This is a genomic window from Salegentibacter flavus, from assembly GCF_900115145.1.
GTDB classification, from domain to species: Bacteria; Bacteroidota; Bacteroidia; order Flavobacteriales; family Flavobacteriaceae; genus Salegentibacter; species Salegentibacter flavus.
In genome coordinates this window covers 1-115,343 of sequence record NZ_FOVL01000005.1, presented here as the reverse complement: position 1 = coordinate 115,343, position 115,343 = coordinate 1, and the positions used below count along the sequence as shown (strand labels likewise).

The window sequence follows — 115,343 nt, the reverse complement described above, 5'->3', positions numbered from 1 at the left end:
TATCCTCTTTTTTAGGCACACCAATTTCAATGCTTTCGGCATCTACTTCTACTTTTTGATCAGGATCTGGGGGAGTATCGGTAAGATTTCCATACTGATCTACATAAGCGAATTCAGGACTATCAGAATTAGAAGCTTTGCGTTCAACCTTCTTCTTCTTTTTCTCTTCCCGCTTTTTTAAACGTTTTTTCTCTTTTTCTATTTTATTAAATGTTTGTTGCGATTTTGCCATTCGTTTTAACTACCTATTGATTATTAATTGTTTGAAACTTGTTTTCTTCTCCAAAGCAATTTCCCAGGTAAGGTTTAACCTGAAAGCTGCTTTACGATACAATAGAAATATTATAAGGATTTAAAACCGGAAATACAACTATTGCAACATATTTCTTAGTATGCAAAATTAATGCCTGGCTACAGCTTTTCCTAATTAAAACGTATTTTATACTTATAAAATCAACTCTTCAGGACTTCAGCAGGAAAAAGTTGCTCTAAAACGCGAGAGAAAAGGAGATTATTTTTTCACAGGAACCATATAAACCGGAATTTTCGTTTTTTCCAATACCTGTGCCGCAACAGTTCCCATAATCAGTTTCTCTAAAAAAGAGTGGCTGTGGGTTCCCATAACAATTAAATCTGCTTGCCATTCGTCGGCATAATCCAGGAGCGTCCGCGCTGTATCTCCTTCAGCGAGATGTTTCCCAACTTTTTCGTCATTTAAATGTTCTGCCGCTTTATCTAAATAGTCTTCGGCTACCTGTCGCATTTCTGAGGCTACGTTCAAATCTATTGCCGTTTCGCTATAGCCTTCATATCCCATAAATGGTTGATATTGGATTCCGTAATAAGCCACATCTGACAGGACGTGGACAAGACAAACTTCTGCACCCATTTTTTTGGCTAATTCATAGCCGGCATTTACAACTTCTTCAGAAACGGGATGGTAATCTAAGGCAATGAGTACTTTTTTCATAGCTATGCTTGTTTTGGTTAGCGAATTAAATTTAAGAAGAATATTTTAAATCAATTTCTGTTAAAACCCATTTAAAACCAATTGCTGTTAGATTCCGAAGCCGTAAATTTAAAGGTATTAACCTTTTAAAATAAATAAATCATGAAAACTACAAGAGAATCTGCAAAAGAAAAAAGCCAAAAGGAGCGAATAAATAGTTTGCAAGAACTTTTAGAAAAAAACTATGATGCTGAAAAAGGCTATAAAAAAGTTTTGGAAGAGGCCGATAATGTGAACTTAAAAGAATTTCTTAAGCAACAAGCGGTAATGCGAAATAGGTTTGCTACCGAAATTCATAAAGCCATAAGGGCACTCAATGCAGAACCTAAGGAAAAGGGCAGCGCCACGGCAGATTTGCATCGTACCTGGATAGATCTTAAAACCTTATTCACCAAAAATGATGATGAAGCGGTTCTTGAAGAATGTCTCCGGGGCGAAAAAGCAAGCCTAAAGGAATACGAAGAAAAATTAAAGAAAACAGCCTTTTCTCCTGAAACCAAAGCAATGTTGGAAAAGCATTTACAAGAGATACGCACAACAGTTTCTGAAATCCAACACCTCGAGGATCTGGCCGATTAATCTCTCCTATTTACTTTTGGAAATATCATATTTCTCTTTGTAATATGCAATAATTGGAGGGAAAGGTCCATATTTATGCTGTTCGGGAGAGAAATCATCTGTCCAGGGACCATAGGGAGTTGAGACCGGTTTTAATCTTTTATCAGGGAAATCCTTTTCGGTATTGGCCTTTTGTGGCCTATCGAAACTATTTATATAAGCCGCAATATGATATGCCTCTTCATCTGTTAGCTTTGGGTTATCCCAGGTTGCTTCTTCGAATGGCATATTGCTTTTAATAAATTCGGCGGCGGTAATAACCCGGTGCATACCTGCCCCGTGGTTAAAAGTATCGTCACCCCAAAGTGGTGGGTACAAATATCCTTTTTCAGCTTCTGCCAACCTTTGCCCCTGCCCATCTTCTCCATGACAAACCGCACATTCTTTAGAATATAAATCTTTTCCTACCTGTGGATCGGCTGGAAAATCGGGAAGTTCTATTGGAGGATAACCTTTAAATTCAGCTTTTCTTTCCTCTGGAATCCCTTCACTAACATAATCCATATAAGCAATCATAGCCTTCATTTCCCTGGAATCTTTCGGAAGTTTTTTTCCATTCATACTGCGTTCCATGCAGCCGTTAATCCGGTCTTCAATAGTAGATTCTTTTCCGTCTCTTCCCGAATATTGCGGGAATCTCTCCAGGATTCCTACCCACGAACCAGAGCCAGCCTGAGTCCCATTTTTTAAATGGCAATTTACACAAGCCAGATTATTACCAGCATAGCGCATCTCGGGATGCTCAGCATTTGGCCCTATATATTTAGGTGATTCGGCTAATAATCGATAGCCATATTCTACTTCACGATCTAAAATTTTATATTCCAGATCTTCTTCTACCTTATTCGGCTCCCAATCGGCGGCAGCGATTTTCTCTTTAATAAAAAGTTCGGGGGATTCAACAAAGAGAATAAGTCCTCCAAATAAGAGTACAATAAATACAACAAATCCGAGGAAAATCTTAGAAATAGTCTTAAAAACGTTTAATTTATCCATAATGCAATTGCAAGCCTGTTAATTTAGTGAAGCGCCCGAATATAAAATTATTGCAGAAACCATAGTGTAACAATTGTTACCTATTGTGGTGTACGCCTATTAAAGTTAATAAAAATACAGTTATTTCTGCTTTGGGGTAGCTGTTATTTTTTGACAACAATGAGGCTTGCTTTAGCTCCGGTAAGTAGGTTCCAGACCTTGGTGGTGACAAGTTTTCCGTCTTCATCCAACACCTTTAGTTCAGCGGTGTTGGGTCCAGATGTTCCCTGGTTTAAAGCTTCAAATTCAATATTATTAAAACCGCTTTCCAGTTTCACCAGGATTGGATGATACCCGCCACCCAGAGTAATACTCTGGATTTCCACGCCATTTACGATAATTCTTACTTTATCCCCATCTACATACTCATGATCGCGTGCATACAATTCCACAAATTTTCCACCGGTTGTAAAATCCCCCAGATATTGGTCTTCCTTATAGGAATTTTTAATATCCCGGTCTTTTTTCCATTTCTTTTCTACCACATCCCCGGCAGTAATTAACTCATCATTGGTCTTCCTGAAATCTATTTTTTTAGGATCATCATTTTTAAGGTATTTACTTTCTTCTGGCTCTTCTACTTTCAACAAAGGAAACCCAGATTTTGAATCGGGCTCGGCCTTGAGTAAGCCACCGGTATTTGTAGTCCTGGGGATCTCGATCTGGGCGTAAGTTCCCAATCCAACCAACAACATAACCAAAAGTAATATTCCCGATTTCATATACTTGAATTGAATTTGAGCAATATACATCAAAAATATAGCCAAATTAAGAGATTATGAAATTACAGAGGTTAATTTTAATCTTAATTGGATATTGGATTTCTTATCTTTGCTAAAACACATAAAAAATGCAGGTTCACCACCTTCTGGAACAAAATTCCATCGCATCCAAATTTTTAGCTGAATTAAGGGACGTAAGCATTCAAAAGGATAGGATGCGGTTCAGGAGAAATATTCAACGTTTGGGGGAAATCCTCGGATACGAGTTGAGTAAATCGCTTAATTATAATGTAGCTGAAATAAAAAGTCCTTTGGGACCAGCAACTATGTATCTTCCAGAAAAAGATATTGTGATTTGCAGTATTTTGAGAGCGGGAGTACCATTGCATGAAGGTTTGCTCAACTATTTCGATGAAGCTGAAAATTCTTTTATTTCCGCTTATCGTCACCATCCTTTTGATGATGAAAGATTTGAAATAATAGTGGAGTATCTCGCCTCCCCTTCCCTGGAAGGAAAAACGCTTATTCTCGCAGACCCGATGCTAGCGACTGGCCGATCTTTTGTAAATGTTCTCGATGCTTTAAAGGAAATGGGAACTCCAAAACAAATTCATCTGGTTTCTGTAATTGGTGCCCAAGAAGGGGTGGAATATATCTCTGAAAATTTCCCGGAAAATACGCAATTATGGATTGCAGCTATAGATAAAGAACTAAACGATCATGGCTATATTGTACCTGGCCTTGGCGATGCCGGAGACCTTTGTTATGGAAATAAGGAGCAGCATTAGAATGGATAACCAATCGCAAAATTAAGTACTGGTTCATCCATGGCGTAAATCCAGCGCTCTCCTTTAGCTAAGCCAGGATCATGAAAGGGAACAGCCAAATCAAAACGAATCACAAAATTCTGAATATCTACTCTAAGACCGGCCCCACCGCCAATCCCGAGTTCATTAAGGAAGTCTGAACTAAATTGTCCTCCGGGCAACTGCTCATTAGCTTTGCTATTCCAAACATTTCCGGCATCTACAAACACAGCACCTTTCAGAAAAGAAATTATAGGAAACCTGTATTCGACATTAGCTTCAAGCCGGATGTTTCCCGCTTGGTCAAAAAAGGAGCTTTCATCACTTTCCTCAGGATCATAAGTTCCCGGTCCTAAAGACCGTATTCTAAATGCTCTTACGCTATAAGGGCCTCCAGCGAAATATTGTTTGGTAAAAGGTAAAACTTCAGAATTCCCGTAAGGAATTCCATACCCAGCAAATATCCTGGTTGCTATTTTGTTTTCTCCTTTTATTCTTAGGTGGTATCTTATATCAACATCGGCTTTGGCATATTGTGCATATTCAAGCCCTAAGAAAGTACGTGGCCTGGGGTCATCCTTGTTGGTAATAAGAGCTACACTGTTTCCGGCAATATCAAGGCTTGAATGCATAAAAAACTGGTGCTTTTTCCATTGATCAATATGCCCATTATAGATGAAGGAATAGGTTAAACCTGAAATAAATTCCTGATTAAAGCTATTGCGCAAATAAGGGTTATCATCCAGGATTTTCTCAAACTCCTCGGTAGTATTAGCCAGTCTCAGATAATTCAGGGAGATGGGGTTAAATTCGTGACTAACATAGCGATTGGCATCCCAATAATAACCAAACCTTGTTGAAGCAGAGATCATGCTAAATAACTTACTTCGGTTTAAATAATCGCCGCCCAGGCTTACTTTGGTTTTAGGAATGGAATATCTAAACCAGTTATGATCTATTTTCACCGGAAATAATAAACGCGGAAATATTAGATCTGTCTCAAGGCCAAGTTGGGTGCTGCTCAAACCCCGCTGATCTCCACTGGAAATCTGTTTTTCATAATTGAATTTTCCTGTAACATTGAGGATTTCTCCACCATGGAATAAATTTCGGTTGGTAAACGTGACGGCAAGGCCCGGGCCGGCAAAATTATTGGATTTTGTTACAGCCTGTAATTCGGCTCTTATAGACCTTTTTTTGAGCGGGGATAAATATATATTAGCTTCAAGTTTACCAAGGCTATCTGTGCTTATAGTGTCTTTTTCATTATAGCGAATATTCACGAATTTATAGGCGCCGATAGAACCCAACCTTCTGCCGGTATTACGGGAATCATCCGGATTAAAATATTGCCCCTCCGCTATCAAAATATAAGGTTCAAGATATTTGGGTTTAAAGAATTCAGGTTCCTGAATAAAATTTTTCTCCCCATATCTAATGGTGTCCCGGCGAATAGTATCGGCTCCTACTTCGTAATTGGCATAGACATTTACCTTTTCAATTTGATAAGGAATAGTGGCTTCCTTCGGAACCTTTTTCTTAAGTTTCAGAAAAAGGTTGAATTTTTTGTTGTCGTATTGATTAGTATCTGCTTCAAATATCAAAAAAGAAGGATTGAAGTTATAATAACCCCGGTTTTTTAGATGTTTATCTATTCTTTCCCGCTCAGCTTTCAGGATAGTGAGGTCAAATCTCATTCCTGGTTCAATATAGGTGTCCTCGAGACTTTTCTTAATTTCAGGGTAGATATTCAACGAATCGGCATCCAGCTCAAAGTTTTTCAACCTATAGGGCTGTGATAAATTAACTTTATAGATCGCATTAGCTTTTTTCGCAGTTGAATCCTCTTCAATTAAAGCCCCAATTTCACTGTAGAAAAAACCACGGTTTTCAAGCCGGTTATTAATAAGATCTGAAGTTTGATCTAAATCCACATCTGAAATGTATACCGGCTCCTCTCCTATCTTTTCATTCAGGAATTTATTGATGAATCCCGGCTTTTCTCTTTGCGCTTTGTAATGAAAATACAATCCGGGACGACTTCCCAAAATTTTTGTATTCGGATCTGGGGTTAACACAGCTTCTATTTCTTCCCTGATCCTGTTCTTTGCTTTTATACTGTCTGCTGCTTCCAGCTTAATTTCTGCGCCGGTGTAAAGAAGTTCATCTTCAGGAATAAAACGCTTTACATTACAAGCCTGCACCAGAACTCCTGCAACAACAAGCACAAAAATTTTTAATATGTTTTTTCTGTTAAGCATATCTATTTTTCTTTCTGCGTTTCCTGCAGTTCCTTTTCAAACAATTCTTTGAATTTATTGAATTCCCGGGTAAAAATCAGGGCGATTCCACTTATGATAATTTGCCCATCTATAACATTTTCATACGTATTTCTTCGGAAGCCTTTAAGGCGGAAGCGTCCGTTTTCGGTTAAAAGATATTCCAGGCTTACATTTCCTATCATAGGTGCACTTTCGCCGGTAGGACTACTTCCCTGCACATCTACCTGGCTCCCAACACTTACAATCAATCTATCGTCCATCAGGCGTTTCTGAGCGGTTATATCCAGCTGAGTACGCTCCTGCGGACTTTCTCCCTGGTAATCGGTAAAGCTATCTACGCCAAAGTTTAACTCAATCCCTGTCTCCCCTACCAATTGATCGGAAAATCTGTTTAACTGATCTGACAATGCCTGATTTAAATTATCCCTGGCAATATCCATAGTTCCGCCACGACTGCCGTCGCTTCCTCCTTCAGGAAAAAACCTGTTAAGGACAAGCAGCGAAAAGACCTGTTTATTAAGTTCAGCTTCCTGCTGGTTAAGCTGTTGAATTCTGCCGTAAACCTCTCCACCAATAGCGCCCTGCTGTTCCTCTGGCATATCGAGACCAAAACTCAATTTTGGCTGCATAAGTTCTCCATCAACGTTAAGATAAACCTGGAATGGTAATTCCTGTCTGAACCTTCCAAAATCGCTTCGGGTTGGTCCTCCGGCCATTAGAGAGCTTGCAGAAGTCTCTACCTCATAAAGGGCACTGATATCCATTCTTGCTTCCATAGGATCGCCAGACCAGGCAATACTGCTTCCCTCCACAATTTCAAAACGTCTTTTAACCAGTTCATACAGGCTCATCTCATAGTGACCTCTGTTCATTACATAACGCCCGGAAAGACTGGTTCGGCCATTTGAAGCTATATTAAAAGTTAGCTCACCTTCACCGGCAACTCTAAAATTATCCCCTGTATTATCGTCAATAATAATGGTGAAAACTGCACCTTCATCTATATCTATAAGGGTATTTACCAGGATTCCCGAAATTACTGCAGTTGCTTCTTCGGTATTTCCAGTTAAAATATCGTCTGGATCCTCCCGGTTAACAAAACGCACAATTCCATCCCTTTCCATCATTTCCAGTTCGGCATCTGGCATTATATAAGTGAGATCGGTATTGGAACTCACTCTAAGATTTCCATCTATTCTGGGAAGTTTAAGATCACCGGTTATCCTGGCATCTACATCAAAATTGGCCTTTCCGAAGAAAATATCGTTGTCTTCTCTTGTTGAATTTAAAGCATTGAAATCATTAGCTTCAAGCCTCAGGTCGAATTCGGGATTTAAATATGTTTCGGTTAAAATTTCCCCTGAAACTACGAATTCATTATCATTTCTATCTTTTATGGTGAAATTATCAAGATAGATTCCATCATTATCGATATCTATTTTTTCCTGTCTCAGTTCAAAAGCGGCATTCAGTCTTGCTACATTAAAACCTGCATTCTGAAAATTTAAACTTCCGGAATACCTGGGCTCCAGGGTGGCGCCTTCAATTTTCACATTTCCTGTAATACTCCCGCTGGTCTCTTTGATTTCTCCCTGAGAAAAACGTTCCAAAACGCTCAGTTGCAATTCATTGATCTGAAGATCCATGTTTAATTGTGCAGCCTCCTCACTACTTGCTGTGTATTCCCCGGTTAGATCCATATCCAGTTCTCCACCCTTTGTAGAAAGATCCAGGGCATAATCCCCGCCCCCTTTTGCACTTGCATCCAGATTTAAAACTCCAAGGGGTGCTTCCATCACCCTGAAATCTATAACTTCCAAATCGGCCAGCATCGCTGTACTCCCAAAAGGTTCTTCCATAACCAAACTTCCGTCCATCTTCCCTCCCGCCAATTCCTGTTCAGGATTAAAATAGGAGAAAATGGTAGCAAGATTAAAATTTTTAAAATTGAGGGCGATATGTTCCTTAGCTGTATTACCAGAAGAATTATCAAGGTTTATTTCCTGTTGATTTCGGCTAATTCTGAAATTGTCGAATTCAAGCTTGTCCTGAGCATAAACGATGCTGTTATTCTCTGGAATATTCCAGTTATTTTTATTCAGGATTAATTCTGAAGAATTTACGCTTACCTTCACGCTATCACCCTGTCTAATGGTTTCTGTCATCACGTGCACCAAAAGACTATCCCTATCATTAGAAACAAAATCCAGATACAGTTTCTGGTCTTCCATTTTTCCTTGAAGAAAAGTTTTTTGGACCAAAAGAGGTCCACCTTCCAGGGAATTAAATCCGAACTCAAAATCCAGATTTTCCTTATTGGAATTCATTTTGAAAGCAAGACTATCTATTACATTTGATCCATATTGAAGTTTGGGAAGATTAATAGCTCCGGTTAATTCACGCTCCTTTTCCCTGAAATCCATATTCAATGTAATAGTATCCATTTCTTTGATGCCTGAAATAAAAACATCGGTTAAGATCGGGGCCTGCCTTATCTCTCCTTTTAGTTTAATGTTTACAGGATTGCTGGCAGTGTCAATTTTCCTGTCTCTATAATAGCTCATATAGTGCCGTTCAAGAGCTTCAGCAAAATCAATTGGGTCGGCATTTGATTCAAGGCTAAGCTCAAGAATTCTGTTTTGGATGTGTAAGGCTGTAGTATCTGGAGTTACGTGGGCATCGAGATTAAGATCCCCGGCGAAATAGGGTTCGTTGTCATATACGGCAATAGCATCCCTTAACTGAGCATCTACATCATAATTCTCTGCATTTCCTTTAAAATTCGCTTTTAATTTGAGGCCTGTTTTTATATGTCGGGAAGTGAACCCCAAGGCCTGAAGATCGGCTCCTTTTAGATCCAGGTCGATTTGGGCTTCGGGAGCAATAGAATCGAGTTGAACATAGGCTTCAAGTGTAGCATCAAGGTTTTCGTCGCGGTAAGAAGTGCTAAGCATACCTTCCCCGTCTTCAATTTCCCCCGAAAGAGGAAGCTCATTTATTGGATAATCATTATAAGTAAAAGAATTGATCATTCCTTCAACTTCGCCATCCATAGAATTCATATTATCCCCCGATCCTGAAGCAGTTAGGTCTAAATTCATTAAGCCCATATTTTCATTGCTAAGGAAATTTCCCAAATTGAGTTCTGTAGTGCTGAGATCAGCATTAAAAGCCATAATCTTTTCACTTCTGAAACTCCCTTCCAGGTCTATCTTCCCGTCACTTGAATTCAATATAACATCGGCTGTTATATTTGTTGGAGTACCACTTACACCACCCTGAAGGTCTATTTCATTGGGAATACGAAAGCCTAATTCACTTTCATCTACAAATTGCTGAAGGTCCTGTCTTGTAGAAACAATTTCTGCATCAGGGAAATTGAAACTGATCCTATCCGGGTCGGTTACATTTTTAACCCGGCCGGTTGCATTGATATAAGTTTCTCCCCAATATATTTTCGCCGTCGAAACAGAAAGGTCGGCAAGTTTTCCATTTACCTGCACCTGACCGTTCACCGTATTCTTGCTAAGTGCAAGGAGATATTCATTTTGTCTTAGGTCTGGCTGAAATTTAAAAAGATCATTGATATCGAAATTGGCCTGAGGCAGGTTTATGGAAAGTTCAGAGTTTTCCGGCTTCTGGATAAAATCGTTTAAAGAAGAATATTGCGCTGAAAAATCTCCTTGAAGGTTATTCTGATTTAGCTGAAGTTGCAATTCAGAAAAGTTCATTTCCTTGTCTGATAGTGCAAAATCTCCCGAGAACTCATTTAGATCATAACCAGATAATTCATTAAAACTTAGATTTTCAAGATTTAAATTGGCGTCTTGTTCTTCAAAAAGAAAATCAGTCGCCCGGCCGTTTATATTTTCCAATGCGATTGCCGTAGCATCAAAATATTCTTCCTGAGGTTCTTTGCCGTTCTCTGTGAAAGTAAAGCTGTTATTTTCAAGATTTAATTCCTTGAGACTTAAATAATATTCCGGCCATTGAAAGTCTTCCTGAGATTGAGGAGATGAATCCTCTTTAGCCTGCTGAGTTTGAATATTAACTGCTATTTGAGAAGATCCAAGATCGATTTGATCTATAGCTATGCGATTTTGTGGCAGTTGCAGATTTGGATTTATAAACAGGAACTCACCTATCCCGGCCTGGATTTCCAGGGAATCCGGCACCGAATTATAGCTGGCTTTAATATTTTCAAGACGAACAGAATTAGCCGATATTTTTGGCAAAGGAGTTTCTTCCTCGTCAGATTCGGGAATTGTCTTTGTTTGGTGATAACGCACATTGCTGTTTTCGATAACCAAATCGGCAATCTGAAAATCCATATTTTCAAGGTCTGTTTTTTCCATTTCCAGGATTAAGCTTCCTAATTTGATTTCAGAATCAATGCCTGAAACCTTATCGTCATATTTAAGATCAAAATTGCTAAGCTTAACTTCCCCAATTTTTATTTGCATTGGAGTGGTTTGGGTAGTGTCTTGTGAAGTAATTGTATCTGAGGCTGTCAGCGCTTCCATCAAATAATTAAAATTAAAGCCTCCTAGGGAATCTTCGCGGTGAATATTAGCCTTCACTCCACTCCAATCCAGCGAATTTACGCTAATGCCACGACCTCTTATTATTGGCCAAATGGGAATATCGGCTTCAAGCTTTTCAGAATAAATAAGGGTATCGCCCTGTTGATCTTCGAGGTATAAACCATCCAGATTAATATTACCTGAAAACGTGAAGAACAAGCGATCAATTTCAATTCTGGTATTGGTTTTCTCTGCAAAAGATGAAGTGATTTTATCAACGATAATATTCTGGCCCCAGGGTGATCTTATGAAAAGAATTAGCAATAAGATTAAAATAAGAACCCCCGCAATGATTTTTGCGAGGATCCTCCATAATTTATATCTCTTTTTTTTTGACTTTTTATTCAATTCCTCTAAGGCTTTCCCTCAAATTTAACCCATAATAAGCATTCTAACAGGGGGATTTTCAATAAAATTCTGTTAAAGCAAATAGGGAGCTATTCGGTAGCCTCCAGTTCAATCGCAGGGATATCATCTGGTGGGGTGACATCTTCGGGTTCTGAAGATGATTCCGGGATATCAGGATTTGAAAATAAGTTTAGTAAATAATCGGCAACTACTGTAGCATCCAGGATCTTAATTCTTACCTGAGGTAGTTCCGAATTTGAATCATCATCTTCACGTGCAGTTACATCAATAACTTCAAAGGCCACGATTCCACGGTTTTCACCTTGAAGGTTGCCCGTAATCGGGTCGTAATTAATACTTATATCACTGTCGTACCACGGCGATCACCGTTTGTTCGGCTAGCATTGCCAGGCTCGTGGCTCTTAGAGGAATTACATGGTGAACTTCATCAAGAAGAGCTCATCATCTCCTCCACCTCCCAGGCCGGGACCCGCTTCCAGAAAATTTCTCAGGCCATTATCGGTAGGTCCTACGCCGGCCCAGGAGTCTGGTACATTGGTTACTAATTTAATAAACGGTTATGCAGGGGTTTTCTTACAATGAAATGATAAAACTCCCTTAATAAAACGTTAAACGGCAAAAATGAATACGATAAAAAAAAACGACTCGTTTTCTTTAGAACGTCCAAAATCAAATAAACTAACACTTAATTGGACAGAAAATTAAATTAAATAACTATGAGAAAAACTGTAGCAATTACTGTTTTATCAGCAGCTATGCTGACATCTTGTGTTTCAAAGAAAAAATATGTAGAACTGGAGTCTGAATTAGACGATACCAGAAGTACCCTTCAAAAAACACAGGTAGAAAAGGAAGAAATTGAAAGTAAATACGCAAAAGTTGAAGCCCGTGTTGCCGAGTACAATGCGAAGATCAATTCCCTGCGTGAGGAAAGTGATGAAAAAATGGAAATGAACGATCTTACCGTAATGTCTAATAATAATAAGGCAAAAATGCGGGCCACGATCGCCAAGATGGATCCTGAAAAGGTTGCGGGAGCAGAAACCCTGGAAGATTCTATCAACCTAGCAGTATCTCACAATTTAAAGCAGTCTATATCTGAAGGATCAGACGAAGGTGATGTAGATATCAGTGTAGACAAGACTGTGGTTATGATCAACGTCTCTGATAAGCTTTTATTTGGTGATGGTAGTTACCGGGTTAGAAATGATGCGAATAAGCTATTGAAAAAGCTTGCCGAAGTTATTAACTCTGAACCAAGCATGGAAGTTATGGTTGAAGGTCATACCGATGATCGTACAATGGTAGAAGGTTCTTATCTTAAAGATAACTGGGATCTAAGTGTACGTAGAGCAACCTCTATTGTAAGAATATTACAGGATAAATATGATGTAGATCCTGCAAAACTTATCGCGGCCGGAAGAAGTAGTTATTCTCCGCTTGTAGATAACGATTCTTCTGATAATATGGCTAAGAACAGAAGAACCAGAATTGTGATAATCCCGAACCTGGATAAATTCTTTGCAATGTTGGAATCTGGACAATAAGTAATTCTTACTGATTTAAAAACGGCTTTCCGGAAATGGAAAGCCGTTTTTTTATCTTCTTTTTTTAGCCAAAAAATAATGGTCAAGGGAGTATTTTCCGGCACCGGTAAAAAATAGCAGAATATATCCCGATAAATATAACAGGGGTAATTCCTGTCTACCAAAACCATCGGGAACATGCACTATTAAAGCTACCACGGCCATAGTAGCAATTAAGGGAAGTACAGCGAATCTGGTACCCAATCCCAGGATCACCAACACCGAACATACAAATTCTGCAAAAACGGCAAAAGTAAAAGTGGTAATCTCTCCTATTCCTAATGGATCTGCAAATTTAATGAGGTCATCCCCGAAAAACCGAATGAGTTTTGGTATTCCGTGAGTGAGCATTAGACCTGAGATTGCCAATCTAAAAATAAGCAAGCCTATATCAACCTGCTGTAGATTTAAGGTGGTTAAGTAAGTTTTTTTCATAAGCTAAGATTAAAATTATAGAGAACAAGCTACAACTTTTAATAGGAAATTTCCAGAATCTCCAAATTATGGGTTTCCGGACCCAGGTTGAACTTTGCGATCTCTCCTATCTTTTTCCCAGTTACCGCCCGGGCAATTGGAGCAATAAAGGCAATTTTCTTTTTCTTTACATCAGCTTCATCAACACCTACGATTGTAAATTGTTGAACCTCCCCGGATTCTTTATTATTAAATTTTACTGTGGCTCCAAATCTTACTTCCTCTTTTGCCTGAGACTGGGGGTCCAGAATCCGGGCCGTAGCGATACGGTCATTAAGTAATTTTAATTTTCCGTCTATAACGGATTTTGCTCTTCGGGATTCAGCCTCATCTTTAATTTTAATGGCAGTACGTTGCTCCTCAAGATCTTTTTTCTCCTCCTGGAGCAAATCAAATCCGTGTGGGGTTACATAATTTGTAACACCCTCGGGCAAGGCAGCACGCGGTGGTATTAACGGAGCTTCTTCCTGGTCTTCTTCTTTTACAAATCCTCTGCTCATTAGTCATTCATTTTAATTCAAGTTAATATTTTTTTTCTATGTGGTCACTATCGCAAGGTTCCCCTGTTTAAAGCCAAGTCATAAATATTTCACAAGAATTCTTATAGCTGCTGCTTATGGATTCAATTTTATGTTTAAATTTAGATATGACCACCGAAATTCTCCTTTTATTTATAATTCTGGGAATTGTTATTGTTCTCTTCGCCCTCGAGGTATTTCCTGTAGATAAGATCGCCTTCTTTATCATGGTAAGCCTACTGGTAACCAATCTCATAAGTCCTGAAGAAGCTATTTCCGGGTTTTCGAGTCCGGCTACCATAACGGTGCTGGCACTAATGATAATGGCTATCGGACTGGAAACCAACGGGGTGATAGACTGGCTTGCCAATGGATTAAGGAAATTACGCGGCTTACCAGTTTACCTTATGGTACCTGCTTTTATGCTTATTGCAGGGGGAATTTCAGCATTTATCAATACAACTGCGGTAGTGATTGTTTTTATCAAAATCATTAACGAACTTTCTGTACGTTACGATATTCCTGCGTCAAAATTACTTTTACCTATTTCTTTTGCTGGAATTATAGGAGGAAGTTGTACTTTGATGGGAACCTCAACCAACCTTATCGTAAATGCTGTAGCCATAGACCGTGGGGTGGAGCGTTTTAGTTTCTTCGAATTCACCTGGTATGGCGTGATCTTTATGGCTATAACCATTGTCGTGGTTAGTTTAATGATCAAATTTCTTCCGAATAAAAAACCTTCTCATTATACCGATGTATATGACCTGGATGAATTTATCACCAAGATCATTATTCAGGAAGATTCAGGCTTCATAGGAAAAAATATAGGAGATACCTTCTTTCAAAATAATCCCGATGTGGAGGTTTTAAGATTGAAAAGAGAAGGGAAAATTAAAGACAAACCTGGCAACAACACGAGCATTAGAGAAGCCGATGAATTCCTTTTACGCTGCAATCTGGAGAACCTAATGAAGTTGAAAGGGACAAAAGGGATTTCAGTGATAAAGGATAGGAAAATCACCCAAAATAATGTTGAAAAAGATACAGAACTTGATGAGAATGTTCAGGTAGTAGAATTATTGATCCTGCCGAACTCCCCGCTGGTAGGTAAAAGATTAAAAAACGTGGGAAGTTATGAATTATATGGAGCGATTCCACTTGCCATAAGAAAAAGGAGAAATTTAATGAATCCCCGCCGTAGAATTTTTGATAAAAACAGGAGCCAGATAGAACTTAGAGTTGGGGACCGTCTGCTGGTAGAAGCTACGGAAAGTGTCATGATGGAACTTCAAAAAATCGAAAATGTAACCATTCTCCAGGAGCACCGGAATATAAAAGTAAGTAATCTTAAAAAAAGATACTTAAGCCTGTTTATTCTGTTGCTGGTAATTGTATTATCTGCCTTTGGGATTTTCCCTATCCTTAAAAGCGCTCTGATAGGTTGCTTTCTAATGATTTACTTCAAATGTATAGATCTTGGAAAGATCTATTCCCGGGTGAACTGGCAAATTATTTTCCTGCTGGCAGGAATGATTCCTCTTGGCGTGGCTATGAGCAATACCGGAGCCGATCAATGGCTTTCCATCCAACTCCTGGAACTGTTCACCGAGCGAACAAATACCGTTGTAATTGGATTGCTCTTTCTGGTCACTATGATTTTGAGCGGATTTATTTCTAACAATGCTACCGCAATTATCATTGCCCCTATTGCCATTACCATTGCACTTGCTTTAAAAATGGATCCAAAACCCTTTATTCTTGCCGTGTTATTTGCAGCGAACTTTAGTTTCTTTACACCCGTAGGTTACCAGACCAATACCATTATCTATGGAATGGGAATTTACCGTTTCAGGCATTTCTTCATTGTTGGAGGCGCGGTTTCGCTTATTTTATGGATTGTTGGCTCTATGTTATTAGCGGGAAGCATTTAAATTATCTTTGCTGTGCAAAAACAGATTTACCGATGAAAAAATTGCTGATAATAGGCTATGTATGGCCAGAACCTGCCTCTTCTGCCGCCGGCACCCGAATGATGCAGTTGATAGATTTTTTCTTGAAGGAAAATTATCAGGTTCATTTTTCCACAACTGCAACCCGAACCGCCTATGCTCCGGCACTGGAAAATCTGGGAATAATAACAAAAGTAATTGAACTGAACTCTCCAAGTTTTGATAGTTATATTGAAGACTTACAACCTGACATAGTGCTTTTTGACAGGTTTATGATGGAGGAACAGTTTAGCTGGAGGGTCGATAAATTTTGCCCTGCTGCGCTTAAGATCCTGGATACTGAAGATCTCCATTTTATACGCAAAGCGCGGCATACGGCCTACAAGGAAAACAAAAATCCCAAAGAACTCTATTTAAGCTCTGAAATTACCAAAAGGGAGATCGCTTCAATTTATCGCTCTGACCTGAGTCTGATCATTTCTGAAGTGGAAATGCAATTGCTCTCTGGCGAATTTAATATTCCCGAAAGCCTACTTTTTTATTTACCCTTTATGATGAAAGAAATCACTTCTGAAGAAATTGACACCCTATCGGGTTTTAACGATAGAAAGGACTTTATAAGCATCGGGAATTTTCTTCATGACCCCAATAGGAATGCAGTATTTATCCTGAAGGAAAAGATCTGGCCAGTGATAAGAAAGCAACTTCCTCAAGCAAATTTGCATATTTATGGAGCATATCCTTCAGAAAAGATCTTCAAATTAAATGATCCTAAGACTGGTTTTTTAGTACACGGAAGAGCAGATAATGCCGAAGAAGAAATGAAAAAAGCTCGAATTTGCTTAGCTCCGCTACAATTTGGAGCCGGATTGAAAGGAAAACTAATCCAGGCAATGCAATGCGGCACTCCGGCTGTCACTTCTGAAGTTGGGGCCGAAGGAATCCCAGGAGATCTTCCCTGGAATGGTTTTATTGAAAATGATCCCGAAAAATTTCCTGCTGCTGCTGTTAAGTTATACCAGGATGAGTCAGAATGGAAAACAGCACAGATTTGTGGTTTCCAAATAATTAATTCCCGGTTTTCTGAAGAAATTTTTCAAAAGGAATTTCAGAGAAAATTACAACTCATAGATCGCCTACACGAGCATCGTGAAAAAAATTTTATCGGAGCTATGTTGAGGCATCACCTGCACCGCAGTACGTATTTTATGTCCCGGTTTATTGAAGAAAAAAATAAAACCGCCGGCTAATTATTAGCAACCGACGGTTTTCACTACACAAAAGGAACAGAAAAACTGTTCACAAACAGAAAAATTAAACAAATTCTCCAACGGGCTTCACCTCGAACACTTTTTGATGAAGTTCTTGAAGCACGTTTATTTTATTGCTGGTAGCTACCAGTAAGGAAATATTATTATTGCTTCCACCATAAGAGATCATTCTAATAGGTGTATCATGCAGAAGCTCAAAGATCCTGCTTGCTTTTTTATCTTCGATCACAGCTTCTCCCACAAGGCAAATAATAGAATGATCCCGCTCTACGATAACCTCACCGTAATCTTCGATCTCTTCAATGATCCTATCCAGGTTTCGGTTATCATCTATAGTAAGTGAAATTGCGATCTCAGAAGTGGTGATCATATCTATGGCCGTTTGATGACGGTCAAAAACCTCAAATATTTTCCGCAGAAATCCGTGCGCCATCAGCATTCGGTTAGATTTTATCTTAATGGCAGTGATCCCGTCTTTTGCCGAAATTGCTTTTAAACCTTGTCCGGTTGATTGTCCGGAGATCCTGGTTCCCGATAAATGCGGGGTAAATGTATTTTTAAGGTAAACCGGGATATTTTTGTGAATAACCGGCGATACCGTTTGCGGATGGAGAATCTTCGCTCCAAAATATGCAAGTTCTGCTGCCTCCTCGAAGCTTAGTTCTGCAATGGGGTGTGTATGCTCCACATAACGGGGATCGTTATTGTGAAAACCATCTATATCTGTCCAGATCTGTACCTCTTCGGCATTTAATGCTGCTCCCAGAATAGTGGCTGTATAATCACTCCCTCCCCTTTTAAGGGTACTTATCTTATCATTTTCATCAAGCCGAACAAATCCCTGTGTGATATAAATATCGGTTTCTGGAAGGCTTGAAACTGTATTTCTTAAATTTATACCTACAAGATCTGTATCCGGGTTCTCAAGATTGTTCACCTGCATAAAATCCCGTGCATCGAGTAATTTATTTTCAACTCCACAGGATTCAAGATACTTTGAAAAAATACAGGTAAGCATTCTTTCGCCGGAAGTCACAACCCGGGAATAAACTTCATCATTGTATTCAAGCTTTGCGATTGCTTCGAGTTCAGTAAGGATTTTGGATAAATCCCTTTTGGTTTCAAATTGCAGCAACTCATCCTGGATGAGGTTCTCAACAACCTCAAAATGCTTTGTTTCTAGATCACCAATACCTTTGGCCTCTCCTGTCACATCACCAGATTTGATGTGTTCAGTGAGGTTCACGAGTTGATTGGTAACTCCGCTCATCGCAGAGAGAACCAATAATTTTTTTTCGCCCCCGGTACAACTAATCGATTTCACGTTTCTGATACTCTCTACCGAACCGACGGATGTCCCACCAAATTTTAAAACCTTCATCTGCATTTATTTGAAAGTGCATAATTAGGCTTAAGGATAAGTGAGACAAAAATTATAATTCATTTTATATACATTTGCACAATATGTATAATAATTAACAATGAAAACCATCACGACCTGTGTTCACGATATTATTCGGCATCAGCCTTTTTTAGATGATGCGATCGCGAGAGATATCGTTAATTTTAGCGGTCTTGCCGCCGATATCCAGTCTGAAGTTGAAGCTGAAATGAAAAAACCAGTAAAACAGGGGTCTATTATTATGGCTTTACGCAGGTATGCTCCCCGTAGAACCAAAATAAATATGAGACATCTCCGGGAATTGGGTGATATTGTGGTTCGCTCGGGAATAACGGAATATACCTTCTTGAATTCAAAAACAATTATCGCTAATAAAGCCAGATTGCTTGAATCTGTGAAGGATCAAACCGGGGTTTATCTGAATTATTCCAGTAATTATCAGGAAAGCAATATTCTGGTTTCCGCCAGCCTCACCGATTTGGTTCAGGATTGCTTTAAAAATGAAGTGCACGTCTCTGTAAAGGAGGAACTATCATCAATAACGATTGCATTACCTAAAAACAGTTCCCAATCTGTAGGCCTTTATTTCTATCTTTTTAAACTTTTGGCGTATGAGGGAATTCCCGTTTTTGAAATGATTTCTACCTCCAACTATTTTGCTATTTTCCTGGAGAAAGAATATGTAAACAAGGCATTTTTACTCCTAAATGAAATAAAACAATAGCCTACCAGAAATCAAAATAGAATCCTGTGATGGCCACAGCTGCAATTAAGATCGCCAGAATTATTATGATGAAAATTGCACCAAACCTGGTTTTCTTATTATCCTGAAGAATATAGTCTTCAGATTCGTTATCATTCTTGTCTCTTATTTGCATTGTTAATAATTTTTAAATTATTATTTGATCTGATACCACCAAACCGAATTCTGTCGGTTAATAGGCAAAACCTTTTTTCCGGAATCTGGGTGGAAAAGAATATCTCCTGCGCTTACTTCGGAAGTTAGTATTTTGATAGATTCTCCTTTTCTGCCAATTTCATAGACATCCCCGGTGGCTCAGTCTGAAATGTAAAAATTGTTATCATTGTTTAGCTGAATCTCATCCAGATTACCAATTGGTTTTTCAGAAATTTTAGTGATCTTTTTGCTTTCAAGAGCCACCTTTAAAATATTTCCGCCGTCTTTCTTTCCCCAGGGAGTAATAAATTTCTCATAAAATCTGGTTTTACCTAAAGGACTTTAAATATACGAAAAAACCTAGGAAATCACTTTGAGGAAAATTTTCTACACTCTGACTAAAGTTTTCCTAATCCAAATTTTCATGAAGTTAAATCTCGCTAATTTAGAATGACTAACTAATACTAAGTTGCTATGAAAAATAAATTCAGGACGCTGCTGGCCGGATGAGGAACCAAAAAATTGATGGTGGTTGCGATTGTTTCGGGATGATCATGGTTTTTATAATTCTTTGATAGTTGTTAAGGAACCTCGGTCTTTAAAAGGTTGTTTACTTGAAAAAATGTCCTAATCCTACGGTAAACATCACAAATCCATAAAAAGAATGCTCAAGGCAAACATTGAGGAAACTTTCGGATTTAAAATAGTTAAATATAAAAATCCAGCTCGCCAGGAAGGTGGCAATAGGTGCTACCCAATTATCATAGATTAAATGGGTAAGACCAAAAATAATTGCATTGGCGAACATCAACAGATACTTTGAAGGCAATAGATTTCTGTATCTCTCGAAAAAATAAACCCTGTAAATAAATTCCTGCGGCACTACTGACGCTATAGGATACAGAAAGAAAGTAATTAAGTATTTTTGTGATTCTTCTACAGGGTATTCAAAAAAAAGATCCGGGAATACCCAGCCAGTAAAAAATATCATTAGAAAAGTAATGGAGATCAACCTTGGCAGGCTTTTCCTGAAATAAACCGGGTCAAAGCGAAAGAAGATCGCATGATTAAAATTGGTGAATCTGAAAAGTAAAATAAAGAAGAAGACTGCAATGAAAATAAGCGGAATAATTTTTTTCCATCCCTCCAGGTAAATTCCGGTAAAATAAGGTGCCAACCCAAAGAAGACCAGAAGTTCTGAAACTTTAAATGGCGTGGAAAAGTATATTCTTTTTATGTTCATCTGATAGTATAAGATTAAGCTAAATACATCTTTAAAGCCTATTCAAATATCTGATTTATATCTGATTTGATAAAGAAAGATTGGGTCAGGTTTGCAGGTTTTCTTCCATTTCCCTGTTATTTCTTTTTCTTCTTCTTAAAAGATCGATCAGGTTAAAAAGTATTATACAAAAAGCTACCCAAATAAAACCTCCAAGAAAGCCCGCAATTACATCTGAAGGATAATGTACACCAAGATAAATACGGCTTAAACCTATGCCAAGAATAACCAAAACAAAAAATATCACAAGGAAGCTTCGTAAAAACCTGGACATTTTAAGATGAAAAAGCAGGTAAATCAGAAAACCGTAAAAAGCCATTGCACTCATTGGATGACCGCTAGGATAACTTAAGCTTTCTACTACCACCAGGTGTTCTGCATCTGGCCTGTCACGATCGATAGCCCTTTTTAAACCTATATTTGAAAGAGAAGCCAGAATTATAACCCCTACCAGCTGAGTATAAATTTCCAGCTCTTAAGTTTCCAAAACAGGAAAATTGTAACAAGAGTAGAACTTATGAGATAGCCATAAAAGTCGCCCATATCTGTAATAAATTCTATGATTCCATGATAATTTGGATCCCTAAAAGAGACAATAAAAGCAGTCACCTGGTTATAAATTGTAAAAGGGCTTTGCTTGATAATTCTTCGGTTAATTCCACAAAAATATTGATCCCGCCGATGAAGATTATGAATGAAATAAATATGAGAAGGTAATAAGGAAATTCATCATGCTTTCTGGATACATGCACTCTGAAAAAATAAATAATTTTTTCCAGTGCTGCTCTCACATAATGTTTCATTTTTTGAAAATTTTATTTGAGTGTGTCTTCTTCTTTTTTCGCGAAATATATCTTCACCTTGCGTCTGCCCCATTCCCTTGCTTTTTCAACATCGGTTCCCATATAAATATCTATTTTATTTTTCCAGCGGTAATGCATTTTATCTTTAACAAAAAAAAACCCGTCAAAACCTTTGATTTTAACGGGGGTATTATGATCAAGGCCTCTTTCTATAAGATCCCTGGAAACAGCAATAGCCTTCATTTTAGGTTCAAGGGTATCACCCCATGCTGTTACGGCAGGATTCCCGGGGCCGGTTTGCCAGCTCAGGGAATTATAAGCCGAAGCAGTAACCTCAAGGCTATCCCACACCACTGTAGGTTCAGAAGATTTTTCAGTTTCAAAATTGCAAGCTGAAAAGCCCGTAACCATATAGAGAAACATTAAGAAAATCACTGTTGACATTACGCGCATCACGATCATTACTGTTAGAAATTAAATTAATTTCTAAATAAAAACGTTTTAGGAATATAGGAGTATGTTACCAACCGGTACGGTAGTCCCGTTTCACGAACTGGTTTACATCATCCAGATTTGTCACCTTCATATTTTCGGTATCCCAAAGCATTTTTACATCTCTGCCGGGATATTCAAAGTACTTGTCTCCGTTTTCCCGTGTCTTCTCCTTACGCACATCAATGCCTCTTATGGAAAGATTTGCGATGAGAAGGGTTTCGGTTAGCGGTCCTGAAATTTCAAAAGGCGCACTAAGTTCTTTTTTTCCGTGCCCGGCAATAGCGGCTTCCACCCATTGGCCATAATGACCATCGGAACCACCTTCTACCCTGTCATATTTTTGAGGAACACTAACTTCATCGGTATTAGAAGTTGGCAGTAATTGAGGATTTTCACCATAAGTACCACACATCATTTTGCCTTTGGTTCCTATAAATAGCACACCATTACCTCCATCGCCAAAAGTCTCGTTTGGACCTAATTCTTCAGGACGCATGGGTTTTATCCCGCCATCCATCCAGTGCAGGGTAACATCAGAATCTGTTTTGTCGGTTTTTGGAAAGGTCATGATCACGTGACTTGAAGGCGGGCAACTTTCAGGAAAATAGCCGCGTTTAAATTCATCTACATAAACACTTCCTACACTGCTTTGTACATCTTTGGGATAATTCAGATTCAACACTCGATAAGGGGCTTCAATTAAGTGACAGCCCATATCGCCAAGCGCTCCGGTTCCATAATCCCACCAGCCACGCCAATTAAAAGGAACAAGACCATCTACATAATCCTTATACGGTGCAGTTCCCAACCATAAATTCCAGTCGAGTTCTGAAGGTACTGTGGCATTTGAATGTTCTGGCCATGGTATACCCTGTGGCCAAACAGGACGGTCTGTCCAGCAATATACAGTATGAACTTTTCCTATAAGATCGGCGTCGTACCATTCACGAAGTTTTCGAACCCCATCTCCCGAGGCTCCCTGGTTCCCCATTTGGGTTACCACTTTATATTTCTTAGCAGCATCGGTTAGTTGTCTGGCTTCGTAAATATCATGGGTCAAGGGTTTTTGCACATAAACGTGTTTTCCTAACTCCATTGCAGCAAGGGCCTGGACCGCATGGTTATGATCTGGTGTGGAAACAGAAACTGCATCGAAGTTTTTTGCTTCTTTTTCAAACATTTCTCTCCAATCCTTATAGTATTTTGCTTTGGGAAAACGGCCAATCGAAGTAGCGGCGCGGCGGTCATCAACATCACATAAAAAACCAATATCGGCTTTGCCGGTATTGGCAAAATTCTGAATATCACTTTGGCCTTTTCCGCCCACCCCTATTCCTGCCACAATGAGTTTATCACTGGGAGCCAGAAATCCGGGACCTCCCATTACATGTCGGGGAATAATTGTTATTCCGGCAGTAACAAGAGCGGTACTTTTAATGAAATTCCTTCTTGAATTAGTTTGATCTTTTTTCATAAAACAGATAAGTTAAGTTGGGTAAAACCTCCGGGGTTAATTGGAGGAAATTTTAAATTTAAGTTAATAAATGTATCTTTTAATATTTAAAATTCCAATTAAATAGTTTTTTGTGTTGATTACCAGACTCTTGCGTGGCCTGTGATTTGGCGGGATTTAATAATTTTTTATTCTAAAAACATTGTTAATCTTTACACAAGATAACGGATTCCCCGGGGGTTAATTTGGGTTTCACCTTAATAACTGTACCTTTGCAACTTTAAATGGCTGAAGATTAGCCTATTTTTAAACTCGAAAAATATTATTATGAGTCAAGTAAAGCAAAATGACACGGTAAAGGTACATTACACCGGAAAATTAACTGACGGACAGGTTTTTGATAGCTCTGTTGAACGTGGGGAACCAATTGAGTTCACTATGGGTGAAGGACAGTTAATTCCAGGTTTTGAAAAGGGCCTTATCGATATGAAAGTAAACGAGAAGAAAACCATCAATATCTCTAAAGAAGAAGCTTACGGCGAGCCAAGAGAAGAACTTATCCAGGAAGTGCCAAAATCTCAGCTTCCTGAAGAGATAAAGCCAGAAGTTGGCATGGGACTAGTTTCTAAAAGCCCTGACGGACAAGAAATGAACCTTGTGGTAAAAGAAGTAAAAGACGAATCTATCGTGGTAGACGGAAATCATCCTTTAGCCGGAAAAGATCTTGTTTTTGACCTTGAAGTAGTGGAGATCAAATAATCATCACACACCTTAATATATAAAGCCTCTGAAGTCTAATGATTTCAGAGGTTTTTTATTTGAACAAATTAATCGTCCACCAGGTCTTTTAACTCCTCGTAGCTGGCATTGGTCTTAATTTGCAATCCGTTACTTAAACCTACATGGCAACCGGAATCTTCCTGAAAAGCCACATACATGATCTGTGCCTTGTTAAGATAGAACGTATCATCGTTCAGGTCTTTGATCTCTATGAATTTCATTTTTTGAAAATTTATTCAATTTATGAAATATTCGGCAATTTTTTGGAATTTCCTGATAAGGGAAAATTTGTAATTCCCCTATTAATTTAAGGTTTCCTGAAGGCTAATAAAAACGGTCTCTTTTAATTTTTCATCCATCCTGTTATTATGTACGAATTTCTGATTTACTTCCAATTCTATCCCCGAATAATTCTCTGAAAATTTATTTCTCAAATAGGTTGTAAATCCATCAGCCTTCCCCAGGTATGGATAATTAAACCTTATTTTTAAAGTGGAATCTTCTTCTCTTAACTTTGATTTTAAATCTTTACAAAACACTTTCTCCTCATTATGAGATGGATCATATAGCAGACCTATATCTGCACCCCGGATATCGTCATTTAGAATCGGAGTAAAACTATGGACAGAAAGATGGATCACCTTCTCCCCTTTTTCAATTAGTTTTTTAATTCGATCTTCCACTTCAGTCCTGAATGGATTATACCAGAAGGCGATTATTTTATTTTTTTCTACTGTAGAAAGTCCTTTAGTGAATTCAGAAAATAAATGAGGGTGACCAATGGAGCGGTTGACTTCAACCAGTAATCTGCTGATTTTATGAGTGTAAGTAAAATCTCCTAAAGCTTTAAGGTGCTCTAATAAGTCTAATGCCCCGGGATCGTAGCCACGGTGAGAATTTAGAATTTTGTTAGCTCCTGAAAAAAGCGTTTTATACCCCTCAGGAATTTCATTGAATGCATGTTCGCAGGTTAAGACTAACTTCACACCTTTAATAATAGATTGTTAGCCAGACATTCTCCAAGTTCAGAATATACATTCTTTATCTTTTCTTCTGAAAAATCCCCATCGAGTTTTTTAAGAATTCGGGTTGAAAGGCTTCCGTTCTTTAAAATGTATTCAATGGTATGCTGATGTTTCGCAGAAACCTGGGATTGAACTCTTTCGTATAATTTCTCCCAGCATTGCTTAACGCTCGCTTCTTCTTTAATTCCGAAGATCGCTAAAAAAGCTTCATTCTGAATTTTGGTTTCTTCAGCATCCCGAATAACCGAATTAAATATTTCGAAAAGATCATCTTCATGCCATTTCTTAAGTTCTTCCAGAGCGATCCATTCTCCACTTATCAGCACCTTCAGGCTTTCAGTAATTAAAACTGCTATTGCAATATCGGCCGCCGGGCACTCCTGAATATCTATTATACGAATTTCAATAGCATTTCTGTCAAATCTTGCGATTGCTCCCCTGGAATTGAGAAAATGATGATCAAGGATATTTTCAGTATCGAAGGGTTTTATAGCGGCATTAATAGGTTTAAAGATTCGCTGGTAATAATCGGTTTTACTGAACACCTGCTCCGGAATAACTTTTCCCGTCAATTGCGGGATCTCTTTCTGATTGGTTTTGTAAACCTCCAGGCGTGAATCCTTAAAACCTGTTGTCTTTCCCTCAAAAATAGGTGAGCTCGCACTCAATCCCGGAATTATTGGCAATAGGATCCTGACGGCTGCGTGTAGTTTTTCAAACTCAGTATCGTTATAAAATGGTAGGTTAATATGCATACTTTGCACATTGCCCCAACCGTGACCGCTGCAGTCAAATATTCGGTTGTATAAGGCGTAGATCTTACTATAACTATGCTTCCACAGCTGCGTTTCTGTTTTAGGCCGCATTAAAGGGTGCGAAGCCGATGGCAAGAGTATAGTCCAAAATTCCTGCAGTAAATAGTTGATTTCCTGGATATTTTCAGCAAAAAGGGAATCAAGATCTTCCAGGTTGGCGGTAGGACCATTGGTTTTTAATTCCAGCACATGCGCAACCAGCTCATTGCTCCATTCAATTTTACCATTATCAATATTAGCGGATAAGCTTCCGTTTTTCTTTGTGAGAAGCTGGTCTACGATCGGGTTAACTTTCAGGCTTTCCTTTCGCACCAGCATATATTCCAGCTCAATACCAAAAACTTCAAAGAGATGATACTTCATATTTATTTTTTTTCAAGCCTGCCTTTAAGCGCGCTAAGAATATCTATATAAACCTGATCGCCGTAAAAGCCATCCTCCACTCCAACATCAATATTGGGATTATCGTTTATTTCTATAACCAGTGCCTTGCCATCGATTTCCTTAACATCTATACCATAAAGACCTTTTCCCATGATTTTTGCTGATTTCAGGGCAACATCAAGAACTTTCTTAGGTATTTCTTCAATGGGTAAACTATCGGCATTCCCATCCTGATTGTCCTTTTCAGCAGCGTTCCAGTTATATATTTGCCAATGGTCTTTTGCCATATAATACCTGCAGGCATAGAATGGTTTATCATCCAGAATTCCTATGCGCCAATCATATTCTGAAGGCATAAATTCCTGAGCGATCACCAGATCAGAATTTTTTAACATTGCAGTTACCATTTCCTTGTATTCCTCACCGGTGGTTGCTTTTTTTACTCCAAAAGAGAAAGTAGAGTCAGGAGACTTTAAAACTACAGGAAGCCCTGTGGTTTCAAGTACTGAATTTTTATTATCCTTATGAACGATCACCGTTTTTGGCGTAGGAATCCCGGCGTTTTGAAGCGCCTCGGCCATAAACACTTTGTTACAGCATTTTAAGATCGCCTCGGGATAATCTATAATGGCAATTTCTTCCTGTTGGGCCTTTCGGGCAAAGGCATATGCCTCGTTGTTAACCTCGGTACTCTGTCTAATAAATAAAGCATCGAAAGCCGATAAGCGGGAAAGATCTTTTGGAGAAACCACTTCAACATAAAAACCCATCTTTTCCCCAATTTCAACGAATTTTTTAATGGCTTTAGGATTGCTTGGTGGTGCCGGATCTTCAGGGTTAACAAGGATTGCCAGGTCATAATCGGCCTTTACCGATCGAGGAGTATCATATCGCTTTTTTGCAAAATATTGCACCGCAAATTCCCGCATACTTTCTTTATGATCTTCGGGGATTTCAGCTTCAGAAATTGCTTTGATATTCTTTATATTCCATTTGGTGGTGTAATTAAATTTCACCCGTAGAAATGGTATCTGAAAATGCCGGTGAAACATTGCACTCAATTCCCGGTATTTTTGAGCAACGTTTTGACCAAAATATATACTGAGAGTGAATTCCTGGTTTTTAATATTTTTCAGACTTTTTTGAATGAGATCATCAAATTCTTCAGAAACGATTTTTACGAGTTTTGGCTCACGAAGATCTACCAGATTTGTTACAGTGGGAATTGCCAGGTGTCCCCGGGCTTCGGCTAAAAGGGAAACATAATACCCACGGGATTGATATGAATAATCCTTGCAAAGATTGAATATTCTCGCTTTTTTAATTTTGGAGTAATCAGGATTGGTAAGATAAGCCTGAGCTGAAATTATTTGAATATTTTCAAGTGCTAAGTTCCAGGTTTCAGACTGGTTAACCACAATAAATTTTTCCATTAAAAAGATAAATTGAGTACCAAATGTAGCCGAAAATCCTATTGAAAATACAAAAATAATTGCAAGCCGAAAAAATCCATCCTCATCTAAAAGACCAATTGTCCGAAAATGATTAACAATGAGGCCCTATATATCTTATGCCTATTGAAAAAATATTCCTATTTTCAGCAATTATAAATCATACGCTATCATGAAAATTTTTAAAACCTCATTAATGGTGCTTCTTAGCACCTTTAGTTTACAGGCCCAAAACTACGACCGGGAAACCCTGGATGAAGCCAGAAAGATCCAGGAAAAAATTATTACCATAGATACCCATGCCGATATCAACGTGAATAATTTCACTGACGAAAACAACTATTCCATGAACCTGGACACCCAGGTGAATCTTCCGAAAATGGAAGCCGGAGGACTAGATGTCGCTTGGTTTATTGTTTACACCGGTCAGGATGAGTTGAATGAAGAAGGCTTTCAAGCTGCTTATACTAATGCGATGCAGAAGTTTATCGCCATCCATAAACTGGTAAATGAACTCGCTCCTGATAAAATTGGGCTTGCCACCACTTCAGAAGAGGTCAGGCAAATACACGCCTCGGGTAAAAAGGTGGCGATGATTGGGGTAGAAAACGGTTACCCTATTGGGGAAGATATAGAAAACGTAAAGAAATTCTATGATCTGGGTGCACGCTATATGTCCCTATCTCACCAGGGTCACAGCCAGCTTTGCGATTCGAATACCGGGGAAGAGAATGATGATTGGCTTCACAACGGCTTAAGTGATCTCGGAAGAGAGGTTATCGGTGAAATGAATAAATACGGAATGATGATTGACGTTTCTCATCCCTCAAAGGAATCTATCAAACAAATGTTCGAGCTTTCAAAAGCGCCTCTTATCGCCTCTCATTCCTCGGCCAGGGAACTATGTGACCACAGCAGGAATTTAGATGACGAATTATTATTACTATTCAAAGAGCACGGTGGAGTTGTACAAACAGTAGCTTTCAGCGGGTATGTAAATACCGAAAAAAACAAAGCTTTTTCTGAAGCCAGAAACAAGGTGTATGAGAAAAAAGCCGAAGAGATGAACTTCTCTATGCTGGAGCGAGACAGTATCAGAAACCTGTCACAGGACGACAGAAATAATTATTATGCCGAATTCCAAAAAATAAGAACCGCTGCTGTGGCCGATGTTGAGAAACTTAAAGAGGAAATACCGCCAGTCGCCGTTAGCGATTTTGTAGACCACATAGATTATATGGTTGACCTAATAGGAATAGACCACGTTGGCATTAGTTCTGATTTTGATGGCGGCGGCGGCATTGAAGGCTGGCAGGATGCCTCAGAAACCCTTAACGTAACTGCCGAACTCGTTAAAAGAGGCTATACCGAGGAAGAAATCACAAAACTATGGGGAGAAAACCTGCTTAGGGTTTTAGATGAAGTACAAGCTGTTTCTGAAGACATTCAGAAGAGTTAATACACCATTCACTTCTTATTTATAGAAAAATGCGAACCGATGGGTTCGCATTTTTTATTTAAATCTGTCCCTACCCTCCATTCTTTTGCTATTGAAAATCAGTCTAATAGTTAAAAATATGTTAATATACTACTGTTTTATACATAGTACTGTAACAAACCAATTAAACCTAAGTCTATTAAGTAAACAATAAAACTTTTAAACGATGAAAACTTTCAAGATCACCAGAATAGCATTTTTAAACACCGAGAAAACAAACAGCCGTAGCAGCTGGGATAACCAAAGACGTTATTCAAATTAATTGTTCAACCATATAAATTAAGTATCATGAAAACTTCAAAGATTAGCCGCAGAGCATTTTTAAACACCGAGAAAACGAACAGCCGAAGCAGCTGGGACAACTATAGACGTTATTTACGTTAATTTATCAACCTTAAAAACAAGTATTATGAAACCTTCAAAAATCCATCGCAGAACATTTTTAAACACCGAGAAACAAAACAGCCGAAACCGCTGGGATAACCAAAGACGTTATTCAAATTAATTGTTCAACCATATAAATTAAGTATCATGAAAACTTCAAAGATTAGCCGCAGAGCATTTTTAAACACCGAGAAACAAAACAGCCGAAGCAGCTGGGACAACCATAGACGTCATTCAATTTAATTATTCAACCCTTTAAACTTTAAATTATGAAAACCCTGGAGAATTTGATTATGGAAATTGAGGTACGTAAGGCAGGGTTCTTAAAACGCCGGAAGCATTTCCGTGTAATTAAAAACAACCATTTTGCATCATCTTTTAATCAACATAAAAATTTTGCCATAGAACCATAAAACCAAGCCTTATGAACTTTGCCCTCAATTAGCCGGCACAATTTAATTTGTGACCGGCTTTTTTAATCTCCTTGTGTAAACCTTAAAGTTGGCATAAATAGTGAACTACTCTTTTCAAGTCTTCGTTAATTTGTAGCAGTTAATTTAACCTATGTCGTTGTTATTAAAGATTAAAAACTCACCCAAACTTAAATTGGGTTTAATTATAATTGGAAGTTTAGTTGCACTCGGGATCCTGTTTTTTGCAAGTATTTATTTTGGTGCCTGGGGCAAACTTCCCTCTTCCAAAGAATTAAGCGAACTACAGCAAAGTCGTGCCACTCAGGTGCTTTCTTCGGAAGGCGAATTGATAGGAAAATTTTTTATTCATGACAGGCAGCCGGTAAAATATGAAGAATTTCCCCAGCATTTAATAGATGCTCTTATCGCTACTGAAGACGTTCGCTTCTATAATCATAGCGGGATTGATTCCCGAAGCCTCATGCGGGTGTTTTTTAAATCTATTTTACTTCAGGACGAATCTGCGGGAGGTGGCAGCACCATCACGCTTCAACTCGCCAAGAATATCTACGGAAGAAAGGATTATGGATTTCTGGGAATTGTAGTGAATAAATTTCAGGAGGTTGTGATCGCCAATAGACTGGAGAAAACGTATGATAAAGAAGATATCATCAGGCTATATTTTAATACCGTTCCGTTTAGTGATAATACTTTTGGGATTGAGAGTGCCTCGATGAAATTTTTCGGAAAACATACTTCAGAATTAAACGTAGAAGAATCAGCTGTCTTGGTGGGAATGCTTAAAGCTTCACATTATTACAATCCGCGCATCTTCCCTGAACGCAGCAAACAAAGACGAAACGTAGTGCTTTCACAAATGGAAAAGTATGGTTTCATTTCAGAAGAAAAAGAAAAAGAAGCCCAGGAAACAGAACTGGTCCTGAATTATAAAAATTACGGCCACGACAAGGGACTGGCCCCATATTTTAGAGAGCAGGTTCGCAAAGATGTTAGCAAGGTTCTGGATACGCTAAAAAATAAAGATGGGAAAAAATATAACATATACCGCGATGGACTCATTGTACATACCACATTAAATTATAGAATGCAGGAACTGGCCGAGGAATCGATGCAGGAACATATGGCAGCTTTACAGGAACAACACGAAAAGTCCTACGGGAAGGCGACACCCTGGAAACGTAATCCTAAGATCCTGGAAGACGCGATAAAGAGATCCAGGCCCTATAAAACCCTCGAAAATGAAGGTTTATCTGAAGAAGAAATTATGGCTGAGCTGGATAAAACTCAACCAATGGAACTTTTTGAATATAATGGCTCTATCACCAAAACTGCCAGCGTTAAAGACAGTATTGAGCATTATCTCAAGTTTTTAAATTCGGGGATGCTAGCGGTAGAACCCGGTACCGGAGCTGTTCAGGCCTGGGTGGGCGGCATTGACTACCGTTATTTTCAATACGATCACGTTTCACAAAGTAAGCGACAGGTAGGTTCCACTTTTAAGCCTATAGTATATTCGGCAGCCCTGGAAAACGGGATTGAGCCTTGCACCTACTTCTCTGCCCGGGAAGTAACTTATGAAGGCGGATGGACACCATCTAATTCCGGAAGTGATGAGGACGATCCTCATATGAATTATAATATGAAAGAAGCCCTGAGCCAGTCTATGAACACCATCGCCGTGAAGGTATTAATGGAGGCTGGGATTGGCAATGTCATCAATCAGGCCAGGAGAATGGGAATCGAGTCTGAAATTCCTTCGGTGCCTTCCATTGCTCTGGGTACGGCTTCAATGAGTTTGGCGGAACTTACTACTGCTTTCACCCCTTTTGTTAATGACGGGAATTATAGTGAGCCTTTTTATATCACCAAAATAGAAGATGGCAATGGAAACCTCTTAGCCGAATTTAAACCTACTAACGGCACTTCCCCTGCCCTCTCAGAAACCAACAGGCAGGTGATGGTAGAAATGATGAAAGCTACAGTTAATGAAGGCACGGCATACCGTCTAAGAAATACCTACGGACTAAGGAACGATATTGCTGGAAAAACCGGAACGACTCAAAACAATAAAGACGGATGGTTTGTTGGGATGACTCCAAACCTGGTAACCGTAACCTGGGTGGGAAGTGATGATCATCGAATTGGGTTCAGCAATACCTCTATAGGCCAGGGTGCAAATTCTGCCTTGCCGGTCTTCGGAAAGCTGATGCAAAAAATGAATGCAGAACCTCAGTTTAAAGAAGTGACCCAGGCGCGTTTCCCGGTTTCAGCTGAAGTGATCGAGATGATGGATTGCAAACCTGAAAAACGTGACGGTTTCTTTAAACGCTTGTTTGGCAAAAATGATCAGAACGATGAACGAAATAAACGCACCGAAAAACAGGAGGAAAAGAAAGAGAAGAAAGGATTCTTTAAAAGACTGTTTGGAGGGAAGAAAAACAATTAAAGGTTTAACGAGCCTAAGTCCCTTAAACCTTTAATTAATAAATCACCTTCAAACTTATGCAGGAATATCGTCTGATTTTTCCCGGTCCCAGAAACGATGTTTCCCTATCGCTTCAACAAAAGCCTTGGTATCAATAGATTTTCCATCGCTAAAAATAACACCATTTTCCTGAAGATTTTTCTTGTCAATTATCTTCCAATAATGTGTTTCTTCCAATAGTGTACTTTCTTTATCGGCAGCGATAGCTTTACAATGTTTATATCCTTCATTTAAGATATGAATAGCCTTAGGTTGCTTTTTTAAAGCCTGCTGACTTTTTCCGGCAGGTACATAAAAGGCGTCAAATACCACTGAAGCAGAAGTTCTGTAACTTTGATCTACAGGAATTGTTTTTCCATCGGCGGTTTTAACTTCCCCACTGTTGGGACCAAGAATTTTGACCATCGCTCCCTTCTTTTCCAAAGCTTTTTTCATCGTTTCAACCGATTTGCCATCAACTCCATCGGCGCATAAGAAAGCAACGTGACGGGTACTTATATTTCCAAACCCGGTATGCATCATGCTTAAAGCTTTATCGCTTTTTACAGATGGGTTGCTTTTTGTAGGTTCATAGCGATCTTTATTAAAATCGGCTGGCACTCCATGGTTGAATTGTTTCGGCGGTTTCGGTACTTTCACTCCAAGGTTATCCGCCACAGATTTGGCTAATTTCTTATCGACTTCATTCAAGGTTGCCAGCATACGCACTCTTATTTCCTTAACTTCAACCTTCCCAAGTTCAAAGCTAAAAGCATCTATAATATGTTGCTGTTCGACCGGAGTTTGGCTATTAAAAAATAAAGTTGCCTGGCTAAAATGATCACGGAAACTTGCACTGCGCTCCCTCACCTTTTTGGCGTCAATTTTCTCCGGGTAAGAATCAAAACCACCTTCGGCTATCTTAGCCTGAAACGGACAACCATTCGCCAGAGAGTTAGGCTGGTAACTTGTTTTTCCTTTATTGATCTCCTGTCTCATATGCCCGTCGCGCTGATTGTTGTGCATTGGCGCTATAGGACGATTTATAGGAATTTCATGAAAATTCGGACCTCCGAGGCGCTTCAGTTGAGTATCGGTATAGGAAAACAAACGACCTTGTAATAATGGATCATTGGTGAAATCTATTCCCGGAACTATATGCCCTGGGTGAAAAGCCACCTGCTCGGTCTCGGCAAAGAAATTATCGGGATTTCGGTTTAAGACCATTTTCCCAATTCGTTTTACGGGCACTAATTCTTCAGGTACAAGTTTGGTAGGATCAAGAATGTCAAAATCAAATTTATGCTCATCCTCTTCAGCAATTAACTGTACGCCAAATTCCCATTCCGGATATTCGCCATTCTCTATCGCCTCCCAAAGATCCCGTCTGTGAAAGTCGGAATCGTTTCCTGAAATTTTCTGTGCTTCGTCCCAGGTCACTCCGTGTGTTCCCAACAAGGGTTTCCAATGGAATTTAACGAAAGTAGATTCTCCTTTAGCATTCACAAACCTGAAGCTATGGATTCCAAAGCCCTCCATCATCCTAAGACTTCTTGGGATTGCTCTGTCGCTCATGGCCCACATTAACATATGGGTAGATTCCGGCATTAAAGAGACAAAATCCCAAAAAGTATCGTGTGCTGAAGCTGCTTGCGGAATTTCATTGTGAGGTTCTGGTTTTACCGCGTGGATCAGGTCAGGAAATTTGATGGCATCCTGAATAAAAAACACCGGAATGTTATTTCCTACCAAATCATAATTCCCTTCTTCCGTATAAAATTTTACGGCAAAACCACGAACATCACGAGCGAGATCGGTAGAGCCTTTAAAACCTGCCACGGTAGAAAATCGTACAAAAACCGGGGTTTTTCTGTTTGGATCCTGAAGAAATCCAGCTTTGGTATACTTCTCCATAGATTCATAAACCTGAAAATACCCGTGCGCAGCAGATCCCCTGGCGTGTACTATACGTTCCGGGATACGTTCATGATCAAAATGGGTGATCTTTTCACGTAAAATAAAATCTTCCAACAGGCTTGCCCCACGGTTCCCCGCCTTAAGGGAGTTTTGGTCGTCATTTATTCTAACCCCCTGGTTGGTTGTAAGAAATTGGTCAGTTCCGTATTCTCTATTTCGATCCAGATCCTGTGATTTTTTGTTGGGGTTTTCATTCTTTTTTTCTGATTTTTTCATAATTGTATATTTTAGATGGTTTCCATAAATTTCCTAAATAAAGTGTAGATCAGGAATTTGGCGCTGTTAAATAAATCCTATAATTGAACCTGAATATCAACAAGTTGAAATATTTTTTTCAACTTGTTATTCAGCTAAAATGAAGAAATGGAAGTAGATAAAACTCAGAAGTTAGGAAAGATAGATTACAAGGTTACCCGATGGATGTACAAATATGGCAAACCCTTGCTTAGGATTTCCATCGCTGTTGTTTTTATTTGGTTTGGGGCTCTAAAGGTAGTGTTTGACAGCCCCGCCCAGGAACTAATCGCGGCCACAGTATTCTGGTTTGATCCTGAAATATTCATCCCCATTCTTGGAATATGGGAGGTGCTAATAGGTTTGCTAATGCTTTTCAGAAAAACATTAAGAATAGCCGTGGTTTTACTATTTCTTCAAATCCCCGGAACATTCCTGCCTTTGGTGATTTTACCAGAATTAAGTTTTGAAGAATTTCCTTTTGTGCTCACAACCGAAGGACAATACATCATTAAAAATCTTGTAATAATCGCTGCAGCAATTGTGGCCGGAGGCTCAGTTAGGGAAAGAGAATTCGTAGAACAGGATTTAAAATCGGTGGATGCAGAAGAGGAATAAATAAAAAAGCCGGAAGAAAATCTTTCCGGCTCAATCTTATATTTTTTACAGCATTAAAACTCTTTATTGATAGCCAATCTTAGTTTTCGTGAATAATCTTCTTCCAGCCAGTCCCTGTAGTTTTGAGTGCTCTTACTTATGCAGTAAGAATACTGTTTAATCCTAGACGATATGTCATCTTTCAACTCCTTTATAAGCAGTCTGGCGTCGAATACATCTTCGCTGTTCTCGACACACATTTTCACGTGTTGCTCCATAGACCATTCCAGGACGGCTTTGGACCTAAGTCCCTGTTTAATTACTTTATCATAGGCAGCTTCCACATCAAAGCCTACATCTTCAGTTTTGGCGAATTTCTCTCTTATTTCCGGAGGCATTTCATATTTGAACTCTCTTTCGATCTCCTCATCACTAAGCAGATTTTCAAAATAGAAATCGGGAGCTCTGAATATTTGTCGCCAGTCTACCGGGGCACTCCATTCCCCAAAACGGGAAAGATTATTCCCCAAGTCTAAAACTGAAAATTCAGATTTGCCGGGTAGGATTCTTGAGCCCCTACCAATCATTTGAAAATACAGCGTAAGCGATTTTGTGGCTCTGTTTAAAATAATAGTTTCTACGGTAGGTTCATCAAAACCAGTAGTTAAGATACTTACCGAAGTAACAATGGCTCCGGGAGTATGTTTAAACCATTTTAGAATGTCTTTACGGTCCTGTTTCCCGGTGGTGTTATCCAGGTGACGTATAGGAAGTCCCGCGTTTTTAAAAGTCTCATAAACTTCAATAGAAGTATTGATACCGTTATTGAAGATCAGGGTTTTCTTACCTCTGGATTTATCGTAATAAGCATTCAGGAGCTTCTCCTGCATGCTGTAATTTGTATAAAGTTCTTCAGAAGATTTTACCGTGTAATCCCCGTTCATTCCCACCTTTAAACTGGTTAAACCAACATTATAACTGTAGGTATTTGCTTTGGCAAGAAAGCCTTTATCAATAAGAGAGGCAATTGAATCCCCTACGATTAGTTCCCGGTAATTATCCTTCATTGGTAATTTGATATTGGAGCTTAATGGAGTCGCTGTCACCCCAAGAATAAAACATTTTTCAAAAAATTTGAATAGTTTTCTGAAGGAATTGTAATGGGCCTCATCGATAATAACCATCCCGATATCCTCTATCTCGAGCTTCTCATCATTTAGGCGGTTATTAAGCGTTTCTACCATCGCGACAAAACACATATAATCTTCCTGATCGGGTAGCTCCTTTACCTTACTATTAATTATCTTATTACGCACTCCAAAGTCGGTAAGCATTGTTGAGGTTTGCTTACACAATTCAATTCGGTGGGTAAGAATCAATACCTTCTTTTGGGTACGCTGAATGTATTCCCTCACCATTTGGGAAAAAATCACGGTCTTTCCTCCGCCGGTAGGTAACTGATAAAGCAAATTATAATGTTCAGGGTGTTCATCGATTACCTTGAAGATTTTTTTAATGTCTTCCTGCTGGTAATCATATAATTGCTTATCTACTCTTTTGTCTTCAATTCCGAATGTTTCAACCTCCATAGTATCTTTTAATAACTCCAATTTTGCAAAAATAGCTGATTTCTTAAGTTTAGGAAAATATTTATGTAGGAAATAAAAAATTGAATTTTCCTTTTTTATATTTTTATAGAAATATCTTCGTTCACCTCAAATTGAAAATTCCTCACTCCCCCCTTGTTTTCTGAAATCACATAAACATAAAATCTATTTTATGATAGGGGAAAATTATATAGATTTATTAAGGGAAAATATATTATTCAAAGACTTGGAGGAAGAAAAACTACAGGGTTTTTTAACTTCATTTCAGGAAGAGGTATGGCCTAAAAACACCTGTAATATCACCAAAACACCAACCCTCTTCAAGTTTTACATAATCGCGGAAGGACGGGTTAAAATTTACCGGGTAGATCCCGAAAGTGCCAGAGAACTCACTTTGTTTCTTCTAAAAAAAAATGATGTATTCGATATATTATGCCTTCTTGAAAACTGTGAACACAGAGTTTTTTATGAAACCTTAGATGAAGCTACCCTTCTATCTGTTCCCATTGAAACTATGCGGGAATGGATTGTGAAATTTCCCCAGATCAATAAATCGCTTTTGCCATATTTGGGCAGACAAATCCGTATTCTCGAGGAGTACACTTCAAACGTTGTGCTGGCAGATATTTCCAGTCGGCTGGCTAGATTAATATTGACAAATATTAACAAGAAGTCAAACAAACTCGAACTGATTAATGATCTTTCCAATGACGAACTGGCTAATCTTATTGGTTCTACACGTGCTGTGGTGAACAGGCATCTGCAGCAATTTAAAAAAGATGGTATTCTAAAAATTAGTCGGAAAAAAGTTGAAATCAAAAACCTGGAATTACTTTTAAAGCAAGCCGAAAAAAATCACTCTTCCGGTTAAATACAACAAGCGTTAAATATTATATAATATTGATTTAGTGCTACTTACGTAGTATTTCTTCTTTTACACCTGCGATATCTTTACATGAATCTAAAAAATATACTGTCATGAAAAAGTTAATTTTCAGCATAGTATTTATGGGGATTGTATTCTCCAGCTATGCACAAAAAGTCATCCGTTTGGATGAAGTAACAATGGAGCTAAGCTCCGAAGCACTCAAATTGGATCCCGATTCACATGCATTAACTGTGAGTATTCCAGAGAAATACACCGGGCACTTTAATGAAAGCCCTCTAAGGTTTGTACGTGAAAATTTTGATATTCAAAAATTTATCGCTGCCAACCGAGACTCCGATTATGATATTTACGAAGTGTCCTTTAAGACCAACAAAGGAGACCTAAAGGTAAAATTTAATGAACAAGGTGAGCTTTTAACCAGTCACCAGGTTTTTAAAAATGTAAAAATGCCTTATGAGACAACAGTAAGTATACTAAAACAAAATCCAAATTACTCGATTGTAGGAAATAAGCATATTGCGTCTTCCAGGAATAGTTGGGTTTTGGATAAGGAGTTCTATAAAATTAAACTTAGAAACGGGTCTAAAAGCAAAAATATCAAGGTGAACCTGGATAAATCAGGAATGGGTAAAATCGCAGCAATGTAGTTTTAGTTTTTCAGAAGAGAACACGGCCTTTGGTTAGGCCGTGTTTTTTATACGTCAAAAAGATCAGATGATAAATAGCGATCTCCACGATCACAAATTATACTTACCACCAAGCCACTTTCTAATTCTTCACATAAGCGAACTGCCGCTGCAGCCGCTCCACCACTACTCATCCCAGCAAAAATACCTTCCTGGCGGGCAAGTTTTATAGTTGTTAATTTTGCCTCCTCTTCACTAACTTCCAGAATACGATCTACTTTCTCTTTTTTAAATATTTTAGGGAGATATTCTTCTTTCCATTTCCGAATTCCCGGAATCCTGGATTCATCGGTAGGTTGCACCCCAACAATTTGAATATCCTTATTCTTTTCTTTTAAATAGGTTGAAGTTCCCATAATGGTACCAGTGGTCCCCATTGATGAAACAAAATGAGTTATCTTATGATGGGTGTCGTTCCAGATTTCCGGACCCGTACTGTTATAATGGGCTTTCCAGTTATCGTCATTTGCGAATTGATTGAACATATAATGATCCCCATCTTTTAGCTTGGCTTCGGCATAATCACGGGCTCCCTCAATACCTCCTTCAGCATCTGTTAAAGTTACGGTCGCTCCATAGGCTCTCATCGTTTGCACCCGTTCTACAGTGGAATTCTCTGGCATTACAAGTTCTAAATTCAGATGAAAAATACCCGCGATCATTGCAAGGGCTATTCCTGTATTTCCACTTGTAGGTTCAATTAACCTGGTATCCTTGTTAATTTCACCTCTCTCCAAGGCGCTTTTGATCATATTGTAAGCAGCCCGATCCTTCACACTTCCGCCAGGATTCTGGCTCTCAAGCTTAAAATAAAGCTGAACATTGGGGTTTTTAACTAATCTATTGGCTTTTACCAGGGGAGTATTTCCTATTAGATTTAATATAGAATCATTCATATTATTCCATGCTGTTTTTAATGTTAATCTGCGGATTATGGGTGACTATAGAATTCTCCGGAACCGATTTTGTTAACCACACATTCCCCCCAATCATACTATTCGCCCCAACTACCGTCTCTCCTCCTAGAATGGTGGCATTAGCGTAAATGGTCACATTATTTTCAATGGTAGGATGTCTTTTGGTATCCCTCAAATTCCTGTCTACATAAAGAGCTCCAAGAGTGACTCCCTGATAAATCTTTACATTGTTTTTTATTACGGCTGTCTCCCCTATCACAACTCCTGTTGCGTGGTCTATAAAGAAGGGAACTCCAATTTCAGCACCGGGGTTAATATCTGTTCCGGTTAGGGTGTGTGCACACTCGGTCATTAATCTTGGGACCAGCGGGAAGCCAATCTTATAAAATTCATGGCTTAACCGGTAGATGGCAATGGCAAAGAATCCAGGGTAAGATAGATATACCTCTTCAACAGAATTTGCAGCGGGGTCATTTTGGGATATAGCACTGGCATCCTTATTCAATTTTGTTAAGATTTCCGGAAGAAGTCTCAGGTAACCACACCAAATCTCGTGACAGGATTTATTCGGTTGCCAGCATACGAGTTCAGCCAATTCAGAAAAATCCTTTTCCAGTTGCTCAATATTATCCTCCACCCGGGTATCTGCATCAAAAAGGGTGTAAAAGAGCTTATCGACGAAAGCTTCGGTTTTTTCCTTAATACATAACTTTAAGTTGGGAAGTCGCTTTTGCTTCTGAATATCGGCAATTACCTTTTTTTCTATCATTTAAATAATAATTGATTGTTAAGCACTATTTCAAAAGTAATCAATAGAAAAACAAATTTTCTTGATTTTTCCTTAAATACTTAAAAGAGCCCGGAAGGGGTTTTGAAAATGCTGGAAATAATAATAAACTTTGAATTATAGATTTTACCTTTGACGGACTAACTTTAATTAAACTGGATTTGAAGGAGTTTTACTATTTCGCAAAAGAACATTTTAAAAAAGTAAGTTTTGGTTGGTTATTAACCTTTCTTTCCAGTTTTGGACAAACCTTTCTCATTTCCCTTTATGTTCCGGAAATTATCAGAGACTTCAGGTTAACCGAAGGTTCATTCGGAGCCATTTATGCCGGATGCACCGTGGCGGCTTCCATAATAATGCTCACTGTAGGACATACTGTAGACCATAAACCGGCCAAAAAAGTTACCGCATACACGGTTCTGGGCCTTGCTCTATCGGCAATTCTTTTAGGTTTTTCCTTCAACATCTTTCTACTCTTTATAGCATTAATGGGATTAAGGCTAATGGGACAAGGATTGCTAAGTCATATTAGTATGACAATAATTTCGAAATATTTCGATAAGAACCGTGGTAAGGCCTTGAGCATTTCCTCTCTTGGCTATTCAATTGGAGAAGGCATCTTTCCGCTAATTATCGCGTTATTGATTTCCTGGTTCGACTGGCGCATAGCTACCATTGCAAGTGGAATAGGCTTATTGCTTTATCTTATCAGGTTGCGTTTTACCGATCTAAGTGAATTCGACAAACAGCTTTCTACGCAAAAAAGACCATCAACCTGGACCCTGCTTAAAGATTATAAAAGCGTGGTTTTTGAAAAGAGATTTGGCATAATGATGCCTGCGAGTTTTATTCTGAGTTTTTCTATTACCGCGATCTTTTTCTACCAATATGTTTTTGTTGAAAATAAAGGTTGGTCGGTGCAATTGTACGCCAGCTTCTTTACCGTTTACGCAATCACCAGACTACTGTTTTCTATTTTCGGCGGAATGTGGGTTGATAAATTCACCGCCAGAAAAATGTTTCGCTGGTTTTTAATTCCCATAATAATTGGCCTTATACCCTTCGCGTTTATGGAAAGTATAATGGGTGCATTTATTTTTCTCATACTTGCGGGAATAACGGTTGGTATGTCTGGCACCGTGCAAACTTCCCTTATTGCTGAAATGTACGGAACAGAGAGAATGGGAGCTATAAGGAGTGTCTTCACAATGTTTATGGTTATTAGTACCGCCCTGGGCCCTCTTCTGGTAGGGTTCCTTTTGGATTTAAATATAGACTTCAGCTATATTATGCTGATGATTATCGGCATAATGACTTTAGTGGCGTTTAATAATCAGCGGATTAAAACAATTAGCGTATAAGACTGAAATGTCCTTTTTGCACCGGGAAATTCTCAATCTTTATTTCATACCAGTAATCGGTTGACGGAAGCTCACGACCATCCAGTCTTCCGTCCCAACTGAAGTTTTGGCCATTTCCCGATTTTAGCAACTTCCCATATCGGTCGTAAATACGTATCCTTGACTTGCTAAAAAACTCAAGGCCTTTTACTCTAAAACTATCATTGTAGCCATCACCATTTGGGGTGATGAACTTCGGAAATACAAGATGAGGGAAGTCCTGCGAAATAGTTTCACAGCCCGCCTTATCTCTCATATAAACAGTATAAACCCCACCCGATAAATTAAATTCATTGGATTCCTGAAAAATATTTCCGTCAATGGAATATTCAAATTCGCCATTTACCATAGGTTTAATAATAAGCTTTCTTTCATCTGAAATTATATCTTCTATACCTACTAAATCTACTGCCGTAACTTCAATATTCTTTATAGCCGAACACCCATTGGAATTAATAAGGTCCACCCTGTAATTTCCAGGCGTATTAACACTTATCTTCCTGGTAGTCTCCCCTGTACTCCAATTATAAAGCGAAACATCAACCCCGGCATCAAGTTCCAGTTCTCCCTGCTCACAGATCTGAAGCTTTTCATCCTCTGCTAACGGCACCTCATAAATTTCCAATTCTACGGGAGTACGTTTGCTGGCAGCGCACTCAAAACCGGGTTTAACCGCTTCAGCATAATAGATTCCCCCATCTTCCGGAGTGAAATTTTCTGAGTTTTCAAGCAAAAGGTCTGCACCGATTTCTGATGCATACCAATTCACAGTTTCATCATCCTCGATTTCCACGCTAAGCGAGGGGATTTCTTCGTTACTACAAATTGTTTTATCTCCGTTACTAACCGGAGCTTTAGGGGTTTCAACTATATTTATTAAGAATGGTTCAGAAACTGTACTGCACAAATTATTAGCGAGATTCACCGGATCTTCGGCTACCTTTACCCGGTAATATCGAGAGCTGCTGAGCTGCGGTGTTGTGTATTCATCACTGATTTCACCGGGAATATCGTCCCAGTCGTCATTATTCGTACTTTCCTGCCATTGAAAATAATGGTCGTCATAGGCTGAAAAATCCGGAGTTGCAGTAAGATCAAGACTGATAGGTGCATTTTCTTCACATAGGTTTAATTCTGAAGCATCTACCATGGGGGTAGAGATTTCAGTCAAATCACCACAAGACCTGAAAATAATATCGTCTATGGCCAGGTCATTTCCGCAGCCACCATCAGAATTATTATACATCCTTAAAATAACCGAAGCCTGTCCCGGTTCACTCTTAAAGGTAAGGGCATATTCTTCCCATTGGGGAGAATTCTTAGTTTGAATATCACCTGTACTTCCTTCAGCGAGTATTTCTGTATCTGTTTGATCCCAAATCTGGAACTTTACATTTATCGGGATGTGTCCACCCTCACATATACTGGTGGGGCTCAAAATATTCATAAGAAAGGCAGAAAATTCATAGCTGGTGTTTTCACACAGGCCGGAAACCCGGTATTCATAAAACTGGCCTGCAGTAATACTGGCATTTACAATAAGCGCATTCCCATTTGAAATTGTAGTGTTTGGCAGGTAAGTAAACCAACCACCTATTTCCGTTCCAATTTCATCAGATACGGTATACTCACCATCATTGGGGTCGTGACCATCTACAAAAGTATAAGTGGTAGTGTTTGGTGGCAAAGGTCCACCCCCGTTGAAGGTTTCATGAAAAATGGGATCTCCCTTGCTGCCCTCACAAAATCCTAATTGAGAAAAAGCCTGAGAAGTGGTTATAAATAAGGCAAAAAGAAACAGATATTTCATTCGCTGCAAAGTTATGAATACTCCTTATAGCGAAAAAAGAATACTTAGTAAAGTCGTGTTTTTGTGATGTTCTTTTGTAGTTTTTCCGAAAGTTCCAAAAGCCAGTTTAATTGATTGATAACCAAATGTGCTTCCCGGAGTTGCTCCTGGAGATTTTCACCTGCTTGAGAATTTCTATCTTCTATTCGAGCTTCACTCCTCTGCAATAAGTTTTCGAAATTACTGTTTAGGGCTTTCCCTGCTCTAAGGGTATTTTCCTGATCGGGTAGCCTTTTTATTTCTTGTTCAGAAAGGACATTTTTAGTATTCCTTAAATTTTGAAGCGTGTGTTGTACCAAGATATCAAAGTGCACTGAAGCACTGGTAGTTTTATGGTTCCTGATGTATGTTCCCAGGGAGGCCAGAGCTGCCAGAAAAGTTTGATTGATCCCTATGATCTCATAAACACCACTTATTTCTTTCTGTTTGGATCTTGGCTCCTGAGTCATCCGTTGAAAGGCTATATTAAGGTTTCCGGTTTCAAGGAAAGCATTCTTTCTGGCAAGCTTATAGGAAACCGGCAAGTCTCCTTTAACCTTATAAAACCTCGCTATTTCTTCAAGATAAATTTTATTGGCCTCAATGCTTTTCAGCATAACATTTTTAATCCCTTTAACTTCCCAGGCCGGCCATAACACCAGGTTACCCAACGCAGCAAGGCCAGCACCTACCAGAGTATCAATAATCCTATACTGAATTACATTGTAAACATCTGGTTGTAATAAAGAATAAATAAAAACTATACTTAATGTGATAAATACCGCCGCCGTTTTGTAATTTCTCTGAACCAGGGAAAAAGCCAGGGTTAGAGAAAGCAAGCCCAAAATAGCATAAACGATCTGGTTCTTTACAAAAAAGACGATCCCAATAGCAATAGCACCTCCTATAAGCGTACCAATAATCCTTTGTTTTGAGCGTTCTTTCGTAAGGCCGTAATTGGGCCTCATTATTACAATAATAGTTAAGAGAATCCAGTAGGCATTATCCAGGGAGAAATAAGCTCCAATTGAAAATCCTACCACCACCACCACTGCCAGTCGTAAAGAATGTCTGAAAATCGTAGAATCTAAATTTAAATTTTCAAGCAATATTTTGGGATCGTAATCCTGTGGCGTAATGAATTTCAGAACCTCATTTTTCTTCGGAAAAACCCTTTTTCTGTCTTCCAGGTTATACAGAATCCTGACAATAGTATTTATTTTTTGAGCTTGCCTCTCCAGGTAATCAAAAAGATTCTGAAGCAGGAACATATGCTCTTTAATGTCATTAGAATCAAGGTTTTTTCTGAAAGCACTAAACCCGGTTTCAATTTTCTCAAGATTATCCCGGATTTCCTTTTGGGTATAATTAGAATTTTTCTGAAGCGAGATAGCGATTTCGTCTAACTGAAGCGCCAGACTATCCACAAGTGAACTTAACTTTTGTGGCATCTTCGATTTTTTCCCGAAAACTTCCTCCATTTTATCATAATCTACCGGATTAGCAATAGCCAGTTCCAGTATATCCACCAGTTCAATAAATATGAGCAGCCTTTTCCGGGCATAATTAGAATTCCCGAAATTTAATCTGGACCTTATAAGGGTATCCCTTAAACTTTCGTGTTTCTCATTTAGTTCCCCTTGTATCCTGAAGAGTTCTTTTTTCAGGCTTTCTCTTTTTTCGGTTTCGGTTAATAATTGCGCACGAGTTTTTAAATACAGGCCAGTAAGCTCCAACGCTTGAGCCAAAAGTTGTTCAGTAGCTCTTTTTGGATTTAGATAATGCCAGAAGACACTTAATAATAAATACCATAAGCCGCCTAAAACTATTAATAGTGCACGTTCCCAAATTTCAAGGGCAGTAGAAATGTTGGCGAAACTTAACACTATGGCAAACAATCCCGAAAAAGCAACAAGGGAAGCCCTGAAACCAAAAACCGCCAGATATGCGATTCCAAAAACCAAAAGGGCCAAAACCGGCAATAATATCCATATTTTCACTGAAGCATAACCAAAAAATAGCGAAACCATACCGGCCAGAATTGCTGCCAGAAATACACCGATAATCTTATGGCTAAAACTTCCCTGAATATCGCTGGGAGAACTCAGCAGAGCTCCTATAGCCAGGGCTACACCAATTTCATAATTACCCAGATAACTAAAAACAGCAATGGGTAAACTTATTGCAATACTCAGTATCACCGCCTTGGAAAAGTCCGGACTGCGGAAAAACTTGAGAAGATCTTCAAAATAGTTCTTTATTCTATTCAAGCTAGCGTTGATTTTCGAGGCAAAAGTACAAGCAATTTAAAACTTAAGAGGTATCATTTCATTTGATTTAACTAATGGAATTTTTAAGTATTAATTAGCAATAAAAGCTTGCTCAAATCTCATATTGGCATTAAATTAATCCTTTACGTTTAATTACCGCACCTATGAATAAAACAATACTTCTGAAATCCAGACCAAAAGGCACGCCCAGCCTGAAAAATTTTGAAATAACTGATGATCAAAAACCCGAACCGGGAGCTGGGGAATTATTGCTTAAATCTAAATATATCTCTGTAGATCCTTATTTGCGAGGAAGAATGCGCGATGAAGAATCGTATATTTCTCCTTTTGATGTAGGAAAGCCCCTGGAATCAATGATTGTTGCTGAAGTTGTAAAATCCAATAGTCCCAATTTTAAGGAAGGAGAATTTGTAAGCGGAATGCTTCAATGGAAGGAGTTTCAAATTTCCCAGGGAAAAGGACTTAATAAAATAAATAAGGAAAAGGCACCGCTTTCAGCATATTTAGGGATTCTTGGCTTAACAGGGCTTACTGCTTACATTGCCCTGGATAAAATAGCTGACCTAAAACCAGGAGAAACAATGGTAGTTTCCGGTGCTGCGGGGGCTGTTGGAAGCGTGGCAGGACAGATCGGAAAAATCAAAGGATGTAAAGTGATAGGAATCGCTGGTAGCGATGAAAAAATCAAACAGATTACAGACAAATTCGGATTTGATGGGGGAATTAATTATAAAACCACTTCAAATATGAAAAAGGCTCTGGCAGAAAAATGTCCCGATGGTATAGATGTTTATTATGATAATGTTGGAGGTGAAATCCTGGATGCTGTAATGCAAAATATAAATGACTTTGCCCGTATTATCAATTGTGGGGCGATTTCACTTTACAACAAAGAAGAAATGCCCACCGGTCCAAGGGTAGAAGGTATTCTCATAAAGAAAAGTGCCTTAATGCAAGGGTTTCTGGTAAGAAATCACGTCAAGGATTTTGGCCCGGCTATTAATCAACTCGCAACTTGGTTGGGAGAAGGAAAGTTGAAGTATGAGGAAACAATAAAAAAAGGGTTTGAAAATACACCCCAGGCCTTCCTGGATCTTTTTGAAGGCAAGAAAAAGGGTAAAATGATCGTAGAAGTCTAATTCCAGATAGAATTTCCCTTCATTTTCCTCCATTCTGTCTTGTCATCTGATTTAATAAGAAGAGTGTTATTTTTCACCTCAAAAATTATTACTCCGGATCGAACCTCAAAATTTGGTTCCATAGAAATAATGATTTTTTTGTTTACCACTTCATAGGTGCCTCTCCAAATGACATCGGTTAGCATAATCTCTACTTCATTGTTTTTTAAAAAATCGACTTGTTGATGGCAATTGATGAAAAAGTCCGGGGGTTGGGCTTCCAAACATTCTTCTTCAGAATTGAAAAATAACCTAACATAGGATTTATCATCAAATTGCTTCTCCTGTCCCGGTGCCGACAATTTATTGCAAGAAGTAAGAGATAACAATAAAATTAATGCGATATAAGTAATTTTCTCCTTCATAAGCCCCACAGATTAAAAGTATAAGTTAGTGAATTTGAAGGGAATATATGGTTTTCTAATTATAATTTATTGTAAAATAATCTTGTCTTTAAAAGGGAGGAAATTCAATAAGATTTAAGAAAAAAGCAGCTCGAATCTCGAACTGCTTTAAGATTTTTTTTTGAGTAATTATTTATTTTTTTGGAGGTTGCGAAGGGCGCACCTCTATTTTACTAGGCAGCGTCCTGGGGTTGATTTTTAAAAGATCTACCACCAATTCTCCTATATCCTGGGGTTGTATCTTCCAGGCATCTTCTTCAGTTGGCGTATGGTCGTTAAAATAGGTTGCTACAGAACCCGGCATTATAGTACTCACTTTAATACCCTTATCTCTAAGATCCAACATCACCGCCTGGGTAAATCCTGTTACCCCAAATTTACTCGCATTATAAGCCGCACCGCCGGAGAAAAAATTGGTTCCTGCAAGACTGGATATTGTTATCACATAACCTTTAGACTTTTTCAAAGGTTCCAGGGAAGATTTAATACTGTAAAACACCCCACTTAAATTAGTATCTAAAGTTTCCTGCCATTGTTTAACTGAGAGTTCATCGATATTTCCAAAATGACCGATCCCGGCGTTGGCAATAAGCACATCCATCTGGCCCCATTCCTGGATTAATGAATCCACCGCCTTCTGCTGACTTTCATAATCGCGTACATCGGCTTCCAGGGGCATAACTTTGTCCTTACTGCCTAACTTAGCAGCAGCATTTTTGGCATTTTCCATGGAACGGCTTGTTATGGCTACCCTCATCCCTAAATCCAGGAGCGATTTAGCCACGCCAAAACCTATTCCTTTACTTCCACCGGTTATAAACGCTACTTTGTTTTCTAATGATTTCATTTTCAATTTTTTATTAATATTTTATTTTAAAGCTACTAAAGATTGCAGTTTCACTAAAATATAAGAGACTAAGATATTGTTAATTTTAAGGCTAAAAAGCGGCAATAATTCTGTGTTAAAATGTTTCAGAAAAGACTGAAAGAAGTAACTTTGCAAAAAATAATAGCCGCAGAGGGGTATTAGAAAAGTTTAATCAGAATAAAATCTTTCTTTTGAAAAATATAAAGGCACAGCAGTTACTCAATAAAATTCAACGTGATCTTATGCGCAATGGTATTATCATCAATACCCTCGTAAACGATCTCAAAAAGCTAAGAACCATTATTGTTGACGAAGAAGAAAACCCGCTGCTTGCAAAGGCATTAAGGTTAAGCTATGAGCATATTGAGAAATTTGAAGGCTTTGAAATTGCTATTCCCGATGATGAACCGGTGGAAGAAGGTGAGGATACGCCTGAAAACATTGCTGCAACCGGGCAGGAAAGCCTTGACTATCTTTTGTCTTTAATGGCAGACCCTGAGAATAAGGTCAATAAAATAGAATTAAGAGAGTATGTAAATGCTCTAAATACTTATGCAGAAGAAAATTGATTCATTAAACTTCTCTTTGGGTCCGAAATTTGAAACAGCTGCGCTTTTATTGGTGCCCTTACCACCAAAGAATGCTAAAACACTTTTTCTAAATGAAAAAAGAAGCGAAATCTAAAAAAAAGAAGTCGCGCATACGTTTATTGCACCAGTATTATAGCTATACAGGTTTCTACAAATTTGTATGGCGCAGCGTAAAAAAGGCGATAATACCCATAGTATTATTTCTTGCTGCTATATTCGCATTAGACAGATACGTTCTGGATATTGACCAAATGTTGATTACGGTTACCGAAACCTATTCTCCATTGGGTATCTTAGGCGTTTTCTTTCTTTCTGAATCTATTTTAGGTTTAATTCCCCCTGAACTGTTTATCGCCTGGTCTGGAAAATCCTCCAGCCCCATACTTTACCTTTCTTTACTCGCCCTTGCCTCCTATTTTGGAGGAATTATCTCTTATTATATTGGTAGAGCTATCACAAAAATACCTGCGGTACATGAGGATATAGAAGTAAAAATGGCCGATCATATTAAAAACACCCGGAAATGGGGTGGTTTTTTAATTATTGTAGGAGCCTTGTTGCCTATTCCTTTTGCTATGACCAGTATCGCAGCAGGAATAATTAAATTTCCCTTCCCTAGCTTTTTAATGTTTGGGCTTCTACGTTTTGTACGCTTTTATCTTTATGCCCTGGTCATTTTTGAAATGGTTTAAACCTTATTTTCCTCTTATAATTTATCTTAGTATCGCGGGATATGCAAACTACTTAATACAGGAGTATCTTCCCAATCCGGTTCTGGTCAAGGTGGAATGTTATCCTCATTTTTAACAGGTGATGCCGGGGTTTATATTTTCACAGCTATAGGAATAGACCTGGTGGCAACCAGTTTCTTTCAGTTTAAAAAAGCATTTTATAAAGATTTCCTGAAGAAATTTGATTATGAATCTATCTCAAAAGAAAAACGTAGAAAAACTATAAAAAATACAGGGTACCTCGGCCTAATCGCCCGGGGGATTATCTTTGCTATTCTTGCTTATTTCTTTATCAGGGCAGCGGTAGAGCATAGTACTTCAGACATAAAAAGCACTCCAGATGCGTTCGTTTTTTTACAGGAATCTCCAATGGGTTCGTGGTTAATGGGAATTGTGGCCGCGGGAATGGTTTGCTATTCGATCTATGTCTTTATGATGGTGAAATACAGGAAATTCAGAACTTAAGTTGCTGTTAAACTATCGCAATTCCATCTTAAAGGAGGAATATTATTCTTTGAGATTATTTATCTTCAATATTACTTATCAATTAAAACTTCGATTATGTCTTTATTAACTATAATATTGAATATTCTTTTACCACCACTGGCAGTCTTTTTAAAACACGGCCTAAGTGGAACATTCGTTATAAGTTTAATACTTACTGCCCTGGGGTGGCTTCCAGGTGTAATTCACGCTTTTCTTGTAAATGGAACGAAATAAAGGAAAAACTTCAGAAAACAAAATGCCCCGATCCAAAAAGATCGGGGCATTTTTTTAGAATAAATATTTTTAATTTTCTGTTTCGGCTCTTCTTTTGACTTCCTTTTGCCAATCCCAGGCACTTTTTAAAGCCTCGTCAAGACTGAGGTTTGCTTTCCAGTGGAGTACCTTATTTGCTTTGGTTGTATCTGCATAGGCAGCGGTGATATCACCCTCTCTCCTATTGGCAATTGTATAAGGCAACTTTTCGCCGCTAACTTTCTCAAAACTCTGAATTACTTCTAAAACTGAATTTCCCCTCCCCGTCCCAAGGTTAAATACTTCATAATTAGCTTCTTCCTTATTTTCCATAAGCCGTTCTAAAGCCACAACATGTGCCCGAGCAAGATCCATTACGTGAATATAATCCCTGATGCAGGTCCCATCTGGTGTTGAGTAATCATCTCCAAAAACCGATAATTCTTCGCGCTCACCAATAGCCGTTTGCGTGATATACGGGATAAGATTCTGGGGAGTTCCTATTGGAAGTTCTCCAATCTCTGCACTGGGATGTGCTCCAATAGGATTGAAATAACGCAGGGAAATTGCCCTAAATCCAGGATTTGCCTTACAGGTATCTGCAATTATCTCCTCTCCTATCTGTTTGGTGTTACCGTAGGGCGATTCGGCTTTTTTCACGGGAGCATCCTCGGTAATTGGCAACTCTTCGGCCTGCCCGTAAACGGTACAGGATGAACTGAAAATAAAGCCGGGTTTTTCTTTCTTATTGAGTTCCTTTAGCAAATAGATCAGGCTTGCAAGGTTATTTTCGTAATATAGAAGAGGATTTATTACACTCTCGCCTACTGCTTTAGAAGCCGCAAAATGTATCACCCCATCAATGTCGGGATGTTTTTCAAAAAACTCCTTTACTCTGCCCTTATCCCTGAGATCAAAATTCTCAAAAACCGGGGTTTTCTGACTTATTTTAGTAATTCCCCCCAATACATCGATACTGGTATTGGATAAATTATCTATGATTACTACATCAAAGCCTTTTTCCTGCAGGGCCACTACGGTATGCGATCCTATAAATCCGAGGCCACCTGTGACCAATATTTTAGAGTTCATTTAATATTATTTGTTAGTGATGCAAATTAAGAAAAATGTTAAACAAGCACCCGTTAACAAAACGCTAATTTGATTTTAGCTATGCTTTGCACTTTCTAAAAATAGAGTGCTACTCTCTGCATAAATCTCGCATAAAAACTATATTTGCACTGTTTAATTTATATACTTTGGAAAAGAAAAAGAAAATTTTTAAATGGGTGAGCTTTTTAGAAGGACTGTCCTTTCTATTATTGTTATTTATAGCAATGCCTTTAAAATATATGTTGGATAAACCTGCCATGGTTGAAAATATTGGTATGGCACATGGGCTACTTTTTATTGCATATGTTTTAGGTGCTATTTATCTTTTTAAACCAATGAATTGGAACTTCAAGGAACTTTCTATAATTCTAGCGTGCTCTTTGGTTCCTTTCGGCCCCTTCTATGTTGAAAGAAAATATTTATAGATATGGAATTTGATGGGTGGTTAAAAAACCTGGTTTGCCTTGTTGAAGATATGCTTATAGACAATGGTCTGGATCCCATAGCAGCCCAGTATATCAATTTAACGATCAATATTCTGGTCCTGATCTTCCTTATTATGGGGGTGAATTACCTCATAAAGACCTTCGTGATAGAGGCCTTCAAGGCATTTACCAATAAAACCAAAACCACTTTTGATGATTTTCTTATCAAAACCAAATTCCCAAAATATATTGGGCGAATAGTTCCACTGCTTATCCTGTACTATTTAGTGCCATTTATATTTAATGACTTCCCCCTGGTAATTAAGATTTTTGATTTCGTTTTCAATATTTATGTCATTATCCTGGTAGTTTGGATCTTCCGAAGTTTCATGCGAACTCTGAAAGCTTATCTAAAAACCCAGGAATCATTTAGAGATAAGCCTGTTGAAAGCTATATTCAGGTGGTTATGATCGTGGTTTGGATTATCGCCCTCCTTTTTATATTTGCTGAAATCACCGGGGAATCTGTAGTGAAATTCATAATTTCTCTTGGGGCGGCTTCAGCCATATTACTACTGGTTTTTAAAGATACCATTTTAGGTTTTGTAGCTTCTATACAGGTAACTGTAAATGATATAGTTAGAATTGGCGATTGGATCACTTTCAGCAAATATGGAGCTGATGGAACTGTTACCGAGATCAATCTTTCAACTGTGAGGGTGCAGAACTTTGACAATACTTTCACAACAATTCCAACTTACAGCCTGATCTCGGATTCTTTTCAGAACTGGCGGGGAATGCAGGAATCTCCCGGAAGAAGAATTAAAAGGGCTATCTTTATTAAGCAGAATTCAGTAAAATTCATGACCGATGCTGATCTGGAAAAACTCAAAAAGATCCAGCTTATAGCACCATATCTGGAGACTCGTCAAAATGAAATCAATTCCTATAACGATTCTCAAAAAATTGACCGCTCCTTGCCTATTAATGGACGAAACCAGACCAACCTGGGTATCTTCAGGAAATATGTGGATACCTATCTCCAAAACCATTCTGCGGTGCATAAAGAACTCTATATTATTGTGAGACACCTTGCACCTACTCCCCAGGGTATTCCGGTGGAAATTCTTTGTTTTAGCCGTGACAAACGCTGGGAAAATTTTGAATATATCTCCGCCGATATCTTCGATCACATAATTGCCGCGGTCCCTTATTTTGGTCTTCAGCTTTTTGAATCTCCATCGGGTGACGATATCAATAAGTATTTACACCAGCTGTCTGAATCTTCCAAAGATTAAATCTGCTATATTTAACGGATGAGATTAAAAACCTTTCTACAGATCTTTGGTGCCATTGCTGTTCTTTTAACATTAATCCCATTGGTCGCAGCCGATTTCTGGTGGATAAGAGTATTTGATTATCTGCATATCCAGTTAACATTATTAACACTAACCGCTATTGCGGCCTATTTCATCCGGTTTGATATAAAATGGGTTCAGGACTATGTTTTTATGGGAATCCTGCTGACTTGTTTTGTTTTTCAGTTCGGGAAGATCTATCCCTACACTCCCTTCTCTACCTATGAAATTGGAGAAAGCAAAAATCCAGAAGCTCCTCAAATTCGCCTTTTTACAGCAAATGTGCTTCAGAAGAATGAAAAACACGAGAAACTGGTAAGGGAAATAAATCGTTTCGATCCGGATGTAATGGTATTTACAGAAACCAATACCCGCTGGAAAAATGAAATTTCAAAAAATCTAGATGAGTCCTATCGTTATAAAGTAGAGGTTCCTTTAGAGAACACCTATGGAATGCTGCTGTATTCTAAATTTGAACTTATCGACCCACAGGTGCGATACCTGGTTGACGACAGTATTCCTTCAATTCACACCCGAATAAAACTTCCGGAAGGTAATTTGATTCAGCTTTATGCCATTCATCCAACTCCCCCAATGCCACAGCATAACCCCAGCTCCTCAGACCGTGATGCCGAAATGATGAAAATCGCAAAAATGAGTTTGGAACGGGAACTTCCGGTAGTCGTAATCGGAGATTTTAATGATGTTGCCTGGTCTGAAACCACTTCACTCTTTCAAAGCGTCGGTAAGCTATTAGATGTAAGGGTTGGCCGTGGTTTTTACAATACTTACAATGCTAAGAATTTAATTATGAGATGGCCATTGGACTATATCTATACTTCTGAAGAATTCAGGCTTAAAGAAATTAAACTCGGAGAGGACACCGGCTCTGATCATTTTCCCCTCTTCGCCACCTTAAGTCTTGAACTAGAGAAGGTTAAAGAGCAGGAAGCTGAAGCGCCCAATGAAAATCAATTGGAAAGAGCTAAGGAGCAAATAAAGGAAGAGGAAGAAGAAAACCTTGAAAAAGCTAAAGAAGCTGAAGAAGAAGAAGAAGAAGAAGAAGACTAATCTTTTTGATTAAGCCTGTCTTTTACAAATTCTATCTTTGTTTTTCCATGTGGAGCTGGCTTGCCATCTTTATCAAGAGTGACCATAATTATTTTTTCAATGGTAATAATAACTGCTCTGGTCATTTTATTCCTTACCTCGCATCGTAAACTCAAAGAAGAATTCCCAAATTTCAAGACATCAATTCCTATTTCTATAATATCGCCCTGATGGGCAGAATTTTGAAAATTGATCTCGCTAATATATTTGGTTACAGTTCGGGGATTCTCCAACTGAATGATACTGTAAAGAGCACATTCTTCATCGATCCATTCTAAAAGTCTACCTCCAAACAGTGTTCCGTTGGGGTTTAAGTCCTGGGGCTTTACCCATTTTCTGGTATGAAATCTCATTTTTTATTTTAAAAGTAATAAACAAAACCCCGGCTGAAAAAATCTCCTTTCATTTTTACGAAATTCGATGATTCCCCCGAGGCAAAATCAGAAAATTTAATTTTTTTCGTGGATTTAATTTTAGATACGCACTACAAATAATTTTCAGCCGCTTTAATTATTTCAATATGATCAAAGGCCAGATCGGGAAGCTCGTCAAGTTTAAACCATTTGGCTTCTACCGCATCATCACCGGCTACCAGATTTTCTTCGCAGTCTATCCAGCATAAAAAAGCTATAGAAATTGTGCGTCCGCGCGGGTCTCTCCCCGGTGTTCCAAAAGCTCTAACCTGCTCTATGGTTCTAACCTTTATTCCGGTTTCTTCAGCAAATTCACGTTTCGCCGCATTTTCGAGATTTTCATTTTCATCAACAAAACCGCCGGGAATTGCCCACTGTCCCTTGAAAGGATCATTTTTTCGTTTGATTAATAAGACATTTATTTTATTATTTGAATTGCAAAAAGCAACTATATCTACTGTTACAGCTATCTCCTGTTTCATAATTTTTATTTAAAATATACAGTTTTACGATTAACAAATTCTCTAATTCCGTGTTCTGACAATTCCCTTCCATAACCGGAACTTTTGGTACCGCCAAAGGGCAAACGTGGATCGCTTTTTACCAGGTCATTAATAAAAACGGCCCCATCCTCAAACTGAGGGATAATTTTCCTCGCGAAATCCAGGTCTTCGGTAAATATCGATACGCCCAACCCGAATTTGGAATGGTTGACCAATTCAATAGCCTCTTTTTCATCTTTAAAAGTCGTCACCCCTATTACGGGGCCAAAAGTTTCTTCCTCAAAAACGGGCATCCCGGGTTTGACATTTATTAAAATACTCGGTTCATAATAAGCCGAATCCCGGTTTCCACCTAAAATAATCTCCGCGCCCATATCCAATGATTTCTGCACCTGCTCTTCAATATCTTTTGCCAGATCCTCACGTGCAAGCACCCCGATAAAGGTCTCCTCATTCATTGGATCCCCACTTTTAAGTTCCCGAACCTGTTTTGTAAATTCTTCCAGAAAATCTTCAGCTATATTTTTGTGAAGTAAAAGGCGTTTCCCGGCAATACAGCTCTGACCCGTATTCTGAAATCTCGCCATCACACAGGTTTTTACGGTTTCAGTAAGCTTAGTATCCTCAAAGACAACGAGTGCATTACTACCACCCAGTTCCAGAACTGTTTTCTTGATCTCTTCCCCTGCTACAGATGCTACAGCACTTCCGGCGGGATTACTCCCGGTAAGCGTAACTGCTTTTACTCTTGAATCTCTGATTATAGCTTCTACCTTATCACTGCCAATTACCAGACTCTGAAAACAATCTTGTGGAAAACCCGCTCTTTCAAAAGCCTTCTGAATATTCGCGGCAGATTTCATCACATTGCTGGCGTGTTTAAGCACAGCGATATTTCCAGCCATTAATGCCGGAGCAGCAAACCTGAATACTTGCCAGAACGGATAATTCCAGGGCATTACGGCCAGAATTATACCAAGAGGCTCAAAACTTACGTAGGATTCTGAAGCATCTGTTTTTATAATTTCGTTTGAAAGCTGTTTTTCAGCGTTTTCAGCATAATACTCACAAACCCAAGCACATTTTTCAATTTCGGCGATACTCTGAGAAATGGGCTTTCCCATCTCCAGACTTATATCTGTGGCATATTCCCTGGAATTCTGTTTAAGTTCTTTAGCCAGGGCTTGCAGAAGCTCTGCCCGCTCATTAAAGCTTGTAGATTTCCAGGAATGAAATCTTTTTTCAGCATTAACCAGAGCATGCTCTATATCTTTTTTGGTAAATTCTTTTATTTTGGAGATCTCTTCTCCGGAGTAGGGATTTTTGGAAATTATCATCTTAAATAGTTAGTATTATAGAGTAGATTCAATTAAAGATAAAAAGAAGTTAGCGGCCTTCTGGGGCGATTAAGAGGATTTTAACGGAAATCTCGGTGTTTATAAGTGGTTTACAAGTCTTTTAAGAATATATAAAAATCAACCTGTTAATTACTTAAATTTAAGAAACTCTATTAGTTATGAACCTACGAGATCTACAAGTGGTTGAAATGAGACCCGAAATTGCTTCAGCTAAAGTTTCAGAGAAAATGAGTTCGGATGAGTGTTTTCAAAACCAAACTCTGCGCCCCATTACCAAACTCCAGGAAGACCTTATCCTGGAAGTTTTTAGAAATTACATCGTAAAACATAAAAATTCGTTCTATGAACTAAATCTGGAGAAAAGGCTTGATTATATCGAGAATGCTATCCTTAAAGATATCAAGTTCCGCAACAGTTTAAAAGGGATTATTATAGGTCAGTTTAGCCTTGAAGAATACCGAAAATATATTCTGAATTCCTCTGCGTTGAATAAGCGAATGATGAATATTGTAAAGCAAAACCTCCAGGAAAGGATTCAGTTATTAGAACGCGAGTTGGCGTATTAACAAGCCTAATACAATCGTAATTGCAAAACTCATTAATGTACCAATGAGGACGTATTCGGTTTGTTTACGGGCCCCTGACTCGCTTTTATCGCTAAAACGGAGGATCGATTTTGCTGCGATTAAAAATCCTATGGCCGAAAAGTTATCGGTAAGGATAAATGTAAGCACAAGAATTCTTTCGAAAATACCTATGTAACGCCCAGCCGCTTCAAGACTGTTCTTTTTATGCGCTACTTCTATTTCTTCCTGCCAGCGCTGAGTGGCTTTCCCGATGAGGAATCCTGCCGGAAAAATGATGAGTAAATAGCCAACCAATACGGCAAGAAGATAGGTGTTCGTAAGTAGGTTTTGTAGTATCGATAAAATTTCAATAAATCCTTCTATAAGGTATAACCAGGCCAGGAAAATCATCAGTAAATGAAGAAACTGGTCAAAGAGGAAAATTCTTAAATTATCTTTTCGCTGCTGAAGTTTCCATAGATCAATGAAAAAATGGGTGACTCCAATGAATAATGCGATATACCACAGTTCGAGGTCTTGGAGGAATAACAAACTTAGAAGACCGGCTATAATTGAATGTACATAAAGGAACCAGGATTTTTGCTTCAAACGGCGTTTATGTTTAATAAACCTGGTTGGCTGCAGTATAAAATCGGTCAATACGTGAGCCAGCAACAGCTGAAGTAAAATGATTATCGCTTCGTTCATTCAGAAAAGCTTTTGGAAATTATATTATTGTAACGCTCTAAAAGTGAATTTACCGCTTCCCACCCGGCTGCTTTTTTTCGTTGATTCACCGCCGACTGGCTTATCCCTAATTCTGTGGCTATTTCTTTCTCTTTTAATCCCTTCAGAAGAAAATAAATTACCTCTGCCGAGGCGGTGCTCCATCTATCGGTAATTTCATCTAGAAGAAAAAGACTCGCATCAAACTCCCCGTTTATTGTTTCACTTGGAGTTTTTAAACGGGTTTTACGGCCTTCATATTTCATTTCATCCAAAGATCTCCCTGAAAATTGAAAAGCCTGACCATTGGATTCCTCGATGGTTTTGCCCTGGAAATCCAGGCTACCAATACCAATGGCTATTCTAAGATCGGCCTCCCTGGATTTCCCTTTTTTTGTTGTAGAGATGCTTAATATGGCTGTTTTGAGTTGTAGCATTACAGTCAAGGCCTCTTCAGGATGTTGAAGTACTCCCTGAAAGCTATCGCCACGATATATACTAAAATCAGAAGAAGGGTATTTCTTTTTTACATCTGAAAACTCCTCCTTTAAAACAGCCATAACACGGCCCATCAGGGTTTCCGAATAATTTGTAGAATTTATTAGATCTGCTGTTAAGACTGCTATCATAATACAAATATACAATATATTAGTATATAACCTTATAATATATAAATATAAGTCTATTACCTTATTTTTTATGTTTTTAAGTTATTAAGCTTATGAGCACTAAAATATTGAAGGATATTCTGATATTAAATTTTTGCTAAATGTTCTTTCAGGGAAATTCCGATACTTAATTTTAAAAGAACCAAAAAAAGTAAAAAAATGGTAATTAATAAAAAAGAAATTTACTACAAGAGCCTTGAAGCTGTAAACCGCAGAATTGAAAAATATGAGAAGGAAATGGATATGATCAAGGAATCAATGGAGGCAAATGATGTAAAAACCGATTACGACGAAGATAATAAAGGCCAATTACTGGGAGATTTTGAAAAATATGCCGAATATCTTAATCAGGCCCAGGAAATGAAAGAAAAACTGGCTAATATAGATCTGGAGCATTACAGTGAAACCGTTAATTTTGGTAGTGTGGTAGAAACAGATAAGGATTTATATTTCGTGGCTGTTCCCATAGGAGAAATTGAATTTGAAGATGGCAGCAAGGTTTATTCTATTTCAACTGAAGCTCCTATTTATGAGGTAATGAGGGATAAAAAAGCCGGAGACAGCTTCAGTTTTAATGACAAGGAAAGAAAGATAAAAAAGGTGCATTAAATGCGACCTTTTTTATTCTGGATATTCCACCCGTAGATGATATATGTTTTTAAGCTTTCGTTTAAGAATCTTCTTGATAAGTTGAATTTCTTTGAAGGTAATATTAGCATTGAGAAACTGCCCTTCTTCCATTTGTTTATTTACGATCTTCTCTACGAAATTATCTATAAGTCCCGAAGTAGGTTCTCTAAGGCTCTTACTTGCTGCTTCAACCCCGTCACACATCATTAAAATTGCAGTTTCCTTACTAAATGGAATTGGCCCCGGGTAACGAAAAGCATCTGCCGGGACGTTTTCGTCTTTCTCCTTTGCTTTTTTATAGAAGAAATAAACCGTACTGGTACCGTGATGCGTTCTTATAAAGTCAATCACCCGGTCGGGTAAATTATTCTTTTTGCCTATTTCAATTCCCTTGATCACGTGTTCAATAATAATCTGAGCACTTTCACGCGGATCAAGATCATCATGGGTATTCACATTACTGGTTTGATTCTCGGAAAAATAGGTTGGATTATGCATTTTTCCAATATCGTGATAAAGGGCGCCAACCCGCACGAGCATTGCATTAGCATTGATCTCATTTGCAGCAGCTTCAGCGAGATTGGCAACATTAAGCGAATGGTGAAAAGTTCCCGGTGCCTTTTCAGCCATCTCTTTCAGCAATTTAGAATTGGTGTCTGAAAGTTCCAGCAAGGACATATCTGATACCAATCCAAAGATTTTTTCATAAATATAAATAAGCGGTTGCACAAATAGCGTAGCTAATCCACCCAGTAAAAAAGTGAGAAAAACTTCGGCTTCTATTTCAGCAATACTTCCTTCCTGAATTATCGTAAAAGCAAAGTAACTAATTATATAGACCAGGGTAATCTCTCCAACTGAGATAAACAGGTTTGCCCGTTTATACAATTCAGAAACAGTAAGAATTGTGACGATTCCCGCAATAATTTGAAGGAACATATATTCATAACTATTGGGTACTATAAAGCCAAGAAGAAGTACAGTTACCACATGGGTAAAGAGTCCCAGCCGTGAATCAAAGAAAGCCTTTAAGGTAAGGGGCAAAACTGCCAGGGGAACAACATATACGTAATCTATATTAAACCTTACTACCAAGGTGGTGAGCATCACCATAAACAGGATATTGAAGAAAATGAAAGTGACCTTTACATTATTTTCAAAAATATCATACCTGTATTTTCTTATAAACAGCAGCAACATAAGCAAAGCCAGGGCCACAAGGGTACTGTATCCTACAATAATCCATATGTAACTGCTACCGCTCCAAACCTGGGACTCATATTCGGTTCTTAGGGATCTTAAAATATGGTATTTATTACCCTCAACCACTTCTCCTTTTGCGATAATACGGCTTCCCTGTTCCACATTTCCACGGGTATAAGAAATATTATTCAGTTTGCTTTCGAGCTCCCGCTGAGTAAGTTCATTGTCAAATTCCACATTGGGTTCTACCGAATTGAAGAATACCTCCAGCAGACCATCTGAAAGGGAAGTAAGATTTGAATTTTCGATTTTCTGGGCAAGGACGTCTCTAACCTGGTTTAATTTTAGAATTCTTTTATATGGAATTTCAAAGGCTTCATTCCCCCGGCGCAGATACACCAGCTGATCGGGATCAAGGCGATTACTTTCCTGCAGGATTCCATTTTCGTATAAATCATCGAGACTAGTATTCACAAACTCCTCGATCTGTTTTTGATGAATATTTAAGATGCTATCAGTAAAAACCAACTCGATTTCTGACTGGGCCTGTTCTTTTATTTCAGGTAATTTGGATTCATCAAATTGAAAATAAGGCGTGTTATTTCGGGTGATTTCCTGACGTTCGGCCTGGATTTCCTCTTCTGTCTTCAGAATAGCAAAATCGAAGGGAGCATAAAGATTTTCATATTGCCAGGGCTTACCTTTAGGAATCTCATATTTGAATTTTCCACCCTTGGGTAAGAGGTACACAATTAAAATCGCGGTAAGCGCAAATAAAAATACTTTGTAAAATAAAGCCTGGTTTTTATAAAGGCCATTTACGAATTTTGTCATACAAAAAGTACTATAGCCCAAATGTACTAAAAAATAGGCGTGAATGATGAGCAGTTGGTCAAGTTCCTATTAAAATCACTAAATTCGCATAGAAGGAAAAACTAAAACAAAACATAATATGAAAGAAGTTGTTATTGTAAGTGCCGCACGTACACCTATAGGTAGTTTTCTAGGCAGCCTATCTACGGTTTCGGCCACCAAATTAGGATCTATTGCCATTAAAGGTGCCATGGATAAGATCAAGCTTAAACCAGAATTAGTTGACGAGGTTTTGATGGGAAATGTTGTACAGGCCAATGTTGGCCAGGCTCCTGCCAGACAGGCCGCACTTGGCGCGGGAATTCCCGACACTGTACCTTGCACCACTGTTAATAAAGTATGTGCCAGCGGAATGAAAGCTGTTATGCAGGCAGCACAATCTATTATGCTTGGAGATGCTTCAGTTATCGTTGCCGGTGGAATGGAAAATATGAGTTTAATTCCGCATTATGTACCTATGCGTAAAGGCCAAAAATTTGGGCCTGTCACGATGGTAGACGGTTTACAACGGGATGGCTTAGTAGATGCCTACGATCAAAATGCGATGGGAGTTTGTGGTGACCTTTGTGCTAAAGAACATAATTTCTCCAGGGAAGACCAGGATGATTTTGCCAGACAATCTTACGAGCGCTCTGCAAAAGCCTGGGCCGAAGGAAAATTTGACAATGAAGTTGTTCCTGTAGAAGTACCACAACGCAAAGGAGATCCAATAATAGTAAAAGAAGATGAGGAGTTTAAGAATGTAAGAATGGATAAATTATCCTCACTTAGACCAGCCTTTAGTAAGGATGGAACTGTAACTGCCGCAAATGCCTCTACCATAAATGATGGTGCCGGAGCGATGATTTTAATGAGTCGTGAAAAAGCCGACGAATTAGGATTAAAAATATTGGCAACTATTAAATCTTTTGCTGATGCTGCACAGGAACCAAAATGGTTTACGACCTCGCCAGCCAAGGCTTTACCATTAGCACTTGATAAGGCAGGAATTTCTAAAAATGATGTAGATTATTTTGAATTCAATGAAGCATTCGCTGTTGTAGGTCTTGCTAATATGAAAATATTAGATATAAGTGCTGACAAAACAAATGTTAATGGTGGGGCCGTTTCATTAGGGCATCCATTAGGCTGTAGTGGAGTAAGAATTCTAATTACGCTGCTAAATGTTCTGGAACAGAATAATGCCAAAATTGGCGCAGCAGCCATTTGTAATGGTGGCGGCGGTGCCTCTGCAATGGTTATCGAAAGAAATGCTTAAGACTTAGAAAAAGATATTGAATGCAATACGGAGTTTGCCACTTAAGCATAGTACCGCTTCGCAGTTCAGCTTCAGATGAAAGTGAAATGGTATCTCAGATTCTTTATGGAGAATATTTTAAAATTTTAGAAGAACGAACTCAATGGAGCAGAATTCGTGTTGCATTCGATAATTATGAAGCCTGGATAAGTAATAAGCAGTTCCTTAAGATCCAGGAGGAACATTTTCTAAAACTAAAGAAAGCTAAACCTAAGTATTCTGCAGATTTAGTGAATTATATTACTGATGAGAATGGGCAGTTAATGCCTATTCCGTTGGGATCGGTTTTAAATTCTCTTGCATTTTTTAAGCACGTGTTTGAAGGGCACAGCGAAACTGATGAAAAACCAAAAGCGCACCTCATTGACACCTCACTTCTCTATTTAAACAGTCCATATACCTGGGGAGGAAAATCTCCGTTGGGAATAGATTCCAGTGGATTTACCCAAATGGTTTACAGATTAAATGGATATAAACTATTCCGTGATGCTGCTGAACAGGCTGGGCAAGGTGAGGCACTAAGCTTCATTGAAGAAAGTGAAGTTGGGGATCTTGCCTTTTTTGACGACAAAGAAGGATTTATTAATCACGTAGGTATTATTATGACCGACAATTACATAATTCACGCAGATGGGAAAGTAAGAATTGACCGGTTGGACCACTCTGGAATTTTTAACACCGAACTCCGCCGACATACCCATCAATTAAGGGTCATTAAAAAGATTATATAAAAAAGACCGCTGTTTCCAGCGGTCTCTTTAAACATTTATTTTTATAAAAGAATTATTGTTGTAATTCTTCCAATTTCTCTTTCATTACCTGAGCTTTTTCCTCTTCATCCAGGGCACTAAAGATATTCATCGCAGTTCTGATAATTTCAACATTCGTAGGATCATGCTCAATAGCATCCTCAAGGTAAGGAATTACTTCTTCGTAAACTTCCAAACGCTCTGCTTCAAGCTCTTCGTAACGCTTGTTGTCTTCTTTGCTCATTCCCAATTGATTCATTTGATCAATAATCTCTCTCTCTTGAGCTAGAATTGCAACTACTATATTCATTCTTGCTTCTGACATATCAGGGTCAAGCTCGAGGGCTTTCTCGTAGTACTCAATAGCTCCTTCTGTATCGCCTAATTCGGCAGTAGTTACACCAAGGTTGTAATAAACAGCAGGATCATCAGAGCTTTTCTCAAGAACCTGTTTCATTAACTCATTATATTTTTCTTTATTACCCATTTGGTAATACATATCAGCTTCAGCTTGAATTAACATTACATTGTCAGGGTTCTCGCGTTTAGCATCTTCCATAGCTTCGATGGCCTCATCCATTTTCTCCTGGCTGATATAAATAAGAGCAATGTTTTTAGCGATTTCACCTTTTTTAGAAGGAGATTTTCTGTCTTCAGGATCTGTATACTCATCGGTTTTTACCATAAGGTCACGTTGTTCCTTTGGCATAGCTTCCTGTTCTCCGGTCTCAACGTTGGTGGCAAGGTATTCTACCTCTGCCCCGTCAAAACCTAAATCCCTTAGTTCTTTATAGTATTCCAGAGCAGTATCATAATCCTGGGCATTCAGAGAATTTGCAGCAGCATAATAAAGATACAGCGTATCCTGAGGATTTAATTCATAACTGGTAAGGAGTTTCTCCGAAGCGCTTTTGTAGTTCTCAGCATTTTGATCTTCCACTGCACTTTGTACCAGGCTATTTCTAACATTTAATATACCTTCCTGTGCTTCAGTACTTCCCATATCAGCGGCTTTTTGGAAAGCTTCAGATGCGATTAGCATATCATCAACACTTACATTTTCACCGGTTCCAAGATACGCTTGACCTTTATAAAGATAAAATCTTTCCTTCCATTTATCATTAGCATCGGCTAACAGGGGTTCTGCCTTTTTTATTTCAGCTTTGGCCTCAGTGTAATTACCATCTTCCACCGCGTTTCCGGCGTTTCTAATCTCACTTTTTTGAGCAACCGCTACCAGGGTAAATAATGAAAGGGCTACTGTTAAAATATTAATTTTCATTTTTGATTTGGTTTTATATTTAATTTATTCTTCACTATCCTCAGCAATAGTTGTGCCATTGGTATCTGGCTTAGTAGGTTCAGGTGTTATGGCGTCTTCCATATGCTCTACATCATCTTCATCATGGAGCACTTTTGCCACCGCTGCAATAGAATCATCACCTTTTAAATTGATAAGTCTAACCCCCTGGGTTGCACGTCCCATAACCCTTAAATTAGCGACTTCCATCCTTATAACAATTCCGGATTTATTAATGATCATAATATCATCCTCATCAGAGACATTTTTAATCGCGACTAAATTTCCGGTTTTTTCGGTAATAGAAATGGTCTTTACTCCTTTTCCTCCTCGATTTGTTATTCTATAATCATCCAGGCTGGAGCGTTTTCCATAACCGTTTTCTGAAACTACCAGGATATCAGAATTAAAGTCTTCTACTGAAATCATTCCTATAACTTCGTCATCCTTATCGGCAAGCGTGATACCTCTTACCCCTGAAGCATTTCTACCCATAGGACGGGTTTTACTTTCTTCAAACCTGATGGCTTTTCCGCTTTTTATTGCAAGCATAACCTGGCTTTCTCCATTGGTAAGTTTAGCCTCCAGTAATTCATCATCCTCTCTAATTGTAATGGCATTAATTCCATTGGTTCTCGGGCGGGAATACTGTTCCAGGGAAGTTTTTTTAACCTGCCCTTTTTTGGTAGCCATAATTACATAATGGCTGTTTACATATTCCTCATCTTTGAGGTCCTGAGTATTGATAAAAGCTTTAACCTTATCATCAGGATCTATATTGATTAAATTTTGAATTGCCCTGCCTTTTGAAGCCTTGCTACCTTCCGGAATTTCATAAACCCGCATCCAGAAACATTTTCCTTTTTGAGTAAAGAAGAGCATATACTGGTGATTGGTTCCTGCAAAAAGATATTCCAGGAAATCCTCATTTCGGGTGGTAGATCCTTTTTGGCCAACTCCACCCCTATTTTGAGTTTTGTATTCAGTAAGGGAAGTTCTTTTAATATAACCGGCGTGGGAAATTGTGATTACCACCTGCTCATCCGGGATCATATCTTCTATACTTAGATCTCCTCCTGAATATTCAATTACAGAACGACGTTCGTCGCCATATTTTTCCTTTACCTCCAGGAGTTCATCCTTAATAACCTGCATACGGCGTTCTTTACGTGCCAAAATGTCTTTTAGGTCATCTATTGTTTTAAGAATCTCATCATATTCTGCACGAAGTTTGTCCTGCTCCAGTCCGGTAAGTTGTCTCAATCGCATCTCTACGATAGCTCTGGCCTGAACTTCGGTTAATTCGAACTTATCCATTAATTTCCCCCTTGCTTCTTCAGCATTTCCGGAGGCTCTGATAAGGGCGATAACCTCATCAATATTATCTGAAGCTATTATGAGACCTTCAAGGATGTGAGCACGATCTTCGGCTTTTTTCAGTTCAAATTCAGTCCGTCTCACCACCACCACGTGACGGTGCTCTACGAAATGATGAATAATGTCCTTTAAGTTAAGCAACTCAGGACGACCATTTACCAAGGCAATATTATTTACACTGAAGGAAGATTGAAGTGCAGTATGCTTATATAATGTATTTAAAACAATATTTGGAATAGCATCTCTTTTTAACTGATAAACTATGCGCATCCCATTACGGTCTGATTCATCCCGTATAAGGGAAATACCTTCTATTTTCTTTTCATTAACCAGGTCGGCTGTTTTCTTGATCATATCAGCCTTATTTACCTGATAAGGAATTTCGGTAATCACAAGAAATTCTTTACCGTTAATTTCTTCCAAAGAAGATTTAGCCCGGAGAACAACACGGCCCTTCCCTGTCTTAAAAGCTTCCCGAACTCCATCATAACCATAAATGGTTCCTCCGGTTGGGAAATCGGGGGCTTTTATATGCTCAATTAGTTCATCGATCTCAATATCATGATTTTCTATATAGGCTATAGTACCGTCAATAACTTCAGTTAAATTATGAGGGGCCATATTAGTTGCCATTCCTACTGCAATCCCACTGGCTCCATTTACCAAAAGATTGGGAATTCGCGTTGGAAGAACCACAGGTTCTGAAAGAGAATCGTCAAAATTCAGTTGGGTATCAACCGTGTTTTTATCAATATCAATAAGCATATCTTCGCTTATCTTCCGCATACGGGCTTCGGTATAACGCATCGCAGCAGGGCTATCGCCATCGACTGAACCAAAGTTACCCTGGCCATCTACCAACATATAGCGCATGCTCCAGTGCTGAGCCATCCTAACCATTGTATCATAAACTGAGGAATCGCCGTGAGGGTGATACTTACCTAAAACTTCCCCAACAATCCTGGCAGATTTTTTATAGGACCGGTTTGAAAGTACACCAAGTTCATGCATCCCGAATAAAACCCGGCGGTGTACCGGTTTTAATCCATCACGCACATCGGGAAGAGCACGTGACACAATGACCGACATTGAATAATCAATGTAAGCCGACTTCATTTCGTCTTCAATGTTGATAGGAATTAACTTTTCTCCTTCAGCCATATTATAAGTTTATTTTAGTTCTCAAATCTAACGTGCCAATTTACATATTTTATCTCTGTTGAACGGCTCTTTCAGGCGGATATTACCTATATTTTATTAACAAATTTTTAGTGGAGTTTCGTTAATAAGTTCCTTACTTTCCATTTTGATAAGTGAAAGTAATTTTGTCAATTAGCTTAAGACTCCCCAAAAGGTATGATTTTTGAAAGTTTGAGTTGAAATAACAGAGAGAAAGGAAGATAAAGATGGATGATAATTTTTCCCCAAGAGTAAAAGACGTTATCGCTTACAGCAAAGAGGAAGCTCTTAGGCTGGGGCATGATTTTATAGGAACCGAGCATCTTATGTTGGGTTTACTCCGTGATGGCGACGGTAAGGCCATAGATATTTTAAATGCAATGGATATAGATCTTAGCCACCTAAGAAAAAAAGTTGAGATCCTTAGCCCTGCCAATCCTAACACAGGTGGCCTGTCTAACGACAAACGGAATCTGCATTTAACAAGACAGGCTGAAAGGGCATTGAAAACAACATTTCTGGAAGCAAAACTATTCCAGAGTTCCTCAATAAATACAGCCCACCTGCTGCTTTGCATTTTAAGAAATGAAAACGACCCCACCACCAAGCTTTTAAACAAATTAAAGATCGATTATGATGGGGTTAAAGACCAGTTTAAATATATGATCGCCAGCGACGAGAATGACTTTACAGATAGCCCTTCGAGTGCTTTTTCTGATGAAGACAGCGGCGCAGACGATGCTACAAAAGACAATCCGTTTAGCGGCAGCGGTACAGGTGGACCGGGTAAAACCTCCAAGAAATCAAAAACGCCGGTTCTTGATAACTTCGGAAGAGACTTAACCGCACTTGCCGAAGCCGATAAATTAGATCCCGTTGTTGGACGTGAAAAAGAAATCGAAAGGGTTTCCCAAATACTAAGTAGACGCAAGAAAAACAACCCTCTTTTAATAGGTGAACCGGGTGTAGGTAAATCGGCTATTGCTGAAGGGCTTGCATTGCGAATCATTCAAAGAAAGGTATCAAGAATTCTTTTCGATAAAAGAGTGGTAACTCTCGATTTGGCCAGCCTGGTAGCAGGTACAAAATACCGTGGTCAGTTTGAAGAACGTATGAAGGCCGTAATGAACGAGCTGGAAAAGAACGATGATATTATCCTCTTTATAGATGAAATTCACACCATTGTTGGTGCCGGTGGCGCCACAGGTAGCCTGGATGCCAGCAATATGTTCAAACCCGCGTTGGCTCGTGGTGAAATTCAATGTATTGGAGCAACCACTTTGGATGAATACAGACAATATATTGAAAAAGACGGGGCCTTAGAGCGTCGTTTTCAAAAGGTCATCGTAGAACCAACTACTGTAGAAGAAACCATAGAGATCCTTAATAATATCAAGGATAAATATGAAGATCACCATAATGTGGTTTACACTCCGGAAGCAATTGACGCCTGCGTGAAATTAACCAACAGGTATATGACCGATAGATTTCTACCAGACAAGGCTATTGATGCTTTGGACGAAGCGGGCTCGCGGGTTCACATCACAAATATCAATGTACCAAAACAAGTTCTTGACCTCGAGAAAAAACTGGAAGAAATTAGAGAGAAGAAAAATTCTGTGGTGAAAAAGCAGAAATATGAGGAAGCTGCCAAATTAAGAGATGATGAGAAAAATCTTGAAAAAGAGCTTCAGCTAGCCCAGGAGCGTTGGGAAGAAGAATCTAAAAAACACAAGGAAACGGTTAGTGAAGATGATGTTGCAGATGTGGTTTCTATGATTACAGGTGTTCCGGTTAACAGGATCGCTCAAACCGAAAGTAATAAACTGGTAGAATTACCTAAAAAGATAAAAGGAAAAGTAATTGGGCAGGACGAAGCAGTAGCCAAGGTGGTAAAAGCCATTCAGCGTAACCGTGCTGGTCTTAAAGACCCAAATAAACCAATTGGATCATTCATATTCCTGGGGCAAACCGGGGTTGGTAAAACCCAATTGGCAAAAGTGCTTGCCCGCGAACTGTTTGATAATGATGATGCCCTCATCAGGATTGATATGAGTGAATACATGGAAAAATTCGCTATATCTAGATTGGTTGGTGCACCTCCTGGATATGTAGGCTATGAAGAGGGCGGACAACTAACCGAGAAGGTACGCCGTAAACCTTATGCAGTAATATTGTTGGATGAGGTAGAAAAAGCCCACCCCGATGTATTCAATATGCTATTACAGGTGCTTGATGATGGGTATTTAACCGATAGTTTAGGACGAAAAATAGACTTCAGGAACACCATTATTATAATGACCTCTAATATTGGAGCAAGAAAATTAAAAGATTTCGGTCAGGGAGTTGGTTTCGGAACTGCTTCACAGCGTTCTCAGGCAGATGATAATACAAGAAGCGTTATCGAGAATGCTCTTAAAAAAGCATTCGCGCCAGAATTCCTTAACAGAATTGATGATGTGGTTATCTTTAACTCGCTTGAAAGAGAAGATATCCATAAGATCATCGATATAGAACTTACTAAATTGTATGAAAGAATTGGCGGATTAGGTTATAATCTTAAGCTAAGTGACAAAGCCAAAGACTTCATTGCCGATAAAGGATTCGATAAGCAATATGGGGCGCGGCCACTCAACAGAGCAATTCAAAAGTATATTGAAGATGCTCTTGCTGAAGAGATCATCACTTCAAAAATAGCTGAAAGTGATACCATTTATATGGATCTCGATGAAAAGAAAGACGAGCTTACCATTAAGGTTGAAAAACCGATTAAGGAAACTAAGTCTTAAGAAGAACAAACTGAAAGCAAAAAGCCGTTTGATAACTCAAACGGCTTTTTTATTTCCGGCTCTTAAGCTTTTTATTCGAAAAGAACTTCAGATGGAATTCTATAAGAATTTAAAAACTCCTTTGCTTTTTTAATATGTGGCGCCATCGTGACGTCCTCTTTTAAAATGGGAACTTCTTTCCTGAATGCTGAAATAAAATCATGAAGAATTTCCGAAGTTATCGCAGGTTCTCTGAAATGAAGTGCCTGTGAAGCATTAAAAAGTTCAATTGCCAGAACCGTATTTACATTTTCAATGATTTTAATCATTTTAGTCGCGCTGTTTGCCCCCATACTAACGTGATCTTCCTGACCATTTGAGGAAACAATAGAATCCACCGAAGCTGGTACAGCAAGTTGTTTATTCTGACTCACAATACTGGCTGCTGTATATTGAGGAATCATAAATCCGCTATTTAGACCCGGATTTTCCACAAGAAATTGGGGGAGGCCACGTGAACCAGACACCAGCTGATAGGTTCTTCTTTCAGAGATATTGGCCAGCTCAGCCATTGCTATAGCTAAATAATCCAGGCCAAGGGCCAGCGGCTGTCCGTGAAAATTACCGCCGGAGATTATTTTATCTTCCTCAATAAAAATATTAGGATTATCGGTAACTGAATTAATTTCAGTTTTAACAATCTTTCTCACAAAACCTAGAGTATCCTTAGTAGCTCCGTGTACCTGAGGCACACATCTGAAGGAATATGGATCCTGAACATTATCTTTTTCTTTCCGGGCAATTTCACTTCCTTCCAGGAAATGTCTAATCCTTTCTGCCGTTTTCACCTGCCCTCTATGAGGCCTAACCAAGTGCACCAATTCATCGAAAGGTGACATATTACAGTCGAAACCATCCATGGACACCGCACTAACCTTATCTGCCAGGTAAGATAATTTAAAAGCCTGAAGTAATCCGAATACCGCGTGGGCACTCATAAACTGGGTGCCATTTAAAAGCGCAAGTCCTTCTTTGGATTCCAATTTTAAAGGCTTCCACTCCATTTTCCTTAACATTTCTGCAGCGGTTATTTCTTTTCCTCTGTGATATACTTCACCCTCACCTATTAATGGCAAAGCAAGATGTGCCAGGGGTGCCAGGTCACCTGATGCTCCCAAAGACCCCTGCTCAAAAATCACAGGCAGAATATCTTCATTATAAAAATCAAGAAGGCGCTCTACTGTTTCCAAAGCTACCCCCGAATGCCCATAACTTAAAGATTGTATCTTGAGAAGCAACATCAGTTTTATTATGGGCTTCCCTACTCTGTCTCCTGTACCACAAGCGTGAGATTTTACCAGGTTTTCCTGTAATTCAGTAAGTTTTTTAGAAGTGATCTTTACATTACATAAAGCTCCAAAGCCTGTATTAATCCCGTAAATAGGCGTATCACTTTCCTTAATTTTTTTATCGAGATAAGCTCTGGACTTTTTGATATTTAATACAGACTCATCGCTTAAAACCAATTTTTTATTAGTCTCCAATATATCCTGAATCGTAGCAAGATTTAATACGGCGGAACTAATATAATGATGAGTTTGCATGAATTTTTAAATTTATAATTGAGAGGTCAAAAATCTAACATCTGTTAAAGTATTCCAAATAAACTTAGCTGAATTTTATCATTTAATGATGTAATCTACTATTTAAGCATTAAGTTTCAATCTCAATTAAGGTTCTCTTCTTCTCTGAATAATTCGAGAAAAGCACCACCCAAATTATTGGTGATCTCGCCTGCGGTTATAGCCTCATAACCCATTTTTTCTGCGGCCAGATCTCCTGCTAAGCCGTGAAGATAAACCCCGAAAACCGCAGCAATCACCGGATCGTATTTTTGCGACATCAGCCCGGAAATTACACCCGAAAGAACATCCCCTGCTCCGGCCGTAGACATCCCTGCATTACCGGAATTATTAATGAAGATTTCCTCTTTGCTAAAGCAGAAGCTGTGAGCCCCTTTTAAAACAAGAATTACATTATATTTATTTATAAACTTCTGAACCTTTTTGATTTTGTGATTGTCATCATCCCACTTTCCGATAAGGCGTTCGAGTTCTTTGGGATGAGGGGTGAGAACAGATCTTTCTGGTAGCAGGTCCAGTAGCGCTTTATTTTTGGATAGCATATTTAAACCATCGGCATCAATTAGCATTGGAAGTTTGGTTTCTTTTAGTAATTTTTCGAAAGCGTTAAGCGCAGCATCGCCTGTCCCCGCCCCCATTCCGAAGCAAATGATATCGGGCTCAAAATCTATTTTTATCTCGCTTAAATGTTTCTTCTGGTTATCGGTAATCACCATGGCTTCAGGCAGAGCCGTTTGAATAATCTCATAACCACATTCAGGACTAAAAACACTGCAGAGCCCGGCGCCGGTTTTAAGCGCTGCAGTTGCAGAAAGCACGATACTACCTATTTTCCCATAACTACCACCAACAATCAGGGTATGGCCGTAATCTCCTTTATGGGAATTCTTTTTCCTGTTTTTATATAAAAGACGGGCCTGTTCTTTTCCTATTAACCGTGCGTTGGTATTGGTTTTAGCCAGAAATTCCCTATCCAAACCTATATCCAGAACCTGGAATTCGCCCACATAATCCATTGTCTGCGGAAGGAAAAAAGTAAATTTGGGACTCTGAAAAGTAAGTGTAAAATTAGCTTTTATGATCCCGGCCGTGTTTCCGGGCACCTGTTCAGCATAGAGACCAGACGGCATATCTATGGATAAAATAAACGCACCGCTTTTATTTATATGCTCTACCAATGCACTTACCCAACCTTCTATAGGACGGTTTAGGCCAATTCCAAACATCGCATCAATCACAAAATCACCTTCTTCTATCTTCGGAAAATCATTCTGATTTTTAATTAGTACAGGCCAATCTTTGGTTATATTTTTAAACCTATCATAATTAATTAAAAAATCTCTCGAACGTTTTTCACTGTAGTTCACTATAAAGACTTTCACCTTATACCCGTGCTCCAACAACATTCTGGCTATCACAAGGCCATCTCCTCCATTATTCCCTATTCCGCAAAATATTTTGATTTCGATATCGCTACCCTCAAGCCTGGAGTGAATTTGATTAAAGACCAATCCGGCGGCACGCTCCATTAAATCGGTACTCGAAATATTCTGGTTTTTAATGCTTAAGCTATCTGCTTTTTGTAATTGTTCGGCACTATATATCTTCATATAAATAGAATTGCTTACACTAAAATACACATATTATAAGGGGGAATATTGGATAATTAATAAAAAAATACAATTCATCTTTTTTTCAGTGAGAATTCAATAAATTTGCTCAAATTTTAAGAAAATGAAAGAAATCGCCCTTGATGCCATCCATAAATCTTTAAATGCTAAAATGGTTCCTTTTGCCGGTTATAATATGCCGGTTTCCTATGAAGGAGTTAACATCGAACATCAAACCGTACGTGAAAAACTTGGAGTTTTTGATGTTTCACATATGGGAGAATTTTTAATTTCCGGAGATAAAGCACTAGACCTTATTCAGAAAGTTTGTTCCAATGACGCCTCTAAACTTACCGATGGCAAAGCGCAATATACTTGTATGCCTAACGAATCGGGAGGGATTATAGACGATCTTATTGTATATCGTATCAATGAAGAAAAGTACCTGCTTGTGGTAAACGCTTCCAATATCGAAAAAGACTGGAATTGGATCTCGCAGCATAATACGATGGATGCTACAATGAGAGATATGAGCGATGAGCTTTCGCTACTAGCTATCCAGGGACCCAAAGCGGCTGAAGCCATGCAAACACTTACCGATATAGATCTTCAGAATATGAAGTTTTATACCTTCGAGGTAGCTGAGTTTGCTGGTGCTGAGAAAGTAATCATCTCGGCTACTGGTTATACAGGAAGTGGTGGATTCGAGATATATTTTAAAAATGAAGATGCCGTAGAGATCTGGGAAAAAGTGATGGCCGCAGGAAAAGATTTCGGCATTAAGCCAATAGGCCTGGCTGCCCGTGATACTTTACGCCTGGAAATGGGCTTCTGTCTTTATGGAAATGATATAGACGATACTACCTCGCCTATTGAGGCCGGACTGGGCTGGATTACGAAATTCACTAAGGATTTCGTTAATTCAGAAAATCTTAAAAAAGAAAAGGAAGAAGGTCCAAAACGTAAACTAATCGCTTTTGAACTTGATGAGCGAGGTATCCCAAGACAGGGCTACGATATTGTAGATGAAAATGGCAAGGTTATTGGCCATGTAACTTCGGGTACTATGTCACCATCGTTGGAAAAAGGAATTGGGTTAGGTTACGTCCCAGCCGATGTAGCAGGAGTAGGAAATAAGATTCAAATTCAAATTAGAAAAAAAGCCGTTCCAGCCACCCAGGTGAAATTACCCTTTTATAAAGGATAACTATTTGGAAAAAATATTGATTTTAGGAGCAAGCGGCTTTATAGGCAATGCCTTATATAAAGAGCTATGCTCCTATTTTGATACCTATGGTACGTATTTTACTGATAATCCAAGCCTGGAGAAAAATCAGCATTTTTATCAATACGATCTGGAAACCGAAAATATTGATATCCTGCTTGAGAATATTCAGCCCACAATTATTATTTCTGCGCTTCGCGGAAATTTTAATGCTCAGATAGCAGCTCATTTCACTATTATTAATTACCTGCAACATCATAAATCCAGGCTGATCTTTATTTCTTCGGCCAATGTTTTTGATGCCTTTACTAATTTTCCATCTTACGAATACGATAAGACCTTATCCCAAAGTATTTACGGAAGATTCAAGATCAAGATTGAAAATGCACTGTTAAGACTACCGAATGAAAAATATAATATTCTTCGGTTGCCTATGGTTTTTGGGCAGGATTCCCCACGAATAAAGGATCTTAAAAATATGCTTTATCTGGGCGAGGCCATAGAAGTTTTCCCCAATGTGGTTATTAATGTTACCGAAGCAGAACATTTCGCAAGGCAGGTTCATTATATAATAAACCGAAAGAAAAATGGCGTTTTTCATCTGGGAAGCAGTGACCTAGTTCATCAAAAAGATTTTATTGAAGAAGTATGTCATACCCTGGGCTATCCCAACCCTCTTTTTAAAAACGTCTATGACTCCAATAACGACCGATTTCTTGCCGTTCTCCCCAAAGATAATTTGCTTCCAAAAAACCTGGAACTAAGTGTACAACAGGTTGTAAATGCCTCTATAAAGGTTTGATTGCAAATAATGCGAAAAATATCGGGTTGTTCCCGCCGTGTTACTTAATTTTAGACATTTAACCATAAAATACTCTAAAATGAAAAAATTAAATAACGAAGAAATAAACAGAAAACTGGAAGATTTCGATGGGTGGACCTATACTAAAGACGCGATCCACACCTCTTTTCAGTTTGATAATTTTAAAGACGCTTTTACAGTAATGACCCGCATAGCCTTTGAGGCCGAAGCCCTTCAACACCATCCCAATTGGGGAAATGTTTATAACGAGTTAGAGATCTCCCTCAGCACCCACGATGCCAAAGGGGTCACCGAAAAAGATTTTAAACTCGCCAGAGCGATAGAAGACATTGTAGAATCAGCTTAAAGAAATATAAGCATAAAGGGGAACTTGAGAACATTCCGGATTTTTATTGGAAGCTTTTTTATATTTTTACCCCGATTTTTATTCAGAAAATAAATGGGAAGAGCATTCGAATTTAGAAAAGCACGAAAGATGAAGCGCTGGTCGGCAATGGCCAAAGCTTTCACTCGTATTGGAAAAGATATTGTTATGGCTGTTAAAGAAGGCGGCCCAGATCCCGATACCAATGCAAAACTGCGGGCAGTGATCCAAAACGCGAAGAGCGTTAATATGCCCAAGGATAACATTGAACGCGCTATTAAAAGAGCCAGCGACAAAAGCCAGGGCGACTATAAAATTGTGCTCTTCGAAGGTTATGCTCCACACGGAATTGCAGTATTGGTAGAAACAGCCACAGATAATAATAATCGTACTGTGGCCAATGTCCGCTCTCACTTCAATAAATGCGATGGGAATCTTGGAACTTCAGGCTCGGTGGAATTTATGTTTGACCACACCTGTAATTTCCGGGTAGATGCTGAAGGTCTTGATGTAGAGGAGATGGAACTTGAATTTATTGATTTTGGTGCTGAAGAGGTATTCCAGGATGAGGACGGAATTCATATTTATGCACCTTTCGAACAATTTGGCGCTATACAAAAAGAACTGGAAAAGCGTGAAATTGAGATTCTTTCGTCAGGTTTTGAGCGTATCCCGCAAGTTACCAAAAAACTTACTCCTGATGAAGCTCAGGATGTTGAGAAACTCCTGGAAAAACTGGAGGAAGATGAAGATGTTCAAAATGTCTACCACACAATGGAAGAAAACGAGGAATAAACTCGAATTCTTCAAAAATAACAAGGGCTGTTCTTTTTAAAAAAACAGCCCTTTTTTTATACCGATCTTAATAAATCTAAAATTCCTTACGATCGTGTTTTGTCGGATGGCCTTTTCTTCTGCGTTTTTCTTCCCGTAATAAAGATAATTCCCTACCAGTCTGACCTTTCACAGAAGTGTTTTCCTGAGCTCTACGCAAAAGGTAAGGCACCACATCCCTTACTGGTCCAAAAGGCAGTAGCTTGGCTGCATTATACCCCTTCTTTGCCAGGTTATAACTTATATGGTCACTCATCCCATATAACTGGCTAAACCAGATACGATCATCGTCTAAAGGAAGGTTTTTATCTTCTATTACCTGCAGGGCCAGGTAATTACTTACCTCGTTGTGGGTACCAATAAAAAGCTCAATTTCGTCAAGGTGAGCAAGACAGTATGACATTATACTATTAAAGTTTACGTCGGTAGCCTCTTTGTTCTCGCAGATTGGGGTTACATAGCCGTGCTTCTTAGCTCTGGCATTCTCTTTCTCCATATATGCACCACGAACAATTTTAGCGCCTACTTTAAAACCTTCGGCTTTTCCTTTTTCGTGCAGGTCTTTCAGATAGTCCATCCTGTCCCAGCGGTAGCATTGAAGCGTATTAAAGATAATAACCTTTTTCTTATTATACTTGCGCATCATCTCTTCCATAAGTTCATCGGCAGATGTTTGCATCCAGCTTTCTTCAGCATCGGCATAAAGACGAACATTGTTATCATAGGCTGTTTGGCAAAGTGTATTTACACGCTCTTTAACACGGTCCCATTCTTTTTGTTCAGCTTCACTTAAATTTATTCGTTCACTGGTTTTTTCCCAGATCGCAAAACGGCCAATCCCTGTAGGTTTAAACAAAGCAAAAGGCAACTCCTCACGCTCTGCAGCATATTTAATAAGATCTAATTTTTTGTTTAAAGCAGAGTCAAACTGCTCTTCGGTTTCTTTTCCTTCAACGGAATAATCGAGAATACTATGAAGTTTCTTCTCGTACATTTTATTGGTTAAGGGTTTACAATCTTCTTCAGTAATCCCACCACAAAATTGTTCAAAAACGGTTTTTTTTATCAAGCCTTCGATAGGTAAGTGTAGTTTTAACGAAAGGTTGGTAAGAAAAATCCCTGCGTTCACCAAAGTTTGCCGGTTCATCATACTAAAAAGGAAAACGGCACGGTCCAATTCTAAATCAGATTTTAATTTAAAAGCGGTTTTGGTATCATTAAATATTTTTCTTCTTATCATGTTATTAGAATTCTTATAACAAAGATAAAACAGAAGGTTTGATTTTTTTGAATATTTCTGCTTATTTTCGGAGCTTCTTTAAAGATGTTTAAAACCTTATTAATTATGGCAAAAATGGCAATTGGTGCCCCTGTTTTCTACAGGGAAAATGCCTACGAAAAACTCACTACTTATCTGGACGCAAACAAGGCGTCAAAAATTTTTATTCTGGTTGATTCCAATACCCATAATTTTTGCCTTTCCTCCTTTCTTACAAGGCTCACAACAGAAATACCTATTGAAGTTATCGAGATGGAAGCCGGTGAAACTCATAAGAATCTGGAAACCTGCAGCCAGATCTGGAATGTGCTTTCTGAATTGGGGGCCGACCGGAAAAGCCTCGTTTTAAACCTTGGCGGTGGTGTGGTTACAGACCTTGGTGGCTTTGTGGCTTCTTGTTTTAAACGTGGAATTCCCTACATAAATATTCCTACAACGCTTTTGGCTATGGTAGACGCTTCGGTGGGAGGAAAAACCGGTGTGGACCTGGGAAATCTTAAAAATCAAATTGGAGTGATTAACAATGCCCAAATGGTTTTAATAGATTCCGGTTATCTAAAAAGCCTTCCTGCCAATGAGATGCGCAGCGGCCTGGCCGAAATTTTAAAGCACGGCCTTATTAAGGATGAGGGTTACTGGAATAAATTAACAGCCCTTTCAGAACTGAATCTGGAAGACCTTGATGAAATAATTGAAGAATCTGTTAACATTAAATCTGAAATTGTAGCCCGTGATCCTGAGGAAAAAAATCTTCGAAAGACCCTTAATTACGGGCACACGCTGGGACATGCCATTGAATCTTATTTCCTAACTCACGCTACTAAAACCAGGCTGCTACACGGTGAAGCCGTTGCGATTGGAATGATCCTGGCAACATTTATTTCATCAGAATTAAAAAGGTTTCCTATTGAAAAAACGCAGAAAATTACCAGGTACATACTTGACATGTATGGGAAAGTAGAATTTGAGAACAAGGATATCACAGAAATAATCGATTTAATGAAGTATGATAAGAAAAACGAATTCGGAAAAATAAATTTCGTCCTGCTGGAAGACATTGGAAAACCTCTCCTTGACTGCCTTGTACCCAATGAGGTAATCATTACAGCATTCGATTTTTATAGAAAAGCTTGATTTTTAAAAAATTAATAGTTTTATTTAAAATATAAATCAGACATTTTTTTTGTTATTATTGCAGAAACCATTCTAGCTATGAAAAGAATAATTGTTGATTACAAAAAGCTTACACCAGAAATACTTAGTCTACTTGTGGATAAGTATCCCGATGGATATGATGACGACCAGGTGATCTCGTTTAAAAATGCAAAGAATGAAACGGTTGATGCTGTTGAGGTTAAGACCGATGATACCGTGTACCTGGTGAAAGTGAGCACGCGTCTTGAAAATACGATGGCCAATTTCGATGAGGATGATTATGAGGATTCAGATTTTAACGAGCCTATAACTGAAATTCCCGAAAAAACCGCAGAAGTTGAAGAAGACGATGCCGAAGATGATCATTAATTTCGAACTATAAATGAAGAGGCCGTCCAAAAATCACTTTTAGACGGCCTCTTTTCTTTTTCATAGCAATCTCAATCCCTATGCGTGTTGCTTATCGTGTTTGCCTTCCTTAATCTCTTCAATGATTTTGCTATTAAAAGCTGGTAGATCATTAGGATTTCGGCTGGTGACAAAACCTTCATCAACAACCACTTCTTTGTCTACCCAATTAGCGCCGGCATTTTTCAGGTCGGTTTTAATAGAATTGTAAGAGGTCATAGTTCGACCTTTAACCACATCAGCTTCTATCAGAGTCCATCCTGCATGACAGATTGCTCCAACTGGTTTTTTCTGTTTAAAGAAATCCCGTACAAATGTCAGTACGTCTTCGTCTCTTCTCAAAGTATCGGGATTCATAACTCCACCTGGAAGTACAAGTCCGTTATAATCTTTAGCACTCACTTCTTTAACAGTATGGTCTACCTTTACTTCACCACTCCAGTCTCCATCGGTCCAGCCTTTGATCTTTCCTTTTTCAATGCTAATGATATCCACTTTGAAGCCTTCTTTTTCCATAGCTTCCTTTGGAGATTTCAATTCAGATTCCTCAAATCCATTTGTAGCTAAAATTGCAACTTTCTTTTCCATAATATTATCTTTTTTCGGTTTCACTCAAAGATAAACATCACAAATGCTAATGGGTATTAAGGCCATTATAAAAAAACGAAGGTCTAAAGTTAAACTTTATTAATAATGCCGAGTATAGCCATTTAATTTTCTGCTGAATCCTTCTTATCTTGATTCTTCCTTTCTTCCTTCTGTTCCAGGTTGCTCTGAAGAGTGTCAATGATCTCTTTTTCCTCCTCAAGCTGAATCCGCTTCTGCTCCAGTTTTTCCATTTCCTGATAAATCGCAGGTTCGCCATATTTATTCGGCACCACTTTTTCATTTTTATATAAAGCATACTGAACGGTAAACTCTGCTCCGTAGAAAAGTATGAGACAGGTATAATAAACCCATAAAAGAATCAATACTACTGAAGAGGCCCCACCGTAAACAGAGGCCGGTTCACTACTTCCAAAGTAAAATCCAAGTAATTTTTCTCCTATAAGAAACAGTATAGTGGTTAAAGCTGCTCCCAGATAGGTGATACGCCACCTTATTTTTATATCAGGAAGCAATTTAAAAACGGCAGCAAAAAGAGTGGTGACAATTAAAAATGAAATAAGAAAATTAATAACATCAACCATAAACCCGGTTATCCCGGGTGCGAACTGGTCTATATGATCGCTTAAAATAGCCAGCATGGCAGAAATAACCATAGAAACCAGCAAAAGCAAGCCAATTACCAGGACCATTCCGAAGGAAATAACCCTGTCCAAAATTAATTGCATAAAATTGGACTTTTTAGCTGCCACATTCCAGATATTATTCATCGCTTTCTTTAGCTGAAAAAATACTCCGGTAGCACCAAATAGTAACAAACCAATCCCGAAGATAATTGCCCAGGTAGAATCTCCTGAAAGGGCAGCATTGGTAACGATAGCTTCTATAGCCTGTGCTGAATCCTGACCAATAAACTCCCCTATTTCATCTGTAATACGCCCCTGAACATCTTCCCGCTTAAAAAAATAACTCGCAATTGTTACCACAATGATAAGTAAGGATGGTAAAGAAAAAAGTGTATAATATGCGATGGTAGCACTTCTAGCGTAAGGTTCATTGCGATTCCAACTGAAATATGCCTTTTTCAGTAAACTAAATAAGGTCTTTAGAAATTTCATATCAGGTACTTTTCCTTCAAATGCTCCAGATGATGAATGGTATGTCCTATGGTTATAAAGCCTATGGCTCCGGCGCTGGTAGTGTTATTATTCACCATTCCTTTTCGTTGAAGCATTTCTTCAGAAAAGCTCATATAAAGATCAATACCCGAGCTTCTTACATTTTTAAATTCTGTTTTAAGGCTTTCCAGATCCCGACGGTTTGCATCAGATTCAGGTACATAGGCATCGTGATCAAATCCGGGAAGAGATGTTCTGTCATTCCTGGCTATGCAAAGGGCCCTGTACTGGAAAATGCGCTCCACGTCTATCATATGCTGAAGTACTTCTGCCAGGGTCCATTTTCCAGCGGCATAACTAAAACCTAGTTTTTCCGGAGTAATAATACTAAGCACTTCCCGAAGATCTTCTTGATTTTCCTTAAGTAAACTCCCCAGCGTCTTATCGCCAGGAAGTTTATCTATATAGGTTTGATAAAATTCGTGGTAATCTTCTTTATTTAAATCTGAAACTTTCATTACGCGGAGTTTCTACTTGCATTAATATTACCATATAAAGATCGGGTAACCATCTTTTCATAGACCTCAAGCAATTCTTCAGAAGCTTCACCCTGCCTTTGTAATTCCTGCACTTTCCGTAAAGCATGCTGCTGAATGGTTAGTAAAGGTAATACGATGCGTTCCCGGGCCTGAATTGAGGCTTTTCCTGCTGGTTGATTTTCCAGTAATTCTTTGTAACCGGTAACCTTAAGCAGCATTCTTTTCGTACGCTCATATTCTTCATAAATCAGCTGCCAGAATTCTCCGAATTGCTCATCATCTTTCATATAAGAAGTTAAAGCAAAGAATGACTTAGTAAGACTCATCATACTGTTTTCCAGTAAGGTCTTAAAAAATATTGAATTATCGTATAGGTGTTTCACTTTATCAAATTCTCCTTCTTTTTCGTAATGTTCCATCGCAGAACCTACGCCAAAAAATCCGGGAACATTTTGTTTTAACTGACTCCAGCTTCCAACAAATGGGATCGCTCTTAGATCGGATAAGTTTAGCTCTGCAGATTTATTTCTTTTCGAAGGGCGACTACCTATATTGGTTTTCGCATAATATTTCAGCGTACTCATTTGCTCCAGGTAAGGAATAAATTTTGGGTGCTGTTTGAAATCAGTATATGTTGTATAACTAATTTCCGCCAGATTATTCATCGTTCTTCTATCCTCTTCTGAAAGGGTATTTTTGCCTTCGCTTAAAATTTCGTTAGAAACCCCTGAACTCAGCAACTGTTCCAGATTATAGCGACAGCTATCCTGGGTACCAAAATTAGAACTAATAGTTTGTCCTTGCACCGTAAGCTGAATTTCTTCATTTTCTATGCCTGGTCCCAAAGAAGCGTAAAACTGGTGGGTTTTTCCTCCTCCTCGAGCAGGTGGCCCTCCCCGACCATCAAAGAAAACTACTTTTATATCGTATTTTCTTGAAATCTCGGTAAGCATTTCCTTAGCCTTATATATACTCCAGTTAGCCATTAGGTAACCCCCATCTTTAGTTCCATCGCTAAAGCCAAGCATAATAGTCTGCTTGTTTCCGCGTCGCTTAAGATGTTCTTTATAAACCGGATTATTATAGAGTACTTCCATTACTTCATGTGCCTTCCGAAGATCGGGCACAGTCTCAAACAATGGAATAATATCTACCGATGGCTTCTCCCATCCACATAACCTCATAAATGCAAAGGGCTGTAAAACTCCCTGTACGCTTCCACAGTTACTTATAATATATCGGTTAGCTCCATTTTCTCCATTGGTTTGCTGGATGCTTTGCATCGCATACATCGAAGACAAGGTAGCCTTAGCCATCCCTTCTTCCAGATTCTCCGGATCTATATTCCCCTCAACATTAGTTAAGGCGTCAATTTGTTCCTCCTCAGTTAAATCGAAATAATTTTTTCCGAAGATATCAGGTTTATATTGTTGAAGCTCCTCCAGAACTTCAATGTGTTTACTGGAATCCTGACGGATATCCAAAGTGCCAAAATGGTACCCAAAGAGATTGATCTTATTGAGAAGATCATCAAATTCCTCTAAAAACAAAGACTGATGTTTACCTATAACAATACCTCTGATTTTATGTAACTTAGACTTCAGTTCTTCAAGTGATATTTTAATCTTTCCTGTTTTAGAAATAGCGCTGGCATACAGCTTAGGTTCTATTTCAGAAATGATCTCATCTACCTCGCTAAAGGTCAGGCGGCGTTTTAATTTTCTTAGATCCCGGTAATAATTAAGAAGGATCGTAGAGCGGAGCCTTTTAGCAACCTTCAGGGTAATTTCGGTGGTTACAAAAGGATTTCCGTCCCTGTCTCCTCCTGGCCAGAATCCCAGATTGATAACTTGATTTCCAGGATCTTCTCCCTCAAAAATATTCTGCTGAATATAATTATAGATCTGACTTACACTCTGGTAAAATACATTCTCAAAATACCAGATAAGGCTTACTGCTTCATCGTATGGCGAAGGTTTCTCTTTCTTAAAAAACGGGGTTTTACCCAGTTGCGCCAGTAGGTTTTTTATTGTGGTTAGGTCGTTTTTTTGAACTGCTTTATCCAGATCGGTAATGATTCCCAACACTGCGCCAGGATAAAACTGTGTAGGGTGTGCAGTAAGGGTAGGTCGCACCTTAAAGCGTTTTAAATAATCCCTAAGCTCAGAGGTTTTATTGGCCGCTTCAGCTTCCTCTTTAACATTCCTAAGAGTTCCGTGCCCATCCATATTATTAACTACAGGAAAGGAGGCATCTTCAATAGCGTCAAACAATACTACCTGTCTTTCTATATATTGAATAAACCTAAAGAGCAGGTCTATTTTTCCATTTTCAGAAGGATCTTCCTGATATTTATTAAAAAAGGTTTCAATTATTTCTGAAGGATTTTTGTTCTCGGCAAAACCGGCTTCACAAATCTCCTGAAACAAGGGCAACAAAGCTCCTGTTTTCTTAATATCATCAAAGGGTAAGGTTAGAAAAATGCTATTATAAACCTGGTATTTTGCGAGTACACTTTCATTAAATCTTTCCAGTTTAGGTTCTCTATGCATAATCTTATTTGGTGTTTAATTAAATTTATAAAAAAACCCCTTAAACAGAGAAGCCTAAAGGGTTTTTAGTAAAAGTTTAGGACACTCTACAAATTTTGAAAAATTGAGTGCATTAAACGTTTTTTGTCGTTTAGACTCTCTTCCAGAGAGATCATAGTCTCGGTTCTGTAAACTCCCTCGATATCATCTAATTGAAAGATAATCTCTTTTGCGTGTTGTGTATTTCGAGCCCTGATTTTACAAAAAACATTGAATTTCCCTGTAGTAACGTGAGCTACTGTTACAAATGGAATTTCGTTTATTCTCTCTAAAACAAATTTTGTTTGAGAGGTGTTTTTAAGGAATACACCTACGTAAGCGATAAAGGCATAACCCAACTTTTTATAGTCCAGTGTTAGGGATGAACCCGTTATAATCCCTGCTTCTTCCATCTTTTTCACTCTTACGTGAACGGTTCCGGCCGATATTAATAATTTCTTGGCAATATCGGTAAATGGAGTCCGGGTATTCTCGATAAGCATATCAAGAATCTGGTGGTCTGTTTCGTCTAATTTAAACTTGGCCATTTTTCAATCTCTTTTTTTTAATGAAGTTCAAAATTAATACAAAATCATTGAATAATTACTAAGTATTTTGAGAATTATTCACAATTAAGACCTATAATCTCCCCATTTAAGACAATTTTATTAACTATAACGTTTTCGCCCACTTCAGAGGCTTCCGGAAATTCAATATTTTTACCTTTTCCATCGATTTTCCTATGGGCAAAAGTTGTAATCTCAGGAGCTATTTTTTCAATTATTGGCACCAATTTTATAATCTCTCCCTCTAATTCTTCTTTATATTGAATAGATACATCCATTCGCTGATTATTTATCAGTACATTTCTCAGAATAATATCATTAAAAAGCTTCTCATTTTGAGGGATATTTGTATAAGCCAAATAGTTAATTTTAGCAAATTTTCCAGAGGCGATAGCATACAAACCTGAAAGCATAGCAGCATAAACATATTCTCTTACTTTTTCACGCTTATAATCTCCGGGAGCATGACCTGCTTCAAATAAAATTGTAGGGACCTTAGCGGTCTGGAAAGTATCTCCGGTACAATTAATATTATAGCTATCGTCATACCTCCCTATGCTTCCAGGCAAGGTTTCTTTTAAGTCTGCATAGATTCCAGCAATAATCTGCATACTTTTCTTTCTTTCAGGCAGTATGGCCCTGGTTGTGTCCATTGCCGGGGTCAGGAAAGACAGGGTCGCTGGCTTTCGCGCCTTACCCGCACTAAAAATTGTACGCTGGTCGTGAAGGTTAAAACAAAAATCAGGCTTAAACTCATCAAATTCTCCCCGCAACAACCTGCTTTCAGGTTCTTTGAGATCCCGGGCATCCCGATTTAAGTCCACTTGATTGGCATTGACCCTGGTGTAAGCCTGAGCCCCGTCTGGGTTCAGCATAGGGATTATTCGAATTGTACAATTGGACAGAACCGTAGTCATAACAGAATCGTCTTTCAGGAGACAAGCAGCATTTAAAAGGTCAAATACAGCCTTGGTGGTTGTAGATTCATTTCCATGCATTTGCGACCAGGCCAGGACCTTTATTTTACCATTCCCAATTTCAACGCGATGAATGGGTTTATCCAAAACCGATCTCCCGATTTCCTTTATTCTGAAATTTTCTGAATGTTTTTTAAGCAAAGGCTGGATATGATCTAAATGTAAATACCGCCCCTCAATTGCATTTTCCCTTATAGAAGCGTAAGACTCCATGACCGGTTGAAGTGTTCCTGAATAATTCATGTTCACAAAAGTAAACATTCAATATTTTACAATTGTAAACAGGAAATTTAATCTCTGGTGTTTACAAGTGTAACAAATTTATTAGGTCAGCTGTACATCTAATCGGAATATATCCTATAGTCCATAAAGTACGATATAAAACATTATTCTTTAGTGGTTTATGCTTTCTAATTTAAACTTAAAATTCAATCACAATCTACTTGTTTACCTTTGTTAATTTGTTTTTGTGAATCTTTTGATTACATTTGTAAACCCGATTTATACGAAACCTATTCACAATGGTAAACACCGAAAAATTTGCTGCAAGGCTGGAGAAGATCATCAATTATTATGATTTATCGGCCGCAGCTTTTGCCGATCAGATTGAAGTTGGTCGCTCCTCTATTTCCCATATTCTCTCGGGAAGGAATAAACCTAGCCTGGATTTTGTGATGAAAGTGATTTCGCATTTTCCTGAAGTGGAACTCTACTGGCTTTTAAATGGAAAAGGGAGATTCCCGAAAGAGAGATCTGTTTCTCCCCCACAACCCGAAGTTCCGCCGAAACCAATTACCCCTGCTCCAGCAATGGAAAAATCTTCTCCAAAATTTCAACAACAGGGAATTCCGGAGGACGCTACTCAAAATGGAAAACAAATAAAAAAAATTGTAATTTTTTATGCAGACGGGTCTTTTGAGGCTTTTGAAAATTGAATTTCAGCTTAAAATATGCTTATTTTGCAGTATGAGAAAAAGCCTTATCCTGTTGGCCGTTATTTTTAGCCTTGCCGGTTGCTTTCAACCTGAACGCAATTGTTCCGACTTCAAAACCGGTACGTATGAATTTGAGACTTATTTAAGTGGGGAATTGGTTACCTCACGCTTCGTAAGGAACGATAGTATTGAAATTGACTACTTCCAGGGGAATACAGATACCTCTTCGGTACGCTGGCTTAATGACTGCGAATATATCTTGAAAAACCTCAATCCGAAGAATATGGCTGAGGAGAAGCCCATCCATATGAAAATCCTCACCACAAGCAAGGACGGTTATACTTTTGAATATGGTGTAGTTGGAGGTACCAAAAAAGAAAGGGGCTCGGTAAAGCGTATAGAAGATTAATTAATTCCTGTTTTCCTTTTTCAGCAAATTATTCTGCTCCTCCATCAATTCGGTTAGTTTTGATAGCAACTCGATATCCTTTGGTGTTGTTTCACGAGTATCTTTTGGATCTTCAGCTTTTCGGCGAAAGCGGTTTATCACTTTAATTACCAGGAAAATTGTAAAACCAATGATGAGAAAATCAAGCAAGGTTTCTATCAAGGCACCATAACCAATCGCAACTTCCTGAATCGCTTCTACTCCCTCGGCTTCAGGCACACCTTCCTTTAGAAGGATCTTTTTCTCAGAAAAACTGATGCCATCGGTCATTAAACTTAATGGTGGCATCACCACTTCCTTAACCAAAGTATTTACCACCGCATTGAAAGCTGTACCAATAATGATACCTACGGCCATATCTACCATATTGCCTTTGATGGCAAACTCCTTAAATTCCTTGATTAAGCCCATTATTCGTCAAATAATTTGGTTTGACTTTCTGAATTTTCCGAAGCTTTTCCGTTAATGGCTTTTCCTGCATCAGCCCGGTTCTTATCTTCAGTGAGGTTTTCCTCGTCCACTACCTCTATTTCTTCCGCAGGGGTTTCCTCCTCCTCCTCTTCATAAGGCAATGGATCCATTAAATTGATTTGTTTAACTTTCTCTGAAGTTAACTGGTTACCCTGGGCTTTAATTCCTTTTATTGAAATAAATTCTTCCAGATTTACCTCATCATTTGGTGGCTGCTCCTTGCCTCTGGGTTTAGTATATACCACTTCTGCCATAGGATAATAGTCTGTTGAAACTATTTCGAGATAGGAATTCTCGTGCTCGCTGATGAATTTTTCTTCCTTGTCTGGATTTTCTATCAAGAAGCGTTTTACATAAAAGCGTTCTTTTTCAGGTTCCCAGTAAATCGCTGAAACAGGTTTTTTAGGAACCCATTTCTCCAAGACCAGCATTTCTTCGTCAAAACGCGTAGTAAGTTCAGGTTTGATGGTTTTAGCAATTCCATCTGCAGTAACGATTAGAATACGATCATCTCCTTTAAATTCTCCCAGCAACTCGCCGCGCTCATCAACATTCAGTCGTTTTACTGTTTCATCGAACCAGATTCTGCGGGGTTTTAAAGTGGAAACCCCTTCCTCTTTTAATTCTATACGTTTTACAGCATATTTAGTTACTATATTCCCTTTTACATTTCGTCCCTTAATAAGGATATCGGCAAAATCCACATCAAATTTCAGCTTCTTAATGCTTCCTACCTGGCGTAATAATACCAATACCACTTCGGCTTCCCCATTAGGATTAGCTGAGAAATAATGCACCCTCGAATCTTTTTTGCCCTGGGTAAGATCGTACTCCCTATCCCGGGTCACCGAGGTAACCGAAAATCGTTTTATATATGATGCCCCATTCTTACCATCTCTATAAATCATATTATAGATGGTGCGCTTGTCTTTTTTCTTAAAGATCGCCACATGGATAATATCCTTTCCGATAAAGGTTTTAGTGTCAACTTTGGTAATCATCATTTTTCCATCGGCTGTAAAAACGATCACATCATCAATATCAGAACACTCGGTAACGTATTCTTCTTTCTTAAGGGCTGTGCCTACAAATCCTTCTTTGCGGTTTACATACAGCTTAGTATTTCTAATCACCACCTTTGTGGCTTCAATATCCTCGAAAATTCTCAGCTCGGTTTTTCGGTTTTGCTCCTGTCCATAATCTTTCTTCAACTTTTTAAAGTAATCTATGGCAAATTCCACCAAATTATCGAGGTAATGTTTTATACGGGCAATTTCCCCTTCCAAAGCTTCAATCTTTTGCTGAGCTTTATCGATATCAAATTTTGAAATACGCTTAATCCTAATCTCTGTGAGGCGAACAATATCTTCTTCAGTAACCTCTCTTTTTAAATGTTTTGTAAAAGGTTTCAGGCCTTTATCTATGGCCTCTATCACTCCCGGCCAGGTTTCTTCCTCTTCGATATCGCGATAGATTCTGTTTTCGATGAAAATACGCTCTAAAGATGCAAAATGCCACTGTTCCTCGAATTCCTCGAGCTTTATTTCCAGTTCTCTTTTTAACAGGTAAAGTGTATGATCTGTAGATCGGCGCAGGATCTCTGAAACTCCTAAAAATTCAGGTTTGTTATCAATAATCACACATCCCAGTGGTGCCAAAGAGTTTTCACATTGAGTGAAAGCATAAAGGGCATCGATGGTTTTATCGGGTGAAATATTGTTTGGCAAATGAATAAGGATCTCCACTTCGGCAGCGGTATTATCTTCAATCTTTTTGATCTTTATTTTTCCTTTATCATTTGCTTTTAAAACAGAATCAATGAGCGTAGAAGTTGTTGTTCCATAAGGAATCTCGGTAATAGAAAGGGTGTTTTTATCAATATTGTTTATTTTTGCCCTTACACGAACTCTTCCTCCCCGCTTCCCGTCATTGTAATTGGAAATATCGGCAACTCCTCCTGTGGGAAAATCAGGGAAAATAGTAAAATTCTTTCCTTTTAAATGTTTAATGGAAGCTTCAATAAGCTCATTAAAGTTATGCGGAAGGATGCGTGTGCTAAGACCTACCGCAATTCCTTCGGCGCCCTGTGCCAACAGCATAGGAAATTTAACCGGGAGATTAACGGGTTCGCTTTTCCTTCCGTCGTAAGAAAGTTGCCATTCGGTTAATTTCTGATTGAATAAAACCTCTAGTGCAAATTTAGAAAGTCGTGCCTCAATATAACGCGGTGCTGCTGCCCGGTCCCCGGTTAACACATTTCCCCAGTTCCCCTGGGTATCTATAAGCAATTCTTTTTGTCCAATCTGCACCATAGCGTCACCAATACTGGCATCTCCGTGAGGGTGGTATTGCATAGTATGCCCAACGATGTTTGCTACTTTATTATAGCGGCCATCGTCAAGATCTTTCATAGAATGCATTATTCGACGCTGCACAGGTTTGAAACCATCTTCAATTGCCGGCACGGCACGCTCCAAAATCACGTAAGAAGCATAATCCAGGAACCAGTCTTTATACATCCCGGTTACCTTGATCAATTCTTCCCTGGGTTGTTCAAATTCTTCCTGTGGGTTTCCTTCGTGGTTTTCTTCCATTAGGCGGTTGCTTTAGACTTCTCGAGAATTTTATCAAGGGAACTCAGCATTCCCTTTTTCTTTTTTCGGGTTAAAAAGGTAGTGTTAAAAGTATATTTTTTAAAGCCGCGTCTTCGGCGGGAACTTATGTAAATCGTTAATGCTGAATAGAAAAAATAATCGCTGAATCTGTATTTCCCCAGTTTCCGCTTAGGAAATTCAGCTTTTTTCACACGGTACTCCATAAATTTTGAGAAAAATACCCCGTTATTTTTTAGGTTGAGGGTTTCACCATCGCTATCAAAATCAAAGGCTTGTCCTACCCTATGCACATAAATCGCCAGGATCACGACTACAATGTTAGGTACATAATGACTGAAATTTATAGGTTCATCTGAACCCATCAATTCCAGATTCACAAAGATATTGGTTACAAAAATGGCCACCAATACAGTATAAATAGAGGGGATTATTTTTATTTCGTTTTTATTGGTAAACCTCATATGCCAAGTTCTTCGACTAAGTCCAATTCGACCTTAAGGTTATCAATAATAAATTCCTGCCTATCTGGCGTGTTTTTACCCATATAGAAACCAAGCATTTCTTCAATAGACTTCTCTTTATCCAGCATTACAGGATCCAGGCGAATATCTTCACCTATAAAATATTTGAATTCATCTGGTGAGATCTCCCCTAATCCCTTAAACCTGGTGATCTCTACTTTTCCTTTGAGTTTTTCAATGGCTTGTTTCCTTTCGGTTTCGCTGTAGCAATAAATTGTTTCCTTTTTATTTCTAACTCGAAAAAGCGGAGTTTGAAGAATATACAGATGGTTTTCCTTTATCAATTCAGGAAAGAACTGAAGAAAAAATGTTATAAGCAATAATCTGATGTGCATTCCATCTACATCGGCATCGGTAGCGATCACAATGTTATTGTACCGAAGATCTGCCAGCGACTCCTCGATATTCAAGGCCGCCTGCAAAAGGTTGAATTCTTCGTTTTCGTAAACGATTTTTTTGCTTAAGCCATAGCTGTTAAGTGGCTTTCCTTTCAGACTAAAAACGGCCTGGGTTTCCACATTTCGGGATTTGGTAATAGATCCACTCGCCGAGTCTCCCTCGGTGATGAAAAGCGTGGTTTCCAGATAACGTTCTTTTTTACTATCTCCTAAATGAATGCGACAATCCCTTAATTTTTTATTGTGAAGACTGGCTTTTTTCGCCCTATCGCGAGCTAATTTCCGTATTCCTGAAAGGTCTTTTCTTTCTCTTTCTGCCTGCAAAATTTTTCGCTGAAGTTTGTCGGCTGTTTCCTGGTTTTTGTGAAGATAATTATCCAGTTGAGTTTTGATGAAATCATTGATATAGGTGCGAACAGTTGGTAGCTTGCCTCCCATATCGGTGGAACCCAGTTTGGTTTTGGTCTGACTTTCAAAAACCGGTTCCATCACCTTAATACTTATCGCTGATACTACTGATTTTCGAATATCACTGGCCTCGTAATTTTTCCCATAGTATTCCCGAATAGTTTTTACAATTGCCTCTCTGAAGGCAGACAAATGAGTTCCGCCCTGGGAAGTATTCTGACCATTCACAAAAGAATGGTATTCTTCGCTGTATTGGGTTCGACTATGGGTTAAGGCCACTTCAATATCATTACCCCTAAGGTGAATAATTGGGTATAAACGATCGTCTTCATTAATACTATCGCTTAACAGGTCTTTCAATCCGTTTTCAGAATAAAATTTCTCGCCGTTAAAAATTATGGTCAGTCCCGGATTGAGATACACATAATTCTTAAGCATTTTTTCAATGTACTCGTTTCGGTATTTGAAGTGCTTAAAAATAACCTCATCCGGATTAAAGGTCACTTTCGTTCCGCGGCGACGGGAAGTCTCCTCCAGTAATTCCTCGTTTACCAGGTTACCCTGCTCAAATTCGGCGGTTTTGGATTGGCCATCGCGGGTAGATTCTACTCTAAAATAGGAAGAAAGGGCATTAACGGCTTTTGTACCCACTCCATTTAATCCTACCGATTTTTTGAAGGCGCGGGTATCGTATTTACCTCCGGTATTCATTTTGGAAACAACGTCTACAACCTTGCCTAAGGGAATTCCCCTTCCGTAATCGCGAACAATTACACGCTGGTTTTGCACTGAGATCTCGATAGTTTTTCCAGATCCCATTACAAATTCGTCTACACAGTTGTCTATAACTTCCTTTAGCAGAATGTAAATACCATCGTCGGCACTGGAACCATCACCCAGTTTCCCGATGTACATCCCGGGACGCATCCTGATGTGTTCTTTCCAGTCTAACGACCGTATATTATCTTCAGTATATCTGGTTTCCTCACTCATAAGTAGAATTGGAGTTTGTGGCTAATATAAGATATACCTTAAAAAGTTGAAACCCTTGTGGCACAAAGTAATTAACAAAGTTTTAGGAACAATGTTAAAAGATTTTTCTTCCTGGATCTTCTAATAAAAATTTCTTCGGAAGGATAAATATAAAATCACAGCAGTTTTCTGAAGTTTTCTTCAAATTAAAAATCAATGCAAAAATTCTCAGTTTATCTTACGATAAGCTGTGCAAAAGATTGTAAAACAAGGTATCTTAAACGTTGAAACGGAAATGCATCACATCACCATCTTTCACGATATAGTCTTTTCCTTCAACCCGCATTTTCCCTGCTTCTTTAACTTTTGCTTCGCTTCCGTAGTGCACAAAATCATCATAAGCAATAACCTCAGCCCTGATAAAACCCTTTTCAAAATCGGTATGGATTACCCCAGCAGCTTGTGGTGCAGTGGCTCCTTTAGGAAAGGTCCAGGCCCTCACCTCTTTCACCCCAGCGGTAAAATAAGTTTCAAGATTCAGTAATTTATATGCGCTTCTAATTAACTTAGCTGCACCTGCTTCGTCAAGACCAATATCCTGAAGAAACATCTGGCGTTCCTCATAGTCATCAAGCTCGGTAATATCGGCTTCTGTTCCAACGGCAAGCACTAATACCTCTGCATTTTCTTCTTTCACAGCTTCTCTTACTCTATCAACGTGTTCATTTCCTGAAACTGCAGCGCCTTCATCTACATTGCAAACGTACATAACCGGTTTATCGGTAATAAACTGCAAGGGTCTAATAAATTCTTTCCGTTCATCATCGGTTAGGCTTATAGCCCGAACCGATTTACCAGCTTCTAAACCTTCTTTAACCTTAAGTAATGCTACCTCTTCTTTCTGTGCTTCTTTATTTCCGGTTCTTGCAGCTCGCTTTACTTTTTCCAGTTTTTTCTCAACTGTTTCGAGATCTTTAAGCTGAAGTTCCATATCGATGGTTTCTTTATCGCGAATTGGATCTATAGAACCATCGACGTGAACGATATTTTCATTTTCAAAACAACGCAAAACGTGAAGAATAGCATCGGTTTCGCGAATATTTCCCAAAAACTGATTTCCTAGTCCCTCACCTTTACTGGCTCCTTTTACTAAGCCGGCTATATCCACTATTTCTACGGTAGCGGGCACTACCCTCTCGGGATTAACAAGGCTTTCCAGTTTTTCCAGTCTCGTGTCGGGTACGTTCACCACCCCTATATTAGGCTCAATGGTACAAAACGGAAAGTTTGCACTTTGCGCCTTGGCATTTGATAAACAATTAAAAAGGGTAGATTTTCCTACGTTTGGTAATCCTACGATTCCGGCTTTCATAAATTAAATTTTAAGCTGAGTTTTTGCGGCTGCAAATGTAAGGATTAAGAACGATATATTAATGCTCCCGGGATTATTCTCAGGATTTCTTTTAGGCGTCTATTTTTGGCAATTTTACCAGATTGATCCAGAATTCTTCAATTTTCCCTATTGCCTCCATAAAATCGCTTAACTCTATAGGTTTTGTGATATAGCAATTAGCATAATTTTTATAAGACTCATCTATATCTTTTTGGGAGGAAGAGGTAGTTAGCATTATAACCGGAATACTTCTGAAAACCTGGTGAGTTTTTATATATTTTAATACCTCGTGACCATTTTTTCTTGGTAGATTAACGTCCAGAAGAATAAGGTCTGGTAATTCAGAAGTTTGAAATTCTCCTTTTTTATTGAGAAAATCCAAGGCTTCCTGGCCATCTCTGGCCACGCTTAATTTGTTCATGATTTTCCCTTCTTCCAGGGCCTCAGTAGTCAATAAAATATCTCCTTCATTATCTTCAACAAGCAAAATGTGAATAAATTTCATAAGGTGTTCCAGGTTAAATGATAAAAAATCTTTGAAAATATAGTAAAAAAAAACGGTAAGTTTTCAATGTTTAAAAATACTGAAATAAAATATGCTGCCTTCACCTTCCTTGGACTCCAACCATATTTTACCTCCCAGGTTTTCAATGATCTTTTTAGTTACGGCCAAGCCCATCCCGGTACCGGAAAATTTTTCCCTCTGGTGTAAACGTTGGAAAATAATGAAGATCTTGTCGAAGTATTCAGGATCTATGCCAATACCATTATCTTTTATACTGAACACATAATATTTTCCCGATTCTTCAAGCTTTATTTCAATTTTAGGAGGCATCGTTGCTTTCCGATACTTGATGGCATTACTGATAAGATTTTGAAAAACCTGGCGTATAGGACTTTTTGGCGCAACTATCTCAGGGAGATCTTCAGTAGTAATAAACGCATCTGAATCTTCTATTTCCTTACGACAAAGCAATTTAACTTCAGATATTATTTCATTGACATCAATTAATTCCTGCTTGTCCTCACTCCTTCCCACCCGGGAAAATTCCAAAAGATCAAGAATTATACTCCGCATCCGTTTAGCACCGTCTACCGCAAAATGAATATAAGTATGTGCCTTTTCATCCAATTGCTCTGAATATTTCTTCTCCAGTTGGGTAAGAAAACTGGTCACCATTCTAAGCGGTTCCTGAAGGTCGTGAGATGCCACATAAGCGAATTGCTCCAGTTCTGCATTCGAGATTTCAAGTTCTTTCGCATATTTCTTCAAATCATCGTTGAGGGATTTTAAAGAACTTTCGTATTCTTTGGTCTTTGAAATATCCTGCATGGCACCAACCGCCCTTATCGCTTTACCAGTCTGGTCTCTTACAATATAACCTCTGTCATATACATATTTATATTCCCCGCTTTCTGTAGCAAAACGATATTCTGCTTCCCATTTCCGTTTGGTACCGGCAATAGCTTTCTCGAGGCTACCTATGGCCACGGCTATATCTTTTGGGTGAATACTGTTTGACCACAAATTGATATCTGTGCTAAGTTTTTTGTGTTTATATCCAAATAATGTTTCAAAACCTTCTCCCCAATAAACCTCATCTTTTTCCAGGTCCCAATCCCAGATCGCATCAGAGGTAGCCTGGGTAAGATACTTAAAGCGTTCATTACTCATAAACAGCTCCTTTTCATACTCATAGAGATCGGTAACATCACGTAATACCCCTATCATTCGGTAGGCAATCCCTGCATTATCCCTTAGAATATAGCCGTTTTCAATTATATGAATGTATTCTCCTTTAATATTTTTAAATCGGTATTTTTTACTCCACTTTTTCTTCCTTTGATCTGAAAGATGGACATCCAAACTTTTTTGGGTTTCCTCCAGGTCTTCCGGATGCACTTTCTCACTCCATTTTTCTATTGGAAAGGCATTTGTTTTACTGTTATAACCAAATAGTTTTGTGAATCCCTCCCCCCATTCAATATTATTGTTCGCGATATCCCAATCATAAAGCGCATCTTTCGTGGCTTTATTTACAAGTTCATAGCGCTGATTACTGCGGGTTAAATCATTTTCTTTTTGTTTGAACTCTATAATTAACTGCAGTAATCCAATTGTTCTGTTTATGGTATTTTCAAAAATTCGTTGATCTTTATTTCCCTTTTGAGCATACACTGAAAAAATGCCCAGCAGTTTCCCTGACGAGGAAAGCACAGGAAATCTGGAGACCGATGAAATCGCATAAGTATGCATCAAAACAGATAAATTAGAATTCTCCGGCCATTTCTTAATTTCAACCGGGGATTTTTCCCGGATCATTTTCTGAATAAATTCTGAGCTAAAAGCACTTTTATTGATTTCCTCAACCAATTCTCCGGGAAGGCCAGGAACAATCCAATTCTCCAGTTTCTTTTTATCAAGCTTCCAGATAGCCAGCCAATTTCCCTCTTGCGTTTTCTCTAGTTCCTGAAGATAAAATTCCAAAATAGCTTCCAGAGAATACTCTTTTTTAAAATTCATCTCCAGTACTTTTTTCTCGAGGTGTTCCAGGTCCTGAAAATATTTCTTTTGGGTGATGTCCCGGGAATTCGCAACAATTCCCTGCACAGCAGGATCATCCATCATATTCGTGACGGTAGTTTCAAGCCACCGCCAACCTCCATCCTTATGTTTAAAACGAAAAGGCGAAATATTAAATCTTTTTTCATTTTCCAGTCTTCCAAAATTTCCCTGAACCCGCTCCAGTTCTTCGGGATGTATGAAATCCCAGGCATTTCTATCATAAAAATCCTCAGGTTCAAATCCCAAAACATTCACAGAAGTGGGACTGGCATAGAGATAACTTCCGGTTTCGTCTAATAGGGCAATCAGGTCGCCACCATCCTGAACCAATCCTTTAAACCGTTGCTCACTGAGCTTTAATTGCTTTTCAGCTTCTTTTCTCTCGCGGCTGTCACGAGCAATGGCATATATTAACTCCTCCTTCTCATCCCAGCTTACCGCCCAGGTTAAAGGTATTACCTTCCCCGACTTAGATACATACCTATTTTCAAAATTGGTCATGGGTGTTCCTGCCATAATCGCTTTACTCGCAGCCTTGGTCTTTTCTTTATCCTTTGAGAAAACAAGATCCATAAAGGGCATACCTTCTAATTCAGCCGTAGAATAGCCCCACAACCTCGAAGCGGCGGAACTGGTTTTTACAAACTGACCATCTTTATTAATTATAGTGATCGCATCCAGGGACTGGTCCATTATTCTATTGAGACGTAGGCGGTTTTCTTCAAGGGCTTTTTCTGCTTCTGCTTTGGACTGTTGTTCCTCTTTTTCCACCGTAATATCAAGGATAACCGAATCCCAGATTACACTACCATCCTCTAACTTTTTTGGGGTACCAATTCCCCGGTTCCATCGAATTGTACCATCGGGGTGGTTTATGCGCCATTCGTGACGCCATTCAGAAAGATTTTCAGCTGAATTCTGAATACTTTTTATTTGTGATTCAACGTCCTCCTTGTGATGAAGATCCCAAATAATTTTACTGTCTTTAGCAGCATCTTCAGCAGAGACTCCCCAGAGTTTTTCAGATCCCTTACTTATATACATTAGCTTATCGGTCCCATCAGGATTTAGTTTATAGCGAAACACCACTCCGGGAATATTATTATTGATGTTTTCAAGGCGTTGCTCGGTAATCTTGCGGGAGGTAATATCCTGGGTTGCTCCATAAACCCGGGTACAGACACCGTTAACAAACTCTGGTCGGCCAGTGGCTCGCACCCATTTTTCATTCCCTTTTGCCGTTAGTATTTCCAGTTCCAGGTCAAAAGCTTCAGCCTTTTCTATAGCCCTGTTTACAGCTTGAGAAATAATATCCTTATCCTTCCGGGTTTTATAAAAATCAATGGCTTCATCCAGTACAGGTATATAATCCTGGGCAACTTCATGAATCTCTTTGATGATACCATTCCAACGCAGCCTGTTATTTACCAGGTCAAGGCTCCAGCTTCCTATTTTAGCTATTTCCTGAGTTTCACTTAAGATCCTTTGGTTCTCTTCCAGGGAATCAATAGCAGCTTTTTCACGCTTTTGAGAAATCTCTTCCTCGGTTACATCCTTTACACAATGTAGAATATGTCTTACCTCTCCATCATCACCGGGAACCGGTATATTTTGGTTATCCCAGTAACGCTCTTCTAATTCACCAGTCTTTTCATTTACCAGATCATAACGCAATCTCTTCATCTTATGAGGCTCACCCGAATTAATTGTTTTTTCTAAAGAGTTACGCAGAAGATTATTAAATTCTTCCTCCCGGCCGGAATTGCCTTTAAAAACTTCCATAATTCCCTTGCCAATAATATCCTGCCGGGAAATTTCTGTGGTTTCAAGATAAAGCTCATTAACTTCGATAATTTTAAAGTGTGAGGATTCAACTTCTAAAACGAGACAAGGAGAAGGGTATATACTAAATAGCTTTTTAAGGATAGCGTCTGGAAGCATAGATTAATTTATTATTAGGCTGCTCGTAAATATAAAAAAATCCAAATGAAATGTTAAAATAATTCTAATTTTATAACATATTTACAAAAAAAACCCGGTTCAAAAGAACCGGGTTCATATTTCAATTTTATGCCTATGCTATGCGTCATTATGCATAAACTTCTGTTTTGCTAATAACTCTTCCTCGGTTTCCACGTGATCCTCATCAGGTACGCAACAATCTACAGGACAGACAGCAGCACATTGAGGTTCCTCGTGGAATCCCTGGCATTCAGTGCATTTGTCGGGAACGATGTAATAAATCTCATCGCTAATTGGTTCCTGGGCTTCTTCAGCATTAACCTGTTTTCCATTTGGTAATACTACATCACCATCCAGGTCGGTTCCGTCGGCATAACGCCAGTCATCAGCCCCTTCATATATTGCGGTATTGGGGCATTCTGGTTCGCAGGCCCCGCAGTTTATACATTCATCTGTGATTATAATTGCCATAGCTTCTTTTATTAGTAAATTTAAGGTCTGAATTAAAACCGAAACCTCTCCTTATTTTTCAAGGAATCTTAGGAGTTTGCAGGTTGAAGTTTTAATTTCGCCGCTACAAATTTAAAACCAATCGCTCTCATAACCAAATATGGCAATGACTATCGAAGACCGCAAAGCACACTTTATCAAACTTGGTGAATTCCTGGCAAATTTTGAACTAAATCCTCAAAAAAAACCAGTGATCGAAAATGAATATTTGGAGATCTATACTGAACTCAACGAGAAAATTGATGCTGCAGTTCATTATAACGGGTGGTTCACTCGTGAAAATGTTATATTTTCTTTGCAACAATGGAGCGAAGCACTTACCAGGAAAAGCTTAGATCAATGGTTAGATCCTTATGATCTCTCTGAAATCGAACCCAAAACCGTTGGAATTGTAATGGCAGGAAATATCCCGCTGGTTGGTTTTCACGATTTCCTTTCGGTGCTGCTTGCAGGACATAAAGTTGTGGCCAAACTTTCCGGTAATGATAAACAGCTTATGCCTGTGATAGCGCGATTTTTTACTCAATTGGATCCTGAATATAAAGACCGAATACGTTTTACCGAAAACAGACTTGAGAATTTTGATGCTGTGATTGCCACCGGAAGCAATAACACCGCCCGGTATTTTGAATATTATTTTTCTAAGGTACCAAGCATAATTCGTAAAAACAGAAACTCGGTAGCCATCTTAACAGGAAATGAAACTCCTGAAGAGCTGGAAGCTTTGGGTGAAGATATTTTCAGGTATTACGGCCTCGGATGCCGAAATGTCTCTAAACTCTATGTTCCTGAAAATTACGATTTTGATGATTTCTTTAAAGCGATGTACAATTGGAATCCTATTATAAACCAGGCAAAATATGCTAATAATTACGACTACAACAAGGCAGTTTATCTGATGAGTGAATTCAAACTCCTGGAAAATGGTTTTCTGATCCTTAAGGAAGATTCCGGCTACAGTTCCCCTATCGCTACTTTGTTTTATGAAACCTATGAAAACCCTGAAGCCCTCCGGGAACATTTATATAACGAAAGCCAAAGACTGCAATGCATCGTTAAGAAAGATCCTGCTCCAAACGAGGTAGGCTTTGGTCACACCCAGAAACCACAACTCTGGGATTATGCCGATGATGTGGATACAATGGAATTTTTGCTTAAAATATAAATGTCAGGAATTGTTATCTTAGTAAGACAAATAAAAAACTAACCAATACATTTTTTAATGATGAAAAAATACAACTTTAGTGCTGGTCCCTGCATTCTTCCGCAGGAGGTATTTCAGGAAGCTTCTCAGGCTATTCTGGACTTCAACAACTCAGGCTTATCTATTTTAGAAATTTCTCATCGCAGTGCCGATTTCGTTTCAGTTATGGAAGAAGCCAGAAACCTCTCCTTAAAACTTCTGGGGCTTGAGAATAAAGGTTACAAGGCTCTATTTTTACAAGGAGGAGCGAGTATGCAATTTTTAATGACTGCATACAATTTACTGGAAAAGAAAGCTGCATATCTTAACACAGGTACCTGGGCTACTAAAGCGATTAAAGAAGCTAAATTCTTTGGAGAAGTTGTTGAAGTGGCTTCCTCTAAAGATAAAAATTTCAATTATATACCAAAAAATTATAAAGTGCCTACAGATGCAGATTATTTCCACTGCACCAGCAACAATACCATCTTCGGAACGCAAATGAAAGAATTTTCATCAGTTGCAATTCCTTTGGTATGTGATATGAGTAGCGATATTTTTTCCAGGGAAATGGATTTCTCAAAATTCGATATGATATATGCCGGGGCGCAGAAAAATATGGGACCCGCAGGGACTACTTTGGTTATTATTAAAGAAGATATTCTAGGCAAGGTTTCGCGTGAAATTCCTTCCATGCTTAATTATAAAACGCATATCGAAAAAGACAGTATGTTTAATACCCCCGCGGTTTACGCAGTTTATGTATCCTTATTGACCATGCGCTGGATGGACAGAAAGGGCGGGGTTAAAGCAATGGAAGAACTCAACAACAAAAAAGCTGCTTTACTTTATTCTGAAATTGACAGAAATGAACTCTTTAAAGGCTATGCTGAAAAAGAAGACCGCTCAACTATGAATGCCACTTTTAATCTTACTGATGAAAGTCTGAAAGATCGTTTTGATGAGCTCTGGAAGGCTGAAGGAATTAACGGATTAAACGGTCACCGAAGTGTAGGTGGTTACCGGGCATCCATGTATAACGCACTTCCACCACATAGTGTGACCACCCTGGTAGAGGTAATGCAGGAACTGGAAAGAAAAGCCTGATCTTCTATACTAAAGCATTCAGGGAAAATTAAAATACACAAAAAGAATCTATATGAAAATATTGGCCAATGACGGCATTTCGCTAAGCGGAGCCAAAGCTCTTAAAGAAGCAGGTTTCGACTTGATTTCAGTAAAAGTAGCTCAGGACCAGCTCGAAAATTATATCAAGGAAAATAACATTGAGGGTATTCTGGTGCGTAGCAATACAAAAATCAGGAAACCACTCATAGACGCCTGTCCCAATCTTAAGTTCATCGGTCGCGGTGGGGTTGGCATGGATAATATTGACGTGGAATATGCCAGGTCTAAGGGTTTACATGTTTTTAATACGCCAGCAGCCTCAGCGGCATCGGTAGCAGAGCTCACTTTCGCTCATTTATTCAGCGGAGTAAGGCAGCTCTATAATGCTAACCGGAATATGCCTCTTGAAGGAGATACCATGTTTTCTGAGCTTAAAAGGGCTTATGCCGGAGGTTATGAATTAAGAGGAAAAACCCTGGGAATTATTGGTTTTGGAAGAATTGGCAGGGAGGTAGCTAAACTTGCACTTGGAATTGGTATGAAGGTTATTGCCAGTGACAATGAAGTAGGGGAAGCAACTATAGAATTGGAATTTTACAACCATCAAAGCATAAAAATTCCAATAAAAACCGAACCTGTAGAAGAACTTATTAAGCATTCAGATTTTATAAGTCTTCACGTACCTGCTCAGGAAAAACCCATTATTGGAAAAAAAGAACTGGAGTCCATGAAAAAGGGAGTTGGTATAATTAACACCGCACGTGGCGGAGTAATAGATGAAGAGGCACTACTTGAAGCTATTGAAACAAATAAAGTGGCTTTTGCCGGTCTCGACACTTTTATGGATGAACCAAAACCAGCCATAAAACTACTTATGAATGAGAAAGTTTCCCTTAGCCCACATATTGGTGCAGCTACTATTGAAGCTCAGGAAAGGATTGGACAAGAATTAGCAACCGAGATTATTAACAGGTATAAACCATAGAGTTTATGAATTTATAATAAAGCTTTAACGCAAATAGCGAAAAATTATCGTTAAGTTTAAAGGTCATTTAAATCTTTTTCCCTATGGCATCTATTTTAGATCTTTTAAATATCCAAAATATGAAAAGCTCTAATTCAAACAGCAAGTAATTCAATTCTGAAAGTAAGGATTGGAGAAAATAAACTTTTAAAATGAAAAATTTTTTCTATATATTAATCTTAGGCTTAATGATCTACAGTTGTGGTAGCCAGGATCGCAACCTCAGATCAGACAGAATAGCAAATGCCGAAGAAGATACTGTACGCATAGCCAATGATAGCCTGGAGTATGAGATTATTATTATAGAACCCGGTTTTAATCTTTTCATTAACAGTATAGCCAAACCGGAAGGTTATTATTCCCAGAGTTACCTGGAAAATAAAAACCGATTCCTGGTACAGGAATATAACCAGCGGGTAAGAAACCCGCAGCGATATAACCCGAATCTCTATATTCAGGAAATCAATTACGATAGCAATATAGATTACGGCTATGAAGTAAATTACCTTCTGTACAACTATTTCGTGTATTTCAGTCGGCAGTATAATCAACGCTTTTCAGTACCCACCCGCATTTAATTTTTGTTGAGTTTAATAGTAATAATGCTTTTAATATATTTGCCACATGAATAAATTGAAAAAGCGTTGGGGAATTAATTCCAATTGGCAGATTTTAATCATCTTTATTGTCTTTGCCATTACAGGATCAAGCGCTACGAAACTGGCCGGTCCTGTCACCGATTTTATAGGGTTATCTTCCGAAACAACTCCCTGGATTATTTATTGGGGCGCCAGAATATTATTCATATTCCCAATTTATCAGGTTTTACTCGTAAGTTTTGGATGGCTGTTTGGTCAATTCGAGTTTTTCTGGGCATTTGAGAAGAAAATGCTTAGCCGTATTGGCTTTGCCAAAATTTTTCAGGATTAATTTGAACTATATAAAGAACATATTATCCATACTGGCCGTTATTATCTTTTTGGCCCCAACGGCTATAACCTTTACCCATATTTTTAGCGGACATAGTCACGAAATATGTGAACACTATGCCAAAGAACATTTTCACACCAAAACCCTGGATTGTGAGTTACACCAGTTTCAGAAGAATTCAGCGCTAAGTATTATTGTATTTGAATTTATTCCTGAAATACCCGTACCTGAAAAACAAGTACTTCCCGATTACTACGAATTTTTAAGTGATTATATAAAGCTCCCTTTTGAGCTGCGAGGTCCTCCCATCGCCTGATATACCTAAGACAAAATTAGTTATCAGAATTATTTTAAAAATTTATTATGAAAACCAAAATTTTCTTTTTGCTGCTTTTGGCAGTGAATTCGTTTATATATGCACAAAATAATCTACAGGGCACTGTAACAAATCTTGTTAGCGGGGAACCTGTTATCGGCGCCACCGTTTACCTTCCCGGCCTGGAAAAAGGCGAATTAACAGATTTAGAAGGAAGGTTTATGTTTAATAACCTTCCTACCGGAAATCATAAAATTGTGATTTCTTCAGTTGGATTCAGCACTTTTTCGGATGAAATAAGTATCCCTTCCTCCGGAAGCTTTGACCTAAGCCTGAAACCTTCGGCAATAGAGATGGAAGAGGTCATAATTTCAACTCCATTTCATCAGCTGCAAAGCGATAACGTGATGCGGGTTGCCCGGGAGAACGTTTCTACCCTATCCAGAAAAGGAGCCATCACACTTACAGATGGAATTTCCCAGATAGAAGGGGTAGAAAGTCTTACCACCGGTTTAGGAATTGGTAAGCCTGTAATCCGGGGTTTGAGTTCGAACAGGGTTTTGGTTTATACCCAGGGAGTGAGATTAGAAAATCAACAATATGGTGATGAACATGGTCTGGGAATTAGCTCAAAGGGAATTGAGAGTGTCGAAGTAATTAAAGGCCCTGCTTCCCTGCTCTACGGAAGCGATGCTATTGGAGGAGTTCTCTATCTCAATCCCGAACGCTTTGCTTCTTCCAATGCTACAGAGGCTGAAGTAGATGCAAATTATTTCAGTAATACACAGGGCTATCAAGGGAGCGCCATGGCAGCAACTTCAGGAGAAAAATTAAAATTCCTTGCCCGCGGAAGTTATGCAACCCATAGCGACTATGAAACCGGAAACGGGGAAAGGGTTACTAACACCCGCTTCAATGAAAAAGATTTTAAAGCCGGCATCGGTTATCAGGACCAGAAGTACAAAGGAGATTTGCGCTATAACTACAACCGCTCTAACATAGGAATACCTGAAGAGATGGGGGTCCAGAGTACAGATAAAGAACCTTTGTTACCCTTTCAGGAAATCGACAACCACATAGTTAGCCTGGATAATAAATTCTATTTTAGAAATTCGAGCATTGATTTTAAGGTTGGTTACCAGTTTAACGACAGGCGGGAATATGAAGACGAGCACGGCCACGAAGAAGAGGAAGAAAATCACGAGGAAGAGATCAATGGAGAAGAGGAAGCTAACGAAGGTGAACACCCGGCGCTGGAAATGCACCTGGAAACACTCAATTATAATTTGAAATATAATTTCACAAGATTTGGTAAGTTTGAAACAATTGCAGGTATTCAGGGGATGTACCAGACAAATTCGAATTTTGGGGAAGAGATCCTGATTCCTGACGCGATAACTACCGACTTTGGAATTTTTGCTACCACACACCTTCACTTCGAAAAGTGGGATTTTCAGGGCGGATTACGATATGATTTCCGAAATCTGGAAAGCACAGAATATGGTCACGATCAGGAAGAAGAGTTTATCCCTGCCATAGACCGTAATTTCAATAGTATTAATGGTGCATTGGGCGCCAAGTATGATATTTCTGAAAGCATTAATGCCAGGTTAAATCTGGCCAGTGGTTTTAGAGCTCCCAATCTGGCAGAACTCACTTCTGATGGGGCTCACCACGGTGCCAACAGGTATGAAGTTGGTGATTCAAATTTGGATAACGAGCAAAGCTTCCAATTAGACCTTTCAGTAGAACTTAGAAATGAACATTTTGAAACTTATATAAATGTATTTCACAACAACATTAAGGATTACATTTATCTCAATCCTACAGGAGAAATGATTGATGATGATCTGGTTTTTCAATACACGCAAAACAATGCAAAGTTATATGGAACTGAAATTGGAGCACATATCCACCCCCATCCATTAGACTGGTTGCATTGGGAAACCGGTTTTGAATTGGTTCACGGAGAATTGGAGGATGGTAAAAATCTGCCTTTAATACCTGCAAACTCTCTCACCAACACCTTCAGGATTGAATTGGAAGGAGAAGTAGTAAAGAAAAAGTATGCCTTTTTAAGATTAAAAAATGTCTTCGACCAGAACCGGGTGAGTATATTTGAAACCCGCACCGGAGGTTATAGCCTGTTGGGAGCCGGTTTTGGAGGCACCTTCGATCTCAATGGCTCAGACCTTCAATTTACTATTAGCGGCAATAATCTTTTAAACAAAACCTATATTTCACATTTATCCCGCTTAAAACCCGATAATGTAGCGAACATTGGTAGAAATATTTCAGTTTCTCTAAATTGGTTTCTTTAAATAATTCTTCAATAAACAAAAAGCAGTCGGGAATTTCCCGACTGCTTTCTTTATATTTAAAAAAGTATAATTTAAGATCTTACTTTTATTGGGCGTAATTCTCCCGGTTTATCTTTATTCCAAACATAAGTATACAGCCACATAAGCGTGAAAGTTGGAATAATATCTGTTCCTGGCAGTATCTCTTCAATAAACAGAATAACCGAGGCAACTTTTCCTTTTTTGCCGGGGTACATTTCCTGCATAGTTTTGGCGGCATAGGGTGCCCATAAGATATCTAAAAATGGTCCTACAACAGGAATAGCCATTGTAGTCATACCAACGACATCATAAGCTAGGCCTTTTACGAGTAATTTATTTTTCGATTTATCCATTTGTAACAGTTTTTATATTTACGGCAATAAAGGTGCCATTTTTAGCCATAGCAGGGTTTTCCGGCTTAATTCGGGTTTTTAAGCTTATCTGCAAATGATTTCCTCAATTTTTCAATCTTCGGATCTATTATATACTGGCAATATGGCTGCTGCCGATGTTGGTCGTAATAATCTTTATGCTCCTCTTCAGCCGCATAAAAATTGGATGCAGGGGTGATTTCGGTAACTATTTTATTTTGAAAGACTTTCTCATTCTCCAATTCCTGAATAACTTCAAAAGCTGTATTTTTTTGTTCTTCGGAATGATAAAAAACGGCACTTCGATATTGAGTACCCACATCATTTTGTTGCCTGTTTAAGGTGGTGGGATCATGTGTTCCAAAGAATATCAATAATAATTCTCTGAAACTTATTTTCTCAGGATCAAAACTAACCTGAATCGCTTCAGCATGACCTGTCCTGCCGGTAATAATTTCTCTGTATGCAGGATTTTTTATCTTCCCTCCAGTAAAACCAGGTATTACGCTTTCCACTCCTCTTACCCGCTGAAAAACTGCTTCTGTACACCAGAAGCATCCCCCGGCAAGGGTGGCGGTTTCTAAACTTTTCTGTACCATATTTTATAAATATAGATAATGTGGGTAAAACAAGCTTTATATGCCCCGGAAAATACCCCGAATTAACGAGAAATTGGCTAATATTGTAATGCCTTACACCAAAGATGTAAGAATACTAAAAGTTATTCGTCTTTAATTAAAAGATATTGATGTCCATTCGTTTTTTTCTTCTGTTTTTTATCCTTTTTACTCCTAATATTTACTCTCAATCAGTAGAGGTCGATCTAAAAGATCGCAAAACCTATGAAATCACCAGAATAAGCGATGCTCCAATAATAGATGGAAAACTTGATGACGAAGTCTATCAATCCTTGCCCATCGCTTCAGATTTTTTAATGTTCGAACCCGGCGATGGAGATCCCATTCCCGAGGCATACGCTACCGATGTGAAAGTTGCTTATAATGATGAAGCAATCTTTATAGCTGCCTATATGCGATCCGGTGAGCCTGAAAAAACGGTAAAACAATTCACCCAACGGGATAACGTTGGGCTTTCAGAGTTTTTTCTGGTGGATATAAATCCTTATGATGATGGTGAAAATCAAACGCGTTTTATCGTTACCACTTCCGGGGCAATAATAGATGGAAAAGCTAATGGAGATAATGAAGATTACACTTTCAATACCGTCTGGGAAGCAGAGGTTTCGCACGACGATACTGGCTGGTACGCCGAAATTAAAATCCCCTACTCAGCTCTGAGATTTCCCAAAAAGAAAATACAATCCTGGGCAATTCAATTCTCCAGGAAAATCACTCATCGTAATGAAACCTATAGTTGGAATTATATCGATAAGTCGATAGGAAAAATAAGTCAGTATACAGGATTATTAACGGGTATAGAGAACATAGATCCACCTATTAGACTTAGCCTTTACCCCTATGCTTCAGCCGAGATCCAGCAATATGATGATCGCAGCAAAACAGCTTTTAGTGCCGGTTTGGACGTGAAATACGGGATAAATGACGCCTTCACCCTGGATGCAACGCTTGTTCCTGATTTCGGGCAGGCAGCCTTCGATGATGTTGAGTTGAATCTCACTCCTTTTGAGCAACAATTTGGTGAAAACCGGGCCTTTTTTACAGAGGGTACTGAGCTTTTTACTAAAGGTAATCTTTTCTATTCCCGTAGAGTGGGCGATGCTCCAACCGGGTATAGATCAGCGTCAGCAAATCTTAGGAACAATGAGGTAATAGTGGAAAATCCGGAACGCGCAGATCTATTAAATGCTTTTAAAATATCCGGCCGTACTGAAAATAATCTCGGCATTGGATTTTTTAATGCGATTACCAGTGAAATGAAAGCCATTTTCAGGGATACAATTACCGGTGACACTCGAACCAGAGTTACAGAACCATTTGCGAATTACAATATCCTGGTACTCGATCAGCAGTTTAACCAGAATTCTTCCATTAGCTTAATTAATACCAATGTGACTCGCGAGGGGCATTACAGAGATGCTAATGTGAGCGGTTTTTTATTTGATATCTACAATAAAGCCAATTCATTCAATTTTGAAGGCGAAGCAAAAATGAGTCAGGTGAATGCTACCGATAATACTGTTGCCGGGTTTGCTTCAAAATTTTCGGTAAACCGAACAAAAGGGAATTTCCGTTATGGCGTAAGTCACAGGTTTGCTAATGAAACCTATGATATAAACGATCTGGGGATAAACTTCACCAATAACTACAATAACTTTTTTTGGAGTACATCGTATCAAATCTTTGAACCCACCGAGCGATTTAACCGTTACAGAATTGAAGTCTACGGAAATCACCAGCGTAGGTATCGTCCCGATATGGCTGTAAATACAGGTGTTGGTGGAGGCTTTTTCGCAATGACCCGAGAGCGCTTTGCTTTTGGTGGTAATCTGGATGTGAATTCTAAATTTCGTGATTTTTTCGAACCTCGCAAGGAAGGCATGTTTATTAACTACAACGAAAGTATTATTAGCCAGTTGTGGGTATCTTCAGATTACAGAAAGACTTTTGCGTATGATATTCGCCTTCGTTATGGAAAATACATGAATTCCCCTCAGGAGGAATATAGGCTACGCTTAAGTCCACGGGTACGCTTTTCTGATAAATTTGATGTTGTATATTCTTTTAACTATAACCTGGAGAAAAACAGGCAAAGTTTTGTTGACTTTTCAGACAGAGATATCATTTTTGGAATTAGGGATATGGAAAGCATCGAAAACTCGCTTAAAGCCAGTTATAATTTTAATACCAAACAGGCCATAAATTTAAGTTTCAGGAATTTCTGGTCTACGGCTCATTTCACCGAAGATGCTTATTCGGTTTTGGAGGGTAATGGAGAGTTAGCTCCCAGATCATATCTGATTGATCAACAAAACAACCCAAACCGAAATTTTAATATATGGAACCTTGACCTGAGCTATAGCTGGACATTTGCACCGGGAAGCCAGGCGATCCTGCTTTATAGAAATTCCATATTTAACCAGGATAAATTAAGCCTGTTGAATTACCGTTACAGTCTTGAAAATTTATTCAACCAACCTATTAAACAGGTTTTAAGCCTGCGTATAGTTTACTTTATCGATTACAATAATCTTTATAACATCTTTGAGAGCTAATCTTGGGGATTCTGCTTAATTTGGGTATTTTTCCATTTTTAATAGTCCAGAAAAACATGATACTTGCTAATAACATTCATAAATATTACGGAGATCTCCACGTTTTAAAGGGAGTGAATTTGCACATAAAACGCAGCGAAATTGTGTCTATAGTAGGAGCTTCAGGAGCAGGTAAAACTACACTTCTTCAGATTTTAGGCACCCTGGATAATCCTGAAAAAAACAAGGCTTCAGAGTTAAAAATAAACGGAACGGATATCTACGGACTTTCTTCCAGAGAACTTTCCAAATTCAGAAATAAACATATTGGATTTATCTTTCAGTTCCATCAGTTGCTACCCGAATTTACCGCGCTGGAAAATATATGCATTCCTGCTTTTATTCAGAATAAACCAAAAGCAGAAGCTGAAAAACGAGGCCGTGAACTTCTGGGGTTTTTAGGCCTGGAAAACCGGGCAAACCATAAACCCTCAGAATTAAGCGGCGGGGAACAACAACGCATCGCGGTGGCCAGGGCTCTGGTAAATAATCCAGCCATTATCTTTGCCGATGAACCCTCTGGAAATCTCGATAGTGAATCGGCAGAAAACCTGCATAAATTGTTTTTCAGGTTAAGGGAAGAATTTCAGCAAACCTTTGTTATAGTAACTCATAACGAAGAACTTGCCGATATGGCTGACCGGAAACTCACCATGGTAGACGGAGAAATTATTTAAATTAAAATTCCTGGATTTTGAATAAAAGCGAGTTAAAATCTTTCCTTGATTTTAAGGTTGAACAATACAATACCTCACATTTTATTGAAACCGACCCTATTCAGATTCCGCATCAATTTAGCAAAAAGGAGAATATTGAAATTGCGGGTTTTCTCACGGCTACCATTGCCTGGGGAAACAGAAAAAGCATCCTTAAAAACGCCGACAGGTTGATGGAATTACTCGACAGGTCTCCTTACGATTTTGTAATTAACCACTCCCCTGCCGATCTCGAAAAGCTCGAAAACTTCGTACATCGAACCTTTCAGGGTATCGATCTTCAGTATTTCATAAAAGCGCTGAAAAACATTTATTTAAATTACGGCGGAATAGAAAAAATCTTTAGCACCTACGCTGAAGAAAGGTCGCTGCAACCGGCCATTCATCATTTTAAGCAAGCTTTCTTTGAACTTCCCCACGCCCGCCGAACTGAAAAACACGTGAGCGATCCACAAAAGAATTCAGCAGCAAAACGCATTAATATGTCTTAACAGGTAATTAGGGTGATTAATTGTCTTTTGTAAAATTATACCTTTGTGAGCCATTGTAATACTTAAAAATGAATCGCCAGGAACTCAAAGCCTTCTTAGACTCAAAAGTTGATGAATATAACAACCCCAGCTTTATTGAATCAGACCCGATATCGATTCCTCACCAATTCACCATAAAAGAGGATATTGAGATATCTGGATTTTTGGCAGCTACTATCGCATGGGGTAACCGAAAAAGTATTATTAAAAATGCAAACCGAATGGTGGAGCTCATGGGTTCTTCTCCATATGACTTTATTATGAATCATAAAGAGCATCATCTGGAACCGTTAAATGGATTTGTACACCGCACTTTTAATAGTATTGATTTCATTGGATTCATTAATGGTTTAAGACACATATATACAGTTCACGATGGCTTGGAAGGTGTCTTTACTAAGTATCAGGAACCAGGAACACTACAACCATCGATAGCGAAGCTAAAAGAATTGTTTTTTGAAGCTGACCATCTTCCCCGCACCCAAAAGCATATAAGTAACCCATTAAAAGGTTCTTCTGCAAAGAGAATTAATATGTATTTGAGGTGGTTAGTTAGGACAGATAACACTGGTGTTGATTTTGGATTATGGGATTCGATTCCGTCAAGTTCGCTGTCGTGTCCGCTGGATGTCCACTCTGGGAATGTAGCTCGAAAATTGGGTCTGCTCCAACGGAAACAAAACGATGCAAAGGCAGTGGTAGAACTTGATAAGTCTCTTCGCAGGATGGACCCTAAAGACCCTGTTAAGTATGATTTTGCTTTGTTTGGTCTTGGTGTTTTTGAGAAATTTTGACCAGAATGTATTGTGGTGAGTAATTTCTTATAACAATAAAAGCCCCTGCGAGGGCTTTTATTTTGGGTGGTAGTGAATCAACCTCCTTTTACATCCTTATACAGTTTAATGAATAAGAAGATGGCTGTACCTGCTACAGAAGTAGCTTTTACAAGGTCTCGGAAGTTTGCTTCCGTGAATTTAAACTTAAACATGATAATAAATATTAAATTAATAAAACAATTGATTTACTAATATATCAGTGTTTAATGTTTAGTTAGGGAGTGACAATTTAAGAAAAGATAAATCATAATAATTAAAAGTATTTGTTAAAAGGTTGGACTTATAAAGCTAATCCCCCTTAAAAACCTTAGTTATACAGATAATATTTCTACAAATTATTTATAAGACCACACAAATCCACGGTATCTTTTCCTATACCCCAGACACACCTTTCGGACCATGTTCATGTTGTACCCAGCATCATGAGCTTCTTGAACTGAATTCCAGGCCCGAATGAATTCACCTATATCTGTGTACTGAAAAACCTTCTTCTTACGCTTTTCACCACCTCGGAGATGACATCCATGATGGGTAAGATTTTCAGCGACCGTTACCCACTCCAGATTGTCCACATGATTATTACTCCTGTTGGTGTCAATATGATTGACCACTGGCAGGTTTTCAGAATTTTCCAAGAAGTGTAGGGCAACGAGACGGTGGACCGAAAAATCTTCATAGGTTTTACCATTGTGGTGATACAGACGAGCTAAGCAATATCCAGTGTTTTTATGTGGCTTCAGTTTTAAAATTCTATCTGGGTAATTCCTAATAAATCCATCCTTTGCGGTCATAACTCTTCCCAGAGAAAGTATGCGGCCTCTGTTGCTTATCATGTACCTATTCTCAAATCCCTTAATCTTTACCCATAATTCTTGTTCCTCATTCATATCTATCTTTTATAATAAATATGCAGGTGGGTAAGTAAACGCCAATTATTTTTATAAGACCTTTATATAATTTCATCACTACCTCCGACAAAGGTGGTAGAATAAGGAAGACCCTATATGAATTGCAGGTTGACCCCAGAAGAATTAAGAACTATCAAAGGCTATAAAGATGTTACTGATGAGAAGCGGAACTAATAATAAATGATGCCGTTGCCCTGACCAGATTGTGTTTGGACTTTGTTAAATAATTTGTGGACCAAACTTTTTTATATGGTTTTACGGGTGAAGTTCGCAACTAATTATTAGCTTTATTACCAACTATTAACTGTTATGAGTAAAAACGGTAGTAAATCTGCACATAAGTATCTGGGCAATTCCTGGGGATTAAGTAAAAGTCACAGGTCAGACTCTTCTATATTTACAACAAAGAGTCAGGAGGCAAAGAAAAAAGAACTGATTCGGAAAACGGAGCAACGAGAACGAAGAAAGCGGACCAGAGAACAGTACAATAGCTTATGCAATAAATTTGGAATTAAGAAGAGAAAGAATGACCCTGTTCTTCAAATCATTAAGGGCAAGTTTTGTGGACTAAAGCATCAGAAGGATAGGCAACTAATTTTAGATAATATAATCAACTTTGAGAAGTATTGTGAACACTTTGGTGAAACATTCAACTTGCACAGGTACTATAATCTGGAGTGGTATAAAATTAATTTCCATAAGGATTACCCCGAAATATTCTCAGAAACGGACTCTGAGTTTAATAGGAATGCAGCCGCATTTGAAAAGAAGAATACCCTTAGAAATAATGTTTCCCAAGAAGCTTTTGTCAAGCTTTTGGAAATGAAACACAAGCTAAGAAAGTAATATTGTCTTTACCCTTTGCACCGTCCCCACACTAACTTCACTCAATTTAGCTAATTTCCGAAGCGATAAGTCTGGGTGGTTCTTTACATCCTTCACCACATTTTTATATTTCTCAAGGAATTCTTCTTCACTCATTGATGACCCACGTACACGGCCTTTGTATACCCCTTTGGCCTTCGCTACTGCTATGCCTTCTAATTGACGTTCTCGAAGGCTATTTCTTTCCATTTCAGAAACATTACCTAGAACTGAAAGAATAAGTTTGAAGACTGGATTTGGTTTTCCATCAACCATTGATTCCAGACCCAAGTTGTCAACTCTAAGAATGACGTTGTTCTCAGTAAAATATTCTAAGGTTGTTATCAAATCTGATAAAGACCTACCTAATCGGTCAACAGCTGTTACGGAAACAAAGTTTACAGAACCTTCTTCAATAGCTTTAATGAGCTCTTGACCTTTTTCTCTCTCTTTAAAAGCGACTGCACCACTAACAACATCGTTAAAAATAATTTCGTCTGGGTGGTTTCGCTCTAATTGCCGTTCAAGTTTTTGGTTGGATGATGAGATACGATTGTAGCGAGCTTTTTTCATGGGTGGTTTATTTCTCACAAATATAGCTCATTCAAAATTAATGTACAAATTTAGGGTGGTTATATTTGAACATTACTAACTCTAGTAAATCCGTTAGAAGCAAATAAACTTATTGTGTAGTGTTTTGGGTTTACTCTAAAATTGGACACTAAAACCATCACCTCCATTCAATTAAAAATCCCAGAATAATTCTATTTAAATTTTAAAGAAAAACTATATTTGAATGACTACACCCATATTTTACGATTGTTTATTTACTAATTAAGCATTAAATCTTAAAGTGGATAGTAAGGAGGAATATGCAGTTTTTGTTAATGAAAATAAATATGAGGGCGAATTAAACTCTATTGAAAGGGTTGTGGAATTTTTAGAAGAAAAATATTTGCATCCTTCAATAAGAAAAACCGTTGAAGCTTCAATTGGCCAAATAACAATTGCAAGTGAAACACAATCTGAAATCAATAAGACTAAAGGCGGGTCTTCACACCTCCAACCTTCTCCCTTCGGCTATTTCAATACCGATAAAGGGGAGGTTAAGGTTGAATTAGCCCTCGGAAAACTAGCAGTAAAATGTAAAGTTTATAAGGATAATGCCCCAGCGAAAAATGGCAGATACAAACTTGGCTTTATGCATTACATTATCATTAGAAATGGCATAATTACAGACATTATAAAGCAAGGTTAATCAACGCTGTCCTAATAAACCAAATACATCCATCTATATAATTCATAGTTTTTAACTTTTCCCTAAGCCATCAACGCTTCCAACTTGTCCATTGTCTCCGATATCCTAAAATAACCTTACTTTTGTTAACATTAATTTAATAGTCTAAAATGCTTAAATATGAAACTACTATTTTTTTTGATAATGTCATTCTTCCTTTTCCTTTTCTTCTATAGGGCAGACTAAAAAAGTGTACAAGGAATGGGAACAGCATAAATTATATGATGACTTTGGGGACTTTAAAGGTTTTGATTACTATTACAAGACTTATTGGATATACTGGTGATGCTGACCCCTCGTACTGGCCATACTGACCCCTCAAGGATTTTGGTCAAAAAGATAAGATAATGACAATATTACAGTTTTTTTCTAAGACTTTCTCCCTTTAATTCTATGCGATGGGAAGTGTGTACTAATCGGTCTAAAATGGCATCTGCAATACTTGCTTCCCCGATAATATCATACCAGCTTCCTACCGGTAACTGGCTGGCAATAATGGTAGATGATCTTCCGTGACGATCTTCAATAATTTCCATCAGATCCATTTGCTGTTTTCTGTCCAAATGAGCCAGACCAAAGTCGTCCAGGATCAGTAGTTTGGCTTTGGCCAGCTTATCAA

The 115,343-nt window shown here is 38.6% G+C and carries 105 protein-coding genes and 1 pseudogene (1 of these 106 running past the window's edge); 48 read left to right on the top strand and 58 right to left on the bottom strand.

The genetic code is table 11. From position 1 onward, the window contains the following. Together BM266_RS05850 and BM266_RS05845 are read right to left on the bottom strand one after the other, a co-directional pair. Positions 1-232, bottom strand: partial view of a cold-shock protein gene (locus BM266_RS05850; RefSeq protein WP_093407069.1) — the 5' portion only. It extends 209 nt beyond the left edge of the window; only the first 232 of its 441 coding nucleotides appear in the window; its start codon is at positions 230-232; its stop codon lies beyond the left edge, outside the window. A gap of 279 nt (positions 233-511) precedes the next feature. Further along, positions 512-970, bottom strand: coding sequence for a universal stress protein (locus tag BM266_RS05845; RefSeq protein WP_093407066.1), 459 nt, complete (start codon positions 968-970; stop codon positions 512-514). A gap of 141 nt (positions 971-1,111) precedes the next feature. Here BM266_RS05845 and BM266_RS05840 point away from each other — a divergent pair, with 141 nt between their 5' ends. After that, positions 1,112-1,588 carry a ferritin-like domain-containing protein gene (locus BM266_RS05840; RefSeq protein WP_093407064.1) on the top strand — a complete coding sequence of 159 codons (477 nt, stop codon included), beginning with the start codon at positions 1,112-1,114 and terminating at the stop codon, positions 1,586-1,588. 6 nt (positions 1,589-1,594) lie between these two features. On the opposite strand, the gene BM266_RS05835 is transcribed toward BM266_RS05840, so the two are convergent. Further along, positions 1,595-2,623 (bottom strand): c-type cytochrome, encoded by a 1,029-nt coding sequence (locus BM266_RS05835; RefSeq protein ID WP_093407061.1) that lies wholly within the window; start codon positions 2,621-2,623, stop codon positions 1,595-1,597. 143 nt (positions 2,624-2,766) lie between these two features. Next, positions 2,767-3,384, bottom strand: coding sequence for a hypothetical protein (locus BM266_RS05830; RefSeq protein ID WP_093407218.1), 618 nt, complete (start codon positions 3,382-3,384; stop codon positions 2,767-2,769). Positions 3,385-3,512: 128 nt separating this feature from the next. On the opposite strand from BM266_RS05830, the gene upp reads away from it, so the two are divergent. Further along, on the top strand, positions 3,513-4,172 hold the full coding sequence (gene upp, locus BM266_RS05825) for a uracil phosphoribosyltransferase (RefSeq protein WP_093407059.1): 660 nt from the start codon (positions 3,513-3,515) through the stop codon (positions 4,170-4,172). Here upp and tamL read toward each other — a convergent pair. The 3 genes from tamL to BM266_RS05810 form a co-directional block, all read right to left on the bottom strand. Next, positions 4,169-6,451 carry a translocation and assembly module lipoprotein TamL gene (gene tamL / locus BM266_RS05820; protein WP_093407057.1) on the bottom strand — a complete coding sequence of 761 codons (2,283 nt, stop codon included), beginning with the start codon at positions 6,449-6,451 and terminating at the stop codon, positions 4,169-4,171. The two genes, upp and tamL, sit on opposite strands and share 4 nt — an antisense overlap. A 2-nt stretch (positions 6,452-6,453) precedes the next feature. Further along, positions 6,454-11,319, bottom strand: a complete 4,866-nt coding sequence (locus BM266_RS05815) for a translocation/assembly module TamB domain-containing protein (RefSeq protein ID WP_245760391.1) — start codon at positions 11,317-11,319, stop codon at positions 6,454-6,456. 173 nt (positions 11,320-11,492) lie between these two features. Then, complete coding sequence (locus BM266_RS05810) at positions 11,493-11,708, bottom strand: hypothetical protein (protein ID WP_093407052.1); 216 nt, start codon at positions 11,706-11,708, stop codon at positions 11,493-11,495. Between the two features lie 432 nt (positions 11,709-12,140). Between BM266_RS05810 and BM266_RS05805 the strand changes: the two genes are divergently transcribed. Next, the gene (locus BM266_RS05805) at positions 12,141-12,971 is read left to right on the top strand and encodes an OmpA/MotB family protein (RefSeq protein ID WP_093407050.1); all 831 of its coding nucleotides are present in this window, start codon (positions 12,141-12,143) and stop codon (positions 12,969-12,971) included. A 51-nt stretch (positions 12,972-13,022) separates the two neighbouring features. On the opposite strand, the gene BM266_RS05800 is transcribed toward BM266_RS05805, so the two are convergent. Both BM266_RS05800 and BM266_RS05795 read right to left on the bottom strand, forming a co-directional pair. Further along, on the bottom strand, positions 13,023-13,445 hold the full coding sequence (locus BM266_RS05800; protein ID WP_093407047.1) for a DoxX family protein: 423 nt from the start codon (positions 13,443-13,445) through the stop codon (positions 13,023-13,025). Between the two features lie 38 nt (positions 13,446-13,483). Further along, positions 13,484-13,984, bottom strand: a complete 501-nt coding sequence (locus BM266_RS05795) for a GreA/GreB family elongation factor (protein WP_093407045.1) — start codon at positions 13,982-13,984, stop codon at positions 13,484-13,486. Positions 13,985-14,130: 146 nt separating this feature from the next. Between BM266_RS05795 and BM266_RS05790 the strand changes: the two genes are divergently transcribed. Beyond that, the gene (locus BM266_RS05790; protein ID WP_093407042.1) at positions 14,131-15,936 is read left to right on the top strand and encodes a sodium:proton antiporter; all 1,806 of its coding nucleotides are present in this window, start codon (positions 14,131-14,133) and stop codon (positions 15,934-15,936) included. A gap of 32 nt (positions 15,937-15,968) precedes the next feature. Continuing rightward, positions 15,969-17,204, top strand: a complete 1,236-nt coding sequence (locus BM266_RS05785) for a glycosyltransferase (RefSeq protein WP_093407040.1) — start codon at positions 15,969-15,971, stop codon at positions 17,202-17,204. A 64-nt stretch (positions 17,205-17,268) separates the two neighbouring features. Here the strand turns inward: BM266_RS05785 and BM266_RS05780 are convergent, their stop codons facing one another. Further along, entirely contained in the window at positions 17,269-18,606 is a 1,338-nt protein-coding gene (locus BM266_RS05780; RefSeq protein ID WP_093407215.1) for an aspartate kinase, read from the bottom strand. 100 nt (positions 18,607-18,706) lie between these two features. On the opposite strand from BM266_RS05780, the gene BM266_RS05775 reads away from it, so the two are divergent. Continuing rightward, a complete protein-coding gene (locus BM266_RS05775; RefSeq protein ID WP_093407037.1) occupies positions 18,707-19,351 on the top strand; it encodes a hypothetical protein in 645 nt (214 codons plus the stop codon). Between the two features lies 1 nt (position 19,352). Here the strand turns inward: BM266_RS05775 and BM266_RS17045 are convergent, their stop codons facing one another. The 5 genes from BM266_RS17045 to BM266_RS05755 form a co-directional block, all read right to left on the bottom strand. Next, complete coding sequence (locus BM266_RS17045) at positions 19,353-19,505, bottom strand: hypothetical protein (protein WP_175494763.1); 153 nt, start codon at positions 19,503-19,505, stop codon at positions 19,353-19,355. 630 nt (positions 19,506-20,135) lie between these two features. Next, positions 20,136-20,768, bottom strand: coding sequence for a CPBP family glutamic-type intramembrane protease (locus BM266_RS05770; protein ID WP_093407035.1), 633 nt, complete (start codon positions 20,766-20,768; stop codon positions 20,136-20,138). Positions 20,769-20,853: 85 nt separating this feature from the next. Next, entirely contained in the window at positions 20,854-21,207 is a 354-nt protein-coding gene (locus BM266_RS17335; protein ID WP_245760396.1) for a phosphatase PAP2 family protein, read from the bottom strand. A gap of 415 nt (positions 21,208-21,622) precedes the next feature. Then, positions 21,623-22,072 (bottom strand): 3D domain-containing protein, encoded by a 450-nt coding sequence (locus BM266_RS05760; protein ID WP_317040954.1) that lies wholly within the window; start codon positions 22,070-22,072, stop codon positions 21,623-21,625. 58 nt (positions 22,073-22,130) lie between these two features. Further along, positions 22,131-23,579: a Gfo/Idh/MocA family protein gene (locus BM266_RS05755; protein WP_093407033.1), complete on the bottom strand. Its 1,449-nt coding sequence runs from the start codon at positions 23,577-23,579 to the stop codon at positions 22,131-22,133. A gap of 306 nt (positions 23,580-23,885) precedes the next feature. On the opposite strand from BM266_RS05755, the gene BM266_RS05750 reads away from it, so the two are divergent. Then, positions 23,886-24,317 carry an FKBP-type peptidyl-prolyl cis-trans isomerase gene (locus tag BM266_RS05750; protein ID WP_093407031.1) on the top strand — a complete coding sequence of 144 codons (432 nt, stop codon included), beginning with the start codon at positions 23,886-23,888 and terminating at the stop codon, positions 24,315-24,317. A gap of 68 nt (positions 24,318-24,385) precedes the next feature. Here the strand turns inward: BM266_RS05750 and BM266_RS17040 are convergent, their stop codons facing one another. The 4 genes from BM266_RS17040 to BM266_RS05735 form a co-directional block, all read right to left on the bottom strand. Further along, positions 24,386-24,559 (bottom strand): hypothetical protein, encoded by a 174-nt coding sequence (locus BM266_RS17040; RefSeq protein WP_175494762.1) that lies wholly within the window; start codon positions 24,557-24,559, stop codon positions 24,386-24,388. A gap of 81 nt (positions 24,560-24,640) precedes the next feature. After that, positions 24,641-25,324: an N-formylglutamate amidohydrolase gene (locus BM266_RS05745; protein WP_093407028.1), complete on the bottom strand. Its 684-nt coding sequence runs from the start codon at positions 25,322-25,324 to the stop codon at positions 24,641-24,643. Continuing rightward, positions 25,321-26,541, bottom strand: coding sequence for a glutamate-cysteine ligase family protein (locus BM266_RS05740; protein WP_175494761.1), 1,221 nt, complete (start codon positions 26,539-26,541; stop codon positions 25,321-25,323). The genes BM266_RS05745 and BM266_RS05740 overlap by 4 nt, the downstream gene beginning before the upstream one ends. Positions 26,542-26,543: 2 nt before the next feature. Beyond that, positions 26,544-27,995 carry a RimK family protein gene (locus BM266_RS05735; RefSeq protein ID WP_093407023.1) on the bottom strand — a complete coding sequence of 484 codons (1,452 nt, stop codon included), beginning with the start codon at positions 27,993-27,995 and terminating at the stop codon, positions 26,544-26,546. A 190-nt stretch (positions 27,996-28,185) separates the two neighbouring features. On the opposite strand from BM266_RS05735, the gene BM266_RS05730 reads away from it, so the two are divergent. The 3 genes from BM266_RS05730 to BM266_RS05725 all read left to right on the top strand — a co-directional run bounded on the left by BM266_RS05730 (position 28,186) and on the right by BM266_RS05725 (position 32,775). Continuing rightward, positions 28,186-29,472: a dipeptidase gene (locus BM266_RS05730; RefSeq protein ID WP_093407020.1), complete on the top strand. Its 1,287-nt coding sequence runs from the start codon at positions 28,186-28,188 to the stop codon at positions 29,470-29,472. Positions 29,473-30,164: 692 nt separating this feature from the next. Continuing rightward, positions 30,165-30,308: a hypothetical protein gene (locus tag BM266_RS17035; protein WP_175494760.1), complete on the top strand. Its 144-nt coding sequence runs from the start codon at positions 30,165-30,167 to the stop codon at positions 30,306-30,308. A gap of 151 nt (positions 30,309-30,459) precedes the next feature. After that, the gene (locus BM266_RS05725; protein WP_245760390.1) at positions 30,460-32,775 is read left to right on the top strand and encodes a penicillin-binding protein 1A; all 2,316 of its coding nucleotides are present in this window, start codon (positions 30,460-30,462) and stop codon (positions 32,773-32,775) included. Positions 32,776-32,829: 54 nt separating this feature from the next. On the opposite strand, the gene katE is transcribed toward BM266_RS05725, so the two are convergent. Further along, entirely contained in the window at positions 32,830-34,986 is a 2,157-nt protein-coding gene (gene katE, locus BM266_RS05720) for a catalase HPII (protein WP_093407018.1), read from the bottom strand. 147 nt (positions 34,987-35,133) lie between these two features. Here katE and BM266_RS05715 point away from each other — a divergent pair, with 147 nt between their 5' ends. Beyond that, entirely contained in the window at positions 35,134-35,622 is a 489-nt protein-coding gene (locus BM266_RS05715; protein ID WP_093407015.1) for a hypothetical protein, read from the top strand. 53 nt (positions 35,623-35,675) lie between these two features. On the opposite strand, the gene BM266_RS05710 is transcribed toward BM266_RS05715, so the two are convergent. Continuing rightward, on the bottom strand, positions 35,676-37,190 hold the full coding sequence (locus BM266_RS05710) for a DEAD/DEAH box helicase (RefSeq protein ID WP_093407012.1): 1,515 nt from the start codon (positions 37,188-37,190) through the stop codon (positions 35,676-35,678). A 190-nt stretch (positions 37,191-37,380) separates the two neighbouring features. Here BM266_RS05710 and BM266_RS05705 point away from each other — a divergent pair, with 190 nt between their 5' ends. Continuing rightward, positions 37,381-38,079, top strand: coding sequence for a Crp/Fnr family transcriptional regulator (locus BM266_RS05705; protein ID WP_093407010.1), 699 nt, complete (start codon positions 37,381-37,383; stop codon positions 38,077-38,079). A gap of 107 nt (positions 38,080-38,186) precedes the next feature. Then, the gene (locus tag BM266_RS05700) at positions 38,187-38,744 is read left to right on the top strand and encodes a hypothetical protein (RefSeq protein ID WP_093407007.1); all 558 of its coding nucleotides are present in this window, start codon (positions 38,187-38,189) and stop codon (positions 38,742-38,744) included. Positions 38,745-38,791: 47 nt separating this feature from the next. Here BM266_RS05700 and cysM read toward each other — a convergent pair whose 3' ends face one another. Both cysM and epsC read right to left on the bottom strand, forming a co-directional pair. Beyond that, a complete protein-coding gene (gene cysM, locus BM266_RS05695) occupies positions 38,792-39,679 on the bottom strand; it encodes a cysteine synthase CysM (RefSeq protein ID WP_093407005.1) in 888 nt (295 codons plus the stop codon). 1 nt (position 39,680) lies between these two features. Continuing rightward, positions 39,681-40,469 carry a serine O-acetyltransferase EpsC gene (gene epsC / locus BM266_RS05690; protein ID WP_093407002.1) on the bottom strand — a complete coding sequence of 263 codons (789 nt, stop codon included), beginning with the start codon at positions 40,467-40,469 and terminating at the stop codon, positions 39,681-39,683. Between the two features lie 179 nt (positions 40,470-40,648). Between epsC and BM266_RS05685 the strand changes: the two genes are divergently transcribed. Continuing rightward, positions 40,649-41,848, top strand: coding sequence for an MFS transporter (locus tag BM266_RS05685; protein ID WP_093407000.1), 1,200 nt, complete (start codon positions 40,649-40,651; stop codon positions 41,846-41,848). Here the strand turns inward: BM266_RS05685 and BM266_RS05680 are convergent. Then, entirely contained in the window at positions 41,838-43,697 is a 1,860-nt protein-coding gene (locus BM266_RS05680; protein ID WP_093406997.1) for a T9SS type B sorting domain-containing protein, read from the bottom strand. The genes BM266_RS05685 and BM266_RS05680 overlap by 11 nt on opposite strands. A 44-nt stretch (positions 43,698-43,741) precedes the next feature. Continuing rightward, entirely contained in the window at positions 43,742-45,985 is a 2,244-nt protein-coding gene (locus tag BM266_RS05675; protein ID WP_245760389.1) for an FUSC family membrane protein, read from the bottom strand. A gap of 164 nt (positions 45,986-46,149) precedes the next feature. Between BM266_RS05675 and BM266_RS05670 the strand changes: the two genes are divergently transcribed. Continuing rightward, positions 46,150-47,145: an NADP-dependent oxidoreductase gene (locus tag BM266_RS05670; protein WP_093406995.1), complete on the top strand. Its 996-nt coding sequence runs from the start codon at positions 46,150-46,152 to the stop codon at positions 47,143-47,145. Here the strand turns inward: BM266_RS05670 and BM266_RS05665 are convergent. Together BM266_RS05665 and BM266_RS05660 are read right to left on the bottom strand one after the other, a co-directional pair. Then, the gene (locus tag BM266_RS05665; protein WP_093406992.1) at positions 47,142-47,549 is read right to left on the bottom strand and encodes a hypothetical protein; all 408 of its coding nucleotides are present in this window, start codon (positions 47,547-47,549) and stop codon (positions 47,142-47,144) included. The two genes, BM266_RS05670 and BM266_RS05665, sit on opposite strands and share 4 nt — an antisense overlap. Before the next feature lie 172 nt (positions 47,550-47,721). Continuing rightward, positions 47,722-48,435 carry an SDR family oxidoreductase gene (locus tag BM266_RS05660; protein ID WP_093406989.1) on the bottom strand — a complete coding sequence of 238 codons (714 nt, stop codon included), beginning with the start codon at positions 48,433-48,435 and terminating at the stop codon, positions 47,722-47,724. A gap of 212 nt (positions 48,436-48,647) precedes the next feature. Here BM266_RS05660 and BM266_RS05655 point away from each other — a divergent pair, with 212 nt between their 5' ends. From BM266_RS05655 to BM266_RS05640, 4 genes are all read left to right on the top strand, one after another. Continuing rightward, positions 48,648-49,025 carry a hypothetical protein gene (locus BM266_RS05655; RefSeq protein ID WP_093406985.1) on the top strand — a complete coding sequence of 126 codons (378 nt, stop codon included), beginning with the start codon at positions 48,648-48,650 and terminating at the stop codon, positions 49,023-49,025. A gap of 92 nt (positions 49,026-49,117) precedes the next feature. Then, positions 49,118-49,738: a YqaA family protein gene (locus BM266_RS05650; RefSeq protein ID WP_093406982.1), complete on the top strand. Its 621-nt coding sequence runs from the start codon at positions 49,118-49,120 to the stop codon at positions 49,736-49,738. A gap of 96 nt (positions 49,739-49,834) precedes the next feature. After that, complete coding sequence (locus BM266_RS05645) at positions 49,835-50,242, top strand: DUF1206 domain-containing protein (protein WP_093406979.1); 408 nt, start codon at positions 49,835-49,837, stop codon at positions 50,240-50,242. Between the two features lie 96 nt (positions 50,243-50,338). Continuing rightward, complete coding sequence (locus tag BM266_RS05640; RefSeq protein WP_093406977.1) at positions 50,339-50,497, top strand: YqaE/Pmp3 family membrane protein; 159 nt, start codon at positions 50,339-50,341, stop codon at positions 50,495-50,497. A 69-nt stretch (positions 50,498-50,566) separates the two neighbouring features. On the opposite strand, the gene galE is transcribed toward BM266_RS05640, so the two are convergent. Next, positions 50,567-51,607, bottom strand: a complete 1,041-nt coding sequence (gene galE, locus BM266_RS05635) for a UDP-glucose 4-epimerase GalE (protein WP_093406974.1) — start codon at positions 51,605-51,607, stop codon at positions 50,567-50,569. A gap of 167 nt (positions 51,608-51,774) precedes the next feature. On the opposite strand from galE, the gene BM266_RS05630 reads away from it, so the two are divergent. From BM266_RS05630 to BM266_RS05620, 3 genes are read left to right on the top strand one after another with little or no spacing between them, the layout of a single operon-like run. Beyond that, the gene (locus BM266_RS05630) at positions 51,775-52,053 is read left to right on the top strand and encodes a DUF3817 domain-containing protein (protein WP_093406972.1); all 279 of its coding nucleotides are present in this window, start codon (positions 51,775-51,777) and stop codon (positions 52,051-52,053) included. Positions 52,054-52,055: 2 nt separating this feature from the next. After that, positions 52,056-53,351, top strand: a complete 1,296-nt coding sequence (locus BM266_RS05625) for a mechanosensitive ion channel family protein (protein WP_093406969.1) — start codon at positions 52,056-52,058, stop codon at positions 53,349-53,351. An 18-nt stretch (positions 53,352-53,369) separates the two neighbouring features. After that, positions 53,370-54,482: an endonuclease/exonuclease/phosphatase family protein gene (locus tag BM266_RS05620; protein ID WP_093406967.1), complete on the top strand. Its 1,113-nt coding sequence runs from the start codon at positions 53,370-53,372 to the stop codon at positions 54,480-54,482. On the opposite strand, the gene BM266_RS05615 is transcribed toward BM266_RS05620, so the two are convergent. The 3 genes from BM266_RS05615 to BM266_RS05605 all read right to left on the bottom strand — a co-directional run bounded on the left by BM266_RS05615 (position 54,479) and on the right by BM266_RS05605 (position 56,774). After that, positions 54,479-54,874 (bottom strand): acyl-CoA thioesterase, encoded by a 396-nt coding sequence (locus tag BM266_RS05615; protein ID WP_093406965.1) that lies wholly within the window; start codon positions 54,872-54,874, stop codon positions 54,479-54,481. The two genes, BM266_RS05620 and BM266_RS05615, sit on opposite strands and share 4 nt — an antisense overlap. 131 nt (positions 54,875-55,005) lie before the next feature. After that, positions 55,006-55,416: an NUDIX domain-containing protein gene (locus tag BM266_RS05610; RefSeq protein WP_093406963.1), complete on the bottom strand. Its 411-nt coding sequence runs from the start codon at positions 55,414-55,416 to the stop codon at positions 55,006-55,008. 5 nt (positions 55,417-55,421) lie between these two features. Continuing rightward, positions 55,422-56,774: an NAD-dependent succinate-semialdehyde dehydrogenase gene (locus tag BM266_RS05605; protein ID WP_093406960.1), complete on the bottom strand. Its 1,353-nt coding sequence runs from the start codon at positions 56,772-56,774 to the stop codon at positions 55,422-55,424. A 179-nt stretch (positions 56,775-56,953) separates the two neighbouring features. On the opposite strand from BM266_RS05605, the gene BM266_RS05600 reads away from it, so the two are divergent. Then, positions 56,954-57,361 (top strand): glyoxalase, encoded by a 408-nt coding sequence (locus tag BM266_RS05600; protein ID WP_093406958.1) that lies wholly within the window; start codon positions 56,954-56,956, stop codon positions 57,359-57,361. On the opposite strand, the gene BM266_RS05595 is transcribed toward BM266_RS05600, so the two are convergent. Both BM266_RS05595 and BM266_RS05590 read right to left on the bottom strand, forming a co-directional pair. Then, entirely contained in the window at positions 57,338-58,069 is a 732-nt protein-coding gene (locus tag BM266_RS05595; RefSeq protein ID WP_093406955.1) for a DUF3307 domain-containing protein, read from the bottom strand. The genes BM266_RS05600 and BM266_RS05595 overlap by 24 nt on opposite strands. Continuing rightward, positions 58,066-58,716, bottom strand: coding sequence for a hypothetical protein (locus tag BM266_RS05590; protein WP_093406952.1), 651 nt, complete (start codon positions 58,714-58,716; stop codon positions 58,066-58,068). Before BM266_RS05590 ends, BM266_RS05595 begins: the two co-directional genes overlap by 4 nt. Positions 58,717-58,914: 198 nt before the next feature. On the opposite strand from BM266_RS05590, the gene BM266_RS05585 reads away from it, so the two are divergent. Next, entirely contained in the window at positions 58,915-59,364 is a 450-nt protein-coding gene (locus tag BM266_RS05585) for a transcription elongation factor (protein ID WP_093406950.1), read from the top strand. A 12-nt stretch (positions 59,365-59,376) separates the two neighbouring features. On the opposite strand, the gene BM266_RS05580 is transcribed toward BM266_RS05585, so the two are convergent. Further along, positions 59,377-61,422 carry an HD family phosphohydrolase gene (locus tag BM266_RS05580; RefSeq protein WP_093406947.1) on the bottom strand — a complete coding sequence of 682 codons (2,046 nt, stop codon included), beginning with the start codon at positions 61,420-61,422 and terminating at the stop codon, positions 59,377-59,379. 118 nt (positions 61,423-61,540) lie between these two features. Here BM266_RS05580 and BM266_RS05575 point away from each other — a divergent pair, with 118 nt between their 5' ends. Next, the gene (locus BM266_RS05575) at positions 61,541-62,719 is read left to right on the top strand and encodes an acetyl-CoA C-acyltransferase (protein WP_093406946.1); all 1,179 of its coding nucleotides are present in this window, start codon (positions 61,541-61,543) and stop codon (positions 62,717-62,719) included. A 20-nt stretch (positions 62,720-62,739) separates the two neighbouring features. After that, entirely contained in the window at positions 62,740-63,489 is a 750-nt protein-coding gene (locus BM266_RS05570) for a C40 family peptidase (RefSeq protein WP_093406943.1), read from the top strand. 52 nt (positions 63,490-63,541) lie between these two features. On the opposite strand, the gene BM266_RS05565 is transcribed toward BM266_RS05570, so the two are convergent. After that, a complete protein-coding gene (locus BM266_RS05565) occupies positions 63,542-64,789 on the bottom strand; it encodes a tetratricopeptide repeat protein (protein WP_093406941.1) in 1,248 nt (415 codons plus the stop codon). A 24-nt stretch (positions 64,790-64,813) separates the two neighbouring features. After that, complete coding sequence (gene gyrA / locus BM266_RS05560; RefSeq protein ID WP_093406938.1) at positions 64,814-67,345, bottom strand: DNA gyrase subunit A; 2,532 nt, start codon at positions 67,343-67,345, stop codon at positions 64,814-64,816. A gap of 245 nt (positions 67,346-67,590) precedes the next feature. On the opposite strand from gyrA, the gene BM266_RS05555 reads away from it, so the two are divergent. Beyond that, positions 67,591-70,152 carry an ATP-dependent Clp protease ATP-binding subunit gene (locus BM266_RS05555; protein ID WP_093406936.1) on the top strand — a complete coding sequence of 854 codons (2,562 nt, stop codon included), beginning with the start codon at positions 67,591-67,593 and terminating at the stop codon, positions 70,150-70,152. Positions 70,153-70,223: 71 nt separating this feature from the next. On the opposite strand, the gene hutH is transcribed toward BM266_RS05555, so the two are convergent. Beyond that, positions 70,224-71,735, bottom strand: a complete 1,512-nt coding sequence (gene hutH / locus BM266_RS05550; RefSeq protein ID WP_093406933.1) for a histidine ammonia-lyase — start codon at positions 71,733-71,735, stop codon at positions 70,224-70,226. Between the two features lie 122 nt (positions 71,736-71,857). Further along, positions 71,858-73,384 (bottom strand): NAD(P)H-hydrate dehydratase, encoded by a 1,527-nt coding sequence (locus tag BM266_RS05545; RefSeq protein WP_093406931.1) that lies wholly within the window; start codon positions 73,382-73,384, stop codon positions 71,858-71,860. A 124-nt stretch (positions 73,385-73,508) separates the two neighbouring features. Between BM266_RS05545 and gcvT the strand changes: the two genes are divergently transcribed. From gcvT to BM266_RS05525, 4 genes are all read left to right on the top strand, one after another. Further along, entirely contained in the window at positions 73,509-74,591 is a 1,083-nt protein-coding gene (gcvT, locus tag BM266_RS05540) for a glycine cleavage system aminomethyltransferase GcvT (protein ID WP_093406928.1), read from the top strand. A 4-nt stretch (positions 74,592-74,595) separates the two neighbouring features. Next, complete coding sequence (locus tag BM266_RS05535; RefSeq protein ID WP_093406925.1) at positions 74,596-75,411, top strand: sugar nucleotide-binding protein; 816 nt, start codon at positions 74,596-74,598, stop codon at positions 75,409-75,411. Between the two features lie 79 nt (positions 75,412-75,490). Further along, a complete protein-coding gene (locus BM266_RS05530; protein ID WP_093406923.1) occupies positions 75,491-75,778 on the top strand; it encodes a 4a-hydroxytetrahydrobiopterin dehydratase in 288 nt (95 codons plus the stop codon). Between the two features lie 93 nt (positions 75,779-75,871). After that, the gene (locus BM266_RS05525) at positions 75,872-76,591 is read left to right on the top strand and encodes a YebC/PmpR family DNA-binding transcriptional regulator (protein ID WP_093406921.1); all 720 of its coding nucleotides are present in this window, start codon (positions 75,872-75,874) and stop codon (positions 76,589-76,591) included. Between the two features lie 76 nt (positions 76,592-76,667). On the opposite strand, the gene BM266_RS05520 is transcribed toward BM266_RS05525, so the two are convergent. Continuing rightward, positions 76,668-77,870 carry a proline dehydrogenase family protein gene (locus BM266_RS05520; protein ID WP_093406919.1) on the bottom strand — a complete coding sequence of 401 codons (1,203 nt, stop codon included), beginning with the start codon at positions 77,868-77,870 and terminating at the stop codon, positions 76,668-76,670. 105 nt (positions 77,871-77,975) lie between these two features. Between BM266_RS05520 and aroB the strand changes: the two genes are divergently transcribed. Both aroB and BM266_RS05510 read left to right on the top strand, forming a co-directional pair. Further along, positions 77,976-79,043 carry a 3-dehydroquinate synthase gene (aroB, locus tag BM266_RS05515; protein WP_093407205.1) on the top strand — a complete coding sequence of 356 codons (1,068 nt, stop codon included), beginning with the start codon at positions 77,976-77,978 and terminating at the stop codon, positions 79,041-79,043. Between the two features lie 78 nt (positions 79,044-79,121). Beyond that, positions 79,122-79,433, top strand: a complete 312-nt coding sequence (locus BM266_RS05510; RefSeq protein WP_093406916.1) for a hypothetical protein — start codon at positions 79,122-79,124, stop codon at positions 79,431-79,433. Between the two features lie 78 nt (positions 79,434-79,511). On the opposite strand, the gene BM266_RS05505 is transcribed toward BM266_RS05510, so the two are convergent. The 6 genes from BM266_RS05505 to BM266_RS05480 form a co-directional block, all read right to left on the bottom strand. Then, the gene (locus BM266_RS05505; protein WP_093407203.1) at positions 79,512-80,060 is read right to left on the bottom strand and encodes a type 1 glutamine amidotransferase domain-containing protein; all 549 of its coding nucleotides are present in this window, start codon (positions 80,058-80,060) and stop codon (positions 79,512-79,514) included. Positions 80,061-80,182: 122 nt separating this feature from the next. Beyond that, positions 80,183-81,196, bottom strand: coding sequence for a YihY/virulence factor BrkB family protein (locus BM266_RS05500; protein ID WP_093406914.1), 1,014 nt, complete (start codon positions 81,194-81,196; stop codon positions 80,183-80,185). Beyond that, positions 81,193-81,714 (bottom strand): DinB family protein, encoded by a 522-nt coding sequence (locus BM266_RS05495; protein WP_093406911.1) that lies wholly within the window; start codon positions 81,712-81,714, stop codon positions 81,193-81,195. Before BM266_RS05495 ends, BM266_RS05500 begins: the two co-directional genes overlap by 4 nt. Further along, positions 81,714-84,287 carry a phosphoenolpyruvate carboxylase gene (locus tag BM266_RS05490; protein WP_093406910.1) on the bottom strand — a complete coding sequence of 858 codons (2,574 nt, stop codon included), beginning with the start codon at positions 84,285-84,287 and terminating at the stop codon, positions 81,714-81,716. The genes BM266_RS05495 and BM266_RS05490 overlap by 1 nt, the downstream gene beginning before the upstream one ends. Positions 84,288-84,373: 86 nt before the next feature. Further along, entirely contained in the window at positions 84,374-84,853 is a 480-nt protein-coding gene (locus BM266_RS05485) for an Lrp/AsnC family transcriptional regulator (RefSeq protein WP_081211670.1), read from the bottom strand. 74 nt (positions 84,854-84,927) lie between these two features. Beyond that, positions 84,928-86,109, bottom strand: a complete 1,182-nt coding sequence (locus BM266_RS05480) for a M14 family zinc carboxypeptidase (protein WP_245760388.1) — start codon at positions 86,107-86,109, stop codon at positions 84,928-84,930. A 260-nt stretch (positions 86,110-86,369) separates the two neighbouring features. Between BM266_RS05480 and BM266_RS05475 the strand changes: the two genes are divergently transcribed. Together BM266_RS05475 and BM266_RS05470 are read left to right on the top strand one after the other, a co-directional pair. After that, on the top strand, positions 86,370-86,783 hold the full coding sequence (locus BM266_RS05475; RefSeq protein ID WP_093406905.1) for a helix-turn-helix domain-containing protein: 414 nt from the start codon (positions 86,370-86,372) through the stop codon (positions 86,781-86,783). Between the two features lie 31 nt (positions 86,784-86,814). Continuing rightward, positions 86,815-87,192, top strand: coding sequence for a DNA topoisomerase IV (locus BM266_RS05470; RefSeq protein ID WP_093406901.1), 378 nt, complete (start codon positions 86,815-86,817; stop codon positions 87,190-87,192). Here the strand turns inward: BM266_RS05470 and mscL are convergent, their stop codons facing one another. The 8 genes from mscL to BM266_RS05430 form a co-directional block, all read right to left on the bottom strand. Further along, positions 87,193-87,642 (bottom strand): large-conductance mechanosensitive channel protein MscL, encoded by a 450-nt coding sequence (mscL, locus tag BM266_RS05465; protein ID WP_093406898.1) that lies wholly within the window; start codon positions 87,640-87,642, stop codon positions 87,193-87,195. Next, a complete protein-coding gene (locus BM266_RS05460; protein ID WP_093406895.1) occupies positions 87,642-90,296 on the bottom strand; it encodes a DNA gyrase/topoisomerase IV subunit A in 2,655 nt (884 codons plus the stop codon). The genes mscL and BM266_RS05460 overlap by 1 nt, the downstream gene beginning before the upstream one ends. Then, on the bottom strand, positions 90,296-90,778 hold the full coding sequence (locus tag BM266_RS05455; protein WP_093406893.1) for a hypothetical protein: 483 nt from the start codon (positions 90,776-90,778) through the stop codon (positions 90,296-90,298). Before BM266_RS05455 ends, BM266_RS05460 begins: the two co-directional genes overlap by 1 nt. Further along, on the bottom strand, positions 90,775-92,637 hold the full coding sequence (locus BM266_RS05450; RefSeq protein ID WP_093406890.1) for a DNA topoisomerase IV subunit B: 1,863 nt from the start codon (positions 92,635-92,637) through the stop codon (positions 90,775-90,777). Before BM266_RS05450 ends, BM266_RS05455 begins: the two co-directional genes overlap by 4 nt. Positions 92,638-92,893: 256 nt before the next feature. Beyond that, complete coding sequence (gene ychF, locus BM266_RS05445) at positions 92,894-93,988, bottom strand: redox-regulated ATPase YchF (RefSeq protein ID WP_093406888.1); 1,095 nt, start codon at positions 93,986-93,988, stop codon at positions 92,894-92,896. Between the two features lie 91 nt (positions 93,989-94,079). Beyond that, positions 94,080-94,514, bottom strand: a complete 435-nt coding sequence (locus BM266_RS05440; protein ID WP_093406885.1) for a response regulator — start codon at positions 94,512-94,514, stop codon at positions 94,080-94,082. Positions 94,515-94,577: 63 nt separating this feature from the next. Next, positions 94,578-98,516, bottom strand: coding sequence for a PAS domain S-box protein (locus BM266_RS05435; protein ID WP_093406883.1), 3,939 nt, complete (start codon positions 98,514-98,516; stop codon positions 94,578-94,580). Between the two features lie 138 nt (positions 98,517-98,654). Next, entirely contained in the window at positions 98,655-99,008 is a 354-nt protein-coding gene (locus tag BM266_RS05430; RefSeq protein ID WP_093406881.1) for a 4Fe-4S dicluster domain-containing protein, read from the bottom strand. A 145-nt stretch (positions 99,009-99,153) separates the two neighbouring features. Between BM266_RS05430 and BM266_RS05425 the strand changes: the two genes are divergently transcribed. The 7 genes from BM266_RS05425 (at position 99,154) to BM266_RS05395 (ending at position 105,949) form a co-directional block, all read left to right on the top strand. Next, complete coding sequence (locus BM266_RS05425) at positions 99,154-100,212, top strand: acyl-CoA reductase (RefSeq protein WP_093406878.1); 1,059 nt, start codon at positions 99,154-99,156, stop codon at positions 100,210-100,212. Between the two features lie 60 nt (positions 100,213-100,272). Next, positions 100,273-101,337 (top strand): 3-phosphoserine/phosphohydroxythreonine transaminase, encoded by a 1,065-nt coding sequence (serC, locus tag BM266_RS05420; RefSeq protein ID WP_093406876.1) that lies wholly within the window; start codon positions 100,273-100,275, stop codon positions 101,335-101,337. A 52-nt stretch (positions 101,338-101,389) separates the two neighbouring features. Then, positions 101,390-102,343, top strand: coding sequence for a D-2-hydroxyacid dehydrogenase (locus BM266_RS05415; protein ID WP_093406873.1), 954 nt, complete (start codon positions 101,390-101,392; stop codon positions 102,341-102,343). A 191-nt stretch (positions 102,344-102,534) separates the two neighbouring features. Continuing rightward, complete coding sequence (locus BM266_RS05410; RefSeq protein ID WP_093406871.1) at positions 102,535-102,960, top strand: DUF6146 family protein; 426 nt, start codon at positions 102,535-102,537, stop codon at positions 102,958-102,960. 46 nt (positions 102,961-103,006) lie between these two features. Continuing rightward, positions 103,007-103,312 carry a DUF6787 family protein gene (locus BM266_RS05405; protein ID WP_093406870.1) on the top strand — a complete coding sequence of 102 codons (306 nt, stop codon included), beginning with the start codon at positions 103,007-103,009 and terminating at the stop codon, positions 103,310-103,312. Position 103,313: 1 nt separating this feature from the next. Then, positions 103,314-103,628 (top strand): hypothetical protein, encoded by a 315-nt coding sequence (locus BM266_RS05400; RefSeq protein ID WP_139220599.1) that lies wholly within the window; start codon positions 103,314-103,316, stop codon positions 103,626-103,628. A gap of 47 nt (positions 103,629-103,675) precedes the next feature. Continuing rightward, the gene (locus BM266_RS05395; protein WP_093406865.1) at positions 103,676-105,949 is read left to right on the top strand and encodes a TonB-dependent receptor; all 2,274 of its coding nucleotides are present in this window, start codon (positions 103,676-103,678) and stop codon (positions 105,947-105,949) included. 71 nt (positions 105,950-106,020) lie between these two features. On the opposite strand, the gene BM266_RS05390 is transcribed toward BM266_RS05395, so the two are convergent. Further along, positions 106,021-106,323: a hypothetical protein gene (locus BM266_RS05390; protein ID WP_093406862.1), complete on the bottom strand. Its 303-nt coding sequence runs from the start codon at positions 106,321-106,323 to the stop codon at positions 106,021-106,023. A gap of 65 nt (positions 106,324-106,388) precedes the next feature. After that, complete coding sequence (msrA, locus tag BM266_RS05385; protein WP_093406860.1) at positions 106,389-106,940, bottom strand: peptide-methionine (S)-S-oxide reductase MsrA; 552 nt, start codon at positions 106,938-106,940, stop codon at positions 106,389-106,391. Between the two features lie 149 nt (positions 106,941-107,089). Between msrA and BM266_RS05380 the strand changes: the two genes are divergently transcribed. From BM266_RS05380 to BM266_RS05365, 4 genes and pseudogenes are all read left to right on the top strand, one after another. Further along, positions 107,090-109,534 (top strand): DUF5916 domain-containing protein, encoded by a 2,445-nt coding sequence (locus BM266_RS05380; protein WP_093406857.1) that lies wholly within the window; start codon positions 107,090-107,092, stop codon positions 109,532-109,534. Positions 109,535-109,590: 56 nt separating this feature from the next. Further along, positions 109,591-110,250, top strand: a complete 660-nt coding sequence (locus BM266_RS05375; RefSeq protein WP_093407201.1) for an ABC transporter ATP-binding protein — start codon at positions 109,591-109,593, stop codon at positions 110,248-110,250. A 17-nt stretch (positions 110,251-110,267) separates the two neighbouring features. Next, positions 110,268-110,774, top strand: a pseudogene (locus tag BM266_RS05370) (DUF2400 domain-containing protein); the annotation flags it as partial. Between the two features lie 74 nt (positions 110,775-110,848). Next, entirely contained in the window at positions 110,849-111,613 is a 765-nt protein-coding gene (locus BM266_RS05365) for a TIGR02757 family protein (RefSeq protein ID WP_093406851.1), read from the top strand. 377 nt (positions 111,614-111,990) lie between these two features. Here the strand turns inward: BM266_RS05365 and BM266_RS05360 are convergent, their stop codons facing one another. Beyond that, positions 111,991-112,542 (bottom strand): NUMOD4 domain-containing protein, encoded by a 552-nt coding sequence (locus BM266_RS05360; protein WP_093406850.1) that lies wholly within the window; start codon positions 112,540-112,542, stop codon positions 111,991-111,993. A 330-nt stretch (positions 112,543-112,872) separates the two neighbouring features. On the opposite strand from BM266_RS05360, the gene BM266_RS05355 reads away from it, so the two are divergent. Beyond that, the gene (locus BM266_RS05355) at positions 112,873-113,409 is read left to right on the top strand and encodes a hypothetical protein (RefSeq protein WP_093406847.1); all 537 of its coding nucleotides are present in this window, start codon (positions 112,873-112,875) and stop codon (positions 113,407-113,409) included. On the opposite strand, the gene BM266_RS05350 is transcribed toward BM266_RS05355, so the two are convergent. Then, positions 113,398-114,000, bottom strand: coding sequence for a recombinase family protein (locus BM266_RS05350; RefSeq protein ID WP_093406845.1), 603 nt, complete (start codon positions 113,998-114,000; stop codon positions 113,398-113,400). The two genes, BM266_RS05355 and BM266_RS05350, sit on opposite strands and share 12 nt — an antisense overlap. Positions 114,001-114,280: 280 nt before the next feature. Between BM266_RS05350 and BM266_RS05345 the strand changes: the two genes are divergently transcribed. Beyond that, positions 114,281-114,685 (top strand): hypothetical protein, encoded by a 405-nt coding sequence (locus BM266_RS05345; protein ID WP_093406842.1) that lies wholly within the window; start codon positions 114,281-114,283, stop codon positions 114,683-114,685. Positions 114,686-115,080: 395 nt separating this feature from the next. On the opposite strand, the gene BM266_RS05340 is transcribed toward BM266_RS05345, so the two are convergent. Next, positions 115,081-115,343 (bottom strand): ATP-binding protein (locus BM266_RS05340; RefSeq protein WP_175494759.1); only part of this gene is annotated, 263 nt, incomplete at its 5' end.

Coding starts and splice junctions, on each gene's coding strand:
- BM266_RS05375 (WP_093407201.1), top strand. CDS start 109,591: ATGATACTTGCTAATAACATTCATAAATATTACGGAGATCTCCACGTT.
- BM266_RS05525 (WP_093406921.1), top strand. CDS start 75,872: ATGGGAAGAGCATTCGAATTTAGAAAAGCACGAAAGATGAAGCGCTGG.
- BM266_RS05595 (WP_093406955.1), bottom strand. CDS start 58,069: ATGAACGAAGCGATAATCATTTTACTTCAGCTGTTGCTGGCTCACGTA.
- BM266_RS05450 (WP_093406890.1), bottom strand. CDS start 92,637: ATGAGTGAGGAAACCAGATATACTGAAGATAATATACGGTCGTTAGAC.
- BM266_RS05405 (WP_093406870.1), top strand. CDS start 103,007: ATGAATAAATTGAAAAAGCGTTGGGGAATTAATTCCAATTGGCAGATT.
- gyrA (WP_093406938.1), bottom strand. CDS start 67,345: ATGGCTGAAGGAGAAAAGTTAATTCCTATCAACATTGAAGACGAAATG.
- BM266_RS05360 (WP_093406850.1), bottom strand. CDS start 112,542: ATGAATGAGGAACAAGAATTATGGGTAAAGATTAAGGGATTTGAGAAT.
- BM266_RS05470 (WP_093406901.1), top strand. CDS start 86,815: ATGAGAAAAAGCCTTATCCTGTTGGCCGTTATTTTTAGCCTTGCCGGT.
- BM266_RS05610 (WP_093406963.1), bottom strand. CDS start 55,416: ATGAAACAGGAGATAGCTGTAACAGTAGATATAGTTGCTTTTTGCAAT.
- BM266_RS05760 (WP_317040954.1), bottom strand. CDS start 22,072: ATGATCGTGATGCGCGTAATGTCAACAGTGATTTTCTTAATGTTTCTC.
- BM266_RS05590 (WP_093406952.1), bottom strand. CDS start 58,716: ATGATAGCAGTCTTAACAGCAGATCTAATAAATTCTACAAATTATTCG.
- BM266_RS05480 (WP_245760388.1), bottom strand. CDS start 86,109: ATGTTTACTTTTGTGAACATGAATTATTCAGGAACACTTCAACCGGTC.
- galE (WP_093406974.1), bottom strand. CDS start 51,607: ATGAACTCTAAAATATTGGTCACAGGTGGCCTCGGATTTATAGGATCG.
- BM266_RS05455 (WP_093406893.1), bottom strand. CDS start 90,778: ATGAGGTTTACCAATAAAAACGAAATAAAAATAATCCCCTCTATTTAT.
- BM266_RS05725 (WP_245760390.1), top strand. CDS start 30,460: ATGTCGTTGTTATTAAAGATTAAAAACTCACCCAAACTTAAATTGGGT.
- BM266_RS05490 (WP_093406910.1), bottom strand. CDS start 84,287: ATGCATAGAGAACCTAAACTGGAAAGATTTAATGAAAGTGTACTCGCA.
- katE (WP_093407018.1), bottom strand. CDS start 34,986: ATGAAAAAATCAGAAAAAAAGAATGAAAACCCCAACAAAAAATCACAG.
- BM266_RS05790 (WP_093407042.1), top strand. CDS start 14,131: ATGACCACCGAAATTCTCCTTTTATTTATAATTCTGGGAATTGTTATT.
- BM266_RS05495 (WP_093406911.1), bottom strand. CDS start 81,714: ATGAAAGTTTCAGATTTAAATAAAGAAGATTACCACGAATTTTATCAA.
- BM266_RS05475 (WP_093406905.1), top strand. CDS start 86,370: ATGGTAAACACCGAAAAATTTGCTGCAAGGCTGGAGAAGATCATCAAT.
- BM266_RS05440 (WP_093406885.1), bottom strand. CDS start 94,514: ATGAAATTTATTCACATTTTGCTTGTTGAAGATAATGAAGGAGATATT.
- BM266_RS05415 (WP_093406873.1), top strand. CDS start 101,390: ATGAAAATATTGGCCAATGACGGCATTTCGCTAAGCGGAGCCAAAGCT.
- BM266_RS05775 (WP_093407037.1), top strand. CDS start 18,707: ATGAAAACCATCACGACCTGTGTTCACGATATTATTCGGCATCAGCCT.
- cysM (WP_093407005.1), bottom strand. CDS start 39,679: ATGAATGATTCTATATTAAATCTAATAGGAAATACTCCCCTGGTAAAA.
- BM266_RS05665 (WP_093406992.1), bottom strand. CDS start 47,549: ATGAAGGAGAAAATTACTTATATCGCATTAATTTTATTGTTATCTCTT.
- BM266_RS05755 (WP_093407033.1), bottom strand. CDS start 23,579: ATGAAAAAAGATCAAACTAATTCAAGAAGGAATTTCATTAAAAGTACC.
- BM266_RS05845 (WP_093407066.1), bottom strand. CDS start 970: ATGAAAAAAGTACTCATTGCCTTAGATTACCATCCCGTTTCTGAAGAA.
- BM266_RS05835 (WP_093407061.1), bottom strand. CDS start 2,623: ATGGATAAATTAAACGTTTTTAAGACTATTTCTAAGATTTTCCTCGGA.
- BM266_RS05435 (WP_093406883.1), bottom strand. CDS start 98,516: ATGCTTCCAGACGCTATCCTTAAAAAGCTATTTAGTATATACCCTTCT.
- BM266_RS05555 (WP_093406936.1), top strand. CDS start 67,591: ATGGATGATAATTTTTCCCCAAGAGTAAAAGACGTTATCGCTTACAGC.
- BM266_RS05700 (WP_093407007.1), top strand. CDS start 38,187: ATGAAAAAGTTAATTTTCAGCATAGTATTTATGGGGATTGTATTCTCC.
- hutH (WP_093406933.1), bottom strand. CDS start 71,735: ATGCAAACTCATCATTATATTAGTTCCGCCGTATTAAATCTTGCTACG.
- msrA (WP_093406860.1), bottom strand. CDS start 106,940: ATGGTACAGAAAAGTTTAGAAACCGCCACCCTTGCCGGGGGATGCTTC.
- BM266_RS05510 (WP_093406916.1), top strand. CDS start 79,122: ATGAAAAGAATAATTGTTGATTACAAAAAGCTTACACCAGAAATACTT.
- BM266_RS05730 (WP_093407020.1), top strand. CDS start 28,186: ATGAAAATTTTTAAAACCTCATTAATGGTGCTTCTTAGCACCTTTAGT.
- BM266_RS05645 (WP_093406979.1), top strand. CDS start 49,835: ATGTTATCCTCATTTTTAACAGGTGATGCCGGGGTTTATATTTTCACA.
- BM266_RS05365 (WP_093406851.1), top strand. CDS start 110,849: ATGAATCGCCAGGAACTCAAAGCCTTCTTAGACTCAAAAGTTGATGAA.
- BM266_RS05520 (WP_093406919.1), bottom strand. CDS start 77,870: ATGATAAGAAGAAAAATATTTAATGATACCAAAACCGCTTTTAAATTA.
- BM266_RS05380 (WP_093406857.1), top strand. CDS start 107,090: ATGTCCATTCGTTTTTTTCTTCTGTTTTTTATCCTTTTTACTCCTAAT.
- BM266_RS05565 (WP_093406941.1), bottom strand. CDS start 64,789: ATGAAAATTAATATTTTAACAGTAGCCCTTTCATTATTTACCCTGGTA.
- BM266_RS05390 (WP_093406862.1), bottom strand. CDS start 106,323: ATGGATAAATCGAAAAATAAATTACTCGTAAAAGGCCTAGCTTATGAT.
- BM266_RS05355 (WP_093406847.1), top strand. CDS start 112,873: ATGAGTAAAAACGGTAGTAAATCTGCACATAAGTATCTGGGCAATTCC.
- BM266_RS05740 (WP_175494761.1), bottom strand. CDS start 26,541: ATGAAGTATCATCTCTTTGAAGTTTTTGGTATTGAGCTGGAATATATG.
- BM266_RS05585 (WP_093406950.1), top strand. CDS start 58,915: ATGGTAATTAATAAAAAAGAAATTTACTACAAGAGCCTTGAAGCTGTA.
- BM266_RS05705 (WP_093407010.1), top strand. CDS start 37,381: ATGATAGGGGAAAATTATATAGATTTATTAAGGGAAAATATATTATTC.
- BM266_RS17045 (WP_175494763.1), bottom strand. CDS start 19,505: ATGCAAATAAGAGACAAGAATGATAACGAATCTGAAGACTATATTCTT.
- BM266_RS05485 (WP_081211670.1), bottom strand. CDS start 84,853: ATGGCCAAGTTTAAATTAGACGAAACAGACCACCAGATTCTTGATATG.
- BM266_RS05570 (WP_093406943.1), top strand. CDS start 62,740: ATGCAATACGGAGTTTGCCACTTAAGCATAGTACCGCTTCGCAGTTCA.
- BM266_RS05395 (WP_093406865.1), top strand. CDS start 103,676: ATGAAAACCAAAATTTTCTTTTTGCTGCTTTTGGCAGTGAATTCGTTT.
- BM266_RS05800 (WP_093407047.1), bottom strand. CDS start 13,445: ATGAAAAAAACTTACTTAACCACCTTAAATCTACAGCAGGTTGATATA.
- BM266_RS05505 (WP_093407203.1), bottom strand. CDS start 80,060: ATGGAAAAGAAAGTTGCAATTTTAGCTACAAATGGATTTGAGGAATCT.
- BM266_RS05795 (WP_093407045.1), bottom strand. CDS start 13,984: ATGAGCAGAGGATTTGTAAAAGAAGAAGACCAGGAAGAAGCTCCGTTA.
- BM266_RS05460 (WP_093406895.1), bottom strand. CDS start 90,296: ATGGAAGAAAACCACGAAGGAAACCCACAGGAAGAATTTGAACAACCC.
- BM266_RS05750 (WP_093407031.1), top strand. CDS start 23,886: ATGAGTCAAGTAAAGCAAAATGACACGGTAAAGGTACATTACACCGGA.
- BM266_RS17040 (WP_175494762.1), bottom strand. CDS start 24,559: ATGAAATTCATAGAGATCAAAGACCTGAACGATGATACGTTCTATCTT.
- BM266_RS05620 (WP_093406967.1), top strand. CDS start 53,370: ATGAGATTAAAAACCTTTCTACAGATCTTTGGTGCCATTGCTGTTCTT.
- BM266_RS05780 (WP_093407215.1), bottom strand. CDS start 18,606: ATGAAGGTTTTAAAATTTGGTGGGACATCCGTCGGTTCGGTAGAGAGT.
- BM266_RS05615 (WP_093406965.1), bottom strand. CDS start 54,874: ATGAGATTTCATACCAGAAAATGGGTAAAGCCCCAGGACTTAAACCCC.
- BM266_RS05660 (WP_093406989.1), bottom strand. CDS start 48,435: ATGAAATCATTAGAAAACAAAGTAGCGTTTATAACCGGTGGAAGTAAA.
- BM266_RS05840 (WP_093407064.1), top strand. CDS start 1,112: ATGAAAACTACAAGAGAATCTGCAAAAGAAAAAAGCCAAAAGGAGCGA.
- BM266_RS05430 (WP_093406881.1), bottom strand. CDS start 99,008: ATGGCAATTATAATCACAGATGAATGTATAAACTGCGGGGCCTGCGAA.
- BM266_RS05670 (WP_093406995.1), top strand. CDS start 46,150: ATGAATAAAACAATACTTCTGAAATCCAGACCAAAAGGCACGCCCAGC.
- BM266_RS05680 (WP_093406997.1), bottom strand. CDS start 43,697: ATGAAATATCTGTTTCTTTTTGCCTTATTTATAACCACTTCTCAGGCT.
- BM266_RS05650 (WP_093406982.1), top strand. CDS start 49,118: ATGAAAAAAGAAGCGAAATCTAAAAAAAAGAAGTCGCGCATACGTTTA.
- gcvT (WP_093406928.1), top strand. CDS start 73,509: ATGAAAGAAATCGCCCTTGATGCCATCCATAAATCTTTAAATGCTAAA.
- BM266_RS05710 (WP_093407012.1), bottom strand. CDS start 37,190: ATGGAGGTTGAAACATTCGGAATTGAAGACAAAAGAGTAGATAAGCAA.
- aroB (WP_093407205.1), top strand. CDS start 77,976: ATGGCAAAAATGGCAATTGGTGCCCCTGTTTTCTACAGGGAAAATGCC.
- ychF (WP_093406888.1), bottom strand. CDS start 93,988: ATGAAAGCCGGAATCGTAGGATTACCAAACGTAGGAAAATCTACCCTT.
- BM266_RS05410 (WP_093406871.1), top strand. CDS start 102,535: ATGAAAAATTTTTTCTATATATTAATCTTAGGCTTAATGATCTACAGT.
- BM266_RS05735 (WP_093407023.1), bottom strand. CDS start 27,995: ATGGAAAAATTTATTGTGGTTAACCAGTCTGAAACCTGGAACTTAGCA.
- BM266_RS05830 (WP_093407218.1), bottom strand. CDS start 3,384: ATGAAATCGGGAATATTACTTTTGGTTATGTTGTTGGTTGGATTGGGA.
- upp (WP_093407059.1), top strand. CDS start 3,513: ATGCAGGTTCACCACCTTCTGGAACAAAATTCCATCGCATCCAAATTT.
- BM266_RS05575 (WP_093406946.1), top strand. CDS start 61,541: ATGAAAGAAGTTGTTATTGTAAGTGCCGCACGTACACCTATAGGTAGT.
- BM266_RS05715 (WP_093407015.1), top strand. CDS start 35,134: ATGGAAGTAGATAAAACTCAGAAGTTAGGAAAGATAGATTACAAGGTT.
- BM266_RS05640 (WP_093406977.1), top strand. CDS start 50,339: ATGTCTTTATTAACTATAATATTGAATATTCTTTTACCACCACTGGCA.
- BM266_RS05625 (WP_093406969.1), top strand. CDS start 52,056: ATGGAATTTGATGGGTGGTTAAAAAACCTGGTTTGCCTTGTTGAAGAT.
- BM266_RS05425 (WP_093406878.1), top strand. CDS start 99,154: ATGACTATCGAAGACCGCAAAGCACACTTTATCAAACTTGGTGAATTC.
- BM266_RS05785 (WP_093407040.1), top strand. CDS start 15,969: ATGAAAAAATTGCTGATAATAGGCTATGTATGGCCAGAACCTGCCTCT.
- BM266_RS05805 (WP_093407050.1), top strand. CDS start 12,141: ATGAGAAAAACTGTAGCAATTACTGTTTTATCAGCAGCTATGCTGACA.
- BM266_RS17035 (WP_175494760.1), top strand. CDS start 30,165: ATGAAAACCCTGGAGAATTTGATTATGGAAATTGAGGTACGTAAGGCA.
- mscL (WP_093406898.1), bottom strand. CDS start 87,642: ATGGGCTTAATCAAGGAATTTAAGGAGTTTGCCATCAAAGGCAATATG.
- tamL (WP_093407057.1), bottom strand. CDS start 6,451: ATGCTTAACAGAAAAAACATATTAAAAATTTTTGTGCTTGTTGTTGCA.
- epsC (WP_093407002.1), bottom strand. CDS start 40,469: ATGATAGAAAAAAAGGTAATTGCCGATATTCAGAAGCAAAAGCGACTT.
- BM266_RS05530 (WP_093406923.1), top strand. CDS start 75,491: ATGAAAAAATTAAATAACGAAGAAATAAACAGAAAACTGGAAGATTTC.
- BM266_RS05545 (WP_093406931.1), bottom strand. CDS start 73,384: ATGAAGATATATAGTGCCGAACAATTACAAAAAGCAGATAGCTTAAGC.
- BM266_RS05770 (WP_093407035.1), bottom strand. CDS start 20,768: ATGAACATAAAAAGAATATACTTTTCCACGCCATTTAAAGTTTCAGAA.
- serC (WP_093406876.1), top strand. CDS start 100,273: ATGAAAAAATACAACTTTAGTGCTGGTCCCTGCATTCTTCCGCAGGAG.
- BM266_RS05500 (WP_093406914.1), bottom strand. CDS start 81,196: ATGAAATTTCTAAAGACCTTATTTAGTTTACTGAAAAAGGCATATTTC.
- BM266_RS05580 (WP_093406947.1), bottom strand. CDS start 61,422: ATGACAAAATTCGTAAATGGCCTTTATAAAAACCAGGCTTTATTTTAC.
- BM266_RS05600 (WP_093406958.1), top strand. CDS start 56,954: ATGAACCTACGAGATCTACAAGTGGTTGAAATGAGACCCGAAATTGCT.
- BM266_RS05605 (WP_093406960.1), bottom strand. CDS start 56,774: ATGATAATTTCCAAAAATCCCTACTCCGGAGAAGAGATCTCCAAAATA.
- BM266_RS05350 (WP_093406845.1), bottom strand. CDS start 114,000: ATGAAAAAAGCTCGCTACAATCGTATCTCATCATCCAACCAAAAACTT.